This is a genomic window from Nostoc sp. PA-18-2419 (assembly GCF_005869855.1).
Lineage (GTDB): Bacteria > Cyanobacteriota > Cyanobacteriia > Cyanobacteriales > Nostocaceae > Nostoc.
In genome coordinates this window covers 57,672-173,014 of sequence record NZ_SZNH01000010.1, presented here as the reverse complement: position 1 = coordinate 173,014, position 115,343 = coordinate 57,672, and the positions used below count along the sequence as shown (strand labels likewise).

Genomic DNA, 115,343 nt, shown 5'->3' with positions numbered 1-115,343 from the left:
GCTTGCTATCCTCTACTACTGGAAAGCCCCGATGGTGGGAACGGGCAAATGCCTGTATCACTTCATCTAAAGGCATCTGTGTATCCAGAGTTTCTACTTGTTGCTGCATGACATCTTTGGCTGTCAAATTTGTCATAATCCCCCCCGGAGGTGCAGCTTTTTCGATAATTATCCCATTCCACTCTAAAAGTTTGTCGTATAGCGATCCTGGCACTAACTTGTCGGCCACTAGATACGACGTTACAGAGCCAATCATTAAGGGCAGTACTAAGTTGAAATCTGTAGTCATTTCAAACACAATTACTATCCCCGTGATTGGCACTCTGGCAACCGCAGTAAAAAATGCGCCCATTCCTGCCAACGCATAAGTAATTGGTAATCCACTGGCGATTCCAAAAGGAATGAATAGACTGTGTTCTGCCATACCCACTAAGTAGCCAAGGGCAGCCCCAAGAGTCAAAGCAGGAGCAAATAATCCTCCTGGCACACCAGAGCCATAGGCTACGAGGGTAAGGACAAACTGGGAGAAAAAGGCGATCGCCGCTACCGACCAGCTAGCCTCACCTGTAATTAAAATTTCCCGCAGTCCCGTGTTATCTCGAAACGCTAACGGTAGTAATGCCACAATCACCCCAGACACCAACCCAGCTAGTGCTACACGAGCAGGTAATCCAAAACGTAGAGAACGTCGGTAAAAAGTTAAGCTGGTAATAATCCCGCGATTAAATAGCGCCCCCATCAACCCAGCCACAATTCCCAACAACAAATAGAAGGGGATATCTTGAACAAAAAAATCTGTGTTGGGAGCAGTTAATGTCAGATTAAGGTCTAAGCTGCGACCACCCAATACCCGCGAGACAACGGCACCGATAAAAGAAGCCAGAATTGCAGTGCCCAGAGTAAATTCTGAGAAATCCTGTAACAGTTCTTCTACTACAAACAACACACCTGCAATCGGCGCATTGAAGGCAGCCGCTAACCCTGCTCCTGCACCAGCAGCAATCAACTGGCGTCGGTGGTCTGGTGAAGTAGGAAACCACTGACTCAGTTGAGATGCTAAAGCTGCGCTCACCTGAACTGTTGGTCCTTCCCGCCCTAAAGCTAGTCCAGAACCCAGTGCCAGAATACCACCGACTAATTTGACCAGAGCAACCCGCAAATCCAGAGCAATTGGTATCCGCGCCAGCACTGCTTTAACCTGAGGAATACCGCTACCAGAAGTTTCTGGTGCTACCCGCTCAACCAGCCATCCTGCTAGGAATCCAAAGGCAAGTCCGATACCTGGTAAGACGAACCAAGCTGGTAATAGCAGCGATGTCTGCACTCGCCAAGCACCTAGCAATCCCACCCCCGATTTAAGTAAGACTGCTGCCAGACCCGAAACCAAACCAATCAGGCAAGCTTCAAAGATTGCTAAACGACGCCGTGGTTGTAAGACTTGCCGAAAGCGCTGCAAGTGTAATAGTTGCCGAAAGCGCTGGAAGATAGGTAAATACGACATGATGTCAAATTTATTGTCTTATTCAAAAATGATTGATTAAACTTTCAATGAATCAAACACAACATTTACCACTTGCAAAACCTGTTACTTGCTATAAATTGAGAATTTTGGTGTTGCTGATTGATGGCATGATTTTGATGGTTTTGTGGGATAGTCCAAAAAGCCCGTCCCTTGTATTTTCGGCTTACACTACAAGAATCATCCCTTAAGTAAGCAACACCAGAATTTTTAATTGTTTCTCCCCGTGGTGGATAATCCTTCTACGATTAGCGATGGAGTATAGCAAGAACCATTCCAATCGGCATCGTTCCCGAGTGTAACTAGTTGCTTGAGAGCCGTGTATACATTACCTGCAACCATCGTATCCTTAACACGTCCAATTACATGGCCATTTTGCACGCGGTAGCCTAAATCAACGTTGATTGAAAAATCTCCAGAAATAGTGCCGCCATTACCGAGCATTTGATCCACAATTAAGCCATCATCTAGTTGTTTAATCAACTCTTGTAGCGATGCCGAACCGGGCTGGATGAGAAAATTAAATAAACCAGGGGTGGGATAGCTGCCTAAACTAGGGCGAAAACCATTTCCCGTGGTGTGAGTACCCAGTTGACCTCCGGTGGTGCGATCGCCATAGAAATGCTTTAAAATTCCGTTTTCAATAAATACTAAAAATTGAGTGGGAGTGCCTTCATCATCAAAAGGGCAACTGTAAGGGCCGGCCTGAGGATCTTGGTAGAGTGTAAGGCTAGATGCTGTGACTGGGCTACCCAGACGTTCTGTCCAAGGGGAAGCTGCTTCTAAAACTCGCTTGCCACTCAAAGCTGCTTGCACACTACCCCAAAGCATATCGGCGGCTTTAGAAGTAAACAAAACTGGGACGCGACCGTTGGGAGATGAAACATTTTCTTTTGCCCAAATTAGCCGCTGTAAAATTTGGTTAGCTAATCTCTGTGGGTGGAGTTCGCCCCGCTTGGTTTGACCATCGGAAACATTCAAAAAATCATCACCGCGCACCCATTCTGCGGATATGTAGCAACTAAGGGTAGTATCACTGTAGTGGCAATCTAAACCTTTAGTGTTAACCAGTCTTGTGGCTTCGATATCACATTCCCAGTCGCCATTGCAGATAACATCAGGATAGGCATCCCGAATCAAGGCGATCGCTTCCTTGCCCCAGTCTACCAAAACCTCTATCGGCACACTTTTTCCCAAATCTGGGTACAATGGCTGAAAATTAGAGCCTAATTCCACTAGTTCCGGTTGATTAAGTTGACTCAAAGCTAAAGCTTTTTCCACAATCGCCAAGGGTGGGACAGAACCGTAAGCCACCGTTAGTCCAGGACACCCATTTCGCCAAAGCCGCAGTGCTATACCTTCAGATTGGCTAGTTTCTAGCTGCTTGAGTCGGTTTGCCTCAAAAAACACCGGACGAGAAAGCGATCGCGACTGATACACCTCAGCGGCTTCTGCTCCAGATTTGATCGCTAGTTCCAGCAGTTCTTCTGCTAGTGTATCTTCTGACAAATTTTCAGAATCCATGACCCTTAATGAATTGTGGATTTTGAACAGCCTATCTAACGTCAACAGACGCAGATAATTATCCAAACATCATCAGCGCGTCTTAGCAGTTGCAATTTGAAACCGCAGATCCACACTAATGGACGCAGATAATTATCCCAAATCATTGTCATGTCTTAACGTTTCTTAGGCGATCGCAATTTTCGTTTATTAGTCCTTTGTCATTAGTCCTTAGTTATTCCCCCCATTACCCCTTATCCACCCATCTGCCCATCCCCCCATCTGCCCATCCCCCATTTTCAAAGATTAACCTCTTGCAACAGCCAAAAACCAGCAAATGATTCAGCTTGAGGATTGGACTGCACGCCTAGAAAATGCACTCCATTAGCTTTTTGCTTGGCTTGTTCAAAACCTTTGGCTTCTGCTAAAGTTTGAGGTTTTTTGATATTTGCCACAATCCAGCTTTCAGTAACACCAGTTTCTAAAAGCAACTTCGCTTCTTCACTAGTGTCAGCTTTTAAAAAAGCCAACTCCAAACCAGACATCCAGCCCGCCAAAGGCAACGCTCTAGATGAGAAAATCAAAACACCAGGAATACGGGTTTCAGGTGATACTTGTGCAAACTCTAGTGGGAAAGCTTCACCAAAGTCAATTTCCCACTCTGGCATCTGTGCTAAATCTTCAGCTGTTAAGCTCACAAATACCCACTGCTGTCCTTCCAAAGCATCTGGCAAACGTTGCGGCAAAGGTTTCTCCAACCGCACTGAGGGATTAGTTCCGCCTTGATACCCAGGTTCTTGAGGATACACTTCTTGCATCCGCTGTTCTAACCATTGATTGAGAACCAAAGTACGGCGGCTAGGCTGGGCGGGAATCCCCAAGTCTTGGCAAGCTTTGGTAATCATATTATTCATTTGGCGACGGAAAAAGCGAATTTTAATTGGCGCTTTTCCTGCTTGGTCAATAGCCTCCTGCAATGCAGTCCGCAACCAGCCCGAATTTACCTGGGTACTGGGGCAATATTGAGCATAGCGAAATAAAGAATCTGCTTTTGTGTTGGTATCCAACGGACTTTCACAGACTAAGACTTCCCAAACTTTTTTTTGGTTGGCGTCTAAAATCGGACGAGAGTAAAAATCGATTTCCCAAATACTGCCCATGTTTTACGGTAAAAATCTGGTTGTTATGATTTTGCTGATATCTCGATCATACGGGTGTTAGGGCAGCATTGAGCATTAGGCATTAGGGACTGGTGATTAACAGACAAGTCAATATAAAGAGTCAGCATTGCTGAATTGAAGAATGAATGTGAAAAATTTAATCTCTCAAACTCCTATTCTCTGCGTTTGTGTCTTAGAAAGTTTCGATGCCTTCGGCGGGCTGCGCCAACGGATAGCGCAGCGTTAGCGAGTCTGCTGCGAGCGTCGGAAACCTCCGCTCAGACTTTCCGCTGCGCCTCTGCGTGAGACAAATTCATACTTTCACTCAGCAATGCCAGAGAGTCCGTCATTTCTCTCAAAAGCTCATTAATGGAGTTCAAACACTCATTAATGAAGTTCAAAAGCTCATTAATGAAGTTCAAAAGCTCATTAATGAAGTTCAAACACTCATTAATGGAGTTCAAATACTCATTAATGGAGTTCAAATACTCATTAATGGAGTTCAAATATTCATTAATGGAGTTCAAATACTCATTAATGAAGCTAAAACACTCATTAATGGAGTTCAAAACCTCAATTCTCATGCCGCATATCTATTTCTTTCCAAATAGGGGCATCATTGGCTGAACTCCTTTAGCTGTGTTGCCCACTTGCTTTAGGTACTCGTAGATCCCAAAAGCGTCTTCAGTGGTTGGCAATAGTGAGTAATGATTGTAGGATTTGTTTTTCTCTACAATCACAAAAATAGCTCGTATTTAGGAATTGCTTTGTCTTCCTTTATTAGCGAAGTTTTTTTATTCCTCACCCTTAAAGAATGAGAAAAAATGCAGCAACAGTACCTCGACTATAGCCTGGGAACTAATCAACGGGAATTACGATAGTGGTAAAAGACTCTACAGAGGTAAATGAATGCAATTAGAAGATTATTTTGAATTTTTAGACCCAGATGACATCCCTATCAAAGGTCATTTCCCACGATTAATCCAAACACCTCTCAAACCAGCTCCTTTAGCTCCGTAATAATCTTCAACGATGCTATCCCCAACATGCCATGCTGCCTCTGGAGAACATTTATGTTTGTTTAAGGCAATAGCAAAAATTTGAGGATCGGGTTTAGCTGCACGCACCTGAGTAGAAATGGTGATAGAGCTAAAAAAATCTCTCAATCCCAAACTTTGCAATACAGAGTAAATCCGAGAATCAAAATTGGACAGCACCCCTAAAGTAACTCCCAAGTGTCGCCAGTTCATTAAAGCTGGTATGACATCAGGATAGACAAACCACGGTTCTCCAGTCCCAAAGTGGATATACAATTCACTAAAAAAAGCTGAAAAATCAGAAAATTGCTTGAGAACACCTGCACGTTCAAAAGTGTTCAAGGCAACTATCCGCCACCAATCAAACTCACGCTGGGGAATATCTTCTAGTTCTGCATCTGGAAATATGGGCGGCGGCGCTGCTTTAAAGCTTTGGGTGAAGGTTGTATTTAATGTGTCGGCAGAAACTCTAACGCCGAATTCCTCAGCTATCTGACTGTAAACTTTACCCACACTGCCTTTAACATCAAAGAGTGTGCCCACAGCATCTAAAAAAATAACTTTTGGTTGTTCCATAATGGGGACTGGGGCATTGGCAGTGTGGGGTGGTAGGTTGGTGGGGTTGAGTTCTTTCCCCATCTCCCCATCTCCCCACTCCCAATACCCAATGCTTATTTAGAAAGTGTTTCTATAATAGGACGGACTAGCCAATTAAAACCAACTTTGAGTTGATAGTCTAAAGTTGGCAACCTATATAAATAAGCAAGACGACGACCGATGTATGCCAAAGGCCCCTCTAGCTTGATTCCTAAGCCAGTGAGGGTGGCGTTGTCTGTCCCCAATGCCATCATTTCTCCTAAGTGTTGATAGTGGAAGGGAAGTAAGGGACGATTGGTAAAAGAAGCCCAGATATTCCAAGCAGCATAATCAGCTTGTTGGAAAGCTGCTTGAGCGGTAGCGGGGACTTGCTGTCCTTGTGCATCATGACAGTCTGCTAAATCTCCTAAGGCAAAGATTTCTGGATGCTCGAAGACTTGCAGATTTGATGTAGTGCTGATTTGACCGCGCTGATTCTGCTTGAGGGGAAGCGATTTTACTACTGGTGCAACTCGGGTTCCCACAGTCCAAATTACTAATTCGACGGGAATTGTATCTACCTGATTTTTATATTCTAGAGAGATGGTATCTTGTCCGATTGATTCTACTTTGGTTTCTAAATCGAGAAACACGCCACGCGCATCTAAAGCTTTCTTTGCTGCTTCACGGTTAAATTCTGGGGAAGTTCGCAAGATTTGGTCGGCGATTTCAACGAGCCGAAAGCGTCCTCTTTCACCGAGTCTGTCGGCTAACTTACAAGCTAACTCTACACCACTGTAGCCAGCCCCAACGATCGCCACTCGAATTTTATCAGCAGCGGATTCTTCTAAAAATCGCAGGCGTTCTTCTAAACGATAGGCGTCAGAAATTGTCCGAAATGAATAAGCGTAGGCTGTTGCGCCAGGTACTAAATCTAGCGGTGTCTCTCCTCCTAACGCCAGCACTAATCTGTCATAAGAGATTTGGGGCCCTTCGTGTAAATCTACTTGTTGCTGGTCGATATCAATTCCCGATACCACTCCTTGATAAAAACGCACCCCCGTAGTCTGTAAAAGTTCTGTAAATGGTGGAGCAATTTCCCAGGTTTGCAGTTCGCCAGTGAGTAATTCGTAAAGAAAGGGAGAAAATAAAAAGCGATCGCTTTGATCTACCAAAACAATTTCGGGTTTTTGCGTAGATTCCCAAGGTAACTGGCTTAGACGCAAGGCTGTGTAGAGACCACCAAAGCCTCCACCAAGGATGCAGATTCTTGAAGTTTGTTGAGTCATCGATTCTATGGGACGGTCAATGCTAGCAGGGCAACTAACTTAAGTGTAATGATTTCTTTGAAGCCATCGTCATATCCCTTGAAAGGGGGTTGCATTCAAAAATCTGGCATTTATACCCCAATTTTAGCGATAGCAAACAGCGATCGCTCCCCTTACTGTCTCTTTGGCTGTGAAAATCTTTGCACTTTGTCATTTGTCATTTGTCATTTGTCTTTCAACAAATAGAAATGTTTCTTTACATCTAGAAAAAAGGGACTGATAAATAAAAAATATCCCACTGTTCCCAGTCAACTAGTTAACAGTCATCACTGATCAACTTCAAACAGGATAATTTATTTCTTAGAGTTCCCAAATGCAATTTCTTCCAGGGACGCTTTTGTGCATAACCAATGCCCTATTTGCCCAATCTCTAATTATTTACCCCGCTTAACTTCAAATCCTCGTAAGTTTTCTGGTTCTTCGTACTCCACCAAAACCTCTTTTACTACAGCAGCAGGCGGCCCAGAGTGACACCAGCGAACCATTTCATCTACAACCTGTCGCGCCCCTTCAAAAACTGCTTCTACTCGACTTTCGGGGAGATTCCGCACCCAACCAGTTAATCCTAACTGGGTAGCCGTATCGATGGTGGCGTAGCGAAAGCCCACTCCTTGGACTTGCCCAGAAATAAATACATGGGCGCGGACGATCTTTGGCGGTGGTGTAGGATTGTGCATAGACTGGTCTATTCTTTACGATTTCCAGTCTACCTAGTTTTGTATACACAACCTGTTTTTACGTTGAAGTTGCGAAGTTAATCGCACTCTTGATTTTTATCTTGGCTGCAATATATCTAGTTGCTCTGTTAAGTGTCTTGATTGCAGCGCTTATTTTGGCTGCGATAATCAAGTGTGCTATAGCCTAATAATTTTTTTCAAAATTATTAAGCTTAGGTATCAAAGTTTTATTATATTCTGATTTATGGGTGCTCAATTATTACGTACTTATGTCTAATCTGCCACCACTGAATACAAATACAATTTGGGCAATTCTCAACGAGGAACTAGATGATGCGACAGTTAATCAGTTGCTATGGCATTATTTAGGCTATCGTTATAACCCATCAACTACACAATGGGACACTAGCCAAGTTGCACCAGAATGGCACAATGAGTATCCACAACCACCAGATTTTATTGACTCTCGCCCTGCAACAGTCAAGTTAACTCGTTCCATTCCTACTGAAAATAAACAATTACTTAAGCAAAAACTAGGCTTCAAAGGTTACAAAATTGGTGAATTTGGCCCTCGGCAAACTCGCAGAGCAACGGCAGCCAGTTGGTTGTTAAGTTATCTACAACAAAATAGTGAGCAAATTAATTAATAGTTAAACATCTAAAAACATGAAATAAATTTTTATAAACTAATTTAAATTAGTTTAAATATTAACTAATTTAAATAACATTACAAAAAATGTTCAACGTATTTATTTCTTCTTTTAACATCTGTTTCCACAAAAGTTATTTTATTTTTATGAGAAATTTTTAATTAAAAGAATAACAAAAGTTAGAATTCAAAAAATAGCTAATTTAAAATTCATCAATTAATTCTTCCTGAAGGTAGAAGCATTACTTATTCAATTCATTCTATAGAGTGATTTGCAATTTTAATTAATCATTAGAAAATGCTTTTATGAATCCTTGATCTTACAGACACTTCTATGGCAAAGCCAATTGAATTTAACTTATTTGCACCCTACAATAAAGGAGCCGCATTAATTGGTTCTTTTTCTGATTGGCAAGAAATTGCAATGGAGAAAGGTGAGGATGGTTATTTCCGCACAAGTGTTGAATTAGAAGACGGCGTTTATCAATATAAATTCCGCGTCCAATCAAATTCATGGTTTTTTGAGCCAGAACAATGGGTTGATGTCACAGATCCCTATGCAACTGATATAGATGAAATGGGGGGAAAAGATGATGGTGTTGTCTGTATCAAAGATGGAAAAAGAATTACTGATACCTATGTTTGGCAACATGATGATAAACCCTTACCTGCTGACCGTGAATTAGTCATTTATGAACTGCATGTTGGTGATTTTTCTGGTGGTGAAGACGACCCTTATGCACGAGGCAAATACAAACATGTAGTAGAGAAGTTAGATTATTTATCAGAATTGGGAATCAACGCTATTGAGTTGATGCCACTAAAAGAATATCCTGGTGACTATAGCTGGGGTTACAATCCCCGCCACTTCTTTGCGACAGAATCTAGCTATGGTTCCACTCCTGGATTGAAAAATTTAATTGATGAGTGTCATGGTAGAGGCATTCGTGTAATTATTGATGGTATTTACAACCATTCAGAAGCATCTGGTCCGTTAACACAAATTGACCACGATTATTGGTATCATCACTCGCCTCGCGATCCCGATAATAACTGGGGGCCTGAGTTTAATTATGAACATTACGACGAAAACTTAGATATTTATCCGGCACGTAAATTTATTGGTGATACAGTGCGTTATTGGGTTCAGCAATATCATCTTGATGGTATTCGTTATGACGCAGCCAGACAAATTGCTAACTATGACTTCATGCACTGGATTGTGCAAGAAGCCAAAAATGTTGCTGGACCAAAGCCTTTTTATAATGTCGCCGAATACATTCCTGAAACTACCAGCATTACCAATTTTGATGGACCGATGGATGGTTGCTGGCATGACAGTTTTTATCACTGCATTTTAGAGCATATTTGTGGTGATACATTTGATTTAGAGCGCCTCAAAGATGTTATTGACTGTAAACGTCAAGGTTTTTTGGGTGCTACTAATGTAGTAAATTATCTCACCAATCATGACCATAATCATCTCATGGTAGAACTAGGAAACCGTGAGATTTTTGATGAAGAAGCTTTTAGGCGGATTAAATTAGGAGTTGCTATCCTGATGACTGCTATTGGTGTACCTTTAATTTGGATGGGAGAGGAATTTGGTGAGTACAAACCGAAACAACCTGAATCAGCTAAAATTGATTGGACACTATTAGGTAATGATTTAAATCGTGGTTTATTTGAATATTATAAAGGCTTAACTAACCTCCGTAAAAGTAATCAAGCTCTCTACACAGAAAATATTGATTTCATCCATGAAAATCCAGAAGCAAAAGTGTTAGCTTATAGCCGTTGGAATGATGAGGGTTCTCGTGTAGTAGTAGTAGCAAATTTCTCCGAAAATTTTCTAGGTGATTATCATCTTCCTAACTTTCCTAACAGTGGTACATGGCACGAATGGACGGCGAATTATGATGCTGAAGCAGGTGATGATGGCATCACCACTGATTTTGGACCATATGAAGCTAAAGTGTTTGTGTGGCAGTAATTAAAGATAGTAGTTTTTAGCCAGCATATCAATAACCGAGAAAAAGGGGGTAAATATTGCCCCCTTTTAAGCTGAATCCACTACGTGAGTTACTCACAGTCTGTCTGGTATCCTTTTGTGTAGTAATAGGCTAATATATAGCTATTTTCTAACAAAGAAAACTTATTTTGTTTGGCATTTGAAAATAAAATAGAAAATTAATTTAATTGCATAATTTAAAAATTCGTTAAAAAATAATTTATAAAAATATAAACTATTTTTTAAATTGCTTTTTACCATTACATCCTTGATTAAACTTAATTAATATTAATGACAACTAGATTGATTAAAATTAGCAGATTATTGGAAAGTGCCGATCCTGTCACACAAATGCTTGTCATCTTCTGATATATCCTGGCTATATTTGAGATAATTCCGTGTAAAATCACAAGCACTATCCAGGAGAGGATTTAAAGTGAACTTGTCTAAATCCCAAACAATGATGGCGTTACTGACAGAAGTAACCAGAATTTTACCATCTTGACTAAATATTATATTTTTCACAACTTCTTCATTTTTAAAAGTTAGCAATTCCTTTCCATTTAAATCCCATAATTTAACAGTTTTATCATTACTGGCAGAAGCGAGGATTTTTCCATTTGGGCTGAAAGCAATACTATTAATTCCTCCTTTATACCCTTTGAGGGTTCGCAACTCTTTACCATTTAAATCCCAGATTTTAATAGTTTTATCTTCACTCGCAGAGATGATAGTTTTACCATCAGGACTAAAAATAACGCTATTGACATTTCCTTTATGTCCGATGAACGTTCGTAATTCATTACCGTTTAAATCCCAGAGTTTAATAGTATTGTCATTACTGGCAGAGGCGAGAATTTTTCCATCTGGGCTAAAGGCTACGCTATTGACCGATTCTTTATGCCCTTTGAAAGTTAGTAGTTCATTACCATTTAAATTCCAGAGTCTAACAGTTTTATCTTCACTTGCAGATGCCAAAGTTGTAGCATCTGGGCTGAAAACAAAACTTGTGATTTTTCCTTGATGTCCTGTGAGAGTTCGCAATTCTTTGCCATTTAAATCTGACAGTTGCAGGGTATTGTCTTCACTATTATTAGAGACGAAAATTTTACCATCAGGACTGAAGCTAGCTCTAGTCACACCACCTTTTTCAGTTTTAAAAGTTTGTAGTTGCTTATCTTTTAAATTCAAAAGTTTGATAATACCATGAATATCAGTATAGGCAAGAGTTTTATCGTCTGGACTCAAGGCAACTATCGGAGTATAAATAGCATCACCATCCATTGGAATTCGTTTGAAGCTTTGCGGTTGCTTGCCATTTAAATCCCAGAGTTTAATAGTGCTGTCATAACTAGCAGAAGCTAGAGTTTTGCCATCTGGGCTAAAGGCAACACTTGTGATATTTTCCTGATGTCCTTTGAAGGTTGCTAATTTTTCGCCTTTTAAATTCTGGAGTTCAATGGCATTATCCTCAGTAGGAATAGCTAGAGTTTTACCATCGTGACTAAAAAAGACTCTTGTGATATGATTGTTTGTTTGTGTGAAGTCGTCCAACTCCTTGCCATTTAAATCCCAGATTTTGACAATTTTGTCTTCATCAACAGTCGCCAGATTTTTACCATTGCGGCTGAAAGTAATACTAGTGATATTTTCCTGATGCCCTTTCAAGGTTTGCAATTTTTTACCGTTTAAATCCCAGAGCTCGACAAGATTATTGCGATCAGCAATAGCTACAGTTTTACTATCCGGACTCAAAACAATACTGCCCTCGGTTCCAGTTCCCTCATATTTAATCTTTTTTATTTGCCGTGTATTTAAATTCAAGACGTTGACAGTATTATCTTGATTAGCAATCAGCAGGGTTTTACTATCTGGAGTGAAGACAATGCTTTTAACCACTGTGTTCAAAGAAAAGGTTTTTAGGTTGTGGCCGTTTAAATTCCAGAGTTTGATGAGCCAGATAGTCCGATCGTCTACATTAGTAGGATCGGGAGTAGTAGCACTAACACTAGCTAGAGTTTTACCATCTGGACTGAAGACAGCATTTTTAACCTCTTGTTTTTGATCCTGTTTGAAGGTTTGCAATTCCTTACCGTTTAAATCCCAAAGTTTAATAGTTCCGTCATCACTACCGGAGGCGAGAATTTTACCGTCTGGGCTGAAGACTACACTATTTACACTACTTAGATGTCCAGTCAAATTATTGCGTTCTCTGATGCGATCAACTACTCTCTGCAATGCTTCTATAACCAAGGGTTGATTAAAGTTTTGCTGTCGCAAGATTTTTCCGGCTTTGATTCCTTCGACTAGTGCTTCCAAATCTTGATGATAATCAGAGAGTGATAAGGAATATCGACCTAAAGCCTCAGCTTTAGTTTTTTCAACTTGGTGTTTTTCAGATAAAGCCATGAATCCCAAGCTAGCAGTCACAATCAAGCCTACAATCGAGCTAGCAGCTACTCCCCAAGCTATCCTAATTTCTCGACGACGACGCGCTTCTTTTTCCTTTTGCTGGCGTTGGGCCAATTCTCTGCAAGCAGTAACATAGTCAGCCTCTAACTGGTTGAGAAAACTAGTACGTTTCGCCAACATCTGAGCATCTTCTAATCTTCCACCCCGATGTACCAAATAATTCTCGTCTTTTTGCTGCTTTTCCCACTCCAAAGCTGCCTGACGGATAGTTTCACGCAGTTGTAAATTGAGCCGATTCTCATCTAACCATTTGAGCAACCGCGGCCAATAGCGAATTAAGGCTTCATGAGCAACTTCCACCTCTTGACGATTTGTAGACTCGTCTACACTCGTAACTACCAATCGCGCCCCTTCACCAGCCAACTGCTGCACCAACTGTTTGGTACTTGCTAAATCACTACCCGCAGGCACTAGTTCATCTAGCCAAACTCGTCGTCTGGTGTCCCGGCGTTTTTCTCCTTCCAAGGCGCTTTCATCCAAGCGGGTTAAGCGAATAAAGATATTCTTAACTTGGTCTTGTTCTGAGGCTGATAAAACATTGTAAACATCATCGGCAGTTTGAGCGATCGCCATTTTTACCCCACCGATCGCTTCATACTCCACACACTGCAACCATCTACCATGTCGTCGCTTCCACATCTCTAACAATGCATGTTGCAGTAGTGGCATTGCTCCTGGTTCACCTTGCACATCATCCAGAATCGAGTTGCTCAAGCCTGCTTCAAAGCGTAACCCGACTTGGGCAGCTTGCATTTCCATCGCTTTCCGCAATTCCCCTGCATCCATCGGGCCGATGAGTTTTTGCCTAACTTCCATTAAATCTTTTAAATTACGGTAGGTAGCGCACTCACCCCAAAAATCTGCCCGCATCGTGACGATAACTTTTTGGAATGGAATTAGGCTTAACAATTTTTCGATGAAAGTCACTCTCTCAGTTTTATCAGCACACAGGGTAAACAATTCCTCAAATTGGTCGATTATTAATATTGAAGATTGCCCTTGGACTGGCGAAAGACTAGTTTGTAGTTTTTCTATAGGATGAGAGCTTGGTGTCATATATGCCAACTGCAAATCAGGTTGTTTTTCCTGTAGCAGCGGTATTAAACCCCCTAAAACTACCGATGACTTACCACTACCTGAAGCACCCAACACAGCTAAAAAGTTGTGTTCAGTCAACTTTTGTTGCAGTTGGATAATGAGTTGTTCTCGCCCAAAGAAAAATTCCCGGTTTTCCACTCGGAAAGGATATAAGCCCCGGAACGGACACCGAGAATCATAGATGGGTGGTTGTTGATCTAACGCCAGTGCGTTAAAGCTGAGGTCAAGTATTTCCTCACAGAGGTTATTTATCTCCTCTAATACCTGCTCTCGTTCCTGACGGGCTTGTTTGCTTAATGCTGCAACATCTGCCCCTAAGATGTTTTCTAGTTTCTGGGCAGGAATCTCGAATTTTGGTTGCAGTATTGGCGCTCTTTGTGGTAACAATTCCCCTAAACGTTGTAAACCATGTTCGATTTCGGCATTAGTTAGTTCGCGGTCGAGTTTGTCACTAAATAAGGGTCGCCCACCTAAGCGGCTAAACAATGCTGGAACTGTAATATCACCGCGCTTTGCTAAAGCAGCTGTTGCTTCATGTAAAGCAGAGTCCACCTCTCCGGATGCTCTAAGTTGTTTATAAAAGTTCTCTATTAAAGTTTGGGCTGTTTTGATGGTGACTTTATCGGTCATTGCTACCACCGCAGGCATCCCCAAATCCCGGACTAATCTTTGCCCTAATCCTCCTAAAGACCCTTCTGCATCAGGACTAGCGCTCTCACAAGTACAAAGAAAAGTAAAGTGTGGTAGCCCTTTAGCTCCACGTAATGGGCGCAACCGCTCTAGTAACTGTGTCGCAGCGATCGCTTCTACTGTATTATCAGCTTTTGACCAGTAGACGACAGTTTCACCATTACTCTGTACTCTGCCATGACTGACAAAATGCAATATGGTGTACTGTTTATTGCGATCGCTCAATTGGGTACACAGTTCGTCTATCGTTGGTAAACCAATGGCTCCAGGAACTGTTGCCAGGACATCACAAGGTATTTCCCCTAGTGCAGACTTGACGCTATTAACGCTGGCTTCAACATCAAATTCGGCTAATTTATACTTCTGGGAATCGCTGGGACTAGCAACTAACAGCAACGCCCGCAAGTCTCGTCGCCCAATGGCGGGAAAGCGGCGATCAGTAATTGCCGGAATGTAGAAAGAAAACGGCACTCGCTGGTTTAGTGCTAATAACTCCCATTCCCCATCGATGGGAGCGCAGAGCTTTTCCCAACGTAAAGTTCTTAATTCTAAATCTGATGCTTCAATAAAAAGCAACATTCTCAGTGGTTCCTCGCTTTCGCGCATAGCACCGACAAAGGCATCACGTATATCATCTCGAAATAGCGTTTTTCCGAGTAACCTACCGTAGTCTTTGGGCTGTCCGAGAAAACTAATTAGCTGCTGTAAATTTTCACCAGTTAGTTCGAGAGTACCTTCCGAGCGCAATGGCAGGAGTTCCCCAAATCGGCTGTGTTCTACGACAATTGGCCAGTTATTTCCTGATTTGCGTTGGATAGTAATCTCGAAGGTGTTCATAATTCGGGAGATGGGGAGATAAGGGGATGGGGAAGGTGGGACCCCTCTGTGGATATGGGGAGATGGGGAGGTGGGAAGAATTTTCTCCAGTCCCCAGTCCCTAGCTTAATTTCTTCAAGGTTTCAAGTAGACTGACTGTAGCTGAAAGCGCTGCTTGCAGCTTTTGTGTACGGTCAGATGAAGATTGCTCGACTGTTTTAGCAAATTGCTCTAGGGCTTGGTTTAAGTTTGTCTGGGCTTGCTGGATGGCAGATGTATCAGATGTCTGGGGTGTTGCTGGCGCAGTAAGTAAATTCACTGTTGCAATTACCGAGCGATCGCCTGTGGAATTATCCCCTACAACTAGCCGAACTGCCGGGTCGCCAATAATCGCATAACTCCGAGCGTCGTTGTTTGCTGTCCACATGTCAGACAAACTTACCGGATCGGCAGTCGCGCCAAATTGAACATCTTCTAGGTGCATACTCAAATCAGAAGAAAGTTCAGCATAACGCTCGTTGAAATACTCAACGGCTGACCCCACAGGATGACCTTCTAGTAGTCGCTTGAGGGTACTTTGAAAGACTGCCAATTGTTTGCCAGAGCGTCCCCAGACAAAAGAGCAACCCCAAGCTCGCTCCACATGACCGATGACAGCTAAAGCACCACCATTGGGATGACTCAGAAGCCGTCTAGGTAGAGGTGCAATAAAAGCATTAGGAGCGATCGCTAATCTTTCATTGGAGCCTTTTCTATGGGCAAATTCATCAAATTGCGGCGTACCAGCACCATAACAGGCAAAGTGAAAGGCAATTAGCCCTAGTAACTTAGCATCATCGCCAACATCGTCCGCAGAGAAGTAAAATTCTTCGGGAATTGGTTTTCTACCCCACTGTTCTTTACCTGGCCAGTCCTGACAGAGTAAAGCACCCTGATGGCGTAGCTGTCGCTCATCCCCATTCGGAAAGCCCATACCATGACTGGCAGTGAACAGCAAAGCGGGTGTTTCTTCGCCTCCTAACAGTTTGCTTAACCGCGCCTTGGTGGCTTCTTCTGCTAACAAGGTTCGTACTGCCCAACTATTCTGTTTCTGCTCATCAAGCATCCAGTCAGCTAGGGGCTGAATCAAGTTCTTAGCACTGAGTTCGGTAGCTGCATCACCCTTGGTACACACACCAAAAAAGCTAGCTTGGCGAGGCAAGTTTAAATTAGTAGTTTCAGCTTGTACGACACTGCGAGCATACTGAGCATATTCTTGGGGTGTATCAAAGTAGATGCGACCTACGGCATACTGGACATCAAGCTGGTACTGAAAACGATAGGGAATAGTTTCTGGGTCGCCAACAATCAACAGATAATAAGGCATTTTATCTGGGTCAGCAGGGCCAGGGCCAACTCCATGACGCGACAAAAATTGATTCTTCGATTCCCCAGGACGATAACCTTTTGGACCGACGTATTCCTTATAGTAGTTCTCGTGATTTTTAGTGACTTGCCTTTGCCGATGCTCTAACAATTCCTTGAGTGCTTCTTTGATTGCTGGGTCAGCATTATAGGCGAAGATAACTCCCCAACCTGTCTCTGCGAGGTTTTTTGGATCTACCCCTTCCATCGGAGCAAAGTCAGTATCTTCTTTTTTAACTTGCGAATTTTTGCTCTTAAGTTCGCTAAGTTCTATAGGATCGAACTCTTCGCCCTGAGCAATCTTGGAGACCTGTTCAGGTGTCAACGGAGGCAACAAATATTCTCCTGATGCACCATCAATCCCATTGAAATATAGCTGTGCGGTCAGTTCTTGTATGCTCATCTTAAATTTATCCTTTTGCTTGCTACTTTCATCAAAGTAAATAACTAGGTATTGGCGGTTATAAGAATGCTTCTAAATATTTACTACCTCTTCTAGCTACCTCCTCAAGCAACCGCCATCAGGGTTAGTAAACTACTCCCCTGGTTGCGGAGGTTCTACGTAAAACTGTCCACAACAGTGAGGGCAGCTAACTAAGAAACGATTGTCACCGTTTTGATTAATGCGTTGGTACAAGTCTTGTAAGTAAACCAAGTCCCCAGCAAACAGATTTTCGATGACTTTAGGGTTGATTTGCTGCATTGTTCCCAGACGAACAATMACTCGTGACAAGAGAATAATCACAAAGTAGTTTGGATTCGCCTGTACGCGAGGGTTTTGGATGGGTGCAACCCTGTCATAGGCACTAGCCAATMGCATTATTCCTTCTTGATGGACATTACCCTCTGGGTCTATATAGCCTTGGGGCAAAGTAAAGCGAAACTCAGTCTGTTGTATTTTTTTAAGATTTGAACTTACTACCATTTATCATCCTTGAATCTTTGATGAATTTCTCAAGTTTTAATTTGATACGTGCTACTACTTCATAGCAGCTGTAGTCTTCGCAATTAATGATTGGATGGGGAAGAATTCATTTCCAATTCCCCATTTCTCATTTAACTAACAAGCACTGCTGACCATACAGCATGAGCTACTTCAGGTTTATCAATGGCATTATGAGCGCCAATAAAAACGTCTAGTAGGCTAGGAGGAACTACAATATAATCATTACTGTTCAGGTTATAAATTTTACCTGATTTAAAGTTGTAGGACTTTTCCAGGGGGCCCATATATGTTATCTCGGTGCAAATGTTCAAACCATCACCCTGAATTCCAAAACGAMCAATGCCACCTACACCAGGATATGTCTTTTGGCTATTCTCACTATTAGGGTCAAAGTCTATATCTTGTCCTCCAAATATTCCTAATGTCCCTGCCATCGGATAAGCATTCTTGACAGCGTTATCATACACAGATTGAGTAGTAACAATCGGCCCTGCAACTTTACCCTCAGTAATAATTGAGCGGAAGTAACCAGGAAGATTTTTTCTATGAGGAACATTTGAACAGAAAGACCAGAGTGATAAAGCGCCTTGTATTAAGACAAGAGAATTAATTGGACGGACTAATTTATTGTTGTTTTTGGTACCTGCTACACAAGCTGAGACAAAAATACATCCAAAACTGTGCCCCATCAGATGAAATCGCACAGTATTATTTGTGACCTGTTGAAGTCTGTTTAACAAATTGAAGCCGCTGGTTTGACCAATTTTTCGAGCGCGGTCTTTCATCTTCCAAAAAGATAACAATCTTGGAATGTTTAAAAATGCATCTGCTGCTGATTTTACATTGTCCTCAATTCCGAAGCTGACATCTTGGCTTTCTTCTTCTGCTAGAAGACTTTGATATAAACTTTGAGGCTCTAAATTTAATGAATCATTTTCGCTCCACTCATCTGCATCTTCTCCTTGATTGCCCAAAGATGCTTCCTTAATCAAAACCTCGTAAGCTTGACGCACCTCTGATGGTAATATATCGGGTGCAACGTCATATTCTACCCCTGCTGTAAAAATTGTTCTGAGCGCTTCTTTAGCGGCTTCAGTATTACTTATGCTCTGAGCATACTGGTTAACAAACTMTTCTTCAGAATTATCTGTAGTGTCAAAAGACACAATTCTTTTGCCTAGTGATACTGCACTTTCATCTCCCCAAGGTTTACTAGGCCAATGTAGACCAATTAACAGTGGGTTAAATCCTGGTCGCACCTGTTGGATTTTTTGAATATCAGCCTGGTTTTTAGCCATAGCTGCAATCCATTTGTCATACTGGTTTATTGCTGCGGGAATGTCACCTTGCCATCCGTGGCTCATCAAGAAAACATCCGTAATTGGCTGCTGAGATTGCTTAGAGTTAGATAGAAGATTTACTACATTCTGGCTGATTAGTTCTCCATCCTTTTCGCATTCTTTGCCATTAGCATCAAAAGCGATTAAATAGTAGGTCAAAGAAGTTTCGGCTAATGTTTGTGGCATGTGTAAATCCTTCAAAATTAGGGTTTAATTGCAATTACAAAGAACAAGGAAAACAGTGGACTAATTCCACAAAAATGTAGGCTACTGTTGGATAACAGCACGCCTATTTTTTGCTTAAAATTACTCCAGCAAATATCTCGCCAACAAATCCTTTTGGATACATACTCAGGTGGCGAACTTATAGTGTTTTTTACAACCTCTCAATAATTTGTGTCGGTCTACAGTTTTATTGCCATTAGTCAGATTTTGGCGTATCTTTCCAGAGAATTGGTATGAGGTAATTAACGCCAAAAGCTGCTAAAAATTATTGCTGCGTTACTAGTCATATCATGTCCGGTTAAGACTTATAATTAAGGCTGACGCAAAGAGAAGTCTGAGGGTGGCTTTTGCCATTGGCACAGCCCACAGCAGGCATCAGAACTTCAGTGGACGCTTTGACGCACAGAGATTTTAATAATAAGTGATTACCTGGATTTTGATGTCAAGAGCTTGTAATCTTTTAACAACTAGCAAATGTGATATTACTGATTATAGAATAACTTTGTATAGCCTGCTTAACCTGAGTGATAATACTGAGTCTAAACAGATTTTTACTTAAAATAGATGAAACAAAAATAATTGTATGTCAGTACTGTAACGCAGATAGAAATTAAAGCTTAAGGTGCATCTGCAACGTTGCTATAGACAAAATTTGAATTGCATTTATGCTTAAAACTAACCCTAAATCTGGAGTGGGCAAAGCTTTGCCCGCCCCACAAACTTAAACTTAATGGTGGTGATGGTGATGGTGATGATCAGCTAGTTGGGGATTAACTGTCAAAGTTTGCTCTGACAATAATTGTGCAATATGAGCATCAGCCCATTGAGCGGCGATCGCTAAAAATTGCGGATGGTCGTTGACGCAAGCCATTTGTACGTAGTTACTACCAGGATGCTGTTTTTCTAAAGCATGGATGATGTGGTGTACATCCAACAGAGTTTCGTGATTTTCTGTAGCAAAACCTATTGGCATAAATACCACTACTTTTGCACCCAACTGAATCAAGTTACTTGCTGCTTGCTGTGCATTTGGCTGCGTCCATTCAATTAGAGGTGTATCATGATTGAGCCAACCGACGGAGATTAAAGGATAGCGGTTAATCAACTTATCCCTTACCAAATCGTATAGCGCCTGACTTTCGGTAATTCCAGAGGTAAATCCTTTGGCTTTGTGCGGACAGCCATGATTCATTAGCACAATACCGATTTGAGAAGGTAGGTAAGCTGCTGCTAAATCAGCGTTAATTTTTTCCTCAACTAGATGAGCCATTAAATCGATGTAGGCTGGTTCGTTGAAGAAAGAAGGAATGTAGCGCTGTCCTTTAACCCAGTGTTCTTCACCATCAGTCAACTCAGCAAGAGCATTATTAACTTGCTCGATCGCAATTCCACTAGTAAAAATAGAATCAACAACTAGGAGTGGGTAAATCAGAATTTTGTCGAAGCCTTGGTTTTTGATTTCTGCCAAAACTTGTTTAGGCAAGAAAGGGGCACAAAAGTTGAAAGCTTTGAAAACTTGGACGTTATTACCCCATTTTTCTTGTAAATGCTTCTCAATCCCAGCACGCTGCTGCTCGAAGATGGCGTTGTGTGGAGAGATAAAATCATGGTGTGTGTGTCCCCACTCATGACGGTCAAATAGTGCCAAAAGTCTTGCCAGAGGCGGATAAATCCAAGTTGGCACCGGTGCAAATTTTGCTGTCAGTAGATTTAAAGCCTGTTCGTTATAGTTGGCGAAATCTTCGTAGCTTTCGACTTCGCCATAGCCCATCAGCAATACGGCTACACGGTCTTTAGCTGATAATTGCTCGTGAGTGTGAGTATGTTGTAGTTTTTCCGGCGTTGCAACCACAATAACTTCCTTAATATAACCAGAGTGCAGAGAATTTTAAGTTAGGGAATAGCTTAAACATTTTCCCTACTAATCAATTATTATCCCATCCGGGGGGATGGGATGGGTGTAAAAAGCAGAATAATACATCAAAAGACATATAAACAAAACAGACTAAAAATTGCAGATTTGAGTGATTAATACTAAAAGCTGATAAGTAGATGGACAAAAATATTTACAGTCATTGCGAGCGTACTCCTTTGTTACAGAACGCTACGCGAACCCAGAAGCAAGCTACCAAGAGCGTTTAGTAGAAAAGCGAAGCCAATCCCAGTCCTTGCCCTTGCTATCCTGCAGGAAGGCTACTCTTCGCGAACGCCTATATTTCGCTTCTCTACGAGACGCTATCGCGAACGCTCGATTCGCAACTGACATTGTGTAATTAATTGTGTCTAACTACTTAGCACGATATAAATCGATAACTGTCCAGACGCAAAGATTTCTTTTACAATGCCTCATGTCCCATGCTCAATACCCCATGCCCATAATTATTTGCCCTGGAATCCACGATCGCGCCTTGACTGAATCGTTTATATCGGGATTATTAGATACTTCTGGTGACTCAATAGAGCAAAATCAAGCTAAGATACTGGTTTTTCCGGGCAAGGATTTTTTGAGTTTATCAGCTTTCCACATTTTGGAGTTTTTGCGCGGTCGCCTCAACAACTCTTTGGAATCGCCAGTGATATTCATTAGCTTTAGTGCTGGCGTTGTCGGGGCAATAGGTGCGGCGCATTTGTGGCAACACTTGGGTGGTCGTGTGAAAGCGTTTATTGCTATAGATGGATGGGGAGTCCCACTACAGGGTAATTTCCTGATTCATCGGATCAGTCATGATTATTTCACCCATTGGAGTTCTAGTTTGCTAGGTAGTGGGCAAAATAACTTTTATGCACAACCAGCTGTCGAGCATTTATCCATTTGGCGATCGCCCGAAACTGTACAAGGTTGGTGGGTAGATTCATCCATTGGAATTTTTCCCCCCAAAGGTCATCTCACTGTAGCCGAGTTTTTGCGTATGCTGTTAAAACGCTATGAAGCAAATTAATCCGGACAACGAACTAAGTAAGTGAGAAATAGGAGATGAGGAAATGAGGAGATCAAGAGATGGGGTGAAACTACGCCCATCTCCCCACCACCCCATCTCCTCATCCCTCCCAGATGCCCCATGCCCCATCTATCCTAAAGTAACTGATGTTTCCAACAGAACCTGCTGCTGTCAATAACGGGTTTAGCGCACTGCTAAAAAACCGTAATTTTATGCTCTTGTGGATTGGGCAAATCGTGTCCCAGTTAGCGGATAAAGTCTTCTTTGTTTTGATGATTGCTCTGTTGGAGAACTACTCACCGCTTCCTGGGTTGGCACAAAATTCGATGTATTCAACTTTGATGCTGTCGTTTACAATACCAGCGATTTTGTTTGGTTCTGCTGGTGGTATCTTTGTTGACCGTCTGCCAAAAAAGCTGATTATGGTCGGCTCAGATGTCGTGCGTGGGCTGTTAACGCTCTGTCTTCCCTTTTTGCCACGAGAATTTCTAATTCTGTTAATTATAACTTTTGCCATCTCTACGGTGACGCAGTTTTTTGCACCAGCCGAGCAAGCAGCCATTCCCTTGTTGGTGAAGCGAGAAAATTTATTGGCAGCTAATGCGCTTTTCAGCAGCACGATGATGGGAGCTTTAATTGTTGGCTTTGCGATCGGAGAGCCGATTTTGAGTTTTGCAAAAAGCTTGATGGGAGAAAGATACGGTCAAGAGCTTGTGGTTGCAGGATTATACATCTTATCAGCTGCGATTATGCAGCCAATAAAGTTTAAAGAACACAAACCGCCAAGGGAACATCAAAACGAAAATCACCCTTGGGCTGAATTTACCGCAAGTCTACGCTATCTCAAGAAAAACCGTTTGGTCTTGAATGCTATGCTGCAACTAACAACCTTATATTGTGTGTTTGCAGCTTTAACGGTGCTGACGATTCGATTAGCCGAAGAGTTTGGTCTCAAAGAAAAACAGTTTGGCTTTTTCTTAGCCGCAGCCGGGGTGGGGATGGTATCCGGTGCGGCAATTTTAGGGAATTGGGGTGATAAATTGCACCGCAAGCCATTACCTTTAATTGGATTTTTGATGATAGCTCTGGTTTTAGGAGTGTTTACTTTTATACATAGTTTATTGTTAGCGCTGGGACTGTGTGGAATTCTGGGTATCGGTGCTGCCTTTATTGGTGTGCCAATGCAAACTTTAATTCAACAGCAAACTCCACCGACAATGCATGGTAAAGTATTTGGCTTTCAAAATCATGCTGTCAACATCGCTTTATCAGTACCCCTGGCAATTGCTGGACCATTAACTGATGCCTTAGGGTTAAGAACAGTACTTGTAGTCATGAGTATTGTTGTGGTAGTTGTGGGTATTTGGGCTTGGCATAACACCCGCAGAGTGTTGCAAGACGTAATTTAAGGGAATTCCAAAAATAAATTATCTCCTTTGAAGGTGATAACTGATGACTAGTTACTGTGAACAGTGGGATATTTGTTTATTTGTCAGTCCCTAATTCTAGGCTAATATTCTAGTTTTATTTTGAATCTATAAAATAATCGGGATTTAATTGAAGTTTTCTATTAAAATGAAATCTTAACTACAGAAGTCAGCATTAACTTTAGCTATAGTCTGAGGTTTGAACGTGCGTTCACAAAGTGTCTCCGTGGGAGAATTGCCTTCCCAAATTAGTATCCCACAAACCGAGAATCACAAACAGTCCCGTAATAACCCGCCAGTCGTGCCCAAACGTGCATCTGGCGGTTTTGCTCTGCTTGACAGTCTTCATCGCCACGGCGTTGAGTATATTTTTGGTTATCCTGGTGGGGCGATTCTGCCGATTTATGATGACCTGTACAAGGTGGAAGCAACTGGTGCGATTAAGCACATTCTAGTGAGACACGAACAAGGAGCAGCCCACGCTGCCGACGGTTACGCACGCGCTACAGGTAAGGTAGGAGTATGCTTTGGTACTTCTGGGCCTGGAGCAACTAACTTGGTGACGGGCATCGCTACAGCCTACATGGATTCGATCCCGATGATTGTAGTCACTGGACAGGTTTCACGTCCAGCGATCGGTACAGATGCATTTCAAGAAACTGATATCTACGGGATTACCTTACCAATTGTCAAGCACTCCTATGTAGTGCGCGATCCCAAAGATATGGCGCGAATTGTCGCTGAAGCGTTTCATATCGCTAGCACGGGGCGTCCAGGGCCAGTTTTGATTGATGTGCCTAAGGATGTAGCTTTAGAAGAATTTGACTATCTACCTGTAAAACCAGGTTCTGTGAAGTTACGCGGTTATCGTCCGACAGTCAAGGGAAATCCCCGACAAATTCAGGCAGCAATTGGGTTGATTACTGAAAGTCGCCGTCCGCTACTGTATGTAGGTGGTGGGGCGATCGCCGCTAGTGCCCATGAAGAAGTCAAGCAATTAGCTGAGTTATTCAATATCCCTGTTACCACAACCTTAATGGGGATCGGTGCTTTTGACGAACATCATCCCTTGGCTTTGGGAATGTTAGGAATGCATGGCACTGCTTACGCTAACTTTGCTGTGAGTGATTGTGACTTGTTAATTTGCGTTGGTGCGAGATTTGACGATCGCGTAACAGGCAAATTAGACGAATTCGCCTCCCGCGCCAAAGTAATTCACATCGACATAGATCCGGCAGAAGTCGGCAAAAACCGCGTTCCGGAAGTGCCTATCGTCGGGGATGTGCGAAACGTATTGATTGACTTGTTGCGTCGCTGCAAGGAATTAGGCGTCAAAGCTACACCAAATCAGAATCAAGAGTGGTTAAATTTAGTTAACCGTTGGCGGGAAGAGTATCCTCTAGTAGTACCCCACCATGCCGATAGCATTTCACCTCAAGAAGTAATCGTAGAAGCCAGTCGCCAAGCACCTAATGCTTTTTACACCACAGATGTCGGACAACATCAAATGTGGGCAGCACAATTTTTGAAAAACGGACCCAGACGCTGGATTTCTAGTGCAGGTTTAGGAACGATGGGTTTCGGTTTACCTGCGGCTATGGGCGCGAAAGTCGCCTTTCCCGATGAAGAAGTCATCTGTATTAGCGGTGATGCTAGTTTTCAGATGTGTTTACAGGAACTGGGTACGATATCACAATATGGTATCAATGTCAAGACCATAATTATTAACAATGGTTGGCAAGGGATGGTACGCCAGTGGCAGCAAGCCTTTCATGGCGAACGTTACTCATGCTCAAATATGGAAGTCGGGATGCCAGACATTGAGTTATTAGCAAAAGCATACGGGATTAAGGGCATGATAATTAAGGATCGCAGTCAATTAAAAGATGCGATCGCCGAAATGCTGGCACATAACGGCCCAGTAATCATGAATGTCCACGTCACCAGAGACGAAAATTGCTATCCAATGGTAGCCCCTGGCAAAAGCAATGCTCAAATGGTTGGTTTGCCTAAGCAACCGCCGAAACCCCCAGCAGAGCCAGTTTATTGTAGCCATTGCGATGCGAAAAATGCTCCCACACATAACTTCTGTGCTGAGTGTGGGACGAAGTTATAAAAGTGACTGGGGACTGGGGACTAAGGAGTAGGGACTAGTGGAGAAATATTAAATGGCAAAGGTACGAACTTTTGTACTTGTGTCATGATGATAGCTGAATCCTGAATAGGGGTTAAACAAAGGCGATCGCGGACTCTTACCGGAGGGCGATCGCCTTTCTCGTATCTTGATTTTATAGTATAACTTTATACTTAAAAGCTTCTAATGCAAAAAATATTTACGACAAATCACCCCATCTAAGTTGCACTATTAGACGGAGTGGCGGGGAGGGTGTAATCAGTTAAAGGGCAAAGTTGTGTACAAAATACTGGGGATTGGGTTTGTTGGGTTGCGCTAAAAAGCGGGAACGCTTCTTTACAAGACGGTACACGTAGCTAATATTATAACGTTGGTCATCAACGTTACAATATTAAGGAAAAGTACTGCGTAAATTACTGATAAATATAATATAAAAGGTGTTATATAATACTTGCACCTGATTATGAATCAACAGCGCCTACAAGCTTATTACCAGTTGATCGAAAGCTTGCTAAATTGCCCCAGTGCGGAAGAAGCAGAGATTTTAGCAGCTAATACAGAATTTATTGATGCTAGTTTTTTGCAGGTATTAGCAGCAGTAGCAGAGAATTTTGCACAGCATGGAGAAGAAAATACTGCAAACTGGTTGAGAAACCTAGCAACACAACTCACCCCGGAAACTTCCCTGATCGCCCAAGAAGATATAGACACTTACAGGCAATTTTTAATAGAAATACTGCAAGCAACAGCAGATAGCAACGGCGATGCTCAAGTAATTTACCCATTGCTGGCAGCAAATACCGATAAACTCAATCATATTTTTGCTGACTTATTGCGCGATTGGGCAACAAATACCCTAGCAGAAGCGGAACCAGATAGAGCAGAATATATCGCCTACGTAATGGTTGAATTGAGTAATCTGATTAGCGATTTTCCTTTGGGTAGCAAAGCCAATAACATGGAAATTGCGATCGCTGGCAACGAAATAATTGCCCTCACTGTTTACACCCGCAGCGCCTTTCCTGTTGATTGGGCAATGACGCAAAATAATCTGGGGATTGCTTACAGTGAGAGAATATTCGGAGAACGAGCCGAGAATATTGAATTGGCGATCGCTGCTTATAGAGCTGCACTGGAAGTTAGAACCCACAGCGCCTTTCCGGAAAAATGGGCAATGACGCAAAATAATTTGGGGGTTGCTTACGGTGAGAGAATATTCGGAGAACGAGCCGAGAATATTGAATTGGCGCTCGCTGCTTATAGAGCTGCACTGGAAGTTAGAACCCGCAGCGCCTTTCCGGAAAAATGGGCAAGCACGCAAAATAATCTGGGGAATGCTTACCGTAACAGAATATTCGGAGAACGAGCTGAGAATATTGAATTTGAGATCGCTGCTTATTCTTCTGCACTCTCTATATATACCCGTAGCGCCTTTCCTATTGATTGGGCAAGCATGCAAAATAATTTGGGGAATGCTTACAGTGACAGAATATTCGGAAAACGAGCCGAGAATATTGAATTTGCGATCGCTGCTTATAGAGCTGCATTGGAAGTATATACCCACAGCGCCTTTCCTGTTGATTGGGCAATGACGCAATATAATCTGGGAAATGCTTACCGTAACAGAATATTCGGAGAACGAGCTGAGAATATTGAATTTGCGATCGCTGCTTATAGAGCTGCTCTGGAAGTATATACCCGCAGCACCTTTCCCCAAAATTGGGCAAGCACGCAAAATAATTTGGGGGTTGCTTACGGTGACAGAATATTCGGAGAGAGAGCCGAGAATATTGAATTGGCGATCGCTGCTTATAGAGCTGCACTGGAAGTTAGAACCCGCAGCGCTTTTCCTGTTGATTGGGCAATGACGCAAAATAATCTGGGGGCTGCTTACGGTGACAGAATATTCGGAGAGAGAGCCGAGAATATTGAATTTGCGATCGCTGCTTATAGAGCTGCACTGGAATTGAGAACCCGCAGCGCCTTTCCTGTTGATTGGGCAATGACGCAAAATAATCTGGGGATTGCTTACGGTAACAGAATATTCGGAGAGAGAGCCGAGAATATTGAATTTGTGATCGCTGCTTATAGAGCTGCACTGGAAGTGTATACCCGCAACACCTTTTCCCAAAATTGGGTAACATTGCAAAATAGTCTGGGGAATGCTTACAGTGACAGAATATTCGGAGAACGAGCTGAGAATATKGAATTTGCGATCGCTGCTTATAGATCTGCGCTGGAAGTCAGAACCCGTAACGCCTTTCCGGAAAAATGGGCAGGTATGCAAAATAATCTGGGAGAGGTTTACCGTAACAGAATATTTGGAGAACGCGCTGAGAATCTGGAAATGGCGATTGTTGCTTATTCTGCTGCACTGGAAGTTTACACCCGCAACGCCTTTCCTGAACAATGGGCAACCACGCAGAATAATCTGGGGGCTGCTTACTTATACAGAATATTTGGAGAACGCGCCGAGAATCTGGAAATGGCGATCGCTGCTTATTCTGCTGCATTGGAAGTCAGAACCCGTAACGCCTTTCCTAATGATTGGGCAATGACGCAAAATAATCTGGGGATTGCTTACTCTGAAAGAATATTTGGAGAACGCGCCGAGAATCTGGAAATGGCAATCGCTGCTTATTCTGCCGCACTGGAAGTCAGAACCCGCCACGCCTTTCCTGAACAATGGGCAACCACGCAAAATAATCTGGGGATTGCTTACCGTAACAGAATATTTGGAGAACGCGCTGAGAATCTGGAAATGGCGATCGCTGCTTATACTGCTGCACTGGAAGTTACAACCCGCAGCGCCTTTCCCCAAAATTATGTAGAAACTTTGTTCAATCTTGGCATTTTATACCAAAGCGAAAAACAGTTTAACTTAGCTTACGATAACTTTGTGGCGGCGATAGAAACAGCAGAAGCTTTGCGAGACACAATTATTTCTGGCGAAGAAGCCAAGCGTAAGCAAGCAGAAGAATGGAACAAACTTTTTGCAAGGATAGTGGAAGTTTGCCTAGCATTGGGAAGAAACACCAAGGCAATAGAATATATTGAACGTAGCAAAACTCGCAATTTAGTAGAACTTATCCTCAACCGCGACATCAAAACTATTTTCCCGCCTGAAGTTGTCACTCAATTAGAACAACTTCGAGACGAAATAGCCAGTGGTCAGTATCAACTCCAAAATGGCAAAGCCGAAAATCCCACAGACTTAGCCCAACATCTCCAGCAATTGCGACAGCAACGCCAAGCATTACAAGACAGCTATCTACCTGTTGGTTTTGGCTTTAATTCTGACCAGTTCCAAAAAACTTTAGAGAAAGGCACTGCCATTATAGAATGGTACATCACCATAGATACAATTCTTACTTTTGTTATCAAACCTAACGGGCAAAAATTAACATTTTGGCAATCACAACCAGAAGACTTTAATACCTTAATTGATTGGAGTAATAAATATCTAAATGACTATTACAACCAGCAAGATAAATATAAAATTCAATGGCAGAATCAGCTAGAAGAACGGCTGAAAAAATTAGCAGAAATTCTGCATCTTGAGGAAATATTAGCTCCATTATCTAAAGAATGCGACAAATTAATCCTAATTCCCCATCGCTTTTTGCACCTGTTTCCTCTCCATGCTTTACCTATCAAAGAATCATACTTACTTGACTTATTCCCCAACGGCGTAGGCTATGCACCCAGTTGTCAACTCCTGCAACAATTGCAACTGCGTCAACGTCCTGACTTTCAATCTTTCTTTGCTATTCAAAATCCCACAGAAGACCTTTTTTATGCAGACGTAGAAATAGAAAGTATTCAGCATTATTTCCCGATTGAAGAAACAACGATATTGCGTGCAAAAGATGCTAGTAGAAACGCTTTAGATATAAGAATAGAAAATCTAGCAGAAGTAAATTGTCTTCACTTCTCATGTCATGGTTCTTTTAACCTGAAGACCCCTGCTAATTCTTGTCTACTTTTAAATGGTGCAATTGTTAATGAAAAACTTGACCTCAATAAATGCTTAACTTTGAATGATTTATTCAATAAAGATTTTAATCTCAATCAATGCCGTCTCGTTGTTCTTTCTGCCTGTGAAACTGGTATAGTTGATTTCCAAAATACCAGCGATGAATATATTGGCTTACCTAGTGGATTTATTTATGCAGGAAGTTCAAGTGTAGTCAGTAGTCTTTGGACAGTTGATGATGTTTCCACAGCATTTTTATTCATTCAATTATATGAAAACTTGCAAAACTATCCAGAATTAAAACAGGGAGATATAGCAGTTGCTTTAAATAAAGCTCTGACTTGGTTAAGAAACCTGACCAGTGAAGAAGGAGAACAGCTTTTACAGCAAATTCAGCCCTCTATTGATGTTATGTTTGAAGGACAAGATGACATTCTTAAAGAGTTATTTATTGATGGGGCAAAAACTAAACTTAAATCTAATACACGACCTTTCGCTAATCCTTTTTATTGGGCAGCTTTTACAGCTATTGGTTATTAGAATTAGATGAATTAGAATTACACCATGTTTTCACACCTTTTTTAGTTAAATAAATAACCACAGGTGTAGCAATAGCCTGGGGAATTTGACCTGTAGCAGTTAAACTACCAACAGCAACAGTTAATAGTCCAGTCATTAACTCATCAATAAATGTTTCGTCGCAAATAATATGACTAAACTTTTGCGCTAACTCATCTAAAATCGGGTGTGATTTAGTAATAGAAATATTATATTTAGGAGCAAGTAAATTTATAGCTTTAGTTAAATCTCCACTAGATGCTTCTATGATTTTAATTGCATAAAGAGCGTCATCTAACCCTGCAAATTTATCACGATATTCGGCGATTTCTTCTGAAGTAAGGATAATAGAGTTAGTAGTTATATTTTTTTAATTATTCTCACGGTTTTCCCAAATTAGCACAATTCTACTTGCAGTTGAGTCCAATATAGATCCTAACCCCTTCCCTACCTCTGGTTTTAGGCTACGGTAGCTGATTAACCAAGGTTTTACCCCCACCCTAACCCTCCCCTTATAAACTACGGTGTACACACAAGTACTAAAAACCTTATCACTCAAGACAACTTAACCGTTTTTATACGCAGATGAATATCTTCTCTGCGTATTTTTTATGATAAAAAGATTCATCCCAATGTATATTTCTGCATTATTTTGGGAATCCTAGAGCTACGAGGTTGTATAAACCCTAAAGTATTACTTCCTCAAATATCACGTAACTTTTAAAAGGATAATTATGTCTCAACGTAGGTTGCCTAAAGGTAGTAGTGCCAGTTCAGTTGCTTTAGAACCAGAAGTTGCGATCGCAATTATTGGACTATTTTCCGCCGCTGCTGATGGTGAAGGTATTTCTTCTGTGGAAGAATATGCTTTGAGTGAATTTCTTGGTCAAGTTGACTTATTTGAAGATTACTCTGATGAAGACTTTGAAGAATTGACCGAGAGAGTCGTTAACTTGATTGAAGAAGAGGAACCTGAAGATTTAGTTGCCCAAGCGATCGAATCTTTACCAAATAGAGCTTATCGAGAAGCTGCATACATCGCAGCTATTTTAGTAGTAGGGATTGACGAAGAAGTACCGGAAATTGAACAAGATTATGTCTCTGAACTTCAGGAAGCCTTAAGAATTTCAGACGAACGAGCGCAAGAACTTATTGACGGAATATTCGGGGAAGAAGAGGAGTAATCTTTTTGAAATAGCAACCTCAGTCATCTAGTATTGTTAATTTGGGGTTGCTAATTTAGATACATTATAATTCGTCTATAAAAATGAAGCTTTTTTAAGAAAAAGTTAGTTGATAATAGTATGTGGCCCAAGACTCGGCTCATGCTTACAATATCGTAATATGCACAAAGAAGAAGACAGTTCATCCTTTTATGTGCGTGTCCCAGCAAGAGTTTTAGGATGCCTGCGTGGTGGCGAAATTACTATTATCCTCTTTCCTGGGCATGGGTTAGTGTTAACAGAACCAATCCAAACCTATCTCATTCCTGAAGACTTGAGAATGCCCAATAGTGAGTTTTATGTGTTGTTCAAACATCCTGGGCGAGAGATGAGCCGAGTCTTGCGATACAACGAATTCTGTCCAGAAATCGATGCAAGCAATGAGTAAAGTTCAACTTATTCCAAGCAGGGAAGAATCGATATCTAAAAGCCAGTTTTCATCAATAAATTCCAAGTTTTCATTGTAGACAAGAACTAATTCACCAATCTTTTGAGTATGATTATTTTGCGCTTGTGTAGCATCAGCACCATCAGCTATAAGTGAAAACTTTAGTTGTAAAAAACGTTCAGTGTAAGTAACGCCAATAGAACTGCTAACTAATTCAATTTCTAAGGTACGAGGCAAGGTAATTGTATCATAATATTCATCTTGTTCATCCCAATAGCCACACACTTTATAATCACATTGTTCAAGATGTTCTTTAACAAGAATATTGACATCTAAATTTTCTAATATTTCAGTTAAATCTCGCCAGACTTGATGATTTTTTAATTCCAGTCTTGTCATAGTTACGTGGGTTTAATGTTCTGTTACAAAACCAGGGAAATGTAAGACATCATTAATGAATTTTGCATGAAATCGGCGGTCGCCACCTTTACTTAAAACTTTAGATTTCAAATCGTAACCTAATTCTTGGGAAGCTATCAGCCCAATATTACCGCGAGAGGGTACAAGCCCTTTCTCAATAGCTTTTAAATGTTTCCCCTTTTGATCGTATTTTAATCCCAGCTTTATCTGTGACTCTGCAAATGAAACTAGCAGACCAGTGGAACAACAATATACAGTTAATGGTTGAATATTTGCCCAGTTATCGGGTAAAGCTTCCATTAAATTAATACTGAAAGTAAAGCACAATTAACTTAAATATAATAGCTAAGATATTTTTTAAGTATTACTTTACACTTGTCAGTACTCCACTTGAGCCAGTAGTTTTTCAATTTCGGTCTACTGACTTTATATTGCATACATGATTACTCTTGCACGTAGTTGTAGATTTGATATCTCTATTCCCAAGTGCAAGATCTCAGTTAAAATCAGTTAGCTAGCTAAGATGAAATTGGTACATTTTTAAATGCAGCTGTATCTGGCACAAAAATGTCCAAATTATTGACACCATCTGGAACTCTTAGCCAGATATAAGCATCTGCGGAGGCTTGTGGACGTACTTGGAACAAAGAAACGGTTCCTGTCGAGCGATCAAGAGCAACTCCTTTGTAAGTTACGCTAGTGTCAGGATTACGGGCTGTTGCACTCGCAATCGATATGATATCACTACCAACAACTCCGTCTGTAGCAAGCCGACGAATACGCATTTGCACATTTATGACATCACGGTTTCCAGTTTCTGGATCTTTAATTCGCTTGGCTGAAAGTAACTCCACTTCAGCCTTTTTGCCAAAAGCAGGCTGCACAAATTGACCAGGTTGAATTGCTGAGGTAGTAGCAGTAGCTGGCAATGGTGATGCTGTTGGTTGTGTTAAAGAAGTTGTAGCTGTCGGAGTTGGCACTAGAGTGGGAGTGGTATTGCTTAGTGTATTAGTGTTGGTGGCATTTAGCGTCTCCCGTAGCGTAAAAACTTCGTAAGCTACATAACCGCTACATCCCAAAGCCAAAGTCGAGAGTAATACAGCCACACTAGATAAAAATGTACTCACACCGTTGCCTCAATTTCGTATTTCCGTAAATATAAATTAATTCACCTTTTGATTTTACGATCCGATAAATTATATTGACACATCGGCGATCGCATTTCTGTTCGGCAACTTCTCAACATAATTTGTAATTCATAATTCATGAATTACAAATTATCTGGTCAAACATCTGACAATTTTTAATCCCCAGTTCTCTAAAAGCGGCTAGCATTATAGCCAAGCACGGTCATATTGAACAGGCCATAGTTTATCGTGCCCGAGTTGTTTAGCTGCTAGATGCGGCCAATAAGGATTACGGAGTAGTTCGCGTCCCAACAGCACGATATCAGCTACTTCTGTGCTAATCAGCTGGTCAGCTTGTTCTGGAGATGTAATTAACCCTACTGCTCCTGTATGGATATTAGCTTCGCGGCGGATGCGTTGGGCAAATTGAGTCTGATAACCAGGTTTTACTGGTATGTTGATCCCAGGTATAATGCCTCCTGATGAAGTGTCGATCAGATCAACTCCTAGAGACTTAAGTTTGTCACTTAAAGCGATACTTTGCTCAATGTCCCAGCCTTTATCTACCCAGTCGGTGGCGGAAATGCGTACCCAAAGTGGGTATGTTAGAGGCCAAACCTCTCGAATTCCTTGAACAACTTGTATTAACAAACGAGTTCGGTTTTCAAAGCTACCACCATAATCATCTTGACGGTGGTTAGAAAGGGGTGAGAGAAACTGGTGTAATAGATAACCGTGGGCAGCATGGATTTCAACTACCTTGAAACCAGCTTCTAGAGAACGTTTGGCAGCTTGGATAAAGGCATTAATCACTTCTTGAATTCCTTCAAGACTTAAGGCTTCGGGCACAGGGCTATCTTTGCTAAAAGCGATCGCACTACTCGAAACCAAGGGACGCCAACCTTCCTGAGATTCATCGAGTGCTTTTCCTCCCTTACTCGGTTTAGCAGTGCTGGCCTTTCTGCCTGCATGAGCAAGTTGAATACCTGCAACAGCTCCAAAGTTATGAATCAATGCCACAGTTTTGGCTAAAGCTTGTATATGTGCATTTGACCAAATGCCCAAATCTTGGGGGCTAATCCGCCCATGTGGTTCCACAGCTGCGGCCTCTGTGAACACAATACCTGCACCACCAACTGCACGAGAAGCTAGATGCACCATATGCCAATCATTAGCATATCCGTTTGTACTCGAATATTGACACATCGGTGAAACAGCGATGCGGTTGCGAAAAGTAACTTCACGAATCCTGAATGATTCAAACAGGTGTGGCATCGGTATTGATTCCTTCTGTTGCTAGCTCAAAGAAATTCTAAATAGGTTTGCGGTATCAACTCAAAAGCTCGTTATTACAGCACTTTTCAGGTATTTAGACCAGGAATCAGACACAAAGTAGGAACTGATGTAGTTTAATTACTTGAAAAGCGCTGTAAAAGGCTAGTTTCCTGCCTCCGGAGAGTGGCTATTAGTGATTAGGTGACTGCGCTTTTTATACCTCATGATCATAGATTGGCTATGGAGTTAAATGCTTTTAGAATCATTACCGCGATCAAGACTGACATGAATCGGCTTAGAATCAGGCTTTTCGCTTTGCAATTCCCAGATATCGTATTTTACTTCTTCTTGATCCACCAATAACTGTATATGTTCTGGTAATTTAGTTGTTTGCCAAATTGACCAAATTTCTCCATATAAGCATTCTCTTTCAAGTTGTCCAAAAAACATTGGTTTATTCTCCACTAGTGTTGTAGTTAAACAATTTAATTGCATGGTATTCGTAATTAACTAAATCAGAGATGATATAAGAAATAATAGATAATCAATAGGTATATTTTTCAAACTTAGCAATTCTCTAAATACCTATTGTTCTCGAACCGAGTTAATAACTATTATTGCAATGAGAGTTATTAATCCTAAAAAAAGTTAATAAAAATGATAGAATTTGAAATTAACAATTGCTATAGTAATCTGCTTTGATTTTTTAACTTATTTACTCCTAGCAGAAAAAGCCACTATGAGCACAAGGGTTACTTGATGAGTGACTGTCATCAAGTAGCCTTATAAATCAACCTTTTGAGGTGTACGGAGTTTTTTAGATAATAAAATGGCAGTTCCATATAATATTCAAATTATTAGTGATATTTTGTTGGATTTGAGCCTATTTATAAAGAAATGTAAAGACCAAGAACGCAGTAATTGCATGATTAGAATGATGGTTTATGTGATTTTTAAGCACCTCAGAACATCAATTTTCAACTTCATAATTGTTTAGAACTAACCTCTAACACCAAGCTACTTATTAAATAGCAAAAGTGAATTGATGATTCTGGACATTAAGTAAGTAATAAATCAAGTCATTAAATATCTAATTTATACTGGTATGGGTGATATTTACTGCGATCGCCTGTTTGGCGACTGCATCGGATGCATCTACCAGCAGTTCTCAAGCTGGGCTGTAATTAAGTATTTTGAGTCATATTTAAGTGATTTTTATACATAAAAAACGTTTAATCATGAGCTTGGTGGAGCGATCGCCGATGTCACGACCTTCGTCATCCAGGGGAAATGGATTTTTAGTTAAAATACGGTAAATTGATTAACTTACCGTATGATATATTTATGAGATTTGCATAAATTGTGCTAAAAAACAAGAGATGAATGAAACTTTATTTATAGAAGTTAATAAAATTTGGTGCAGCCTGACAAAGATTAGAAATTCATCTGCCACAATTGCAATAGCAAACAGAACTATCCCAAACTTGCTCAATGGTATGATAAATTTTCTGGGCGGCTGTCCCTGCAAGTAACTAAACCAGAGTCCTAAAAACTCAAACCTCGTCTGGTCTGTCAGTCCAGTAGTTTTAGCAATACAATCGGGTTTCAAAAAACCTTTTATAGTGTGTTAGGTATTCTGATAGTTCTTCTATCCTCCTTTGTTTTAGCGTTCCACAATGTTACTGTCCGAGTTTTATTTTCAGAACATCTGGTAGTGAGTTTATTTTTACTCGGTGGATACGTTAAACCGGATTTACAAAATTCATTCTTGCTGATGTTCATGCGAATGCTGCTCGTGGTTCCACTAATGGGATTTCTAGCATTCAAGCTATATCCATCTGCTTTTAAAGAATTTCAAAACTTATTCACTCGCCAATACCGCAGTGTTCTAATTCAAGCGTTTAGCTGTGGAATACTGATGTTTGTCTACATTGCCTTACTCTACATTGCTATTGGCTTAATTCCCACTGGAATTGCTACGACCCTTTTCTTTATCTATCCTGTGTTTACGGCGTTGCTATCCTGGAAGTTTTTCGGCCAACGCCCTACATTCTTCCGTTGGCTGGTGATGGGGATTATTTTAGTGGGCTGCGTTCTCGTTATTCCCAAATCTTCTCTAAACCACAGCAACCATACGATTGTAGTTGGCATTTTGGCCAGTGTTAGTGCTGGAATTATTTATGCGTTCTATAATGTCATCGCCCAAAAATGTTTAGAAAAATTCCATCCAGTTCCTTTCACCTGGATCAGTTTTGCTTCTACACTGCTACTTTCTGGTATTAGCTTACTGTTGTCGCCAGTTCCCAGCGCCCAACTTGACTGGACACCTCTATGGATTGGTAGCATTTTTTCAGGTTTGGTCAGCTTTATCGGCCACACTTTGAACAATTTGGGGATTCGGATGATTGGCGCAACTACCGCATCAATAGTCGGTTCAAGCAGTCCTGCGTTGACAGCGATAGTTGCGTGGGGAACGATTAGCGAAACCTTAAACTTGACTCAAATCATCGGGATTGGTATTGTCACATTTGGTATAGCTTTGCTTAGTGGAGAAAGCTTTTTTCAATCACTCAAAATTAGGAGGATTAGCGACTAAGGATTGAAGATTGAGGATTAAAAATTAACATATTTATCTAAATTGGTAATAATAATGACTCAAGTAAATGACTTTAGCATTGTAGCTGAAGTGACTGATTTATATCTTCAATATGAAGAAGCCCTTTGTAATAACAATTTAGAGGTGATGGATGGGTTGTTTTGGGATGCAGCGGAAGTGGTGCGATTTGGGGTAACGGAAAATCTCTATGGTAGTGATGAAATTCGTAACTTTCGCCAGAATCGACCAAATCCGAAAATAGAGCGAGAAATCTCGAATCTTAAAGTTGTAACATTTGGAAAAGATACAGCAACTGTGACTTTAGAGTTTCGCCGCATTATCAATGGTATAGAGCGTTATGGGCGACAAAGCCAGACTTGGTGCAGGTTTTCCGAAGGATGGAAAGTAGTTTCAGCACATGTTTCTTTATTACCTGTGTGAATTTTATTTTACATTGAGAAACTTCTTTAAATAAGTTAGCCGGTTAAAACAAGAATCCCACAGCTTGAAGCCGTGGGAGTATTAAATCTATAGTCAAGCACCCGAAATTGTCTGTCTACTACACACACTCCAAGTTGTCTTTTCTAGTGATGAAAAATTCTCATTTGACCTAATTTGTTGGGCTGAAACAGGTTTCATCCTTAGATATTAAACAAAGCTGGTTCTGACCCAAATCAGTTTTGAATTTTACTTGATAAGTTTCATTTTCAGCAGGCAAAGTTTTCGTGTAATTGTTCGCTCGATCGCACGAAAAGTCACGGGTGAAAGTTCCTCCAGACCAGTTAATTGTCATTGTACTGCCACTGAGTTTGACTTTTCCCTTTCGAGATTGAAAAATTTGCTGGTTACAGCTACCGCTCATCACGTTCATAATTCCGGTGAATTCAACTGTCCCGTTCGGAATAAATTGATAAGTGAAACGCGAACCGTTTGATCCGATAAATGTGCCACTCGTGTTGTAAGCACTGTTTCCAGTATGCGCCCAAACCCATTTTCCAACTATAGACGAAATATCTCCAACGCTGGTAGATGAATTATCCGCATTATTTGCAGCGGTTTCGTTTGCGTTGGCGCTGTTGTAAACAGACAGTAAAAGTTTGGCTTCCGGATCGTTTGGTAAATTTCGCAATTCCCCAACAAATTCTGTGTTAAATGCTTGCCGAACTCGACTTTGTTCATCTTCATTCTTACCAAGAACTTGCGTATAATTAGAAATTATATCGTTAATACTCTTTGTGGTTCCTGCTGGGTCTTTGCGATATTCATTTAATTTTAGTGACTGATATTGATTACGCTGTTCTGGAGTGAATTTTGCGGCAAATGCCCATTCGTAAAAAGCAATAACTTTATCAATATCTGATTTACTGAGACTTTGGTTTTCAGCTGTTACTAAAACTTTGCTTCCGGCAGCTCTAGCAGGAATATTTATAGTTGTTCCATCCAGCAAAACGATAGATAAAACTAACATGGAAATATATTTTAGTTGGTTCATCATTAGTGTAACTATGCTGCTATTTAATCAATTTACTTAGTGAGTAAGTAGTTGATATCCAATGTTGGACTTCTAAATATGTGACTAAATAGTTAGATTACCATTAAATTAATTATCAGCACTCAAGGTTTACAAATAAGAATAAAAATATATAAGGTTAAATAACTATCGTTACATTAGCTATCTGTTGGAATATATCAAAAGTTAAATCAAGCTATTATAAATGCCCTTGATGCACCGTATAAATATAATTTGTTCAACCTCAAATATTAATAAATGTTTAAAAGCTGAGAGGCTTGACTATACAAGATAACCTGACACTACAAGAATGCTGACTGCCAAAACGATAAGGACGCTAGACACAATAAGAGAATTTTGGTTGAAAGCTCCCCAGATCATTGCTACAGAAATTCAAGTTAGTGCCAGACATGCAGGAGTTTTAAAAACTCTAAAAAATTGAACTTCTTGCAAAAGTCAATTTGATAGCAAATAAATCAGTGCTTTGACTAAAACCTGATTTTGTTCATCAGTACCAACAGTGATGCGTAATTTATCTTCTAATCCTGGCTGTTTGAAGTAGCGAATTAAAATTCCCTGTTGCTTGAGTTTTTGATAAAGATATTCAGCATTTGCTGTTGGCGGCTGTGCCAGTAAAAAGTTAGTTTGGGAATCCCAAATATGAAAACCTAATTGTTTCAAGTCTGCTGCTAGCTTAGTCCGCGACGCTTTAATTTTTGCCACACAAGCATTTTTATAAGCTTGGTCAGTAATTGCAGCTGTACCAATTGCACAAGCGATCGCATCAATATTATAGCTATCTTTGACTTTAAACAATCCATGCAACAGCTTGGGATTCGCCACCCCAAATCCTAGTCGCAAGCCTGCTAACGAGTACCCTTTAGAAAGTGTGCGAATTACAATTACGTTTTCATATTCTTTTACCAAAGCCAATGCATTCTCTTCCGTAAAATCTACATATGCTTCATCAATTACTAAAACTCCAGATAACTGGCTGGCTAGTTTTTGCAAGTCATCTGTTGCCACTACATGCCCAGATGGACTATTAGGCGAGGCAATGAATGTTACAGAACCATCAACAGCAATCAGTTCTTCTAGCGGTAAACTGTAATCCTTGCAGTAAGGAATTTCAGTAATATCCGCATTCTGCATTTCGGCTAATGTCCGATATAGCACGTAAGTTGGCATTGGATAGACTACCTTGCGTCCGGGTTCTGTACAGGCTCGAATGACTACGCTTAACAATTCGTCACTGCCATTTCCCACAATTACCCAATCGCTAGGAACTCCTAATACTTTACTAGCAGCTTGTCTAAATTCCTCCCCGAAAGGTTCTGGATACCGCCTTAACCATTCTCCATCGATATTGTGCAGCACAGCTAATGCCTCAGGGGAGGGAGGATAAGGGTTTTCATTACTGTTGAGTTTAATAATCTGTGTACCGCGTTGAGGCTGCTCGCCAGGAACATAACTAGCCATTGCATCAACATTGGAGCGGAAATACTTAGTCATGCTAATTCATAATTCATAATTCATAATTTACAACTTATACTTTGTTTTCAGATATAGACAATAAAATAAACAGCGTTGCTGAATAATAAGATGATTGAGGAGGACGCTCTTATACCCAGACGCGGGGATTATATATTGATACAAATTCTTAAATCATCCTGCAATTGGAGCAACATCAAATAAACAATCCCCAAGCTTGAGCTATGGGGAATACGTCAAAATTAGCGATCGCCACCAGTTATACTAATTCTCTAAAATCAGGTAACAGATTTTAACCCCGAACCTAGACGAAATCTGACTTTCTTAATTACGAATTACAAATTGGGATTACAGCTACCCGAGCATGTTTGTTAACGTAGTCTACAAATAGTTGCTTCAACCGAGGACTAACATTAGCGTGTTCAAAGAACCCAAAGCCTACATTCCGAGCTTTTGATAAAGTTTGCTCTGGCGTTAATCCCTCTTCAACAGCCACACTCAATAATGCAATTCCAGTCGAGCGCATTCCTGCTGCACAATGTACAACTGCTGGTTTGGGAATTTGTTCGAGTGTTGTCAGTATTTTGGTAATTAATTCTTCATTCAGCGCTTCTAGCTTGAGTGGGACATTTGTATAGTGTAGTCCCAATGCTTCCGCTACCCGTTGCTCATCTGGKGAAAATCCTAACTCATCAGGCGATCGCAGATTTAAAATCGACTTGAAACCTTCTTGACTAGCTTGCTCAAGCTGTTTCGGGATGACTTGTCCTGTAGTTGTTAAGTTTTCATTAATTTGTATGGCGTTGATCACATTCACTCCTTTGAACTTTATTGGATCTTCTAGCTTGATAAATACTTCTTAGAGCAAGCTTTGAGAAGATATTTAAATAAGCACAACAAAATTTGCCAAATATTAGAAGTTATTGCTTGATTACTTCTAAATTTGACTTTTGAGTTGATTATTTTATTGCTCTATCCATAATATACGGTTTGTCGATAGATTTACTGTATATTAAAAGCTATTATATATAATTAAAATAAATTTACTATTATTTATAGCTTGGGCGAATTTGATATTCTCAAAGGCATGTAATAAATGCCAACCTTAAAACTATGAGCAGTAATCAAATATCTCTTCGAGCTGCTGATGAACAAGATGCGTGGATATTGAGTGCAATTCATATTGCTGCTATCAAAGCTCTTCCTGCAACTTTTTATACCGAAGAAGAACTTTTAGCTTGGCGTAATAACTGCAACCAGCCTGATGGTTCAAAAATATTAAAAAATATGAAACTAGAATCTTTGTGTGTTGCAGTCGAGGGAGATGTTCTTATCGGTTTTGCTAGTTTCGTTGTTGATGAACTAATTGGGTTATACGTCCATCCTAAACATCAAGGTAAAGGTATTGGGCGTGCTTTAGTCGAACATTTTTGCGAGCAAGCAAGCGATAAAGGTATAGATAAGGTAATTACAACTGCTAGCCTTTATGCTGAAGGGTTTTATTTACGACTGGGATTTACTGTTATCCAAAGAGCGCCTCATTATTTAAGAACTGGGATAGTTGTCCCAGTTACCAAGATGAGTAAAATATTAACTAGCGCTGAGTAAATAGTATAATAATCAGTCATTATAGCTTCAAAAAATGCCCAATTACACCAGCCAATCTATAGGTTTTGTTCTATTAACACATACAAAACCACTACAAATTTATAGACTGATAAATACGTTAAACAGGATGTTCAATTATCCAGTAATTGTCTGTCATCATGATTTTTCCAAATGTGATCTACCTGTAAATGCTCTATCAAAAAATGTTTTACTAGTACGCCCTCACGTACAGACAGAGTGGGGAGGATTTACTCTCATAGAAGCTACAATTCAGTCACTTCAACTGATGTACGAAGCTGCAAATGCACCGGATTGGTTTGTATTACTTAGTGGAGCAGACTATCCGATTAAAACTGCAAGGCAAATATTGGAAGATTTAGCTTCAAATCCATACGATGCCTATATTCAGTATGAGCAAATCACATATGAGACTTATAAACTTGATTTAAAACCAAATATGTTATGGCTGAAAAATTCTTATCAACGATACTGTACAAAATCTTTTTCTTTTAATTACTTAAAAAAATACTTTGCTCAACTGAATATAGAAATTCGCTTAGAACATCCTTTATTAACAAAAGCTTTTCTACCTTTTTCAAATAAACTTGCTTGCTTCAGTGGAAGTCAATGGTTTTGTGCTAATCGTAAAGCTGCTGAGTACATTATCGATTTCCACAGTCAGAAAAACGCTGTAACTTTGTACTACCAAAAACTCAAGTATACCGATGAGTCGTATTTTCAAACTATACTTGCTAATGCACCTCACCTAAAATTAAAGAATGACCGTCGGCGATATATTGATTGGTCAACAGGAGGCCCTCATCCAAAAATATTGTTAATGGAAGATTTGCCTAATCTAGTAGCATCATCTGCTCATTTTGCTCGAAAATTTGACATTAATATAGATAGTAATATTCTCAATGAACTCGACCGGATTACATCATAATATTTGTAATACAAGACATCCAATAGAACCCAGAAAAATATTTTCCCCTGAATTGGACTTGCCATTTAAATGGGCATTCAGCACTAATTTAGTAAATGCCCATATATCATCGCATTTTTAAGCAATAAGCTGATTGAATTTTACTTATTGTTTAATAGCCAGGTTGCCAATTAGTCATGTAGTTCAATTCTAGGAAACATATCACAGTCAATCGGCTCACCAGGTTTTTTGGCTTTAAATGAATTAAATTCTGGTAAATCAATTTCCTCATGGGGTTTGAAAGGCCATGCTTTCGGGCGGTGATGATAAGTAACATCATCGCCAGTCCAGTTTGTCACTACTGCACGTCGTTCTGTAGGAGATACATTAGTTACTGAATGATGAATTGTCAGAAAATGATGAATTAAGCAATCTCCAGGCTCCATATTCCAGGAGAGAAGTTCGTGGGGTTCTGGCTCTACAAACCAGGAGGGATCTGATCCTTCGCGTAACTCTTTGCCCCATCGATGAGAACCTTTGATATACTCTAATCGACCATTTTCTTGGTTAGCAGTATCTAAAGTCAGCCAAATTTTACAACACTGCCAGCCTTGTATGGGCCAGTAAGGTAGGTCATTATGCCACCCAACACGGCTATTTGCTTTCGGCTTCTTCACAAAAAAACCATCAGCCAAAAAGTTGAGTTTTTCCGACTTTAAAACTTGAGCTGCGAGCATTGCTAATGGAGATTCAAAAACCAAAGCACGGAAATCAGCATCAACCAGCCATAAGCTACTAGCATGTTCTACACGGCCTTCTGGTCTTGGAGCATTCTTCTCCTCCAGAGGACCAGCAATTAAAATATTCTTGTCAACTGCTGCTCGCATCCGTTTTACCCAGGTGTCATCCACAGCATTCTTAATGCAGATAACGCCATCTCGCTCGTAAGCTTCAACTTGTTGAGGGCTAATTTTTTGTGTGTCTACCTTGAGCATTTTATCTTTTTGCAGATTTTGAAATTAAACTATTTTGGGTCGAAACTGGTAAATGCATATCAGCCGCTCCCATAAAGATTTCTGGACTTGATTTTACTGAGGATCAACTTTCTCAGGGTTTAACAAGCTTTTTCACTATAAAGTAGATATCGAGTTAGTAATTCTTTCTGTAGATGGACTATTTATTGATATCCGCAGTTAAATAATTTCATCCTAACTACCGAGATCCTTTTTAATTATCAATGGTATGAGTGAGGCTAGTCGTAATATACCAGAGACAATGAAAACTTCCTGTATGCCAAAAGACCCAGTGAATTGAGCGATAAAGCCACCTATAGTTGCTCCTAAAGCGCCACTTACCCCAGCAATAGCAGCTGCGATCGCAAAATAGATAGACTGATTTCTTACTGGTGCAATCTCTATCTGAAGATTGTTGTTAGATAAGTCAACTCCTCCCCAATTAGCACCAATGAAAATGTGTAACAAAGGTAACCACAACCAGAGATCCAAGGGACTAGAACCAATCAGCAGCCACAACCAAGGTATAACTGCAATCAGAATTCCTGTAGAAATTAGAATCGGGCGATTGCCAATTTTATCTACTACTTTACCCCAGACAAGCAGCATCGCCATATGTGCCCCGGCTCGCAAACTGTTATAGAAAGTTACCCAACTCACATCCAGATTGAGCGTATCTAGCAAGTAAAGGTTAAAAAATGGGGCACTGAGGTTAACGGCAAGCGTCCATAAGCCTAAATAAATCAGAAAGACTAAAAAATTAGAGTTTTTCCAGATAGTGCTAACTATATCGTTTTCTGGTGTCAGTATTTGTGGTGAGGAGACTTGTTGAGATGTTCCCTCAAGTTCATTTGGTGACGAGTCTAGCTCTATCTCAGTAGTTTGAGATGAGCTAGCATGATAGCTATTTTGTAGTTGGGGATTCATATCTACCTGGAAATACTGACACCCCAAGCTAATAATTCCAAAGAAAATACCTACTAACAAAATTAATCCATAACCTTCGATAGGCCCCCCATACCAATGTGATACAGCTAGACCAGCTAAGGGCAAGCCCACCAACTCGGTGAGGTTAGCAAGGCTATTGCGTAGCCCGAAATATCTACCTCGCAATCGTCGTGGGACTAACATTGCTATCCAACTCAACCACGATGCAATTCCTAATCCTCCTAAAAGATGGGTGCATACGAGAATCGAGAGCGATAATATTACCAATTGGTTTGAATTGAGCCATCCCCAACTATAGCTAGCAATGCCAATTACTAAAATTAGCCACAGTAATCGAGCAATTCCGTGTGTCMGCAGTGAATACTGAAAGCGGCTACTGCTGCGTTCAGACAAGTAAGCACCTATAGGCTGAAATAGATGTAGTAGCATGGGAATAGAGGACATCATGCCAAAGACCACCGGACTGGCACCTAACCCCACCAAAAAATTACCCAGCATAACTCCACCAGTGGCAATAGAGAAAACTGCTGCGAAAATCCCATCGACAGTGGAAGCTTTCAAACTAGTGCGGCGCGCATCCTTAGAAATATGAGAACTGGGTCTTGAGGTTAAAGAAAGTGTTGCTGATGGTGAAACGATTTGGGCGATTTCTACAGAAACAGGTGCATCTGTTTCAAGCGGAACATAATCCATAAATCTAGTACTTAAGAAAATAATAGTGGAGCATCCCAATTAGAGCGTATCTATAAAATCCATAAAAAAGGAAGGGGAGAAAGAGAAAGGGAAAGGTAACGCAATAGCTTGAAAACAGGAATTTCTCATCAAAACGCCTGAAATAAGCCCTATAAAGACTCACAAAAAAATTTTTCCTTTTCAAAAAGAAGTAACTTGCCTAAGCCTTTATCCGTAGGTAGCATACTTCAACGGTATAAGGGGAAGAAATTGAACCAGTCAACTAGTAAACACTAAATAGTCATTAAGTATATTGTAKGAGGTTTTAACCAGCTAGTGTGACACCAATGAGTGGCAGACTTAAATCCTAAAGAATAAATCGATCACCACTGAGTGTTAAAGATTTTACCCCGATAAATGGGAACTTGCGAAACAACTGTACTATCTATGCGATTATTACATGAATCATGTYAGATTCTCCGGCCACCCAAAGATTAACTTTCTAAAAAACTTCTAAATAAAAAACATCCCAAATTTTATTGTGGGATGGGTGTCCTCACCCGTCCAATATTTAGGCTGGCTTTTCTCCCATAAAAGGGATAGTTTATTCTCTCGAAATCCTTAAATAAAAATAAAATCTCGAGCTGTCTAATCCTCAAAATCTAGTTTTTTGTTTGAAATCTACCTTTGGTGTAGGTGCAATATTTGAAAAATAGTGGTATGTTAAATAATGTAAACAATTGTCTAAGCTTCTTGAGCAAGTAAAATCATTCTTCTAGCTTGCTTATAACCGACTATTCACCTACTCCAAATCCATAATTCTTTAGCTAGACATAGCCTTAACAGTCTGATAATCTGAGAAAAACTATCAAGTTTTGTTGCTTAAGTTTGCAGTATCTTAAGGTCAAGCGAAGACTTAAGGTCTTTTGCTGTCCTGATGAAATGACAGTAGATGCACTTTATCTTACATAATGCTGTATATTGTGATTTCTAAATCTGCAATCTAACAAAACTCCATTGTAATACGCCTTTTTTTCTTGGAATCATAGGCAATTTACTTGTGACATAATTTTCGCAAGTTAAATCATCATGTTTGAGAAGTACTTACACTTCTTAATAGCATCTACATCAAAGTTACAACTTATTTCAACTAGAGGGTAAAATTTGTGAGCATCGTTAAAACAAAACTTGAAGTTACTGAAACCAACTTTCACGTAGAAGCTTATGAAAAGATTGAGTACGACTTAGTTTATGTAGATGGTGTTTTTGATGTTGCTAATCCAGAGCTTGCAGATATATATAAAAGTTTTGGAAGATGTCTAACTGTTATCGATACTAATGTCAACAATTTTTACGGTACTCAGATTGAGAAATATTTTCGATATTACGGTATCAATTTGAGAATTTTTGCTCTAACTATTAGCGAGCCAAATAAATCGATCGAAACATTTGAGAAGATCATAGATGTATTCGCAGACTTCAAACTAGTCCGTAAAGAGCCAGTACTAGTCATCGGTGGAGGTTTAATTACAGACGTTGTAGGTTTTGCTTGCTCTACCTATCACCGTAGCAGTAATTACATCCGGATTCCTACTTCTTTGATTGGTTTGATTGATGCTAGCGTCGCTATTAAAGTGGCAGTTAATCATCGAAAGCTAAAAAATCGTTTGGGTGCTTATCACGCTTCCCAAAAAGTTTTATTAGACTTTTCTCTGTTGGGGACATTACCAACAAATCAAGTGCGTAATGGAATGTCAGAATTAGTCAAAATTGCTGTAGTGGCTCATGGGGGTGTGTTTGAGTGGTTAGAAAAGTATGGTAAAGAATTGCTTGACACTCACTTTGGTAACCTTGATGCAACTCCAGAGATTAAAGATATCGCTCACCGTTTAACTCATGAAGCGATCAAAAAAATGTTGGAGTTAGAAGTACCCAACCTCCATGAACTAGATTTGGATAGAGCAATTGCTTACGGACATACTTGGAGTCCGACTTTAGAACTTGCACCACGGATACCAATGTTTCACGGACATGCGGTGAGTATTGATATGGCCTTATCTGCAACCATCGCAGCCAATAGAGGCTATATCACAATCGCAGAACGCGATCGCATTTTAGGATTAATCAGCGATTTAGGGTTGGCTCTCGACCATCCTTTACTGGATGAAGAACTGTTATGGAAAGCTACCCAGTCTATCACCCTAACACGAGATGGTTTGTTAAGAGCTGCTATGCCCAAACCAATAGGAACTTGCTTCTTTGTAAATGATTTGACACGAGAAGAATTGGCGCAAGGTTTAGCAGACCATAAGCAGCTTTGCGTTAGCTATCCTCGTGGTGGCGAGGGTGTAGATATGTACCCCGTTTATCAGACAGAACTAATTGGGAGTGCAATATAATGTCTACTACAATTGCCAAGCCTACAGCTAGACCCGTGACGCCAGTAGGAATTTTAGCAAAGAAGTTAGAAGCTATTGTCCAAGAGATTAACCAACACTCAGACTTACCTGCGGAGTTAGTCGCTAACCTCAATCAAGCATGGCGTTTGGCTGCTGGTTTAGATCCATACTTGGAAGAATATACCACCCCAGAATCAGCTGCTTTAACTGCACTTGCCGAAAAAACATCCACAGAAACATGGCTAGAACACTTTAGTCAAGGAACAACAGTACGACCTCTAGAGCAAGAGATGCTATCTGGCCATGTAGAAGGACAAACCCTAAAAATGTTTGTTCATATGACCAAGGCCAAAAGAGTACTGGAAATAGGAATGTTCACAGGTTATTCTGCATTAGCAATGGCAGAAGCATTACCAAAAGACGGGGTACTTGTAGCCTGCGAAGTCGATCCCTTTGCCGCAGAAGTTGGACAAGCGGCTTTTAATCAATCTGCTGACGGTCAAAAAATTCGCGTGGAATTAGGGCCAGCTTTGCAAACCTTAGATAAGTTGGTAGAGGCTGGAGAATCATTTGACTTGGTGTTTATTGACGCAGATAAAAAGGAGTACATAACCTACTTCCAAAGGTTGCTAGATACTAATTTGCTAGCACCGTCAGGATTTATTTGTGTAGATAACACACTGCTGCAAGGAGAGGTTTATTTACCTGGACAAAAGCGCACCGCCAACGGCGAAGCGATCGCTCAATTTAATCGTGCCGTAGCACTCGATCCTCGCGTAGAACAGGTAATATTACCACTACGGGATGGCTTGACAATTATCCGCAAAACTGCGTAATTGAGTATGGCACAATCTATTTCTGTTTCTGGTTCACCTGCTATAGCGTCTTTTCCTTTAGAGACAAAAATAGCCGTAATTATCCAAAACATTTTGACTTTGGCTCTGCTATTATTAGCACTGCCAATCAATGCCACCATTGTTTTAGTAACTTTGTTGTGGCATATTATCTCGCGTCCTTTCCAACATTCAGCTACTAAAGCCGCAAACCCAAAAAATATCTTAATTAGTGGCGCTAAAATGACCAAAGCTTTACAGCTAGCCCGGTCATTTCATAATGCTGGACACAGAGTTGTGCTGCTAGAAACCCACAAATATTGGCTATCTGGGCATCGATTTTCCCAAGCTGTAGACAAGTTTTATACTGTTCCTGCGCCCCAAGAAAACCCAGAACGCTATACTCAGGCTTTGATAGACATCATCAAACAAGAAAATATTGATGTCTATATTCCAGTCACCAGTCCTGTGGGTAGCTACTACGACTCCCTCGCCAAACCATCGCTGTCGGAGTACTGTGAAGTATTTCACTTTGATGCAGATATTACCCAGAAATTGGATGATAAATTTGAGCTTGCCGAAACAGCGCGATCACTTGGTTTATCAGTACCTAAATCTTTCAAAATTACCTCTGCCGAACAAGTTCTAAATTTTGACTTCTCTGGGGAATCTCGCAAATATATCCTCAAAAGTATTCCTTACGATTCAGTACGGCGTTTAGACTTAACTAAACTCCCTTGTGCCACCCCTGAAGAAACAGCTGCATTCGTCAAAAGCTTGCCAATTAGTCCAGAAAAGTCTTGGATTATGCAAGAATTTATTCCGGGGAAGGAATTTTGTACCCATAGCACCGTCCGGGACGGGGAATTACGACTGCACTGCTGCTGTGAATCTTCGGCCTTTCAAGTCAACTATGAAAACGTTGAAAATTCTCAAATCAGGGAATGGGTAAGGCATTTTGTCAAAGAACTGAAACTTACAGGACAGATTTCCTTTGACTTCATTCAAGCTGAGGATGGCACAGTTTATGCTATTGAGTGTAATCCCCGCACACACTCTGCAATTACTGCTTTCTACGACCATCCCAAAGTTGCCCAAGCGTACCTCGATCAAGAACCGATGGCTGAAACATTACAGCCTTTACCAACTAGTAAACCCACCTATTGGACTTACCATGAAGTCTGGCGTTTGACTGGCATTCGTTCTTTTACACAATTGAAAAAATGGATTGGAAATTTTTGGCGGGGAACTGATGCAATTTACAAACCAGACGATCCCTTACCCTTTTTAATGGTGCATCACTGGCAAATTCCTTTACTCTTGCTGAATAATCTACGCAAACTCAAAGGCTGGACTCGCATAGACTTCAACATCGGGAAATTAGTCGAATTAGGAGGAGATTAATCGCGAGGTGCGGAGTGAAAGTATAATTTAGAATTGCGCTCTAGGCGCAGAGGCACAAAGAATAAGAGTTTGAACTCATGATTCTTTGGTGTTGCACAAACAAGCAATGAAATTTATCTAAAACTTTTCATTTTCTGTGCGCCTCTGTGTCTGGAGCGTAAAATAAATTGTCCCCCTTTGTGCAATGTTTTAACAGTACATAGGAAAATGAATCATGCCAGTACTTCGTATCCTTCATTTAGTTGGCTCTGCACACGATGATTTTTACTGTGATTTGTCACGCCTTTATGCCCAAGAGTGTTTAGCAGCAACGGCAGATCCATCGCGGTATGACTTTCAAATTGCATACATTACACCCGATGGCCAGTGGCGATTTCCTCGGTCTCTCAGCCCTGAAGATATTGCCGAGGCTAAACCGATTCCTCTGTTTGATGCCATAGAATTTCTTACAGGGCAAAACATTGACATCATGTTACCACACATGTTTTGTATTCCTGGAATGACTCACTACCGCGCCCTATTCGACCTGCTCAAGATCCCTTACATAGGTAATACTCCAGATCTGATGGCAATAACGGCTCACAAAGCCAGAACCAAAGCAATTGTCGAAGCAGCAGGCGTGAAAGTACCTCATGGAGAACTGCTGCGCCAAGGAGATGTTTCAACAATTACACCGCCAGTAATCATCAAACCTGTAAATTCTGACAACTCTCTAGGGGTGACTTTAGTCAAAGAGGCTACTGAGTATGATGCCGCCTTGAAGAAAGCATTTGAACATGCTTCGGAAGTGATTGTAGAAACATTTATCGAAGTCGGTCGAGAAGTTAGATGTGGGATCGTTGTTAAAGACGGGGAATTAATCGGTTTACCCCTAGAAGAGTATCTAATAGACCCCCAGGAAAAACCTATCCGCAGCTATGCTGATAAACTCATACGAACGGACGATGGTAACTTGGGTTACGCTGCTAAAGGTAATAAAAAGTCTTGGATTGTAGACCCTAATGACCCAAGCACCCAAAAGGTTCAGGAAGTGGCAAAGAAGTGTCATCAGGCTTTAGGCTGTCGCCACTACAGCTTATTTGACTTCCGCATCGACCCAGAGGGACAACCTTGGTTTTTAGAAGCCGGGCTGTATTGTTCTTTTGCCCACAAAAGTGTAATTTCCTCTATGGCTAAAGTAGCAGGAATTCCTCTACATGAGTTATTGATAATGGCTATCAATGAAACGTTAGGCACTAATAAATAGAATTTGCCTAAAGTTGGGTGATAAAACTAGACTTATCTTTTTTATCAGAAATTGCTACATATTTTTTTAATCAGTACTTGTTTTTTGTGGATTGTCATCAATTAATACTGCTGTAAATATTGCTCATAACCGAGTTGTTCTAGTTTGGTTTGCTTGGCAATTACTGATTGTGATAGGGTTTGGCGATATTGTTGGACTTTTTCTAGCAATTCTGGTTGCCCTGTTGCAAGTATTTGTACTGCTAAAAGTCCAGCATTTTTGGCATTACCGATCGCCACTGTAGCTACGGGAATACCAGCAGGCATTTGTACAATTGAATACAAAGAATCTAGCCCTTGCAAGTTCCGGGTGGGTACGGGAACACCGATAACCGGAAGGGGAGTTAAAGAGGCTACCATTCCAGGTAGATGAGCAGCACCACCTGCGCCAGCAATAATTACTTTAATACCGCGTTGGTGTGCGAGTTTAGCATATTCCACCATGCGTTCTGGGGTACGATGAGCGGAAACGATCGCCACTTCGCTTTCAATGCCAAATTCGTCACAAATTGCGATCGCGTCTTTCATAGTGGGCAAATCAGAATCGCTGCCCATGATAATACCAACTAAAGGAGTCATAGAATTTTGGATTAACGAGCGATTGTTCAATCTAAAATCAGATTTAGCTATATTCTCCTGAATGTGATGACTCAAGCAACACAAAGTGCCCTAGAAATTATCAATGCTAGAGTGCCTGGTTACAAAGATTTGCAAATGCTCTTGATTAATCGAGAGGGGATAATCGAGCAAATCTTGCCAATGAGTACAGTAGAGATGCGCAGGGATGCAACCGTACTCAATGTAGCAGGTGACTGGATTTCTCTAGGCGGCGTTGATTTGCAAATTAACGGTGCATTGGGGTTGGCATTTCCTGATTTGAGGACTGAAAACGCTCATCTTCTGGAGAAAATAACCCAATATTTGTGGGATGTAGGAGTAGATGGATTTTTACCGACACTCGTAACAACTTCGGTAGAAAATATTCAGCGATCGCTTGCGGTTATTGCTAATTTTACTGGCAAAGAGAGCTTGAGGGGGAAGTCGTGCGCCAAAATTCTCGGAGTACATTTAGAAGGGCCATTTTTAAATTTCCAAAAGCGCGGCGCACACCCAGCAGAGTACTTGTTACCCTTAACAATTGACGAGGTAAAGCGGGTTTTGGGAGATTATGCCCAGCTTGTGAAAGTTATTACCTTAGCGCCAGAATTAGATTCCACTGGTGAAGTAATTCCATATTTGCGTTCTTTGGGGATTACCGTTAGTTTAGGACATTCCCAGGCAACGGCTGCTCAAGCACAACGTGCTTTTGAACTAGGCGCAACGATGGTTACTCATGCTTTCAACACTATGCCACCACTACATCATCGCGAACCTGGKTTATTAGGGGCAGCAATAATCCATCCAGATGTGATGTGTAGTTTTATTGCCGATGGAGAGCATGTTTCGCCCACTATGCTACAAATTTTACTGCGTGCTAGCGATCGAGAAAAGGGGCTGTTTATGGTTAGCGATGCCCTTGCACCTCTGGGATTACCCGATGGAGTGTATCCTTGGGACACTCGACAAATTGAAGTCAAAAACGGTACGGCACGATTACCAGATGGCACATTATCAGGAACTACTTTACCCTTGTTGGTGGGGGTGCAGAATTTGGTGAAGTGGGGAATTTGTGACGTAGAAAGTGCGATTTTATTAGCTACTAATGCACCGAGAGAAGCAATTGGCTTATCAGGAATTGTTTTACTTCAAACCGCCAACTTATTACGCTGGCATTGGGATCGACAGACAAAAGAACTATCTTGGCAACGATTATAAAAATTCTTTGTTGGCGAGCGATCGCTTGGCGTGATGTTTGCCAACTATATTACAGCAATTTTTCGTAAATTTACAATAATAACTCACTTTTTCTCACAGACAAAGCGATCGGTCTAGAAGTAGAAATAACATAACCTGAAATAAAATCACATAGATTTTGTATTATGAGTCGCACAGTTAATCTTTTAGAAAAACGTGCTTTGAGAAGGTATATATTTTTAGATATTACTTGCGTTTCAAACGATGAACAATAATCAACGCAGTATTCAAGGCACGAAAATTATTATATCTTTAATAGGTATAATTTTCGCAGTTCTACACACTAAACAAATCCTCTACTTTGATACCCAAGGATTAATCCTTGTCACAATAGCTTTTCTACCTTGGTTAACTGGCATTCTCTCAAAAGCAGAACTACCAGGGGGCTGGAAACTAGAGTTCATACAACAGATACAAGAAGAGCAAGTTAGACAAAAGTATGAAATTGGGCAACTCAAGTTTTTAATAGAAGGTTTTGTAACTGACAATGAGTTAAATATTCTCAAAAAACTTAATTTATCAGAGCCTTTTTTAGTAAAAGTTGATCACACTTCTGTTTTCTTTTCTAATGAATTAGATAGATTAAGAAAGCTAGGACTCGTTTCCAACCCTGAAGGTAAAGGTAGAGCTACTCTCCTGATTAATGATGGTAAAAAACGAGAAGTTAAAGAACACTTTTACATTACGGAAAAAGGTAAAAGCTACCTAAATTTTAGAGACTCTGCTTAATGTCAAGGCAACTGAATAACTGTTTTATTAAAAAATGGATAAATTTGATGTGTATTTAGATTTATCTGTAATTAGTAAATTTTGATGAAACTAGATAATTTAAACATTAGAGAAATAATGAACCAAAAAGTAGTTTCTAGAGAATATAAACTTTTGCTCCAAAAAGATTTATTTATTGGTGACGAACAACAAGCATTAAAAAAATCTCAGGAGTTTTGGCACGATTTTTCACAGGCTATTAATAATATTGTCATTGGTGTTAAGGGCGATTTAGATGAGATTGAAGATAGGCGAATTATCAGATTTTATGATACTGATGAATATATGATCAACTCCAACAGTTACATACTGCGTGAGAGACAGAATATAATTAATGATGAAAGAGAAGTTACTTTAAAATTTCGCCATTCAGACCGTTATATTTCTCAAGATCGGCTGATGAATAGAGGAGAATCGAAATTTGAAGAAGACATTAAAACTCCTTTTGAAGTATTATACAGCTTCTCTGATACTCAAAAAATCTCTACGATTGAGAAACTCAAAAAAATGGAAGACGCTACAAACTTGTACCCAGATTTGGCAGATAAATTGAGTACTTTCAATGGACAAGAGATTATCAGAACTGTAGGAGTTCCTATCCGTGAACTAGTGGTCAAAGGAGCGAAATTCCAAATCAGACAAGAACCCAAGTTAGACTCGAAGTGTGCTTTGATTTTTTGGTATAAAAACGATGATAAACAAAAAAATCCCGTAGCAGTTGAATTTAGCTTTAAATATGAGGATATAAATGAAGGATATACCAGGAAAGTAGCTCAAAGAGCTTATGATGTATTCCAGATATTGGAAAAACTAACGTCTTGGGTAGATTTAAAGTCCGATACAAAGACAGCTTATATCTATAAGTTAGATCGATTGACTAAATGCTAGTTTTGACTTTTGAGTTGACTGCACCAAAAATTGAAAACTATAAACTTGTTAGTGAAGTTATACCAATTCAATTAATGATTGCAATACATTTTTGGCTATTTTTGGCTTACGCACATTCTACGAATCCTAGCGTTCTTGTGTTCTCTACGAGACGCTAACAAATTATCATTGATGAAAAGGGATGAGCGTTACTAATCGTGCAACTTGTCCAATACCCACGCCAAAGCACCATCAACATCATTAACGTAATCTCCTGGTGGTATGGCTGGACGATTTACCATCACAACTTTCACTTCAAGTTCTCGTGCGGCAATGATTTTGGCAAAGGTTGCATTGCCACCGCTATTTTTACTGACTATGGTATCGATATTGTGATGAATCAGGATTTCCTTTTCATTATTTAGGGTAAAGGGGCCGCGATCGCACAATAACATCCCCGGTGGCACTAAGGCATCAGACGTAGGAGGGTCGATCATTCGCATGAAAAACCAAATTTCCTTGAGGTGAGCAAAGGCGGCGAGTTCTTGCCTACCGACAGTCAAAAATACTCGCTGTGCCTGGTTTTCCAGAATTGCTGCTGCGGCTGCAACGCTGTCAACTTCAATCCAGCGATCATTACTTACCTTTTGCCAAGGCGGACGAATTAACATCAGATGGGCTACTCCCACTTCGGTTGCAGCATCTACCGCGTTCCAGGAAATCTGTGAAGCAAAAGGATGAGTTGCATCAATTAGCAAATCGATTTGCATTACTTCCAAATAACTAGCCAATCCAGCTACACCACCGAAGCCTCCAACCCGCAAATCGCCCAAAGGAACTAATGGCTCACGCGTGCGACCAGCTAGAGATGTGATTACTTCTACCCCTTCGATAGTCGCCAGTCTAGCAGCTAGTTCTGCTGCATCTCCCGTCCCACCCAGGATTAAAACGCGGATCATAGAGGTGGAATCTTTGCCAAAATCCCCTTTTTCAAAGCTTCTGGACGCTCTGACCAAGGCAGTAAACCATCTGGTTTGGCATAGTATTGACTAGCACACTCTAGTACCGCAGATGCACTGCCATCAACAGTTAGATCCCCAAATAAATATGTTAATTTGCCTTTGGCAGCAAAGGCAACCACACACGAACGATTGCAAGCACTCATGCATTCGACTTCTTGAATTGGGAATTCATCTCGCAAGTCCCAATCTTGTGCCAGGTGTTGAAGTTGCTGTAATAGTTGTTCGCCACCGCTTCCACCTAAGCGTTTTCCATCTTGCCAAACGCTGGCACAAGTTTTGCAAACAAATAAAGTGTGGTCAGGAACACCACAGCGATTAGTTGTCGAAATATTTCCAGTCGCAGTCATCCGTACCTCGCACAAATGTGGAACTGATAAATCTACTTCAGTGGGCATCCTGCTTCACTCAATTAAGAATTTTAGATTACTGAGGCAAGCTAATCTCAAATCTCAAATTAGTTCACAGTTACTCCCAAGCGCCAGATTATACAACGAATTTTCACCGTTACCTCTGGTAGCTAACCCCCACGAAAACTAAATAACCTTAACATCGTACACTAAGGTTTAATAGTACTAAATTAAGCTGGATTTACACCTTGGATCTTGTTTTTTTATAAAAAGTATGTGTTAATATTATTAATTGTGTGGTTAAGGACGTATAGCTCAGTTGGTTAGAGCGCTACGTTGACATCGTAGAGGTCACTGGTTCGAATCCAGTTACGTCCATTTTTGTTGTACAGTGACTAATTATTTGTCGTCGGCAGGACAATACTGCCACTGGAAAGTGACAATTAATATATGAAATTTTAGCTATTTGACATTTAATTTATTAAATATGAATTGGAGAGGTAGTATTGTTTTCAATAGCAAAATGTTTTGTGCCTTAATTTATACAAGCAAATAAAAAGAAAGTGAAGATATAATCATTTGTCTCAAAGCTTGGTTCAAGGCTGTTTTACTTCTAAATTTTGAGGCTTTAGCGGAGCATTTCCAGCGAAGCTCATCAATTCTGAATTATGCAGCCGGATTCTTTAATTAAAGCTATAGAATTACGATCACTTGGAGATGCACTCCAATTAACTGGAGATTTAGTACAATCGCGTCAAGTTCTCCAACAAAGTTTACAAACTGCCGATAAATTGCAATCTTTTGCAGAAATTCAGTGCAACATTGCTGAGTTTGGGCAATACTTCTAGAATTGCTCACAGGATTACTCACTCAACAGTTAACACTCAGCATTATTTCCAAGTTTAGAGATTCATGGCGATCGCTTTACTGCAATCTTAGTTTGTGAGTTTTATCATCAGTTAGTTTCTGCCAAAGTTACAAAAGCTCAAGCCCTGCGTCACACTCAATTGACACGTAATTTATAATGCGTAATGATGCTCATTTGCCCTTGGTGTCTCCCATTGGGAGAGGACTCGCTTCAAAGTAATTAAAAAGGAATTTTGAAAAGGCAAATCTGGGTGGAGATTCTAGGATATCCTTAAACAAGTGAAAGATTTGCCAAAAAAGTAAGAATGAAGCTGGCAGCAAGAGTAAGTCAGGTAACACCTTCATTAACCTTAGCGATCGCAGCCAAGGCTAAGGCACTGAAGGCAGAGGGTATAGATGTTTGTAGTTTTAGCGCTGGCGAACCAGATTTTGATACCCCAGCGCATATCAAAGCCGCAGCAGTAAAAGCTTTGGATGAAGGCAAAACCAAGTACGGTGCAGCAGCCGGAGAACCAAAGTTAAGGGAAGCGATCGCCCGTAAGCTTAAAACTGATAACGGTCTTGATTATAAATCAGAGAATGTGATCGTCACCAATGGTGGTAAGCATTCTCTGTACAATTTAATAGTGGCGTTAATCGATCCAGGTGATGAGGTGATTATCCCTGCGCCCTACTGGCTAAGTTATCCAGAAATGGTAACCTTGGCTGGTGGAGTTTCGGTAATTATCTGCACAGATGCAACCACAGGCTATAAAATTACTCCCGAACAACTCCGTAAAGCTATCACACCCAAAACAAAGTTATTTGTCCTCAACTCCCCATCTAATCCCACGGGGATGGTTTACACGCCAGATGAAATTAAAGCTTTGGCAGAGGTAATAGTTGATGCAGATATCTTTGTCGTCTCTGATGAGATTTACGAAAAGATTCTCTACGATGGTGCAGAACATATCAGCATCGGTTCTCTGGGAAAGGAAATTTTTGACCGGACTTTAATCAGTAATGGGTTTGCCAAAGCTTACTCAATGACTGGGTGGAGAATTGGCTATTTAGCCGGCCCGGTGGAAATTATTAAAGCTACGAGTTCCATCCAAGGACATAGTACATCTAACGTCTGTACTTTTGCTCAATATGGAGCGATCGCCGCACTGGAAAGTCCCCAAGACTGTGTTGAAGAAATGCGTCAAGCCTTCGCTAAACGCCGACAGGTAATGTTAGACAGACTCAACGCTATTCCCGGACTGAGTACCGCTAAACCAGATGGCGCTTTTTATCTGTTCCCTGATATCAGCAAAACCAATTTGAAATCCTTGGAATTTTGCGACGCCTTGCTAGAAGAGCATCAAGTTGCAGTCATTCCCGGAATTGCCTTTGGTGCTGATGACAACATTCGCCTGTCTTACGCCACAGATTTGGCAACGATTGAAAAAGGGATGGATAGGTTAGAGAAATTTGTCAAGTCGCGTATTTAGTTATGTTGTGATTTGTGATTTTATTTAGCAATCATCATGCCCTCTTCTAACAGGAGGGCTTTTTTTTAACAATAGTGGCCGTAGGTTAGGTTGCAATACGCTTGCTGTGTAATAGTGGTCAATTGATCGCAAAACGGTTCAGTTAGTTAAGGCTAAAACTCTTTGTCAAAATCAATTTTTGAATCTAGACGCAAAGCAGATGGTCTATTTTCTTCTTGGTTTGTGAAAAATTTTTCACAAAGTCGTTATGTGTGAGTTGGTTTTGGGCTTCCTAAGTGTAGAAGTAGCGATGGTGTATTAATAGTGAGCGGCCGAGAAAAATCCTCAGAACAAAACAAGTCCTCCGAAAGGCAAATCATCGTCCAAGGTTTTCTGTTTCTTTTGGTGTTGGTTCCGGCTATCTTTGTCGTTTGTAGTATTTTCCTTTCAAATTATGTGGCTCAAACACCATCGGTTCGTGCGTTTGATGATGCCGCAAAACAAGCTGAAATCGCTACCTGTGAATCCTAAAACGGATACAAAAATACTGAGGATTGTTACAATTGATATTTGCTCCTGAAATAGGATTATGCATTGTTAAGAAAATAAATATAGATTGATACTAATTAAACCATTAGAATAGTGATTAGGCAGACATAATATTACTTATGATTTCCAGATCGCAGTATCCCTGTTTTTCTATATAGCTTTTCACCTTGAATTACCTCCTCATATTGTTGCTCGTAAGGAGTGAATCTGATAGATTCTTGCTTTCCTAAACCCAAGACACCAAAGGTACAAAGGCTATTATAAAACAGTTCATGAACGCGTTTTTGAAGTATCTGATTAAAATATATTAGGACATTACGGCAAAGGATAACGTTAAACTCATTAAAAGAACTATCTGTTGCTAAATTATGCTGGGCAAAGACAATATTTTCTCTTAATGATGCTCTAAAAATAGCATTGTCATAAGCTGCTGTATAATATTCCGAAAAAGACTTTTTGCCACCCGCTTTCAGATAAAGCTGGGTATATTCCTGCATTAATTTCAGGGAAAAAATACCGCTTTTGGCATTTTGTAATACTTTCTCGTTAGTATCAGTGGCATATATACGGCAACGGTGATAAAGTCCTTCTTCTTGCAGGAGAATTGCCATTGAGTAGACTTCTTCACCAGTAGAGCATCCAGCGTGCCATATGCGAATAAATGGATAGGTTTGTAAGAACGGGATGACTTGACTTCTAAAAGTATTATAAAAGCTGGGGTCGCGATACATGGATGTGACATTTACAGTTAAAGCCAGCAAAAACCTTTCTAGATAGTTAGGATTATGGAGTAACTGTTCTTGTAAGGCAGAAACATTAGCTAATCCTTGTGACTGCATAAAGCTCTGAATGCGGCGTTTAATTGAGGAAAGAGCGTAATTCCGAAAGTCGTAACCATAGTACTGATACACCCCTTCCAATAATAAACGTATTTCGATTTCCTCCAAGCTAGGTTTTGACAAAGTCATAATAATTTGTAATTGATAATTAGTTCGTTGGCTTAGCGTGTTGTAGACAAGACTCGGTAACGCTACGCTAACGTAATTCGTAATTATTACCTCATTTTATCAATAGGTTTATTTAAATAATGCTTCTGCAATTTGGAGTGTTTATGTGATTAATATTTGATGATTTTAGAGTTTTTATAACCCTAATGAATCCTACACCGAAAAGAGCTTGCTCTAATTAAATTTTAAATATGATAATGCTCTAATTTTGGATTTCAATTCAACCAAGTGGCTGTAACCCCTAAAACAGCGATCGCAGTTATCGAAATCCCAGTCAGCCATCTCACCTGGTAACGCAGATTTTTAATCTCTTGGTTAAGAGTTTCTGTCTGAAGTGCAGAAGATGATTGAACTGCTGCAACTTCGATGGCTAATTCTTGGGGTTTAGCTGGGCGACTTCCAAAAGTCACCTGGGAATGTAACCAGTTAGCAATTAGTTGGGGACAGTTCTTTTTAAACCAGTTGAAAGCCAAGATTCTAAAAACTGGTTTGGACATGCGGGCAATTAATTTCATTAACCTGTTTACAGGTCGTACCGGAAGCTTTTGATTAATCAGGTTAACTGAGCCAACATCATAAAGACAATCCAGAATTAATTTCACAGTGGCTTCTTCACTGTTAATCAGGTTTTGCAGCAATAGCAGAACATCATGCATACGTTCTGCTTCAACATGCTTTTCTGCCAATGTTTCTGGACGAATTACTGATGAATTTGGGGAATTTTTTCTTACTATTGTCATATTAAAAACATAACAGCTATGTTAATGTCAGTACACCTATCCACCGAGATAAAGATATATTATCTAGAGAAATAACCAAAAAAGTTGCATGAAACAGACATATTTCCTTGAAAGATAGAAGTTATATAAATTATTTTATTACTGAAATGAATTTCCTGTCATTGATATTGTTTTGACAAAAGAATGGGAAGATGGGGAGATGGGGAGAAAAGACAAAGAAAATAATTCCTAACTGGAGAAGATAGGAAAGGTCTCCGGCTCGACTCAACACTCAACACTCCCTCACCGATACAGCCAAACCCGCAGTAGTGAAAGCAGTTGTTCGGTATCTACAGGTTTGGTGATATAGTCAGAGGCTCCGGCTTCGATACATTTTTCGCGATCGCCTGGCATAGCTTTGGCAGTTAAAGCAATAATTGGTAACGAGCGAAATTCTGGTTGCTGGCGGATGGCGCGGGTGGTTTCGTAACCGTCCATTTCTGGCATCATAATGTCCATCAAAACCATGTTGATGTCGGGATTAGCTTGCAGCTTCTCAATGCCATCTCTACCATTTTCGGCAAACTCTACTACCATGTGATAGCTTTCTAAAAAGCTGGTAATGGCAAAGATATTTCGCAAATCATCATCCACAATCAGAATTTTCCGATTTGCTAGCACCGGATCGGTTTGATGTAACTGTTCGAGAATTTGCCGCTTTGGTGATGGCAGATTTGCCTGGACTCGATGCAAAAACAGGGCAGTCTCGTCTAATAACCGTTCTGGCGATCGCACGTTTTTAATAATAATTGTCTCTGCTAGTCCCCGCAGTTGGCTTTCTTCTTGGCGAGTGAGTTCTTTACCGGTGTAAACAATAATTGGGAGTTTCATCAACCTGGGTTCTAACTTGATCTGCTCAATTAGTGCAAACCCGCTCATATCAGGCAGACCTAAATCCAGCACCATACAATCAAAGTGCTGCGATCGCAATATTTGTAGTGCTTCTTTTCCTGAACCCACGGCTGTACTCTGGACATCGTTATTACCAATCAGTTCGATGATACTTTGGGCTTGTATGGGGTCATCTTCTACTACTAAAAGATTTTTTACCTGACGCTCAATAAAGCCTTTAATCTCAGTCAATACTTGATTTAGGGCTTCTGGAGAAACGGGTTTTTGCAGATAAGTAATTGCTCCTAGCTTTAATCCCCGTTGCTGTCTTTCATCCACAGAAAGTATATGTACTGGGATGTGCCTGGTGTCTGGGTTATGTTTGAGGCGATCCAAGACTGTCCAACCATCCATCTCTGGCATGTGAATATCTAGCATAATCGCATTTGGCTGAAACTGTTGTGCTAATGCCAAACCTTGTTTACTTTGTAAGGAAACGATTCCTTTAAAGCCCTGCTGACGTGCCATGTCTAATAAGATGCGGGCGAATTTCTCATCATCCTCGATAATCAACAAAACGCGATCGCCTGATTCAATTATTAATCGATCATCTGGGATTTCGTTGGCGGTGAGAAGCACTTTCGCTGCTGGAGAAATCTCCACAGAGGTGCTTCGGCTTTCAAGCGTTGGTGCTGTTGAGGTGGGGGGCGCTAATGTGGTAGGAATATTTGTAGCCGTTTTACCCTTGCTCTCAACTTCACTTTGTGGTGTTACTTGCTTTCCTACCAGCGGTAAGTAGAGAGTGAAAGTACTTCCGTGGTTTGGTTGGCTGGCTAGCTCAATTCTTCCCCCTAAAAGTTGAGCTAGTTCGCGGCTGATGGACAAGCCCAAGCCAGTTCCGCCGTACTTGCGGCTAGTTGTGCCGTCTGCTTGCTGAAATGCCTCAAAAATAATTTTCTGCTTCTCGACTGGAATGCCAAGTCCTGTATCGCTGATTGCAAAAGCAATTAGCTGACTTTCGGCTGGTGGTGTTTGAGTTAGCATGTTAACTTGTAACTTCACGCCTCCCTGTTCAGTAAACTTAAAGGCGTTAGCTAGAAGATTTTTCAGCACTTGTTGCAGACGTTTGGAGTCAGTAGAAATGACTGGGGGTAGTTTGTCGTCTAGTTCAATGGCAAAAGTGAGTTTTTGATTTTCGGCAACTTGACGGAAAGTTTGCTCTAAAGATGCAAGCAAATCTGCGAAGGCAAACTGCTCAATGTCTACTGACATAGTACCCGACTCAATTTTTGCCAAATCGAGAATATCGTTGATTAATTCCAGTAAATCAGTCCCAGCAGAGTAGATTGTGCGGCTGTACTCTACCTGTTTGTCGGTTAAGTTCTTCAAAGAGTTATCTGATAGCAGTCTTGCTAAAATTAACAGACTATTTAGCGGTGTCCGTAACTCGTGGGACATGTTCGCCAAAAATTCGGATTTATATTTGGAAGACAATGCCAATTGCTCGGCTTTTTCTTGTAATGATTGTCTCGAGCGCTCAATCTCCTGGTTTTTGCGGGCAACTTCCCGATTTTGAATTTCTAGAAGTTCTGCTTTTTCTTCTAGTTCTTCATTGAGTTGCTGTAATTCTTCGTTAGACTGTTTGACAAAGAATTGTGATTCCTCCAAATCGTGGGCTTGTTCTTCTAATAGTTGATTGCTTTGCTGTAATTCTTCTTGCTGGCTTTGCAGTTCTTCTGTTAAAGCAACAGACTCGGCAAGTAGTTGCTGAGTTTGTACTTGTGAGGCGATATTATTTAAAAACACACCCAAATTTTCACTCAACTGCTCTATAAATATTAGGTGCAACTCGTTAAAAGGCACAAAAGATGCAAGTTCAATTACGGCATTTATCTGGTCTTCAAATTGTATGGGCAATACAATAATATTTAGTGGTGGAGCTTCTCCCAAGCCGGAGGTGATGCGAATATAATCACTGGGAACTCCTGTTAAGAGGATTCTTTGTTTTTCTAAGGCGCATTGTCCCACCAATCCCTCGCCCAACCGAAATTGGTTTGCCAGATTTTTGCGCTCTTTGTAAGCATAACTAGCCAACAAGTTCAGGATTGGCTCGTCGTTGAGTGATTCCATTAGATAAAAAACGCCAGCGGATGCCCCAACCAAGGGAGCTAGATTTGACAAGATAGTGCGAGACACAGTTTCTAGATTTCGCTGCCCTTGGAGCATTTGGGTAAATTCAGCCAAATTAGACTTCAGCCAGTTTTGCTCGTCATTTTTTTGAGTTGTGTATCGCAGATTCACAATCATCTGGTTGAAGGTTCGCTTAAGGACGCCAATTTCGTCGTGGCGATCGCTATTTGGTAAATTTACTGTTAAATCTCCATCTGCCACCTTTTGAGCTAAATCAGAAACTCGCTTGAGCGGTAATGAAATGTGTCTGGTAAGGATAATTCCAATTAAAACTAAGATCGCACCAAATAAAGGAATACTATAAACGGTGGTGGCAAGTGTTTGTCTAGCAGCTAACTGTGCCCTTTGGGAACGCTGCTTTAGGAGTACATTTTCCTCATTTCTCATCGCCTCAATAACTTTGCGAATCTCAGTCATCAGTTGCTTGCCTCGGTCTGTCAGAACAACCTTCTGGGCAGCTTCAAAACTTTGATTTTGGCGCAAATCGATAGTTTGTTTAAGTTCAACCAACTTTTGAGCGATTAGTGGCTGTAAAATATCAAGCCGATTTTGTTGGTTKGGATTATCTGCTGTTAACGTCTGAAGTTCCTTGAGTTGTCGATCCATTACTTGAATGGCAACATTATAAGGTTCTAAGTAACGCTGTTCTCCAGTAACCAGGTAACCACGTTGACCAGTCTCAGCATTTGTCAGTTGCAAGTTGAGACCTTCAAGCCTACTTAATACATCGTAAGTATGATTTTCTTGGCGGGAAGTTTCAATTAGCTCATTGGTACTTCGGTAAGAGATTAGACCGATGGTACTCAGAATTGCCAAGCTCAAGGCAAAACCTGCTCCAATTTTGGTTCCAATCTTCAAACGGTTCAACATTATTCCAGACAGTTAATTTAAATTTTTTGTGTTGCTGTTCTAAATATTCTGATAAACTTTCGGCTATACAAATATGAAATATTGCCTTGAAGTTAAACTATGTTTTTTTGCTAAAACCTAACATAAATGTTTTTAAATAATGTTTTTTGAATAAAAATTAACATTTAACTGACACATAGTATAACTTATTTCCAAAGAAGCAACCATCTTCTTTTATAATTAAATCTTGCGGGGGATAATTAGATTACTATTGTTAGAATATAAACCTAATATCTAATTTAAATCCCAAAGGCGAGTTTTCATGAGTGCAGTAATCGATCTAGGAAAACCAAAATTCTACATAGTTCTACTTATCTCACTTCCAAACTATGCTTTGAAAGCTTATAATTTCCAGATTTATCGCCACTTCAAAAGTCATAGATCCCCAATTTATTTTATAAATTAGAGATCTATATTAAGCTTTATATTTAATTAGAACTTACTAAATTTGGGTAATAAATATGATTTATAAATCAATAATATGAAKAAATAATAATTCCCTTTATCTTACTCATCTTGCTGATTAAGTACCACTTGGTACTACCTGGCGATAACTATCAGTTAGATTAATTGGGGATTGATTATATATCCGAAAATTTTGAATCTTATTACTCTCTAAAATAGCTCTCGCACCAGCCATATAGATATCAGTTGCATTGATAAAAACAATTAAATTGCCAATATTCAGTTTATTTTCATAATAATTAGCTAAGTCATGAGCAACTTCTAAAAGATTATAGTTATCTTTAGTAATTACTGACACTTGACTCATAGGAAAGCCAGCTTTATTGAGTTCCGTAAGTGCTATTTCTACATCTTGATAATGAGAAAAAACACCAACTCCATGTTTATAGCGACTTTTTGGAGATAAATATGGTTGATAAATACCGCAGTTTTGAATGCTGTAGCGATTAAAAATTTTCTTAGCAAAATGAATCTCGATTTCTATACTGGTTATGATTACCAGATAGTAACCTTTGAAGACTAAATCATTATAAACGTCTGCTTGATCTTGGGGAATTCCCAAATGTATCAACGCACCAGCCAAACTACCTGCCGCAACACCGATCGCACCACCTGCTATAGTGGTAGCGATCACTGTTGCTTCTGCTCCGGCTACCACGATTGGACCTATACTAGGAATTGCTAACAAACCTATATCTATTGATGAATTAGCAAGACCACTTAAACTATTATGAGTAAGATCCTGAAGTATATTGCTAGCATCGTCTTTAACTTCAATACCAGCAATATCACTCTCTCGTTCCGCCTTTCTTGCAACTACAGAAACTTTATGCATAGGAAAGTCTACTGCCTTTAGTTCCTGCAATGCCAATTGTGCATCTGAACATTTAGCGAAAACTCCTATAAATTTTCGCTCTTTTTCTGATGTCATTTTACCCGCTTATTCCGACTTCAAATGATTCCCAAATTTTTTAATTAATCTGAGGTAACTACACAGCACTACGAGTTAGTAAACCCCAAAGAAAAATCAATAGCATTGCACCAAGAACAGCAAATAAAATGCTTCCAAGTGATAATGCTCCTACAGAGGCGGCTGCTGCTGAACTACTCCCTAATAAAGTTTGACCTAAATAGCCACCAACTACGGCTCCAAGAATTCCTAATACAATTGTGGAAAGAATACCACCACCTTGGGTTCCTGGATAAAAGAATTTAGCTAAAGCGCCTGCAATTAAGCCTAAAACTAACCAAGCTATGATGTTGCCCATAATATCTCTCCTCTGCTCAGCAAAATGCTACTTACTGCTTTTAACTAGTTTTATAATAAATTTTTCGCCAAAATTCCCGATCTACCTAGAGAACTAATATCAAAAATCTTCAGATATTATTTGATATTTAGAAAGTCATCTTTGAGGATGAATATACGCAATAATCGAGACTTGGGAAATAAAACAGGCTTGAAAGCTGGCTTTGAGACTTCAAGTTTATACTTAATCCAGCTAGGACAATTTGTAACAGTAACTAAACTATAGTATTTAGCAATCTTATTTGATTTGCTTCAATTTACAAGGCTCACCTCTTTGACATATAAAATTAAGTCAAAGAGAAAAATGCTATTTCTAGTCCAAAATGCTCTAATTTCATCTTCAGATAGAAGAATGATTTCATTTTTTTGTATCTTTTGGATATGAGTTAAATTCTCTTAGATGACTTTAATTGACAGATAAGTATATAAAATGATGAAAAATATTTTTCAAAAAAATATCTGAAGATAGAAGAGCTTACCAATATTTCCAAGTAGTATACATATGTTGCAATTCCAAAGTTGGCAAGCAATAAAAAATAAGTAGTTGACTAATTTTAGGAGTGAATTATGAGTCTTGAAGATAGAGCAAAGGCTGTTGCTAAAAACATCGAAGGCAAAGCGCAAGAAATAGTTGGAAATATAACAGGTGATCCTGAAGATAAAGCTGAAGGTCAAGCTAAGCAAGCTGAATCACAGGTTCGTCACACAGTTGAAAATGTCAAAGATGAAGTTAAGAAAGGTCTAGAGTAAGCTGAATTTTATATCGAGAGAAGGTATAAGTAAAATTATAATTTACTAAGCCTTCTCCCTAATCATAGTTCTCTATATCTCTATTGATAGAGAGTCTTAATATAATAGTTTTTAATTAAGTTAAGAAATAAATCGAAACATCTAAATAAAATTTTGATGAGATTAAAAAATAATTTTTATTATTACTAAATTATGTTTACCTTCTAACTTTAAGTATTTTGTTAGTATTTGTACGATTTTACGTCTGAACACTATTTTATTTGTAATTACACTTTTATTTTTGAATATTTCTGTTGTTTGGCTCCTCAGCTTTTTGGATAAGTCGAGGATCTAAATTTTTAAGAACAGTTAAGTACGGCTTTATTTTTACTTTATAAACAAATAGCCTCTGAACTTTTAGTTTTCGTCAACCACAGGTAGACGTATTGTAAATGTACTACCTTGCCCTGGTTCAGATATCACATCGATTGTGCCTTGATGTGCTTCAATAATGCATCGAGATAAATATAGTCCTAAACCGCTACCAGAACGCTGGTGTTTACCTTGGCGAAATCGCTCGAATAATATTGCTTGATCTTGTTTAGAAATTCCCGACCCTGTATCTTGAATATTAATAGTTACATCTGGCAAATCAAGATAGCAGCGAATATTTACAGAACCTTTATCAGTAAATTTGATAGCGTTACCGATGATATTTGTAAAAACTCGCCGCAGTTCTACACGATCGCCTATGACTGTAATTGCAGTTTCACCTTTATCAATATTGACAGTTAATCCTTTTTCTTCAGCCAAAGGAGTTAATTCTTGAGCAACTTCACTCACTAATTCCTGAATATCACAAGGAGAAATTTTTAAGATTTTACAGCCTGCCTCATGACGATAAACTTCTAACAAAGTATTTACCATTTCTAGGAGGTCTTGGTTACTCCCAATCATGGTATTAACTATTTCTTGCAATTGTGGCGACACTTCGCAAAATCTACCTTCTAGCAATAATTTTAAAATCCGATTCGAGGCTACTAGTGGTATACGTAAATCGTGAGTAAAACGCGAAACAAAATCTGCCCGCAAGTTAGCCATTTGATCTCGTTCGTCGATACTATGCTTGAGCCGCAGGAGCGATCGCACTCGTGCATCTAGTTCATCTGGATCGAATGGTTTACGAATAAAGTCATCTGCACCTGCATCAAGTCCTTGAACAACGCTTGACTCATAGTGAGCTGTGATCAGCAAAATCGGGATAAATGGCAATGCTTGATTTTTTCGGATACGTCGAGTGAATTCATACCCATCGATCCCTGGCATCATCACATCTAAGAGAATTAAGTCTGGTGGCGACTCTTCAACCATATTCAGAGCAAGTTTACTATCTTCCACCAAGCTAATTTCATAGTCCTTATCTTGTAGGACTGCTTCTAGGATTAGTAAATTGTCAAGAATGTCATCGACAACGAGAATTTTATCTTTTTTAACAGTTTTAGTTAAAGACATGGCTAAATAAAAAAAGACGTGCTTGGCTATCCCTCGCAAATCTAGTAATAGCTTACTTCAACAGCGGTGAGATTATTAAAATTTCACTTTTTCATTTAAAAGTTCCTAAATTTATAACAACTACTTCAGTAATTATACATATAAAATATGTATAATATATTAAAGAGTGTTTAATTTAGTTTTTATTAAGTATATTAGCTGGTTGATTATCCATAACTACAAGTAAAGTGGTAAGGTAAAGTAGTTTAGTTCATTTTGCGTGCATTCTTCTTAGTCTAGCAAGAGTAACTGATTGAATACCCCCAGAGTGGGAGCTTGCTAGCAGATTTTAGAATTCAGTTGTACGCCATAAGATATCTATCTTCAAAACAATGTATAAAAATATTTTTTGATTTAACTATATTGTTGAGATAGAAATTCTTGCCTCTTGAAAAACTTTCAATATCAGGTTATTTATCTCTAATGGTAGATGCCATTGAGGGAACAATACCAGAGATATTGCTTTTTGTATAAAATCCTGAATGTGAGAACAGGATTATTTTAATGTGTACTTTAGATAGATAACAGTAAAGTTAAGTAACTATGAGTGAAATCAAGATCCTCGTGATTGAAGATCATAACCTTACGAGAATTGGTTTACGGGCAGCCCTGCAAACCCAGCCAGAAATAAACATTGTTGGTGAAGCGGCCAATGCAGCAGATGGAATAGAACTGTTGAAAACTCTCAAGCCGGATGTTGCTACTATTGACATTGGTTTGCCTGATATGGATGGTATTGAACTGACACGGACATTTAGGCAATATCAAGCAGAGAAGGAAGATTATACAACAAAGCTGCTGATTTTGACAATGCAAAATAGCGAGCAGGCAGTCTTAGCAGCATTTGCAGCAGGTGCAGATTCTTACTGCATGAAGGATATCGAAAGTGAAAAACTAGTAGAAGCCGTGCAAACGACGTATGCAGGTAGCTCGTGGATCGATCCAACGATCGCAGACCTTGTACTACAGCAAATACGTCAAGATTTTCCTGATGCTAGCAGAGCAACCGCAGGAAAAAGAGTGTTGATTGAAGGTATTGACCCAGATATTGAGAAAACTATCGTTAGCTATCCTTTAACTCAACGCGAAATGGATGTTTTAGAGTTAATTGTCGCTGGGTGTGATAATGCAGAAATCGCTAAAAGACTTTATCTAACAGTTGGTACTGTCAAAACTCATGTTCGAGGTATTCTGAATAAACTCTGTGTTGCTGACCGTACACAAGCTGCTGTGCGTGCATTGCGTGCGGGGTTAGTACCTTAAAAAATCAAAAAATAAGTACAAAGTCAAAATCAATACTGAATTATGATTTTGCACTTGACAAAAATCAAAGAATACGCAATAATAGTAAATTGTGGATAAAGATAATTGCCAGCGGAACTGGCGGAATTGGCAGACGCGCTAGATTCAGGTTCTAGTGCCGCAAGGCTTCCGGGTTCAAGTCCCGGGTTCCGCATTTTTAGTTATGACTTAGGAGTAAAGAGCTGATTTAGTCTGTTTTAATTCCTAAACTTATTATTCCTGAGTCCTAACTTTATTGATGTTAACCAGCTTACAAAATTCCCTAGTCAAGCAAATCCGCAAATTACACTCTACCAAGGAGCGGCATAAGCAGCAGTTATTTTTGCTAGAAGGGACGCACTTGTTAGAGGAAGCTTGTGCGGTGAATTACCCACTACAGACAGTGTGTTGTACTCCAGATTGGCAAGCAACCCATTCATTGTTGTGGGAAGAAGCTTGTAAGCGATGCGATCGCGCCGAAATTGTTAGTAGAGAAGTCTTGGATGCGATCGCCACTACAGTTCAACCGGATGGTATCGTAGCAACAGCAAAACGGGGCGATATTCAAACCCAAGTGCCTTTTACTGGATTAGTCCTAGCTTTAGAAACAGTACAAGATCCTGGTAACCTGGGTACAATAATTCGTACTGCGGCGGCGGCTGGGGCATCAGGATTGTGGCTAAGTGGAGATAGCGTAGATTTAGACAATCCAAAAGTCCTACGTGCATCTGCGGGGCAATGGTTTCGCCTAGCAGCGGCAATAACCGAGGATTTAAAAGCGACAGTGCAACAAAGTCAGCAAGCAGGAATGCAGGTAATAGCAACATTACCTAATGCCAGCTTAACTTATTGGCAAGTGGATTGGCGAAAGCCAAGTTTAATTTTATTGGGAAACGAGGGTGCTGGTTTGTCAGCAGATTTAGCAGCGATGGCAGACAAGCAAGTGAGAATTCCTTTGAGTCCTGGAGTAGAGTCTTTGAATGTGGCGATCGCAGCAGCTTTAATGTTGTACGAAGCTCAGCGGCAAATGAGTCATTAGTCATTGGTCACAAGTGAATAACAAAGAACAAAGCGCAAAGTCAAGCCACTGCTACCTCAGCGCCCTGCGTCGGAAACTTGTGGTGTTGAGCTAAGGCTTCTTTGGAACGGACGGCAGTTCCTTTAAGCGGGGAACCCCGCCAACAGACTGCCTCAACTTTGTAAAACAGGACAAAGGATAAATGACTAATGACAAACTTTTATTTTGTTTTTTGCTCAAAATATTGTTCAATATCGGCTACGGCGTCTTCAAAAGCTGCTAAATCAATATCTGTCAAATCATTAGCTTCGATTTCATTAGCACTCTTAGGATGGAATTTCGGTGTCTGTTCATCCTCAGTAGAATTTTCTTGTAAGATATCCTCCAATTGGTCGAGGGCTTCTTGAAACTCTCGATCGGGGTCGTAGTGCTGTGGTCGGTGACTTTGCTCCATAGGTTGACTTGAAAATCCTAATTTACTAGCGTAATTTTTATAAATTTAAATTTTGCATATATGACATCATAATTTGTGCCTATCTGCTTTATCAACTTTAGAGCGATCGCTATTTTTGGTGAGTTGCTTACATCCAAGTTGCCCAGAGCAAGCAACAAACACTCAAAAGCTCGAGCCAGGCGGACTATGCAATGCACCTACTAACTAGCAAGGGCGAAATGGCTTCCCTACTACCTTTATCAGCAGGATAAGCTGATCATCAAATGCTATTGACAAGCGGGTTTATATACCTCATCATGTTGCAAGAAGCAAGCAGCAAGAATACTCAATATGTAGTTATTAGACTGGTACTTCCTTAACAAATTCTGGGGTTTAAGTGCCTTGCAACTAACAACCAGCAAGTTTTGCAACGGGGATTTAGACCGCGCCACAAAACTTAATTATGAATTACGAATTATTTTAATTCCCCTGCAACCACTCATCCAAGCGAGACATTTCCACCGCACGGTTCAACAGCAATCCATTAACCTCGTTTGAGCCGGAGTGGAGAGCGAAAATATAATACTTGCCGTTTAGATTACCGATAATTGCACCTCCAGAAGCACCGTGATTAGTATCACAGTTGTGGTACAACAAATTATTCTGACGGCGAAGGATACTGCATTCCAAATGAACGCCAGCAGTCATACTTTTACCAGCAGTATAAGTTTCAAGACCTCTTATCTTAGGGTCGGGAAAATCGCCAGAGTAGCCGACTAAGGCGAATTTTTTTGTATCTCCAACAAGAGTAGAAGATGGTAGGGATTTCCAGCCCAAATAACCATATTTTTTACCGATAGGCTTGTTGAGTTTCAAAATCGCCCAATCATTTGCATAATCGGCTAAATCGCCATTTTTAAAGTCTGTGCCGTAATAAACATTAGTGGCGTAGGCTACATCATTTTTACTTTTGACGACACCATTAATTAAGTTTGGCTCAAATGCGATCGCTTGACTAACTTTTCCGGTTTTAGGGTTAACGACACAGTGAGCATTTGTCAAAGCAACATCTTCAGAAATCAAGGTTCCCGTGCAACTGTAACCGCTACCCTCAGCACTTATCCCCTCGATTTTACCAATAGCTGACCAAGGGTAGTCTCTGCTAGTCATGGGAATCCGGTCATCTTTGGAACCAATGATTACCCGTTGTCCGGGGAGTTCTTCTTTCTGATCTAGCATCGAAGGCTCCCCTTTTCCTTGTAGTTTAAATTCTGCGGAATTTTTAACTTTGGTAAAGCTGGGTGGGGATTGTGGTTCGGCTGAAACTGAAGCCCAAATTCCCAAAATTCCTGCTCCAATTGTTGCTAGGCACGGGAAAATAAATTGTTTGGATGGAAATATGGTTTTCATGAAAAATCACTCCTATAAATTTTGAGGTGAAAATTTAAATGCAGAGGGACGCAGGGTAAACGCAGAGGTACGCAAAGTAGTGTTTTGCGTTGCTGTGTTTAATTTTGAATTGCTATTCCCACTCACCCAGCAGGGTAAAAGCCGACCAAGAATAGGGGTTACGCCAATTTTCTTGTTCCCACATTTTGAGTTGTGCGGCTCTGAGGGCGGCGGCGGGAGTTTTCCCTTTCTGCAACATTTGGTTGTAAAATTCGCTCATTAATAATGATGTCGCTTCATCATCAACATTCCATAAAGACACCACTACCCGCGCTGCACCTGCATACATCAATCCTCTTGTCAACCCCACTAGCCCTTCTCCTTTAACTTCTTCACCCAGCCCGGTTTCGCAGGCACTCAACACCACCAACTCCGCTGGAAAGTTGAGGTTAAAGATATCAGTGAGTCGTAAAAAGCCTCTTTGGGACTTACCTTGTTTATCTATCAGGGAAAGCACAATTCCTGATAACTCTGGGTCAGTGCTGTCTAGGAAGCCGTGGGTAGCAAAATGCAACATCTTGTATTGACTCAGTTGGTCATTGGTAGCCCAGTTATAATTAGCATCAAAACCAAAGGCTTGGATGTTGTCTGAGGGTGAGACAAGTTTGAGAATTTCCCGCGCTTCTTGTTGTGTGCCTTGGAGTCTTTGAATTTCGCTGCGGTTGATATTTCTAGTAGACCGCTTCAGAGCAGACTCTTGTAGTTGCAGGTCAATGTTATTATTAGCAACATTGGAAGATTTGCCAGTAAATCGCTCATCACTAGCGCTAAATACTGGGTCTGCAAGGATGGCGAGGGTTTTAGGTGCTTTTGTCCGTCCTTTGATTTGTTTTCTGAGAATGGCAATGGTGGAGGCGGAAGGTAGACTGATAATTTCATGGTTGACTACCAATGGTTGATAATCTGAACCATCCGCCGATTTGGTTGATGTAGTTAATGCCGCAAAGGGAATGTATTGTAAGGCTTCATCACCAACAATTACTAGGCGTTTTTGCCCCAACTTATCAGCAACAGGCGCGAGGATAAGTTGACTCAGTTCGTTAGCAGCTTTCGCCGTGTCTTCTGGGGAAACTCCCTGGTATCCAGGATTTTTTAAATAATTGTTATATAAATTCTTGGCTGCTTTGTCTATCTTTTCGCGTCCTGGAAGTTCATAGCTATAGAGAGAGTCGGGTGTGACAGCCCAAAGATAGCTACGTTCTTTACCTACAGAATATTGCAATAGCAGTGTGTCTTTATCTAGTTGTTGCTGAATTTGTTTGAGAGTTAGGGGTTGGGGATATTTCAAATCGGCATATTCAGGGTTATTGGCGCGGATTTTGACTTCAAGTTCTCGCTGTTGTTTGAGTAAGTCTTCAAGTTGTTGTTTGGTGTTGGTTAAAAGTTGTTCTGAAGTTTCTTTTTTACTTGCTAGTTCTGATAAGAATTTTTCTCTAGCATCGATTTGCGATCGCAAACTATTTTCTTCTGCTAAAAGTTTTGGGTCAATGCCTTTTTTGATATCGATGTTTGCTTCCGTTAATAGTTCAATTAGACCACGGGCACGAGAGCGATCGCTAACTTCCAGTGCTAATGCATCGTATCCTTTTGATGGGTCTTTTTTGTGCAGTTCCATCAGCAGGTCGGTGTATAACTTGTAGTAGCCTTGGACTGAGGCAAAGTAAGAAGCGCGTAGTTGTTGGTCAGCTATTTTGGTGCGTAAATCTTCTACGATTTCAATGGCTGCTTGAATCTGTGTTTGGGCTTGTTGTAAATTACCGCGACTGCGTTCTAGGAAAGCCATGTTAAAGAGAGTGTTGGCTTCCCCTTCTTTGTCCCCCACTGCACGGCTTATGGGTAAAGCTTGGTTGTAGTATTTGAGCGCTTCTTGCTTTTCTCCTAAATCGTCGTGGACACTGCCAATATTGTTGAGGATGGTGGCTTCCTCTGTTCTGTCCCCCACTGCACGGCTTATGGGTAAAGCTTGGTTGAAGTATTTGAGTGCTTGTTGCTTTTCTCCTAAATCATTGTAGACACTGCCAATATTGCTGAGGACGGTGGCTTCCCCTGTTCTGTCCCCCACTGCACGGTGTATGGGTAAAGCTTGGTTGTAGTATTTGAGTGCTTGTTGCTTTTCTCCTAAATCCTTGTAAACACTGCCAATATTGTTGAGGGTGKTGGCTTCCCCTTCTTTGTCCCCCACTGCATGGCGTATGGGTAAGGCTTGGTTGAAGTATTTGAGCGCTTGTTGCTTTTCTCCTAAATAGTCGTAGACTAAGCCAATATTGTTGAGGATAGTGGCTTCCCCTGTTCTGTCCCCCAGTGCACGGAATATGGGTAAGGCTTGGTTGAAGTATTTGAGCGCTTGTTGCTTTTCTCCTAAATTCTTGTAAACACTGCTAATATTGTTGAGGACGGTGGCCTCCCCTCTTCTGTCCCCCACTGCACGGTGTATGGGTAAAGCTTGGTTGAAGTATTTGAGCGCTTGTTGGTTTTCTCCTAAATAGTCGTAGACTAAGCCAATATTATTGAGGATAGTGGCTTCCCCTGTTCTGTCCCCCAGTGCACGGAATATGAGTAAGACTTGGTTGAAGTATTTGAGCGCTTGTTGCTTTTCTCCTAAATCTGAGTAGACTAAGCCAATATTGCTGAGGGTTCTAGCTTCCCCTTTCCTGTTCTTTACAGCACGGCCTATGAGTAAAGCTTGGTTGAAGTATTTGAGTGCTTGTTGCTTTTCTCCTAAATCTGAGTAGACAACACCAATACCGTTGAGAGTGTAGCCTTCCCCTTCCCAATCTTTCATTGCACGGTATATGGGTAAAGCTTGGTTGTAGTATTTGAGTGCTTGTTGCTTTTCTCCTAAATAGTCGTAGACTAAGGCAATATTGTCAAGGATGATGGCTTCCCAGCCTTTATCATCAACTTGTTGCCAAAGCTTCAGTGCTTCTTGCAATTTCCCGATCGCCTCTTGGAGTGATTCTGCTGTACCTTGTTGATAAAGCTGCATTCCCTCTTGAGAAAGCCGTTCCGCAGCAGCGCGAGTGGCATCTTGTTGAGTAGTTCCTGGCTGCTGTGCTATCTGCAACCCTCGGTTTTTTTGTGTCGCCCCCACAGCATCAGACAGCAAAACCACACTCAGCAATAAAGTAAAACTGTAACGGGTCAATTTTGGTAGAAACCACCAGCAAACCCGTTGAGACTTTGCACTCCTCTTCATTCTTTAGCCTCACACCCTCAATCAGTGATTATTTGCAGCCCTATCCTGTCGGCATCAATTCTGCTTATTAGTAAATTATTTAATTGTCGCCAGTAATATTGCTGAAACTTTATGTTGATTTTATAGGTGCAGCTAGCGGACTCATGTGTGGTTGCATTTTTCGTAACAGATTTTTTTAGGGGCTAGGAGCTGAGAAGAGGGAAAAATCTAATTGAGCAATGACTTAAAATCGAAATTAATAAATCTATGTCAACCAAAAATACATAATGAAGCAAACAAAACAACTCACTAGCATTATTGAACGGGAAGGAGATGGCTATGTATCACTATGTCCCGAACTCGATATCTCCACCCAAGGAGACACGATTGAAGAAGCACGGAATAATCTGATTGAAGCATTGCAACTGTTTTTGAAGTAGCAGATCCTTCTGAAATTGAAGAACGGATGCACACTGAAGTTTTTGTGACACGCTTAGAGGTGAATATTGGGTAAACTGCGTGTTCTTTCTGCTGGTGAGGTGTGTCGGATTCTAGAACAGAATCGTTTTGTACAAGTGCGTCAGCGTGGTAGTCATATTATCATGCAAATGCAAACCGAAGATTCAACAATTACTGTTACTATCCCTAATTACGAAGAATTACGCATTGGTACTTTACGCTCTATTATTCGCTAATCAGGATTAGCTCGTGCTTTATTTGAGGTTAATCAAGCCGAAAAGGTAATATAGAGTAGTACATCAATAAACAATGTATAATTTTTTACTATTTAAATATCTTTTGCTTGCAGTGCGATCGCCCCAGCACGAAACTCAGTTTAAATGGGAGTAGGAAGCGATCGCTTTTTATAGTAGATATTAAGACAGCTCAAAGACGCTGATACTACATATCGCATTCAGGTTGGTGATTACCGCGTAGGCTTTACGGTTGTAGGGGATACAGTTATCTGTTCTACAGTAACTCAAACCGTGCCTGAAAGAACCGTAGATATTTTGGTTCGTAAATCATATTTAGTCCGCGGAGGCGATCGCGATTATAATAAACTTCTTCAACTGCTTCAGCAGTCAAATCCATATGAGCTTGGGTATACACCCGCCGGGGAATAGTCAAGCGTACTAGTTCTAACTCTGGATAATAATTGTCGCCTGTTTCTTTACTGCGTCCAGCCGAAACGATACCCCGTTCCATTGCCCGAATACCTGCCTCTACATACAATTCGGCTGCTAGGCGTTGTGCTGGAAATTCGTCTTGGGAAATTTGTGGTAAAAAGCGTTTGGCATCTAAATAAATCGCATGTCCACCAATGGGCACAACAATTGGAATACCCCAATCTAATAACTTTTGTCCCAGATACTCAACTTGCCCGACACGCGCACGAATATGATCGTCTTTAACTGACTCTTCGATACCGCGTGCCATAGCTTCCATATCTCGACCAGCCATACCCCCGTAAGTATGCAGACCTTCGTAGATTACGATTAAATTACGTGCTTCTTCGTAGAGATTATAATCATTAAGAGCCAGCCAACCACCGATATTTACTAATGCATCTTTTTTGCCACTCATGGTGCAGCCGTCAGTATAAGAGCAAAATTCGTGTAAGATGGTGGCGATCGCCTGATTGCGATAATCTTCCTCTCGCTGCTGGATAAAGTAGGCGTTTTCCACGGCGCGAGTTGCATCAAGAATAATCCGGATACCGTAGCTTTGGGCTAACTGATATACTGCCTGCAAATTAGCCATTGATATCGGCTGTCCACCTGCCATATTCACAGTTCCAGCAACGCTGATGTAGGGAATGCGTTCTGCCCCAACTCGCTCAATTAAATCTGTAAGCTTTTGCAGGTCTATATTACCCTTAAATGGATGCAATGATTCGGCATCGTGGGCTTCGTCAATAATTACATCTACAAATGTACCGCCAGCTAACTCTTGATGCAGCCTGGTTGTGGTGAAATACATATTGCCAGGTATGTAATCGCCTGGTTTAATCAATATTTGAGAAAGAATGTTTTCGGCACCACGTCCTTGGTGGGTGGGCACTATATAGCGATAGCCGTAATATTTCTGGATGTTTTCTTCTAAATTATAAAAATTCTTGCTGCCAGCGTAAGCTTCATCACCCAGCATCATCCCTGCCCATTGATAATCACTCATGGCTGAGGTGCCGCTATCAGTCAACAAATCAATGTAGACATCTTCGGAACGTAATAGAAAAGTATTGTAACCCGCAGCGGCGATCGCTTGCTCGCGTTCAGCACGAGTAGTCATTTTTAATGGCTCAACCACCTTGATTTTATACGGCTCTGCCCAAGAGCGACGGCGGCGTGGGGAAGTATGCTTAGCGTCAGTCATAGTATTAATAGCTCCTTAATAACTCGTTGGCTGAATATTGCAATTGCACCCATTTTGATTGCTAAAACCTGCTGTTGCCAAGACTCCGATTTCAAGTCCGGCTAAATACTTATTATTAAAGCTGACACAAAGACGTGAGGACGCGGTGAGGGGAAGAATTATTTTTAATCAGCCAGACTTTAGATGAAAAGTAATTTTAACGCTTCGGCGCACACCACTGAGCTACTGCTTCAATTCGCGCTTGTTGCATCAATTCCCAAACTTGCGATTGATTACAACCATAGGTAGATGTCAACAATTCTTCACCTTGATTTTTTGCTTCATCAGCAGATGCACCAAAGGTGATGATTTCTTCATCTTGGTTACCTGTCATTTTCTCAACTGGAATCATACAGATATATTGAGGTTCATTCTGTCTGATTTCTTGTACCATTACTTACCAACCTTACTGATAATAAATGTCTATTTTTAATATATTTGTAACTCCAGATAAATGTGAGTCAAAGAGAAACAGATTTAATATTTCCGTGGTTAAGATTTAAAAAGATAAATTTTTATACATGTTAAAAATCATATTAAGAATTTTCTCAAAATTCTGCTTATCTAGGGTGTAAACAGTTACCTATGTAAGAATTAAATTAAACATCAATAAATATCTTTTTGTAAACTTTTGTTTGGTTTTTAGCTCGTAATGCATTCTCAATTCTGTATTTATTTGTAAAAAACATCATAAAAATTGGAGGTGATAAAATGGCATTTCGGAATAACTCAGTTACTAATTTATGGCAAAGATTACGACAAGATTCAGTTGTTTGGGGGTCGTTAGGTCTTTGGATTAGTGCATTAATTGTAGTGTTAATAATGCTAGCAGCGTTTTCTAACGCTTAATCTGGGCAAGATTATTCTAGTTCCTGGGCAGCAGCCTAGGAACTTAAATTGGGTAAACTGCCATCTCTAAAAAACTAAAATTATGAACTATAAAATTCTGGCAGCACTTATAGTACTAGCTACTACTAGCTTTGTTACTCCTGCTAAATCTCAAGAACCTGTAACTGAGACTCCAGCAAAATCAAATCAAGTTTTGAGTGCTTGTGTTCAAAATCAAGCCCAAACTTTACCAAATCCCTTTACAGATGTTCCATCAGACCATTGGGCTTTCAAAGCAGTTATGACTATGTACTATTGTGGTGCATTTCGCAAAGCTACACCACCAGCTTTATTTGAAAAACTCCAACCAATTCAACACCAACAGCAACTACAGCAAAAACAGCAGTTTGAAAAATAATAGATATAGTAAGGTTTATCTTAGAAATACCCCAAAAAGCTTAATTCGATACTCGATAATATCAATAATCTTCTACTTAACTACTAGCTAAAAAATTAGATTAATTTTGTTATAAATCTTAGCCAGCAGAAAAAAAACTAAACTCTGATTTAAGATTCCATCGCTTACCGTCATGAAGTAGTAGAGTTAATTTGTCAGCCGTAAAGTCAAAATACAATTGACGCTTCTCAAATTCTGGCCAAGCAGCTTTGAAATTCTGCTTTGTTAAATCTCGAAATGCAACTGTCATGTGGGGTGCAAAAGGTCGGGTTTGAGCAACTTTATCAATAATTCCTAACTTATTTTCTACATAAGCCATTAAATCAGCTTGCAAAGTGAAAAGTTCTTGAGTTCTGACCACATCAATATATATAACGCGGGGTGGAAAGGCAGCAAATCCACTGAGTGTAATGGGTACTGACTTTTGTTCGCTAACAAATTCCTTCAAAGATACTTCTAGCAATGAAACGTTAGCATCTGCCCATTCAAAGGGCGGTTGCAGGGTAATATGAGGCGGAGACTTTTGCGCCCCGCGACTGGCATAATTATCAGCAAAATACTGCTTGATTTGATTAGCGTAGTCTTGAATGTCTTTTGGTGGTAAAAGGGCAATGAAAAAACGGCTCATTGAATTTTAGATTTGGAATTAGACGAAGAAGTTAAATTTAATCAATTACAGTACTCACAGGAGAATTTAGAATTCAGGTCTTTTGTAATCGGAGCTAGCAAATGCCAACATTTGTCAAGATTGAGCAAGGGAAAGTCGATAAACCTACCTTTGACCAATATATACCTGCTCATAAAGCCTACGTTCAGGAGTTGATTGCTAAAGGACACAAAGCGCGAACAGGCTACTGGGCAGAAGCGCGAGGTGGAATGTTGCTGTTTGAGGCAGCTTCAAGGGCTGAGGCAGAAGCGATTGTAGCTAGCGATCCATTGGTACAACACGGTTGTGTCAACTATCAGCTATATGAATGGCGGATTGTTATGGAATAAGGCACACTTACTGACTTTTGATGTTATGCTTTTATAAGACCTGGATCTATGCGACTGCAACACCCAAACCTTGTCAGAACCGGAAGGTAGCAGCAACACGGGAGGCTTGTGGTAGGCGTAGTCTCCGGGTCGCCCTATTTTAGGAGCGTTCAGCAGCAATGCCTGGTTTTGGAGATATTGTTCAAAAAGCTTTTTATCTTGGTGTGGGACTAGCTTCTTACGCTGGTGAAAAAGCAGGGGGGAAATTAGCCGAACTGCGATCTCAAGTCCAAAAACTGGCAGACGAAATGGTAGCTAAGGGCGAAATGAATACAGAAGAAGCCCGCCGCTTTGTCGAAGATATGATGAGGCAAGCCCAACAACCCCAACCATCTAGCGGAACCCCCGAAAAAACACCTCCTTCAGAACCTCGCCGCATCGAAATTTTAGAGGAAGATGAAGAGTCAACAGTGAAAGAGGCATCAACTGAAAATGTGGATGAATTACGCGACCAAGTGCTAGAACTGCAAGAAGAGTTAAAACGATTGCAACGCGATTAGTTAAAAGCAATGTTAGCCATAAATTTAGTAACAACTGGCATTTTCAGATGGCGATACATATACAATACTTGATATAATACATTCCCTAATCTGTACTTTAGTGTTTTAAATTAGACAGCGCAAAACGTCCTGTTTATAGCCTGTAAAGGCGTCAAGTTTATGGAGCAATGGCAAAAAGATTTAATAGAAATCGTAGAAACAGTGACAGATGAGGTAGAGCGTTTCTTCCTGGGAATGGGTGAAATGGTAGACGCCTTTTTTGAGCTAACGGAAGAAATTAGCGAGCAAGTACACAGTAGCATTGTCACTGAAGTGGATCAGTATTTACAGGATGCTTACTGGGAGTTGGAAGACGTTGTAGCAGATTTAGATCCGGGTTTTCCTTATCCAGTTGAACCCACAGCCGAAAAAAATCCAGCTTGTATCGGTTGTACTAACTACCACGGTCAAGTTTATGGCGGTAACTTGTTAGTTTGTGCCATGCATCCCCACGGTTATGAAGACGAGAATTGTCCAGACTGGGAGAAACAGGAATGTTGAGTGATGACTGGAGATTAGGGGACATGAAAAGAGAATTTCACCCCACTATCTCACCTCTGCTGCACTCAGCATACCCAATGACCAATGACAAATCACAACTAACAAATGACAACTAATAATTTACCAGAAAGTCTATCCCAGCCAAGTCAAGAAATGAAGTATGGCGAGCGTAATATCGCGGAAGGCGAACTAATTACGTTTCCTAATCCGCGTGTGGGAAGGCGATACGACATTAGCATTAGTTTGCCAGAATTTACTTGTAAATGTCCCTTTTCCGGCTATCCTGATTTTGCTACTATTTATATTACCTATGTGCCTGACGAACGAGTAGTAGAGTTGAAGGCACTCAAGCTTTATATTAATAGTTACCGCGATCGCTATATTTCTCACGAAGAATCTGCTAATCAAATTGTGGATGATTTTGTCGCAGCTTGTGACCCCTTAGAAGTTACTGTAAAAGCAGATTTCACGCCTCGCGGCAATGTTCATACTGTAATTGAAGTACGTCACCAAAAAAGTCATTAGTCATAGGTCATTTATAAAGTAAAAATAAAATTCCCCCAGATTCAAAAAATCTGAGGGTAAGTAAGCGTTATGAGACTATGCGAGCTACATTGGAATTTAAATAATACCCAATACTGACCCGACAGTGGACTTAATCGAATCCCGCGCATCCTTTAGAGTTTGACTGATGGGATGCTTTGCTTGCAAAAACACACGGGCACAATTGCGTCCTGGCATTCCCGAAATCGAACCGCCTGGATGAGTTCCTGCGCCAGTCAGAAATAAATTCTCAATTGGGGTTTTATAGTTCGCTATTTCTGGCAAGGGACGGAAAAATATCATTTGATCCAAGGTCATGTCAACATGGTAATAATTCCCTTTGTATGCACCTAATCTTTCTCCTAGTTCCGCTGGACTTTCTACACGACGGGCGATAGTTGCATTTTTGACATTCGGCGCATAATTTGCCAACTTATCAATCACCCTGTCTGCAACTTTATTTTTCAATTCGTCTGTCCAACCCGTACCTTTCAAACCTGTGCCTTCTGCACCTGCAATTTGATAGGGAGCGAAAAACTCAATCCACAGAGTATGCTTACCTGATGGTGCTAATGTGGAGTCTAAGTAGCTAGGCATCACCACATACATTGATGGGTCAGCATCCGGAATTTCTCCCAAGGTACATTTACTATGAGCCTGTTCTACATGAGCTATGGAATCTGCAATTAAGATAGAACCAACGAGATATTCGTCTTTGTGCGCGTGGTATGGAAAATGTAGTGGTTCGTTTAATGCCAAATCTATCTTGAGGATAGTTTCATTGTTGTTAACGATGCGGCGTTCTAATCTTTCGTATAATTCTGGATCTACTGCATCAACTTCACTTTTATCAGTCATTTGTAAGAACAAGCGCTGAGCATCAATATTAGAAATCACCCCGTGTTTGGCACGATATTCTTTATTACCAGCGACTCGCACACCCACAGCTTTTCCATTATCAATTAAAATTTTCTCTACATGCTGGTCTGTGAGAATAACGCCACCTTTACTTTTGACTAAATTGACCAAAGCTTGCACAAGTGCGCCAGTTCCGCCGCGAGGTCTTGCCATGCCTGGATTATGACGCATTGCCATCATAATTGCACCAATAGCAAGGGTTTTTTGTGATGGCGGCGCACCAAGTTCTGCTGCTAATCTTGCTAGTGGCGCTTTGAGGAATTCGGAATCAAACCACTCATTAAGTAAATCTTCACCACTGTTTAACATGGTGCGAATGAAGTCGAGTGTTTTGTTTGGGGAACCAATCACAGAAAATAAATCTTTGAGTTTTGTGATGTCGTAGTTACCAACGATGTCTATAATCGACTTTGGCGGTGCATTAAACATCGGAATCATTGCACCCAGCGCCCTTTGCCAAAAGTCGATAAATTCTGCGTATTTTTTGGCATCGCGATCACTATAACGAGCAATTTCTGCACAAGTCTTTTCCACCGACTTATGTCCTAAAAAATATTTGCCATCGGGATGTGGACAAAAAACAACCGGATCGCACTCTAGATAATGCAAACCGTATTTTTCTAGTTCTAATTCTTCAACAACTGGCCCCAAGTGAATAAATTCATGGTCAATAGCGCACAAGTTAAATTTAAATCCAGGAGCTTCTTGTGGCAAACATTCTTCGGTTGTTGCTGCACCGCCTGGAACAGAACGCTTTTCTAGTAACAGGACGCTATAACCAGCTTTCAACAAATAAGCTGCACAAACTAACCCGTTGTGTCCAGCACCAATCAGCACAACATCATACTCTTGCATAGTCGTTACTTTTAAATTAAGTAGCTTTATAAAGCTTAATGAATTTTAACGAAATTAAAATCATCCATCGGTAACAAAAAATATCTTCAACTAGTGCAGGAATACAAAGGCAAAAAGCCAAAAGGCAAAGCAAATAAGTCTTATCCCATAAGCTTTTTGCCTATTTTAGATGGTAGGTTTATTTGGGCAATCTTGTACTAAAACTAATACTACTAAAGAGATAGTACATTTGACGATGAAGGTATTTGCCTGACTTGGGTTTCTACCGTAAGTATTAAATTACCAATTTCTACTTCTAGCTCTTTGATACTGAATATCATATCTTCCCATGTATAGTATGGTAAATTAATAAATTCTTTGGCTTTGTGCATTAATGCTGTGATTAGTTCTATTGAAATACCATTCCCCTCAGTGCAATTAAAACTCTCCAACATTATGGGTTGTGAATGAGTACGTGGACTAGCGATCGCAGTGTAACCTAAAGGGCGAGTATTTCCCATTTCCTTTAACAACACCTTTCCTCTAAATTCCATTTTGCCCGCAACAGGTAAAAATACCTGAATTTGTTGCAGTTCCAAACTGACAATTTCGCCATCTACATTCAACTCTAGGCTTTGCATCTGCTTGCGAACCAATTCTGACGATAAAGCGCGATTTATATCTGCTTGTGTCAGTGTAATCTTAGCAATAGCATTTACAGGCTGATTAAGTTTTATTTGACCGAAAATAACACTTAAGGGATCAATATTAATACCATCTGTTTGCAGTTTTATTTCCTGTATGCGAATATCTTGTTGAATAACTAATCCTTCACCTACAACCGAAACTCCATCTGCATGTCCCTGAGCTATTTTCAACAAATCAGTTTTTACATCTATTTCTATTTGTTCTACTTGGTCTAATTTTTCAGATATTTTTCTTTCAGCTTCCTGGGATAATAATTTTTCCTCCAATCTATGCTCATCAGGCATAAATAACTAATCTCCTAAATGTCCTCTTATTTATTAATGTAAAGGCTGAATCCTGACAGGAAATCTACATTGCGATATAGGCAAGTCGGAGGACTGAGTAATTAAGTAAAAAGGCGTTGTTGATTTGAGATTTATAGTGTAATACGGTTCAATTAGAGTCAAAAAGCTTAACTTACAATTCTCCTTAATTGAACCGTATTAATTTATTATTACCTCTGAATTAATTAAAAGAGCGATGCCTACTGCGGGTTGCACCAACCCGATTATTGGCGAACTCCAAGAGATAAATTATCCCGTTTGGTCAATCCGTTAGCTCAGTATGACTTTTTTGAAACCTCTAGTGGCGAATCAACAGACATCGCTCCCATTAACTTACCGACTGCTAATTTATTCCATTTGGTCGTTGAATAATTGTCTCTAAAACCCGCCGCTTGGCTTTCGGGTCGATACCTACCAAGCGTACGTACTCACCGCTATATTCTGCTAATGTTGATTCCAAGTTTGAGATTGCATCTGATTCTGCATCAATGTGGCTGTGAACACAAGTTTGCCAAGAACCTGTGCGGAAACGGCGCTCATCAACGTGTTCAATACTAATTTTGTAACCTTCAGCCAATAATTCCCTAATTTGTGCTTGTGTCTCTAGGGTCAAATGTGGACTTGATACTTGCTGTTTTTGGAATTGGTTAGTTTTTGCTTCTTTGGTTACGCCATTGCTTAACGGCTGACTGATTGGTGTCACAGCAGCAGGTGGTGCAGATTGAGACTTTCTACCTCGATTGAGTCGATTGTAATCATCAACCAAATGAGAATTTTCCACTCGTTTTTGTTCGCCAACCATCAAGTTAGCAGACTCGATTAAGTGAGACAAGCTGAAATTTGGCTTTTTAAATTCTGGTGGCCCTTCAGTGCTATTAACCACACTCAACGATACGCGCTCAAAACCTACTTGATGGATATAGTTGCGGATTTGTTCATCATAAATGCGCGATCGCAAAGCGCTAAAAAAGTCAATGGACTGATTGACAAAAGTATCAACTAGCTGTTCAACTTCACGTTGCGATAGTCCATCCTGTTCAAAAATCCCACGGACAATTCCCACTTTGTCGTCTCGGTTTGGTTCCCAGTAGAATTTATCCATCCGTCCATCTCGAATTAACGGTGCATAGAGGGTGGAAAAATCATTACCTGTGACAATAATCGGTACACGACGCAAAGGCGTGGAATCATAGCTTCCAGGTAACTGCACATCTGTAGGATTATCAGCAATATTCATCAGTGTGGCATTTACCAACTGCGTATTTACAGTATATTGAGTGCCTTCATCGAAGCGTCCAGCACCCGCATCTAAATCGTTAATCATCAGCACGCACATTTTACCGCGTACTTTGATTAGTTCTGCTGTTTCGCGGTAGCGCAGCCGAATCAACCGCGCTGGATCTCCTGCATCTGGACTTTCCAATTCGCCACCAGATATGTGAGTCACTTCGATACCCATTTTCTCGAAGACTAACTCGCATTGAAAGGTTTTACCCTCACCTTTACGCCCGTGAATACCCAGAATCAAGGGGACTCGCACACCTGGAAGCTTCAAGAAGTTTTTGGTGATGTGGACAGCAAGTTTGTCCAGAAAGCGAGGAGCAATATAGTAAGCCATGAGCTTGTCTGATAAAGAGTTAGCATTTCTAAAGTTAATGTTAAGTTTTTTTGGAGATAGCGATCGCTTGAAAGTCGTCAAAAATCAACATTGAATGCTTAATAACTACAACCCATATTTAGTGTTTTTTGTCAATACAAAGATTTTAGGTAGAAAAATTACTGAGTTGGGAATACAATTTTCTCTTTAAAGAGAATAAATTGACTTACTCAGTTTAGCCAAGAAGTTTTGAATTTTGATTTYAGGTAATTTAGGAGCATTACCATGAATCAAGACGATTTTGAAACGAATTCCTATTTGTAGCAGGATTGGGAAATATAGGCGATCGCTATAAACAGAAAAATCCCAAATAGTTGAGGGGCTGGGTAATAATTGGGGACTTATTTGCGATCGCTCTTACCTGATTCATTATTACCAACATTATCTGTATGCTGAATAAATATAATTCTCATTTAAATACAGCATACAGGTAATGGTAGTAACAATTTCACGCTCAGATCACTGGGAACTCTGGGATGAAAATGCCGATAATAAGGTAAAAGTCTAAATTGAATAAGACAGTGGGAAAGACTTGGCATCTTTTGGCTTTACATACACCCGCTGTTTTGGTTCTAATTCTAATTGATTAAAGCGATCGCGTGTTAAATGTGCCGTTACTACTTGTCCGTCATCGAAAGTTAATTCTACCTGAATTTCCCAACCCAAATGTATGAGCCGACTGACTATAGCAGGTGTAGTGGCACCGTTGGCAGTAGTTTCTAAAATTACATCTTGAGGGCGTAAAAATACTTCTGGAGACGCTGTATCAAACCCACTGCTTTGAAAAATCCTAGAGGTGCTAGGCAAGACATTTACTGGGCCGATGAAGCTCATCACAAATGCAGTGGCGGGATTATCATAAATTTCTGCTGGTGTTCCTACTTGTTCGACGCGCCCTTTATTCATTACCACAACTTCATCTGAGACTTCCATTGCTTCTTCTTGGTCGTGGGTAACAAAAACCGTGGTAACGTGTACTTCATCATGCAGGTTGCGTAACCAGGCGCGTAAATCTTTGCGGACTTTAGCATCAAGTGCGCCAAACGGTTCATCAAGCAATAAAACTTCTGGTTCTACTGCTAATGCCCTTGCTAATGCTACCCGTTGTCTTTGACCACCAGAAAGTTGTGATGGATAGCGATCGCCTAGTCCACTCAATTGCACCAATTCTAACAACTGTTCTACCCGTCCCTTAATCTTCTTGGGCTGTGCTTTGCGAATTTCTAAGCCAAAAGCAATATTCTGCCTGACAGTCAAATGCTTGAATAAGGCATAGTGCTGAAACACAAATCCAATATTGCGCTGTTGCACAGTTTGATATGTTGTATCCTTGCCGGTAAGCAGGATTTTGCCACTATCTGGCAGTTCTAAACCTGCAATTAACCGCAGCAGAGTAGATTTACCCGATCCCGATGGCCCGAGCAACGCAACTAATGAACCGCTCTTAATTTCCAAACTGACGCGATCGACTGCCTTGAAACTTCCGAATTGTTTGGAGACATTTTCTACTACAATACCCACTGCCACTATACCTCTGCAATTAAATCTACAGTTCCTTGCTAGGATTACCGTGTCTTACATATACCATACATAGATATTTTTGGATAAACAAGATTTAGCTATGACTAATTCTGGTGCAATCTCAAGAACTAAAATTAATAGCACACCTAATTTAGGAGCGCATTGAGGATAACAAACTGTTAGGAGCCTAGGGATTGAAGAAGTTCCTTAACCTGTTTTTGAAAGACTTGCCCAGGTTACAAGTGAATGTGCAGTTTTTGATAAACATCTATTTGGATAGTAAAGGCTCTAAAATCAGGGCTACAATTCTTAATCAAAATCCAAAAGATTTATATCTAACAGGTGGAGATAGATTAGTATCGTTTATTGAAATAGAGATTATTAACTCCATCACCGAAAGATTATTTTAATTAGAACAAACAGATGTTAGGTAAAGAGTATAAAGCTGTTAATTGTTTTGGGCAAGTTTACAAGTTGATTTTAAAAATCAACGCTATAGGTGAATATATAGTTTTTGGGGGATATCAATTAGGTAGTCAAGCTTCTAAAATAATTATTAAAATTCTCAATCCAGAAGACTTGTATCTAAGCTAATGGAATTAAGAAAGTATGACTTAGCGCTCAAGGAATTATCGACTCACAATCTGACAAAGATTAATGCAAGGATAATAATTAGGTTATTTTTCTTGTCATTGGATTAACCAAATTTTCCATCAACAATCTCGCTATTTTGTATCGAAAGATTAAGGAATATTGCATTTCAATCGAAACCTGGAGGTAAAGCACCAAATCAGCCGAAAGACCGTGGTAGTATGCTCAGGATAAATGTGAAGATTGGGAGAAAGACCTTTGACACTACGGGTTGCTGTTATTGGTTCAGGCCCTGCTGGTTCATCTGCCGCTGAAACATTGGCCAAAGCTGGGATTGAAACCTACCTGTTTGAGCGGAAGCTAGACAATGCTAAGCCTTGTGGGGGTGCAATTCCCCTGTGTATGGTGAGTGAGTTTGACCTACCACCAGAGATTATCGATCGCCGAGTACGGAAGATGAAAATGATTTCACCTTCCAACCGTGAGGTAGATATCAATCTGGTAAATGAAGAAGAATATATAGGAATGTGCCGCCGGGAAGTGCTGGATGGCTTTTTGCGGAATCGTGCGGCAAAACTCGGCGCAAATTTAATTAATGCGACTGTTCATAAACTTGATATACCTGCAAACAATACCGATCCCTATACCATTCATTATGTCGATCATACGGAAACAGGTACAGAAGGTATTGCCAAATCTTTAAAAGTGGATGTCATCATTGGGGCTGATGGGGCGAATTCCCGCGTTGCTAAAGAAATGGATGCCGGGGATTATAATTATGCGATCGCTTTCCAAGAGCGGATTCGCTTGCCCGAAGATAAAATGGCATACTATAACAACCTCGCGGAAATGTATGTCGGCAATGATGTTTCTACTGACTTCTACGCGTGGGTTTTCCCCAAATACGACCACGTAGCTGTTGGTACTGGTACGATGCAGGTCAATAAAGCTAGCATCAAACAGTTACAAGCTGGCATCCGCGCTCGTGCATCCGAGAAGCTGGCAGGCGGTAAAATCATCAAAGTAGAAGCACACCCCATTCCCGAACATCCTCGTCCCCGTCGTGTTGTCGGTCGCATCGCTTTGGTGGGAGATGCTGCTGGTTACGTTACCAAGTCTTCTGGTGAAGGTATTTATTTTGCCGCTAAATCTGGGCGGATGTGTGCCGAAACCATTGTTGAAGTATCTAACGGTGGTAACCGTATTCCCACAGAAGACGACCTCAAGGTTTATCTGAAGCGTTGGGATAAAAAATACGGACTCACTTACAAGGTGCTGGACATTCTCCAAAGCGTCTTCTATCGTTCTGACGCCACCCGTGAAGCCTTTGTGGAAATGTGCGATGACCTTGATGTACAACGGCTGACATTTGATAGCTATCTGTATAAAACCGTTGTTCCAGCCAATCCCATCACCCAATTGAAAATTACTGCCAAAACTATTGCTAGTTTAATTCGGGGTAATGCCCTTGCGCCCTAAGTAAGTGCCCAGTTCTGAATTCTAATTCCTAAAAGAAGGAGCAGATAATTCATAATTTTGAATTATGAATTATCTGCTCCACTATTATGATATTTATTTTGTAATGCATTAACTTGATGTTAACTTGACATCTATTAAAGTTATCAAGTAACTTTGTGGTCATAAATAGTTTAGTAAAAGTTATAAAATGCTGAAATTTTCAAGTACTCATAAAGTAGACTTGATAAATATAATTTAGTGAATAAGATTTTCTAAAAAAAATATAAATACTTCATAAAAACTACAAAAAGATATTGGCATATTTTCCGTAAATTGACTAACGTAGACTGGAGACTTACTTAAGAGAAGCTCCAAAATGAGAATTGAAACCTAAGTTTATGAAGCGAAGTTTAGTTTTCACGACTGCTATATCTAGTTTTTTTGTGAGTGCAACCACAGCATTTAGTTTCTGTGGTCAAGCACAAGCTTTCTCTTTTTCTGGTATCTCTAGTGGTACATGGGGAGAACCTACTCCAGGAAGCCTTGATGTCGATCCTACATACACAGGTGTGGGAACCAACACATTTACCTGGGGTCAACCTTCTTCACCATCAACACTTCCAAATAGACTAATTTTTAATGGAAGTTCCTTTTCAGGAAACACTGACTCTATATTCAAGATTGGTGAGTTGAAGTACTTTAACGAAACAGTACTCAAAGGCACAAGTGTTGAATTTGTACCTTTAAATCTCAATCTATCCCTTAACCCTAGTGTTGGAATAAACCAAGCTTTTAAGTTCAAATTCGATTTGGTAAATACACCGAATACCTCAACAAATCCTGAAGACAATGCAGATTTTGTATTTTTAGATACAAATTTCCCTGCTCAGAGTTTCACGTTTGCAGGCAATAAATATACATTTGAGCTAACAGGCTTTAATCCAAATATTTCTCAGTTCGGCATTAAAGCCCTTGAACAAGGCACAATTACAACATCTGTTTATGCCAGAATCAAGACTATACCTGAACCTGCAACAATAGCAGGTCTATGCTTGTTAGGAATATACCTGATATCCCAGAAAAAATCCTTGTATAACAATTAGGTATAAGTGGTAATTAAAAAGTAAAAAATAATCTCCATAAATCAATTTAGAAGACTTACAATCTATCTCTTTTTCTCTCTCTTTTGCCTTGTTAAAGGAATTGGTCCTTAAAATTTCAAGGCAGAAGAACATAAAAATTTTGTGAAGAATTTGTGCAGTTCACAAAAAAATCCCTCAGAATTTCTGAGGGAAGTTGAAGAGAGAATACTGTTTTTTGAGACAACTATGCAGGATTAGGTTGGGTTCGGCTTTGCAATAGTTGGATAATTGCAGCTTTTTCTAAGATTCCAACCAAGACGCCGTTATTACGAATTACAGGAAGCGCGGATAGCTTTTGTTGTTCGAGTAGCTGCATGACTTCCAACAGAGGTCGGTCTGATTGAACTGTGGTCGATTCGGCGATTGGTCTCATAACTTGTTTAACTTCAGTTTCAGACCATAGTGCTGTAGGGATGGTTCGTAAGTTATCAGTTGCGATCGCACCTAGTAATTGTCCATGATCGTCAGTCACTAAAAACCGATGCCAATTTTGTCCACTTACAATCCGTTCATCGGCAAACTCTCTCAAACTCAGATTAGCAGATACAACCGGGCTATCGACAGTTACAGCATCTTCAGCTGTCAAACCTGTGAGTTTTTCTTGCACTCTGGCAAATTGAGCCGCATTACCAGCATTTTGCAACAAAAAGAAGCCAACTAATAAGTTCCAGAAGTTACCGAAGTTGCCAAATAATAGTAGCGGAAGTATAGCTGAAAGAACTGCTACCCATCCAAAGATTTGCCCAACTGCACTGGCAAAAGTCACACCTTTATAAGGATTGCCCGTAATCTTCCAAACAATGGCTTTAAGTATATTTCCACCGTCTAAAGGCAAACCAGGAATCAGATTGAATAGTGCTAATGCCAAGTTTACAGTAGCCAAAACACCGAGAATTGCAGCTAGTGGCCCCGAGAAAGATGTAGTAACACCAATTGCTGTAACAATTCCAAAGATTAGTAAGCTAACTAAAGGACCAGCGATCGCTACCCGAAAAGCTTCAGCAGGAGTTTTCGATTCTTTTTCTAAGCTTGCTAAACCGCCAAATATAAATAGTGTGATGGATTTGACATCAATTCCTTGACGGATGGCAACAAAACTGTGTCCTAGTTCATGGGCGACGACAGAAGCAAACAACATCAGCGCTGTCATCAATCCCAACAGCAAAGCTAATCCCGCAGATAATTGGGGAAATTGCGCTGCTAGTCCACTGCTATAGCTCCAAGTTACCAAACCTAGAACTAAAAACCACGATGGATGGATGTAGAAGGGAATTCCGAAGAGATTACCAACGCGAATTGTGCCATTCATGTCGTTCACCTTTGATTTCATCTGCGAGAGGTTTACTTTTGTTCCTCTCAATGTCTTTAGTGTAACGAAATGTTAAGGTAATTTAATCTTTGCAGCAGTAGTGGTATCCGTCCGTACAGGTGTGGTTATTAGCAGTTGGTAGAGACCCGATGAATTGCATCTTTTAACCAGTGAGGCACCAAGAGTGCGGTTAATTTAACACATCCAGCAATCTGGGGAAATAAATATCAGACGTAATCCAATACAGTTGAATTACAGCAGTTTTCATCTATTTAGACCACATATTCATCTTCCTCTGTGCGACTTTGTCTTGGAAAGTTCTGAGCAGAGGAAACCTCCGCTTAGACTTTCCGCTGCGCCTCTGCGTGAAAAAAAGTCGTGGTTGATTTACCTGAAAATAGCTGTAAAACTCTATTTTCTCTAAGGGGACTTAAAAATGAGAGAACTAAGCCCCCAATTTATCGGGGGTTAGGGGGATATCCGATGCTAAATACCATTAACTGAAGGTATTAATTTATCAATCTAATTTGAAGTCCCATAATTGCAAATCATTGATCCCCGACTTTTTAAAGATGTCGGGGATCGTGTTTTTCAGCAATGATTCAGGACTGCTATTTTACGCACAGATGCAATTTTAATCGGATCTCTATAGTATCTTTGCATAGTTTTATTCTGCGTTTACAAATTCCAAATATCCATTGCTGAGTTCCTTTACCGCCAAATCATAAAATTGCTTACCGTGTTCTGGCGTTGCTAAAGCCGGATTTGATCCCATGCGTCCATCTGGATAACGTACTCGAAAGTCGGCTGCGCTATAAATCCTATGTCCGCTTGCAACCTCTGGTGAAAGGGGTGCTTGCTTAATCGACTCTGGATAAACGTATTGGGTGAGGGCTACTTCACTTGGGGTTGCATGAGAACCTTCTTGATCCCGATATAATTCTTTAGCTAGTTTATATACTGAACTGCACATAAACCAGTTAGCCACTTGACATTGTACTTGTTGAGCATTGGCAGTCTGCAAATCTTCTAAATAAGCGTAAGTTTCGGAAAAAGCGGCTTTCAGGGTGGCGATGTTACCACCATGTCCGTTGATAAAGTAGAACTTGGTAAAACCAGCTTTGACTAAACAAGTTATATAGTCTCGTACTACTTGAATTAAAGTACTAGGACGCAGACTGATTGTGCCTGGAAAAGCAGTATGGTGCAGTGCCATCCCTACATTGATTGTAGGGGCAACGATCGCTCCAGTTACATCACCCACACCGCGAGCGATCGCTTCTGCACAAATAGCATCAGTACCAATTAATCCCGTTGGCCCGTGTTGTTCTGTGGAACCGATAGGAAAAATAATACCCTTTGATTGCTGTAAATAAGTTTCGACTTCTTGCCAAGTACTTAAATGTAGTAACATTTTTGATGATTTTCCTCTTAGAAGGCATCTTCTGTGATTCAACTTCTACTAACATCATTATGAAGTTTCTTTGTTTTGAGTGGTAGCCTGGCGATCAGTAGGGTTTCAATTTGTCAGAAGTACAAGCCACAGATCCCCAACTTCTTTAGGAAATCGGGGATCTTACAGTAGATTTTAAGTTATTGAAGTAGACAAGAATTCGTTTGGTAGCCAGGTATTAAGCGTGTTTTACTCCTGGATTCACCAATTCTACTGTATTTCTTACCAATGATTTAGGATTGAATTATAAGATTTTGCTTTTCTAGTTCGTTAAGAAAACAAAGGGGATCAATCTCTAATCTTAATTAATCAAAGTAATAATGCTTTTTTACGTTACTTTTAATTTCCCAGATGCAAGACATACCAGAGGGAAAATTACCAAATCGCCTTCACCCATTTGTACTGGCTGTCCACTATCAGGAGTAACAAATACATCACCTTCCAAAAAGTAGCAAGTTTCTTGAGAATCATAAGTCCAGGAAAATTTTGAAACTTACTTTTTTCAAATTGCCCATTTGGACATACCCAATTGTTCGAGACGTTGTTGTCTGGGTTGATGCTCAACTTGAATTTTTATACTGTGTATTCTCTAGTTTTCTTTAGCAGTAGGACTGAATATCCTCTCCACATTGATCTACTAAATAACACAAAGCACGAAAACGCAAGCTTATAAGTTCATCATAAAGGGGATTCAGCTTGCACATTGGAGGAATGTGGCCTATTATGCGACCAAAAAGCATAATATCACGCTCGAAAGGACACTGGGCAGGAATCAACTTAGCAATGAATTTGGCGAATTTGCGATTCTCAATCTTGATTTTGTCGAGCCATTGACGTAATGGTTGCAGTAAATCTAACTTTTGCTGAGGAATTTGTTTTTTACTATCTGCCAGATTATTTTCTTGTAAAGGGCTAATAAAACCAGGTAGAAAAATTCGCCGATTATTTGTTTTAAGCATAGTTTTGAGCAAGGTTTTCCTTCTGTAGATGAACTACTTGTGTAGATGAACTATTTGCCGATTTAGAATATTGCCATGTAATTTGCCTGGACAATTTGCATTTTGCTTGTCAGTCGAAGTAAAATCAGCAAAATCCAAATAATTTACATGCCTCTTTGGGGGGAAATAGTTTGATTAATTGTTATTTAAGCCCACCAAATGTTCAAGAACTGTCCCGTTAAATACAAAATAACAAAGAAAATATAAAAATTGCATTTCTTTAACTTATAGATTTCTTATCTCAAAAATTACAATTTTCTATTTGAAATATAATATTTTGGTGACAAAAATGCATAGTATCTAGAGATATACTTTAAAGAAGAAAAACTGGGTTTGACGGTGATTACATATACACTTCGCTAGGATTAGCCTCTACTATCTATAGATATTAGAACGCTAAGCATCCATTACTATGTCTCATATCTTACATATTTAACCCAGATATTATCTAATCAGTGGGGGAAAATCCTTTGATAAGTTCAAACTAATGTTGATTATTGATTGTTGACTGTTGACAGTTAACAATTAACAGTGTCAGGTAAATTTTCAGATAATCTTATTTTTGTCAATTAGAAATTATGCTGTAATCTATAGCATAATTAAAGGTATAAAGTGGAATTTTAGTACTTAAATTATGGGTAGGCTAGCAAAAACCATAGGCATCGTCTACTGAAAAATTGTGTCTGCGACTCTGATTTTTAGCCATGTTTTAAGTACTATTGCTTATTGATAAATGGTATCTAACCTTAAGGAACTTCCTTTCTAAAAAAGATCCCACTGTTCATACTCAACAATCATCAGTCATCACTCAGGAATTTGATGCGGTTGTTTTTATTTCTTGCAGTTCCCTAACTTCTGACAATCTAGTCATCAATGAGAATTAGCAATTAGGGACTTCCAGAGAATAAATTAACCAATTTATTTAGATGATAGTTTTCTTTCTTCTCCTGCTCCCTGCCCCCCTGCCTACACAACGATTGATTATTTTTTAATTGGAAGTCCCTTAATTAACCCTGTGTTTCGCACACTTCCTCATCACGCCACAATTGATATAACCGTGTAGCTGGCATCGTCATATATAAAATATCGCCTGGACTGAGGTTAGTTTCTAGCAAATCCCAACCGTGGAGAGTTTGGTGAGTAGTCTCTACGTATAAAGGGACGCAATCAGTAAACATTGCTACATCTTTGATCCACTGACCGCAAAAAGCGTGTGAAGATGTAATTACTGTGGCAAAAGCTACCCAAAGACTATCTGCTGTAATCCCATTACCAAGGATTCGTCCTCCTAGTGCGGCGGCGGCAAAAGCTGGGGCTGCTAATTCAGCTGGACTGAGTACTGCCTCGAAGTCAAATAGCTGTTGTGCTATGCCAGCAAAATCGGGATCGGCGTAATGGACAATCACCGGAATACTTGGTGTCAAGCTCTTGGCCTTGAGAGCAATCTCTAAATTAGTAGCATCATTGCTGGTTACCACAAGCACTGCGGCAGCAGAATTTATATTGCTAGCCTTGAGGATGGTAAGGAAGCTAGCATCACCTTGAATTACAGGAATACCTAGTCCTCTGGTGGTATTGACAAACCTGTTATTGGAGTCGGTTTCAATCACCACCACTTCATGTCCGCTAGCGTGGAGTTGCTGGACAATTTTGACGCCAATACCACTCAAGCCACAGACAATATAGTGATGTCGCTGGGGAATTCGTGCTGCATCCCAAAATTGCCGAAAGCGGCTTCCTAAGACAAAATCAGTGAGCATTGCATACCAGATACCAATCACCACTGCGCCAACCAGCATCATGACAACGGTAAATAATTTGATACTGTTGGGAGCATTTTCTACAACTTTGTCGTTACCACCTGCTCCAGTAATCATGCCTACAGAAAAATATAGAGCATCGATTACAGATAACTTCAGTTCAGTAGATGTGTAGGTGAGTGTGGCAAACAGAATAACTGCCAGTAAGACAACAGCACCAATGACTACCGATCGCCCATGTTGCTGAAACTCTCTAAGATTAGTTATAACTTTCAGCAATTTTCTAATTAACGATTTACGGAAAGGACGGGTACGAGGTTGTGTGCCAACAATTAAGCGATCGCCGACTTTTACTTGTTGTCCTGAGATAACAGCGGATACCAAATCCATTTCACCTTCTACTGGCAGATAATAAATCAGCATCCGCGATCGGTCTTCCCACAATTCACTCAGCTTTCGACCTTTCCACAAATGATTTTCATCAATGTATTCTTCGTGAATTGGCCAAGTTTGCTCAAATAATTTGATTTGCCCGATCGCTTGACTTCCCAGTGCTGCAAAGGTGAATACCGGTGCTGCTAATCCCACAACACTCATACTCAAATGGTCTGGCAAAGTCTGATCTAAGCGCTCTCCCAAATTTGTATTATAAAAGCGGTTGATAATCCGAATCTGGGGATTGAGCGCTCGCGCTTGCATCATAATTGACAAATTTAGTTCATCTTTAGATCCAGCGATTACTAAAGTGTGCGCCTGCTCAATTCCTGCTGCTTTCAGGGTAGCTGCTGCTTGCAAATCACCAACAATCACATCTGGTGCAGTTTCACCTGGGATGGAATGGTGATGAATGCCAACAACAAATGCTCCCTGTTGTCTGAGCAAACGAAAGATTTTATATCCAGTACGTCCTAATCCACAAACAATAATTCTAGGTTTCATGAAACGGCAGCATCTTTTACAGGCGGGGCTGCATTTCTAGTTATTTATCCAAATTATTGCCTGCTTTCTTAAAATATAACTGTAGCTGACAACACGATTGCTTTAATTGAAAGAGTTAAGAGTGTGGAGATGGGGTGATGGAGGGACATGGGGACTGATAACTAATGACAAATGACAAATTTAAAACGGTATTAAATCTCAATAATACTTCTCTAGATACTCATCAGTTGATCACAAAATTTTTTAAAATTAAATCACAAGAAGATATTAATAGATTAAGAAATTTAGTTCATGACTGCAATCCAGTTCCAGAATTTACCTCATACACAGCAACAACAAGGCACTCTACCCCACTTGGGGCTGGTTTGTATCACTGTTGAGAAACAAGTGCGCTTTCGGACAATGACGCGCACGCGCTACCTAAAACTTACTCTTGAGCAACGTGAAACTGCCTTAAGAGAACTGTATCAGCATAACTTGCAGCGTTTACACGACGCTCTATCGTTTTGTCAGGAAAATCAGATTCAACTGTATCGGATCTCCTCTGCTTTATTTCCTCTGTGCGATATGGAAGACGAAATTGGCACAAATATATTAGAGGAAATAAGCGATCAATTAGCAGAAATTGGGGAACGTGCAAAAGTATTAAACATCAGAATGGTGCTGCATCCAGATCAATTTGTAGTACTGAGTTCTGATTCTCCAGAAGTAGTAAAAACAAGTATCAAAATTCTGGAACGACACGCCCGCAACTTTGATTTATTAGGCTTACCCCAATCACCTTGGTCATTGATGAATATTCACGGTGGCAAATCTCAACGCAGCGAACAACTTGTAAAGGTAATTTCAGAATTACCAGAACCAATTAAAAGTCGCTTGACGTTGGAAAATGATGAATACGCCTATAGTGCCAGTGAAATTTTAGCAGTGTGTCAACAAGCAGGAATACCAATGGTATTCGATGCTCATCATCATATTTGTCACGAAAATTTAGACAGCTACGACGACCCAAGTGTAGCATCTATGCTATATGCAGCACGAGAAACTTGGGCAAATCATGATTGGCAATTAGTTCATATTTCTAATGGTGAAGAAGCTTTCAACGATAGAAAGCATAGTGATTTAATTACGGATATGCCCAGTGTTTACCACGAAGTACCTTGGATAGAAGTCGAAGCTAAACGCAAAGAAGAAGCGATCACTCATTTGCGTTCTTGGTGGCTGATGCAGAATAATCACAAATGAATCAGAATGACTCCTGACTCTTGAATTCCTTGTTAAGAAAATATGGCGATCGCAATCGATTTTGGTACTAGCAACACAGTCATTGCTCGCTGGAACCCTGTAACCCAGCAGCCAGAAACCCTGACTCTACCCGGTTTATCAATTAAGCAAAGTCTCAATCCCCCACTGATTCCCAGCTTAGTTTATGTTGAAGACGCAGCAGAAAGTAAAATCTTAGTCGGTCAGCAAGTACGCGATCGCGGTCTTGACCTCAAAGGCGAAACTAGATTTTTCCGCAGCTTCAAGCGTGGGATCGGTGCAAATATTCAAGGTTTCTTACCTGAGTTAGATGGGCAAATTGTCACTTTTGAGCAGGTAGGGCAATGGTTCCTCACCCAAGTGATTGAAGAACTAGCACCCTTGGAAGGTGGTTTAGATTCGCTAGTGTTAACTGTACCTGTAGATAGTTTTGAAGCCTATCGTCATTGGTTAGGAAAAGTTTGCCAGTCCCTGAAAGTCGAACAAGTGCGAATGCTGGATGAACCCACCGCCGCCGCTTTGGGTTATGGTTTGGCAGATCGAGAAATTCTGTTGGTAATCGACTTTGGTGGCGGTACTTTGGATTTATCGCTTGTGCGGTTGGATCGAGGCGTCCAAGCAACCACAAAACCCGTGGGATTTCTGCTGAAATGGGGTAATAAATCCTTAGCCGAAGATTCCAAACAAAAAGTCAAAACAGCCCGTGTGTTGGCGAAAGCAGGGCAGAATTTGGGCGGTACTGATATTGACAATTGGTTAGTAGATTACTTTGCCAAAACTCAAGGACTGGCGGTAAGTCCTTTGACAACAAGATTGGCTGAACGGGTAAAAATTCAGCTATCAAGTCAAAATCAAGCCAGTGAAGTTTATTTTGACGACGAGACATTTGAAACTTATGAACTGGAATTAAACCGCGACACTTTTGAAAATGTCCTCAAAGAACACGCATTTTTTGAGTTATTAGATGAATCGATGACGACACTGTTGCAACAAGCAAGACGCCAAGGGATAGAAATTGCAGATATTAATGCAGTTTTATTAGTTGGTGGAACTGTACAATTGCCGTCAGTGCAGACATGGATCAAACAGTATTTTGAGCCAGAAAAAATTCGTTGCGAACGTCCCTTTGAAGCGATCGCCCAAGGTGCATTACAAATCGCCCAAGGCATCGAAATCAAAGACTTTCTTTATCATAGTTATGGTATTCGCTACTGGGATCGCCGCAATGGGCGTCACCATTGGCATCCGATTATTAAAGGTGGACAGCCATATCCCATGAGTCAGCCAGTGGAATTAGTTTTAGGCGCGTCTATGGAAAATCAGCCCAGCATTGAATTAATCATGGGAGAATTGGGAGCAGATACAGGCAACACCGAAGTTTATTTTGATGGCGATCGCTTGATTACTCGTCGTTTTGAGACTAGCGAAACCACCGTCAAACCCCTCAATGACAAAGAAGGCGCCAGAACAATTGCCCAACTGACACCAAAAGGATATCCTGGGAGCGATCGAATTAAAATCTTCTTTCAAGTTGATGATAAACGCTTTTTGCGAATCACGGTTGAGGACTTGTTAACAAATAACACACTTTTAGAAAATCAACTTGTGGCACAATTGAGTTAGGGAATTACCAACAAATAAATTATCAATTTTGTAGGGTGGACATCTTGTCTGCCCTTAGCTATATAAAGCCTGGCTAATGACTTATTAAAAACTCTGTACGTCAGCTTAACTTTTTCGCTTCTCTTCCAATTTTTTAACGTGTTCTTGGATCGCTACTTCCATGATAGCGACATTCTCAGGTGTGTCTGGAATAGGGTATAAATCAGTATCTTCAGAACTCGCTTCCAGGCGATCGGCAAGTTTGTAAAATGCTTCGTCATCATTTCGATGTAACAGAAGATAAGCCCGCAGTTGGGCAATGCTCATAGTGTCAAAATCTGGTTTCATCTAAACCTCCACTTGCCATCAGGGTAAATTACAACTTGTAAATCTTCTCCTGCAAAGATATACACAATACCTGTACGCTCATCAAAACGTACAAGCTCTAAAGTACGATAAAAGTTCGTCAGGTATTGACAAACTCTGATGCAAGATTTTCCTTGTTCACCTGTTGGTAAAATTACCTTATCCTCAGAACACCACTACTCGAATTATAGACTGCGTAGCGACTGTCTTCAAAATCAAGCGTTAGCTTAACGCATTATGCCAAACGGCGGTAAAGTTCAGCATTTTTTTTCAGCACGTAATTTGCTGCTTGGGTAAAGTCGCTTTTTGGAGAACTTAACCAGTCTTCTATACTCGCACACAGCAAAGCTTCAAGAGAAATGCCATGTAATCTTGCCAAATCTTGTAACTTTTGTAATTGGCTTTCTGAAATATCAATGGTTATCGAAGCCATGACCATCAATTCCTCGCATCTCTGAGTTGAGTGTAACACTCACAGTTTTCAAAGTTTTACTGTGCGATCGCATTCACATCTAAAGTAAATCATCCTCAGATAGCTGAGCTATTTTCATCAAGGTTTTCAAAGTTCCAATTTTTAAATCTTGATTGCGGTGAACAGGAATTGACAGGATTTGTTCTTGCTCAGGGTTTTCATAAATATGATGACTACCAGTAATTCTTCGCAAAACCCAACCTTTTTGCTCTACAATCTTGCAAAGTTGCTTGCCAGAAATTGATTTCATACAGCAATTTCGACAACTCGATCTGTTGACTCAATTGTATGACGACTATTGGCAACATCAAGCCAACCTTCAATAGCGTCCTTTAAATTAGCCATCACCTCTTCCATCGTCTCCCCTTCAGTAATACAACCAGGAAGCGCAGGAACTTCTGCCCAATAGCCGCCTTCTTCTGCTGGATGAATGATTGCTCTGATTTTCATAAATAGCTCTCTACTGTCTACTGCAAGCTAATTTTGATGTTAACTACGACTAGATAATTTTCTTCGCTCGATTCCAGCTTTCATAAACAACTTGCACAATCTCATCATGCTGATCTTGGTCATATATTCGATGAAAGAATGAAACTTTGTTCCGAGATAAATCTTTGAGTGAATGGCCAAAGGCAAAAATTTCCTCATCATCTCGAATTATAAATCTGTCATGAATCAAATTATCTTGCCGCACCTGAAGCTTAGGGAATTTTGACCTAAGCTGAGAGGCATTTAATTGAAAATCTGCTTCTGTGTTTAAGCCTGTAATTACTTGAATATTCCAATTAACTGCATGATTGGGAAGAACATTTTGAAGAAAAATAGATGTGATGTATTGATCGACAATAACTAGTTTTTCCCTAACTTCATTCATTAGTTCTGATATAGGATTCAATTTCGTCCGACCACCAAGGATAGCAGCATTTGGAACACTAGTAACAGTTGCACGAAGAGGACCATCCCCTTGAATAATCTGCCAATTATCAGACCAAGCTTGATTATTCCAGGTGATGGTCAAAGTAAAATTACTAGGAGCAGGTATTATAAACTCAAGCTTAGACCAGTCTATCAAAATATGCCGAACATGATCTGCGATACTTATTTTACCGACATTATATTGAAATGAATCTGCCCAATTTGTTGAGATGCTAAGAGTCAGATCGCATATTTCCATATCAGCAGGTACTTTTCCTAATACAACAAAATGTATCGTTAAATGATAGGGGAATTTGGGAATGAAGATTTTTCTACCAAATATTACACCTTGAAGATTAAGCCGTCCAAAAGATGCTGGTGAAGTAGATTCTACAATGAATATGTCTTTAATAATCATAAGTAGTAAACTAAATACTGAACGACTTTTAGTTAAACTTAAGTCAAAATATCGGTATCTAGCAAATATATCAACTTTACCTGTGTTCGCTCACGAGTTTGGGCGTCATGATGCAACTGACGAACATATGCTTAACTATCTGTAATATCAGGTCGTCACAAAGGCAGCTTGCAATCCGATCGCTCCACTCTTCTGCACTAGATATTGCCCAAATCATCACTAGTTCTTCGATAACGACTTCAACTGGTAGCCTTTGGGAAACAATGAAAAACTTGAATTGGCTAGTACAGACTAGAAAGGAGTTGACAAACAAATATCGCAGTATTTGACTGTTCTCGTGTAGGCAAGCTGGAACCTCCCTGTATGTGCCAATAATAGCGTGTCAGGAGTGAGTGCGACTTACTCATCCAAGCTTGCCTTATAGCTGATTCGTAGACTTTTGGTTTAATTCAAAATCGATGCTTTCTCAAACAACAGCCGCCTCTGGAATCGCACCYTGCATTCTCCCRAAAGCATCAATCAAACTTTGCAATTGTTGGTCGGCTTTAAAAACTCCTAAACCGCGCACTGTGATTTTCCCAGGAGAATACACAAAGCGGGTCTTGAGATTATCCGGTAAATTCGCCGCTAACAAATTCCAACCTGGTTCTTCCATTGGTGTTTCTAAAACAACGTGCTGCTTGTTTTCTGGTTTAATGCGGCTAAATCCGAGTTTTTTTGCTAACTGTTTGAGTTCCATAACTCGTAGCAGTTGATTGGCTGGGACTGGCAAAGTACCATAGCGATCGCTCCATTCTGCTGCAATCTGCTTTAATTCTGATTTCGATTTCGCTGTAGCTACCGCTCGGTAAGCACTCATCTTTTGATCCAGATCAGTAATATAATCTGCTGGGATAAATGCCGTCAGGTTGAGGTCAATCTGAGTATCCTCGACTTGGGGAATTTCTTGACCGCGAATTTCTCGAATTGCTTCTTCCAGCATTTCCATGTATAAGTCAAAACCAATGGCATCCATTTGACCGGATTGTTCTGCACCTAGCAAGTTACCTACTCCGCGAATTTCCATATCGCGCATCGCCAATTGATACCCAGAACCAAGTTGAGTGAATTCCTGAATTGCTCGCAATCGTTGGCGTGCGGCATCAGATAACGTCCGCTGCTTGGGATAAAATAGCCAAGCATGAGCTTGGATACCTGCACGTCCCACACGACCCCTTAATTGATACAGTTGTGCCAAACCAAAGCGGTGAGCGTCTTCAATTAAAATCGTGTTGACTCGCGGAATATCTAAGCCAGATTCGATAATTGTCGTACAAACGAGGATATCTGCTTCACCATTGCTGAAGGTGAGCATGGTTGATTCTAACTGGCTTTCATCCATTTGACCGTGAGCGATCGCAAATCTACCCCCTGGTATCATTTCTCGCAAGTTAGTGGTTGTCTCTTCAATACCTTCAACTCGGGGAACTACATAAAAAACCTGTCCGCCTCTGTCTAATTCTTGACGGATGGCACTGCGGACACTTTCGGGATTCAGTGGTGCCAGGTGAGTTTTAATCGGGCGTCTAGTTGGAGGTGGTGTAGTAATTAAACTCATTTCCCGAATTCCTGACAAAGACATATACAAGGTACGGGGAATCGGAGTAGCTGAGAGAGTCAGCACGTCAACTTGAGTTTTCAAGCTTTTAATTTTCTCTTTTTGGTTCACCCCAAATCGCTGTTCTTCATCCACTACCAGCAATCCTAAATCCTTGAAGGATACGCCTTTGCCTAAAAGTTGGTGTGTACCGACAACTACATCTAATTCACCCGTTGCCAATCGCTTTTGAATCTCGCGGCGTTCTTCAGCGGAACGAAAGCGGTTGAGCAAACCGACATTCACCGGATAGGGAGCAAAACGTTCTTTGAGTGTATGGTAGTGCTGCTGTGTTAAAATAGTCGTAGGCGCAAGGAGTGCCACTTGTTTACCGGCGGTGACTGCTTTAAAAACAGCACGAATCGCCACTTCCGTCTTACCGAAACCGACATCGCCACAAACTAAGCGATCCATCGGGCGATCGCTTTCCATGTCGCGTTTGACATCTTGTACAGCTTTTAGTTGATCGGTAGTGGGTTGGTAGGGGAAAGAATCTTCCAATTCCTCCTGCCAAGGCATATCATTTGGGAAACTAAAACCTTGTTGTTGCGATCGCGCTGCATATAGTCTCAGCAAGTCCACCGCCAATTTCTTAATCGCTTTGCGGACTTTGTTCTTGGTATTCTCCCAAGCTTTACCAGTCATCTTGTTGAGTTCTGGTGCTTTATCGGCTCCGGCGCGGAATCGAGATAAAGCACCTAATTGATCGGCTGCGACTCTCAGTAACCCGTCGGCATATTGCACTACCAAATAATCACGGGTTTCGTTGTTAATCGTCAGGCTTTCCAACTTGACAAATTTACCAACACCATGATTTCTGTGAACCACATAATCCCCTGGACGCAGCTTATTCGGGTCAACTTGCTTAGAAGTAGCTTTGTGGCGCTTGCGGATAAAACCGGGAGTTGCTAAGGAATGCTGACCGTAAAATTCCCGGTCCGTGACAATTACCAATCGGTAGGTAGGTAGAATAAAACCTTCTAGTTCCGCCAGCCCAGAATATTTGAGTGCGACGGGAATATGGTTGATTTGGAGCTTTTCAATCGCTTGGTAGTCGCGGGGATTGGGGATAAATTGAGCTGGACAATCATGTTCTTGCAACAGGGAGACAGAACGTGAAGGTTGAGCAGAAATCAGCCAGATAGAGAAATTGCGATCGCGCTCATGGCGGATAGTTTCAGCTAGTTTCGCAAACTGATGTGGCGTTACCGGAACGCTTCTGCTGGCAAGATTAATGCCATCATTCTCCTCTGACAGTTCCGATAAATATAGTGTTTGAAACCTCGCCACATCAAGCAAACATTCATCAAACGACCGATGAATTTTCGGTAGTTCACTGATGACTGATGACTGATGAGCGATGAGCGACCATTGCTCCTCGGCATTTTCTACCCAGCGATCGCTATGAGCATGACATTGTTCTGGCTCATCAATGGCAATCAAGGTGTTTTCTGGTAAGTAGTTTAGCAATGATGCTGGTTGCTCGAATGCTAAACCTAAAAAACGACGACTACCTTCAATTACTCCTGAGTTTTGAGTGTCCAGTGGTGAGTCAGAATTTAACTCATAACTTTTAACTCCTAACTGGGCATTATCCTTGAGTGCTGCCACGATCATGGGAGCAAAGCTAGTGGGAGTCAAAATTAACTGGTCAACTTTATCGAGGGCAGAACGTTGAGTTGCTGGGTCAAATTCGCGTATTTGTTCGATTTCGTCGCCAAACCATTCCAGCCTGACTGGTAACTCCGATGAAACCGGGAACACATCAACAATATCGCCACGCCGACTCCACTGCCCTTCGGTTTCCACCAGAGGTACTCTTTCATACCCCAAAAGAGTTATTTTCTCACTAAAAGCATTAAGGTCTAACTCCATCCCCCGCTTCAGCGTCAAGCAAAATTCTTGAAATGCTTCTGGCGGTGGCAAATGGGGTTGTAGCGCCCCTTGAGTCGCCACAATCGCCAGAGGTCGCTTCGCTCCGGTACTGGGGATTGGAGATTGGGGATTAGGCATTCCCCTATTTGCCCCATTCTCTCGATTTCCCAGTCCCAAGTCAGCAGTCCCCAAATCAGCCAACACCTGCATTTGACCCCAACTCATCTCAGTTTCCGGGTCAAAAGGTTCGTAAGGAGAAGCTTCAGAGGTGGGGTAAAAATGTACTGTTTGCCATCCCATTGCTTCCAGTTGTGCAAAAACGCGTCCAGCTTCCTCGAGAGTGGCACATACTACGAACAAATTCCTGCCCTGAGTTTGCGCCAATGCCGAAGCCACCAAACCCTTCGGTAGCCTAGGAATGCCATTTAACCGTAATTCCTGTTGACGATTTAACTTAGAAATAAATTCAATAGTGAGCGGCGATCGCCCTAAGGCACGCACAATAGAAGAAAATGACATAAGTTCTATTAGCAATGGAAGTCTTGGCGCTGATTGAAAATCTTGAGGCAGTTTATGTCCACTATTTTAAAACTGTTGACCGATGACTGTTGACTGATGACTGGTGACTGATGACGATCAATAGCCTACAGTCTGCTCCTGGTAGTTCCAAGAGTCCAAATAAATAGGCTCTCATCTGTCAACCGTCAACTTACAACTATTACTTTGTCAACAGTCAAAGCATTTATCGAAACACCTTTAATACTAGATACTAAGGATTGAGCTACGTTCGCTCTGATAAGCGATAACTTTAAACATGTCCTCCATCACTTTTGAAATTTTAATCATTTTGGTGCTAATTATTGCCAATGGCGTGTTTTCGATGTCTGAGATGGCAATTGTCTCAGCACGGAAAGTTAGACTACAGCAGCTTGCCAATCAAGGAGATGCTAAGGCAAAGGTAGCACTGAAACTTGCGGAGTCTCCAAATAATTTCTTGTCAACCATTCAAGTAGGTATTTCTCTTATCGGCATTCTGACTGGTGCTTTTGGAGGAGCAACAATTGCTAACCGACTCGCAATCTATATGCGGCTTGTTCCTTTGCTGGCACCTTATAGCGAACCGATATCTTTTGGAATCGTGGTTTTGATTATTACCTATTTGTCATTGATTATCGGCGAATTGGTACCAAAACGTCTGGCATTAAATAACCCGGAAGGCATTGCATCTTTTGTAGCTATTCCCATGCGCGCGTTATCGGCGCTCGCTTCTCCAATGGTACATCTTTTAAGTGCTTCTACAGATCTGGTGCTACGAGTTTTAGGGGTTACACAATCAAGTGAGCCACAAGTCACTGAAGAAGAAATTAAAATTTTAATCGAGCAAGGTACCGAGGCGGGAACCTTTGAGGAAGCCGAACAGGATATGGTAGAACGAGTTTTTCGTTTAGGCGATCGCCCTGTAAGCTATTTAATGACACCCCGTCCTGATATCGTCTGGCTAGACTTAGATGACACTGCTGAAGAAAATCGCCAAAAAATGGTTGATAGTGCCTACTCCCGGTATCCAGTTTGTCAAGGGGGACTTGACAATGTACTGGGTGTGATCCCGGTTACCGATTTACTAGCTAGGAGTTTTCGAGCTGAATCCCTAGATTTGACGGTAGGATTGCGACAACCCGTATTTGTACCAGAAAGCACCCGTGGTTTGAAAGTTTTGGAATTGTTTAAACAAACCGTTACTCACATGGCGCTGGTAGTAGATGAATACGGTGTGATTCAAGGATTAGTCACTCTCAATGACATTATGAGCGAAATCGTGGGTGATGTTCCTTCTACAGATGGGCAAGATGAACCACAAGCCGTGCAACGGGAAGATGGTTCCTGGCTTTTGGATGGAATGTTACCTGTGGAAGAGTTTTTTGAACTTTTCGGGATGGAAGAGTGGGAATCTGAGGAACGTGGCAGTTATCAAACCTTAGGCGGTTTTGTAATCACTAATTTGGGTCGTATTCCCGCAGCAGCAGATCATTTTCAATGGCAGGGTATGCGAGTTGAAGTCATGGATATGGATGGTAACCGCGTTGATAAAGTGTTAGTCGTACCAAAGGCAAATAAATCAGCAGAAACTACAACATCTGATTAGTAGTGGGTATTGGCAAGCCAGTCGCACAAGTTAGGTCTTTCGACTTGTGCGAACTAGCGTCACTGGCGATGTTTCAAGTCTTCAACGCTCAGACAAACGTTTCAGTTCCTCACCGACTAACAATTGATGTGCTTTTTGAAGAATTTTTGGGATTTTATCGGCGTGGGGACTATTGGCGAGACATTGGTGCAAGTCTAATTCGTTTAATCGATCGCCTTTATTGCCAGGAAACCAATGACTAGCATTGCCAAGTAGGTTATAACGCATTTTGCCATAGTCTACTAAATCGTAGGCGATCGCTAAATTCCACAACCACAAAATCACTCGAATATTTACCTCACCAGGCGTTTGGTTAAGTGCAGGTAAATTATCCTCCCAGGTTTTTACCCAATCTTCTCCCAAAGTGGCGATCGCTTCTGCTTCTAACCGTGCCAAAATCGGTGGCAGAATTTCTGATGCTCTATCTACTAGTTCTAAAGTCTTCAGATGTTCGTCAAAATCTTCTGGTTTTGCTGCTCCCAAACTCAAGGTATGCACTTGTGGATGACTCAAACAAAACAAATCATTAAATACCATTGGACTCAAAGGAGCGCAAAGATTGACTAATTTTTGTGGTGGTTTATATAACAAACCTCCTTTGTCAGATGGACTGATAATAAATACACCCATATCGTGGTAGTTAGCTGCTGCAATTGCCGCCCAATTCCATTGATTAATGTAGTACCAGTGCAGGTTCACATAATCAAATTGGTTAGTCTTAATTGTCTCGACAATCACATCTGTTGGACCATGTGTAGAAAAGCCAACAAATCTCACTTTTCCCTCTGCTTGTAACTGACGTACCACATCCAAACAGCCGCCAGGACGGATGCAGTAATCCAATATCTCAGGAGTATTAATGCCGTGTAAACCTAAAAGGTCAACATAATCAAGCTGGAGATATGCTAACGATTTTTCAAAATACTCACGAAATTCTTTCGCATCTTCCTTTGGATTGACTTTGGTCTGGATAATCAACTTTTCGCGGGGAAACTTGGGTAATATTCTACCTAATTGCATTTCGGAACTGCCATAACCGCGCGCAGTTTCAATGTGATTAATGCCAACTTCCAGAGCTTTTTTGATAGTTGCTTCCAAATTCGCTTGGTTATCAGCAGGAATTTGTGAGTTAGGAACATCCTGCCATTTGAATTGGTATCTCATGCCACCACAGGAAAACACTGGCATCTGTAATTCTGTGCGCCCAAATCGTCTATATAGCATTAGTGGATTATGGATTGCTTACCAACTTCAAATCTAACAACTACAGTCGTTCAAGGCTTGAATCTCACAACTACAGCAGTTTTCATTCGCATGAAGTACAAAGTTACGGGTTTTGAGGCAGGGGGCAGTTCTTGCTGGAGGCAGGAGGAAAGAAGTATTAATTAAAACTTTAGTACTGGGTCGTTGCCCAGTTTAAAAGAAAAATTGTATCGAGAGGCGTAACCGAGATCCAAAGCGTCCACTTACTTAGTCCCACATTTTAAAAGGTGGGTTCCTCCTGCCTCGTGAATTCTATCGTCGTGAATAATCATCTATACCGGGCGAAACTTCACGTTCTGCTTCACCTACAACTGGTGCGCCTGATTCGCCTAAAGCCTTTGAATAGAATAGACCTGCTAATATCGCACCTAAAATTGGAGCTACCCAAAACAGCCATACTTGCTTAAATAGTTCTACACCAGCAAAAAGTGCCGGTCCAGTACTACGAGCAGGATTAACGGATGTATTTGTTATAGGTATGCTGATCAAATGAATCAATGTTAGTGCCAAACCAATAGCAATTGGGGCAAAGCCCTTGGGCGCACGACCATCCGTTGCACCTAAGATGACAATTAAAAAAATAAAGGTCAGTATAACCTCTGTAATGAAACCAGCAGCCAATGAATAGCCTCCAGGAGAATGTACTCCAAAACCATTTGTCGCTAATGGATTGGAACCAGAAAGTGTAAATCCTGGTTTACCAGTGGCAATTAAATAAACTACACCTGCGGCTAATATTGCTCCCAATACCTGAGCAATAATGTATGGAAGCAATTCAGAGCTAGGAAAACGCTTTCCTGACCAAAGACCAAATGACACTGCTGGATTAAAATGAGCGCCAGAAATATGACCAACTGCGTAGGCCATAATTAGCACTGTTAGACCAAAAGCCAGAGAAACACCTACAAAACCAATTCCTAATTCATTAGCTTTGGCGTCTGGAAATGCTGCTGCAAAAACAGCACTTCCACATCCGCCAAGAACTAGCACAAATGTTCCAACGAATTCTGCGAGACATCGCGTCAAAAGTGACACCATAAATAGCTCCTTGCTTAAGCAACTAATTAAAAACTTTATAAATTAACTTGTTAGCAAATTTCTTTAAATCTTGTAAATAAAGATTTAGCCAACAAAATTAAACTTATTAGTTTTTATGAGTGGTGTCTGGTTACGAGAATCGGCAACATTGGTGTACTTAGAAGCTGATGAACTGACTTCACTTTTTTGAGTACCCATCTTAATCTATCGGCACTCAGTTCAATGTAGTGCAAACACGTTCGCCTTTGGCATCGACTTGCATTGTGAATGCATCGACTCGCATTGTGAATGCATCGACTCGCATTGTGAATGCATCGACTCGCATTGTGAATGCATCGACTTGCATTGTGAATGCATCGACTTGCATTGTGAATGCATCGACTCGCATTGTGAATGTATCGACTCGCATTGTGAATGCATCGACTTGCAAACACAAAACTATAACTTACGCACTCAAACCTCAAAGGTGACTCTGACAAATAAAAGATATCTCAATGTTCACAATATTTAGTCAACAGTCATGTTCTCTTAAGGACTTTCACAAAATAAATTATCCAATTTCATGCCCATCAAAACGACTTTCTCTCCCCCTGCTCCCTGCTCCCTGCTCCCCTGCCCTCAGGGCGTTCGCGTAGCGTCCCGCAGGGATAGAATATTTTTTTAATTGGAAGTCCCTTAGGACTAATATCCATAAAGCACTTCACCTTTTTTTTAGCTTACTGTTATTTTTTACGTGGCGATGGGCACATTAAATATATACTTTTCACGGATAAATATATGACTACTCCAGATACAACACGCCGTTTGCGCCCTCAAGTGATTAGTCAAAATGTTAGTTCATTGCACGGTTTGCAAACCATCCCCACCTACAACACAACTCGTAGTGATGCCACTGTTGCAAATTTACAACAAGCTTATCAAGCTATGTTAGCTCAGCAACAAGCCGAAACTGAGAAACTAACTTTATACCGTGCGGCTGCGGATGCTGCGCGATTAGCAGAATGGGAATTTCACAATGCTGTATTAGCGATGAAAGAATCTGTACGTGGGCAATATGGGTCAGACAGTACAGAAGCCCAAGCTGTTGGACTCAAGAAAAAATCAGACCGCAAGCGTCCCACCCGCAAAAAGTCACTTGTGGTTGCAAGTTAAACAATTTATATCGAGAGCATCCCAAATATGTAAGTTATATCAAACCCAGGTTATGAATTATGATTGCGATCGCAATGTAGTAAAGCAAAGCAATCACAAGATATCGGATTGGTTGACTGCACTAAAGCTTGATTGGCAATGACAAACATGTTCTGACAAAATTTGGATGCTCTTCTTAATTAAAAAAAATCTTTGCAACATCTTAATCGGCTGTAGGGGTAGCTTTACACCCCTACCTATGTCAATGGACACCGTATAATTAATGGCTACTAACTTTTATGTATAAAAGCACAAGTTTTATTTGTTACCCGTTATTTTGGCATTGCAAGCTAATGTTGGATGTATGCATTATTTCTTCTATGTCTCAGTAGTCTAGTATAGATTTACCTACAAGTTAACTTTGTCACCTTTGTTTCAAGCTACCTAATACCATATATTTTGTCATTTCCACAAAAGAGATGATAAAATTTGTTAAGTAGTAATGAATTTTAATTTAATCAGCTACTACAGAATTTGTAAGTAATGAGTGAGTAACTTTATTTATATGTCTATCCTGTTTTGAGAAAATGGCGATCGCACAGCAGAACATCTGATGATACTGAACCAAGACAACAAAGATAAGTAAGGTAGGTTTAAAAGAGAATAGGGAACAGATAAACCTCATGCCTACTAGTTACATTAAAAATTCATACCAAGGACTGATTATATTTTCAATTCAGAAATCAGAATTCTGAATTTTTTTTGACGAATTGTTAATAGTTTACTTATTTTTGGGCGTTATAAATTACGAAGTTATACTTTACGCTACAACTTAGTAACAATGTAACAGTCTGATTATGAGGATAACCCGACCGTGGGAAAATCAAGATACCGAAACCAGAAATTAGAGAGGAAAACCCTGTAATATGCATCTGAGCGAAATTACCCATCCCAATCAGTTGCACGGTTTATCCGTTCGGCAACTGCAACAAATTGCCCGTCAAATTCGAGACAAGCATCTCCAAACCGTAGCAATTAATGGTGGACATTTGGGGCCAGGGTTGGGTGTCGTAGAATTAACACTAGGGCTTTATCAAACACTGGACTTAGATCGGGATAAAGTCATTTGGGATGTAGGACACCAAGCTTATCCCCACAAACTACTTACAGGACGTTACGATCGCTTCCATACTCTGCGGCAAAAAGACGGAGTTGCTGGTTACCTCAAGCGTTGTGAAAACAAATTCGATCACTTTGGTGCTGGACATGCTTCCACCAGTATTTCCGCTGCATTGGGCATGGCTTTAGCGCGAGATTTAAAAGGTGAAAAATATAAAGCGGTGGCTGTGATTGGTGATGGCGCACTTACAGGGGGTATGGCTTTAGAAGCTATCAACCACGCCGGACACTTGCCAAAAACTAATTTGCTGGTTGTTCTTAACGACAACGAGATGTCCATATCTCCTAATGTGGGTGCAATTCCTCGCTATCTGAACAAAATGCGCCTCAGCCAGCCGGTGCAATTTATCAAAGATAATCTTGAAGAACAGTTTAAGCAAATTCCCTTCGTTGGTGAATCTTTATCTCCCGAACTCGGACGCATCAAAGAAGGTATGAAACGCTTGGCTGTTCCTAAGGTAGGCGCAGTGTTTGAAGAACTTGGCTTTACTTATATCGGCCCAGTTGATGGACATAATTTAGAAGAATTGATTGCCACCTTCCAACAAGCACATCAAATACCAGGCCCAGTTTTGGTACATGTGGCAACAGTCAAGGGTAAAGGCTATGAAATCGCTGAACTAGACCAAGTAGGTTACCACGCCCAAAGTCCCTTCAATGTATCAACTGGCAAAGCTATTCCTTCCAACAAACCTAAACCACCGGCTTATGCCAAAGTCTTTGCTCACACTTTAGTAAAACTTGCCGAACAAAACCCAAAAATCATCGGCATTACTGCGGCGATGGCCACAGGAACAGGCTTAGATAAACTTCAAGCAAAACTGCCCAATCAATATATAGATGTCGGCATTGCTGAACAACACGCTATCACTTTAGCAGCCGGACTGGCGACCGAAGGAATGCGCCCCATCGCCGCCATTTATTCTACCTTCTTGCAACGCGCCTACGATCAGATAATTCATGATGTCTGCATCCAGAACTTACCAGTCTTCTTCTGCTTAGATCGGGCAGGAATTGTTGGTTCTGACGGCCCCACCCACCAAGGTATGTATGACATCGCTTATCTGCGTTGCATTCCGAATATGGTACTGATGGCACCCAAAGATGAAGCCGAACTGCAACGCATGATAGTAACTGGCGTTAATCATACCAGCGGCCCGATCGCTATGCGTTATCCACGTGGCAATGGCTACGGCGTGCCTTTGATGGAAGAAGGCTGGGAACCATTGGAAATCGGCAAAAGCGAAATTCTGCGTACAGGCGATGACGTGTTAATCGTTGGCTATGGCACAATGGTTTATCCGGGAATGCAAGCCGCTGAAATTTTGAGCGAACATGGCATTGAAGCAACTGTGATTAATGCCCGTTTCGCTAAGCCGTTGGATACCGAGTTGATTTTACCTTTAGCTAAGAAAATCGGACGTGTTATTACCTTAGAGGAAGGCTGCGTCATGGGTGGCTTTGGTAGTGCGATCGCTGAAGCCTTGTTAGACGCAGATATTCTCGTTCCTATCAAGCGGTTTGGTGTGCCAGATGTATTAGTAGACCATGCTGAACCGAATGAATCGAAAACAGAATTAGGTTTGACTAGTCATCAAATAGCAGAAAGAGTTTTGCAAGCTTTCTTT

The 115,343-nt window shown here is 40.5% G+C and carries 98 protein-coding genes, 2 tRNA genes, 1 other RNA gene and 1 pseudogene (2 of these 102 cut by a window edge); 45 read left to right on the top strand and 57 right to left on the bottom strand.

The features are described 5' to 3' along the window. Positions 1-1,501: the 5' portion of a chloride channel protein gene (locus FCR06_RS13105; RefSeq protein WP_138500264.1), read on the bottom strand. It extends 1,169 nt beyond the left edge of the window; 1,501 of the gene's 2,670 nt are visible here — the first part of the coding sequence; the start codon lies at positions 1,499-1,501; its stop codon lies beyond the left edge, outside the window. Positions 1,502-1,548: 47 nt separating this feature from the next. Between FCR06_RS13105 and FCR06_RS32595 the strand changes: the two genes are divergently transcribed. Next, positions 1,549-1,710 carry a hypothetical protein gene (locus tag FCR06_RS32595; protein WP_189523405.1) on the top strand — a complete coding sequence of 54 codons (162 nt, stop codon included), beginning with the start codon at positions 1,549-1,551 and terminating at the stop codon, positions 1,708-1,710. Between the two features lie 19 nt (positions 1,711-1,729). Here the strand turns inward: FCR06_RS32595 and FCR06_RS13100 are convergent, their stop codons facing one another. The 5 genes from FCR06_RS13100 to FCR06_RS13070 form a co-directional block, all read right to left on the bottom strand. After that, on the bottom strand, positions 1,730-3,043 hold the full coding sequence (locus tag FCR06_RS13100; protein ID WP_138500262.1) for a TldD/PmbA family protein: 1,314 nt from the start codon (positions 3,041-3,043) through the stop codon (positions 1,730-1,732). A gap of 278 nt (positions 3,044-3,321) precedes the next feature. Beyond that, positions 3,322-4,182 carry a Tab2/Atab2 family RNA-binding protein gene (locus tag FCR06_RS13095; protein ID WP_138500261.1) on the bottom strand — a complete coding sequence of 287 codons (861 nt, stop codon included), beginning with the start codon at positions 4,180-4,182 and terminating at the stop codon, positions 3,322-3,324. Between the two features lie 965 nt (positions 4,183-5,147). After that, a complete protein-coding gene (locus tag FCR06_RS13080) occupies positions 5,148-5,795 on the bottom strand; it encodes an HAD-IA family hydrolase (protein WP_138500388.1) in 648 nt (215 codons plus the stop codon). Between the two features lie 95 nt (positions 5,796-5,890). Continuing rightward, complete coding sequence (locus tag FCR06_RS13075) at positions 5,891-7,084, bottom strand: NAD(P)/FAD-dependent oxidoreductase (protein WP_138500257.1); 1,194 nt, start codon at positions 7,082-7,084, stop codon at positions 5,891-5,893. A 413-nt stretch (positions 7,085-7,497) separates the two neighbouring features. Next, positions 7,498-7,800 carry an acylphosphatase gene (locus FCR06_RS13070; protein ID WP_138500255.1) on the bottom strand — a complete coding sequence of 101 codons (303 nt, stop codon included), beginning with the start codon at positions 7,798-7,800 and terminating at the stop codon, positions 7,498-7,500. A 269-nt stretch (positions 7,801-8,069) separates the two neighbouring features. Here FCR06_RS13070 and FCR06_RS13065 point away from each other — a divergent pair, with 269 nt between their 5' ends. Both FCR06_RS13065 and FCR06_RS13060 read left to right on the top strand, forming a co-directional pair. Further along, positions 8,070-8,447 carry a DUF1823 family protein gene (locus FCR06_RS13065; protein WP_138500253.1) on the top strand — a complete coding sequence of 126 codons (378 nt, stop codon included), beginning with the start codon at positions 8,070-8,072 and terminating at the stop codon, positions 8,445-8,447. A gap of 336 nt (positions 8,448-8,783) precedes the next feature. After that, positions 8,784-10,442, top strand: a complete 1,659-nt coding sequence (locus tag FCR06_RS13060; RefSeq protein ID WP_138500251.1) for an alpha-amylase family glycosyl hydrolase — start codon at positions 8,784-8,786, stop codon at positions 10,440-10,442. A gap of 339 nt (positions 10,443-10,781) precedes the next feature. On the opposite strand, the gene FCR06_RS13055 is transcribed toward FCR06_RS13060, so the two are convergent. From FCR06_RS13055 to FCR06_RS13035, 5 genes are all read right to left on the bottom strand, one after another. Then, the gene (locus FCR06_RS13055; RefSeq protein ID WP_138500249.1) at positions 10,782-15,557 is read right to left on the bottom strand and encodes an eIF2A-related protein; all 4,776 of its coding nucleotides are present in this window, start codon (positions 15,555-15,557) and stop codon (positions 10,782-10,784) included. A 100-nt stretch (positions 15,558-15,657) separates the two neighbouring features. Next, positions 15,658-17,343 (bottom strand): C25 family cysteine peptidase, encoded by a 1,686-nt coding sequence (locus FCR06_RS13050; RefSeq protein ID WP_138500247.1) that lies wholly within the window; start codon positions 17,341-17,343, stop codon positions 15,658-15,660. A 132-nt stretch (positions 17,344-17,475) separates the two neighbouring features. Next, on the bottom strand, positions 17,476-17,865 hold the full coding sequence (locus FCR06_RS13045; protein WP_411267998.1) for a phage tail assembly protein: 390 nt from the start codon (positions 17,863-17,865) through the stop codon (positions 17,476-17,478). A 131-nt stretch (positions 17,866-17,996) separates the two neighbouring features. Then, entirely contained in the window at positions 17,997-19,412 is a 1,416-nt protein-coding gene (locus FCR06_RS13040; protein ID WP_138500245.1) for a hypothetical protein, read from the bottom strand. Between the two features lie 766 nt (positions 19,413-20,178). Continuing rightward, the gene (locus FCR06_RS13035) at positions 20,179-21,303 is read right to left on the bottom strand and encodes a ferrochelatase (protein ID WP_138500243.1); all 1,125 of its coding nucleotides are present in this window, start codon (positions 21,301-21,303) and stop codon (positions 20,179-20,181) included. A 517-nt stretch (positions 21,304-21,820) separates the two neighbouring features. Here FCR06_RS13035 and FCR06_RS13030 point away from each other — a divergent pair. From FCR06_RS13030 to FCR06_RS13015, 4 genes are all read left to right on the top strand, one after another. Beyond that, complete coding sequence (locus FCR06_RS13030; protein WP_138500384.1) at positions 21,821-22,390, top strand: hypothetical protein; 570 nt, start codon at positions 21,821-21,823, stop codon at positions 22,388-22,390. A 146-nt stretch (positions 22,391-22,536) separates the two neighbouring features. Then, complete coding sequence (locus FCR06_RS13025) at positions 22,537-23,799, top strand: MFS transporter (RefSeq protein ID WP_138500240.1); 1,263 nt, start codon at positions 22,537-22,539, stop codon at positions 23,797-23,799. A gap of 223 nt (positions 23,800-24,022) precedes the next feature. After that, positions 24,023-25,933, top strand: coding sequence for a biosynthetic-type acetolactate synthase large subunit (gene ilvB, locus FCR06_RS13020; protein WP_138500238.1), 1,911 nt, complete (start codon positions 24,023-24,025; stop codon positions 25,931-25,933). Between the two features lie 481 nt (positions 25,934-26,414). Next, a complete protein-coding gene (locus FCR06_RS13015) occupies positions 26,415-30,467 on the top strand; it encodes a CHAT domain-containing protein (RefSeq protein WP_138500236.1) in 4,053 nt (1,350 codons plus the stop codon). Here the strand turns inward: FCR06_RS13015 and FCR06_RS33530 are convergent. Continuing rightward, the gene (locus tag FCR06_RS33530) at positions 30,454-30,603 is read right to left on the bottom strand and encodes a hypothetical protein (RefSeq protein ID WP_223280123.1); all 150 of its coding nucleotides are present in this window, start codon (positions 30,601-30,603) and stop codon (positions 30,454-30,456) included. The genes FCR06_RS13015 and FCR06_RS33530 overlap by 14 nt on opposite strands. A gap of 616 nt (positions 30,604-31,219) precedes the next feature. On the opposite strand from FCR06_RS33530, the gene FCR06_RS13005 reads away from it, so the two are divergent. Both FCR06_RS13005 and FCR06_RS13000 read left to right on the top strand, forming a co-directional pair. Next, complete coding sequence (locus tag FCR06_RS13005) at positions 31,220-31,669, top strand: tellurite resistance TerB family protein (protein ID WP_138500232.1); 450 nt, start codon at positions 31,220-31,222, stop codon at positions 31,667-31,669. 160 nt (positions 31,670-31,829) lie between these two features. Beyond that, a complete protein-coding gene (locus FCR06_RS13000; RefSeq protein ID WP_138500230.1) occupies positions 31,830-32,096 on the top strand; it encodes a hypothetical protein in 267 nt (88 codons plus the stop codon). 3 nt (positions 32,097-32,099) lie between these two features. Here FCR06_RS13000 and FCR06_RS12995 read toward each other — a convergent pair whose 3' ends face one another. From FCR06_RS12995 to FCR06_RS12975, 5 genes are all read right to left on the bottom strand, one after another. Then, positions 32,100-32,495 (bottom strand): hypothetical protein, encoded by a 396-nt coding sequence (locus tag FCR06_RS12995; RefSeq protein ID WP_138500228.1) that lies wholly within the window; start codon positions 32,493-32,495, stop codon positions 32,100-32,102. Positions 32,496-32,507: 12 nt separating this feature from the next. Further along, complete coding sequence (locus tag FCR06_RS12990) at positions 32,508-32,816, bottom strand: hypothetical protein (protein ID WP_138500226.1); 309 nt, start codon at positions 32,814-32,816, stop codon at positions 32,508-32,510. A gap of 218 nt (positions 32,817-33,034) precedes the next feature. After that, positions 33,035-33,643 carry a hypothetical protein gene (locus FCR06_RS12985; protein ID WP_138500225.1) on the bottom strand — a complete coding sequence of 203 codons (609 nt, stop codon included), beginning with the start codon at positions 33,641-33,643 and terminating at the stop codon, positions 33,035-33,037. Positions 33,644-33,850: 207 nt separating this feature from the next. Continuing rightward, the gene (locus FCR06_RS12980; RefSeq protein ID WP_138500223.1) at positions 33,851-34,918 is read right to left on the bottom strand and encodes an NADH:flavin oxidoreductase/NADH oxidase; all 1,068 of its coding nucleotides are present in this window, start codon (positions 34,916-34,918) and stop codon (positions 33,851-33,853) included. A 246-nt stretch (positions 34,919-35,164) separates the two neighbouring features. Next, complete coding sequence (locus tag FCR06_RS12975; protein ID WP_138500221.1) at positions 35,165-35,368, bottom strand: hypothetical protein; 204 nt, start codon at positions 35,366-35,368, stop codon at positions 35,165-35,167. Between the two features lie 1,174 nt (positions 35,369-36,542). On the opposite strand from FCR06_RS12975, the gene FCR06_RS12970 reads away from it, so the two are divergent. Both FCR06_RS12970 and hpxZ read left to right on the top strand, forming a co-directional pair. Then, positions 36,543-37,514, top strand: a complete 972-nt coding sequence (locus FCR06_RS12970) for a DMT family transporter (protein WP_138500219.1) — start codon at positions 36,543-36,545, stop codon at positions 37,512-37,514. A 54-nt stretch (positions 37,515-37,568) separates the two neighbouring features. Continuing rightward, complete coding sequence (gene hpxZ / locus FCR06_RS12965) at positions 37,569-37,955, top strand: oxalurate catabolism protein HpxZ (RefSeq protein WP_138500217.1); 387 nt, start codon at positions 37,569-37,571, stop codon at positions 37,953-37,955. 169 nt (positions 37,956-38,124) lie between these two features. Here hpxZ and FCR06_RS12960 read toward each other — a convergent pair whose 3' ends face one another. The 3 genes from FCR06_RS12960 to FCR06_RS12950 form a co-directional block, all read right to left on the bottom strand. Continuing rightward, positions 38,125-39,009, bottom strand: coding sequence for a hypothetical protein (locus tag FCR06_RS12960; RefSeq protein WP_138500215.1), 885 nt, complete (start codon positions 39,007-39,009; stop codon positions 38,125-38,127). Positions 39,010-39,480: 471 nt separating this feature from the next. After that, entirely contained in the window at positions 39,481-40,536 is a 1,056-nt protein-coding gene (hisC, locus tag FCR06_RS12955) for a histidinol-phosphate transaminase (protein WP_138500213.1), read from the bottom strand. Positions 40,537-40,843: 307 nt separating this feature from the next. After that, positions 40,844-41,326 (bottom strand): beta-lactamase hydrolase domain-containing protein, encoded by a 483-nt coding sequence (locus FCR06_RS12950; RefSeq protein WP_138500211.1) that lies wholly within the window; start codon positions 41,324-41,326, stop codon positions 40,844-40,846. 302 nt (positions 41,327-41,628) lie between these two features. Between FCR06_RS12950 and FCR06_RS12945 the strand changes: the two genes are divergently transcribed. Together FCR06_RS12945 and FCR06_RS12940 are read left to right on the top strand one after the other, a co-directional pair. Next, the gene (locus tag FCR06_RS12945; RefSeq protein ID WP_138500209.1) at positions 41,629-42,123 is read left to right on the top strand and encodes a GNAT family N-acetyltransferase; all 495 of its coding nucleotides are present in this window, start codon (positions 41,629-41,631) and stop codon (positions 42,121-42,123) included. Positions 42,124-42,157: 34 nt separating this feature from the next. Then, on the top strand, positions 42,158-43,069 hold the full coding sequence (locus FCR06_RS12940; RefSeq protein WP_138500207.1) for a beta-1,6-N-acetylglucosaminyltransferase: 912 nt from the start codon (positions 42,158-42,160) through the stop codon (positions 43,067-43,069). Positions 43,070-43,239: 170 nt separating this feature from the next. On the opposite strand, the gene FCR06_RS12935 is transcribed toward FCR06_RS12940, so the two are convergent. Further along, positions 43,240-44,043 (bottom strand): phytanoyl-CoA dioxygenase family protein, encoded by an 804-nt coding sequence (locus FCR06_RS12935; RefSeq protein ID WP_138500205.1) that lies wholly within the window; start codon positions 44,041-44,043, stop codon positions 43,240-43,242. Between the two features lie 213 nt (positions 44,044-44,256). After that, the gene (locus FCR06_RS12930) at positions 44,257-45,702 is read right to left on the bottom strand and encodes an MFS transporter (RefSeq protein WP_138500204.1); all 1,446 of its coding nucleotides are present in this window, start codon (positions 45,700-45,702) and stop codon (positions 44,257-44,259) included. A 1,145-nt stretch (positions 45,703-46,847) separates the two neighbouring features. Between FCR06_RS12930 and FCR06_RS12925 the strand changes: the two genes are divergently transcribed. The 4 genes from FCR06_RS12925 to FCR06_RS12910 all read left to right on the top strand — a co-directional run bounded on the left by FCR06_RS12925 (position 46,848) and on the right by FCR06_RS12910 (position 51,563). Continuing rightward, a complete protein-coding gene (locus FCR06_RS12925; RefSeq protein WP_138500202.1) occupies positions 46,848-48,080 on the top strand; it encodes a sedoheptulose 7-phosphate cyclase in 1,233 nt (410 codons plus the stop codon). Continuing rightward, positions 48,080-48,916, top strand: a complete 837-nt coding sequence (locus tag FCR06_RS12920; protein ID WP_138500200.1) for an O-methyltransferase — start codon at positions 48,080-48,082, stop codon at positions 48,914-48,916. Before FCR06_RS12925 ends, FCR06_RS12920 begins: the two co-directional genes overlap by 1 nt. Positions 48,917-48,922: 6 nt before the next feature. After that, positions 48,923-50,317, top strand: a complete 1,395-nt coding sequence (locus FCR06_RS12915) for an ATP-grasp domain-containing protein (RefSeq protein WP_138500198.1) — start codon at positions 48,923-48,925, stop codon at positions 50,315-50,317. Positions 50,318-50,531: 214 nt separating this feature from the next. Then, positions 50,532-51,563 (top strand): D-alanine--D-alanine ligase, encoded by a 1,032-nt coding sequence (locus FCR06_RS12910; RefSeq protein ID WP_138500196.1) that lies wholly within the window; start codon positions 50,532-50,534, stop codon positions 51,561-51,563. Between the two features lie 101 nt (positions 51,564-51,664). On the opposite strand, the gene purE is transcribed toward FCR06_RS12910, so the two are convergent. Then, positions 51,665-52,180 carry a 5-(carboxyamino)imidazole ribonucleotide mutase gene (gene purE / locus FCR06_RS12905; protein WP_138500194.1) on the bottom strand — a complete coding sequence of 172 codons (516 nt, stop codon included), beginning with the start codon at positions 52,178-52,180 and terminating at the stop codon, positions 51,665-51,667. Between the two features lie 66 nt (positions 52,181-52,246). Between purE and nagA the strand changes: the two genes are divergently transcribed. The 3 genes from nagA (at position 52,247) to FCR06_RS12890 (ending at position 55,111) form a co-directional block, all read left to right on the top strand. Next, on the top strand, positions 52,247-53,416 hold the full coding sequence (nagA, locus tag FCR06_RS12900; RefSeq protein ID WP_138500192.1) for an N-acetylglucosamine-6-phosphate deacetylase: 1,170 nt from the start codon (positions 52,247-52,249) through the stop codon (positions 53,414-53,416). A 243-nt stretch (positions 53,417-53,659) separates the two neighbouring features. After that, a complete protein-coding gene (locus tag FCR06_RS12895) occupies positions 53,660-54,184 on the top strand; it encodes a hypothetical protein (protein ID WP_138500190.1) in 525 nt (174 codons plus the stop codon). An 84-nt stretch (positions 54,185-54,268) separates the two neighbouring features. Continuing rightward, a complete protein-coding gene (locus tag FCR06_RS12890) occupies positions 54,269-55,111 on the top strand; it encodes a hypothetical protein (RefSeq protein ID WP_138500187.1) in 843 nt (280 codons plus the stop codon). 191 nt (positions 55,112-55,302) lie between these two features. On the opposite strand, the gene FCR06_RS12885 is transcribed toward FCR06_RS12890, so the two are convergent. Both FCR06_RS12885 and FCR06_RS12880 read right to left on the bottom strand, forming a co-directional pair. Beyond that, on the bottom strand, positions 55,303-56,049 hold the full coding sequence (locus FCR06_RS12885) for a cobalt-precorrin-6A reductase (protein ID WP_138500185.1): 747 nt from the start codon (positions 56,047-56,049) through the stop codon (positions 55,303-55,305). Then, positions 56,046-56,459: a DUF1636 domain-containing protein gene (locus tag FCR06_RS12880; protein WP_138500382.1), complete on the bottom strand. Its 414-nt coding sequence runs from the start codon at positions 56,457-56,459 to the stop codon at positions 56,046-56,048. Before FCR06_RS12880 ends, FCR06_RS12885 begins: the two co-directional genes overlap by 4 nt. 304 nt (positions 56,460-56,763) lie before the next feature. Between FCR06_RS12880 and FCR06_RS12875 the strand changes: the two genes are divergently transcribed. The 4 genes from FCR06_RS12875 (at position 56,764) to FCR06_RS12860 (ending at position 59,308) form a co-directional block, all read left to right on the top strand. Continuing rightward, a tRNA-Val gene (locus tag FCR06_RS12875) sits at positions 56,764-56,837 on the top strand. Between the two features lie 290 nt (positions 56,838-57,127). Continuing rightward, a complete protein-coding gene (locus tag FCR06_RS12870; RefSeq protein WP_138500183.1) occupies positions 57,128-57,307 on the top strand; it encodes a hypothetical protein in 180 nt (59 codons plus the stop codon). Between the two features lie 324 nt (positions 57,308-57,631). Then, positions 57,632-58,798 carry a pyridoxal phosphate-dependent aminotransferase gene (locus FCR06_RS12865; protein WP_138500181.1) on the top strand — a complete coding sequence of 389 codons (1,167 nt, stop codon included), beginning with the start codon at positions 57,632-57,634 and terminating at the stop codon, positions 58,796-58,798. A 303-nt stretch (positions 58,799-59,101) separates the two neighbouring features. Then, positions 59,102-59,308: a hypothetical protein gene (locus tag FCR06_RS12860; protein ID WP_138500179.1), complete on the top strand. Its 207-nt coding sequence runs from the start codon at positions 59,102-59,104 to the stop codon at positions 59,306-59,308. Between the two features lie 131 nt (positions 59,309-59,439). Here FCR06_RS12860 and FCR06_RS12855 read toward each other — a convergent pair whose 3' ends face one another. The 5 genes from FCR06_RS12855 to FCR06_RS12835 all read right to left on the bottom strand — a co-directional run bounded on the left by FCR06_RS12855 (position 59,440) and on the right by FCR06_RS12835 (position 66,775). Beyond that, positions 59,440-60,294, bottom strand: a complete 855-nt coding sequence (locus FCR06_RS12855; RefSeq protein ID WP_138500177.1) for a CheR family methyltransferase — start codon at positions 60,292-60,294, stop codon at positions 59,440-59,442. A 254-nt stretch (positions 60,295-60,548) separates the two neighbouring features. Beyond that, a complete protein-coding gene (locus FCR06_RS12850; RefSeq protein WP_138500175.1) occupies positions 60,549-61,073 on the bottom strand; it encodes a hypothetical protein in 525 nt (174 codons plus the stop codon). A 282-nt stretch (positions 61,074-61,355) separates the two neighbouring features. Next, positions 61,356-65,003, bottom strand: a complete 3,648-nt coding sequence (locus FCR06_RS12845; protein WP_138500173.1) for a response regulator — start codon at positions 65,001-65,003, stop codon at positions 61,356-61,358. Positions 65,004-65,565: 562 nt separating this feature from the next. After that, complete coding sequence (locus tag FCR06_RS12840) at positions 65,566-66,438, bottom strand: hypothetical protein (protein WP_138500171.1); 873 nt, start codon at positions 66,436-66,438, stop codon at positions 65,566-65,568. A gap of 58 nt (positions 66,439-66,496) precedes the next feature. After that, on the bottom strand, positions 66,497-66,775 hold the full coding sequence (locus FCR06_RS12835; protein WP_138500169.1) for a GlsB/YeaQ/YmgE family stress response membrane protein: 279 nt from the start codon (positions 66,773-66,775) through the stop codon (positions 66,497-66,499). Between the two features lie 605 nt (positions 66,776-67,380). On the opposite strand from FCR06_RS12835, the gene FCR06_RS12830 reads away from it, so the two are divergent. After that, positions 67,381-67,563 (top strand): CsbD family protein, encoded by a 183-nt coding sequence (locus FCR06_RS12830; RefSeq protein ID WP_138500167.1) that lies wholly within the window; start codon positions 67,381-67,383, stop codon positions 67,561-67,563. 396 nt (positions 67,564-67,959) lie between these two features. On the opposite strand, the gene FCR06_RS12825 is transcribed toward FCR06_RS12830, so the two are convergent. Further along, positions 67,960-69,054 carry a sensor histidine kinase gene (locus FCR06_RS12825; RefSeq protein ID WP_138500165.1) on the bottom strand — a complete coding sequence of 365 codons (1,095 nt, stop codon included), beginning with the start codon at positions 69,052-69,054 and terminating at the stop codon, positions 67,960-67,962. A gap of 582 nt (positions 69,055-69,636) precedes the next feature. Here FCR06_RS12825 and FCR06_RS12820 point away from each other — a divergent pair. The 3 genes from FCR06_RS12820 (at position 69,637) to FCR06_RS12810 (ending at position 71,413) form a co-directional block, all read left to right on the top strand. Further along, on the top strand, positions 69,637-70,356 hold the full coding sequence (locus FCR06_RS12820; protein WP_138500163.1) for a response regulator: 720 nt from the start codon (positions 69,637-69,639) through the stop codon (positions 70,354-70,356). A 111-nt stretch (positions 70,357-70,467) separates the two neighbouring features. After that, positions 70,468-70,549: transfer RNA gene (locus FCR06_RS12815), tRNA-Leu, on the top strand. 84 nt (positions 70,550-70,633) lie between these two features. Beyond that, positions 70,634-71,413, top strand: a complete 780-nt coding sequence (locus tag FCR06_RS12810) for a TrmH family RNA methyltransferase (protein WP_138500161.1) — start codon at positions 70,634-70,636, stop codon at positions 71,411-71,413. A gap of 199 nt (positions 71,414-71,612) precedes the next feature. On the opposite strand, the gene FCR06_RS12805 is transcribed toward FCR06_RS12810, so the two are convergent. The 3 genes from FCR06_RS12805 to FCR06_RS12795 all read right to left on the bottom strand — a co-directional run bounded on the left by FCR06_RS12805 (position 71,613) and on the right by FCR06_RS12795 (position 76,470). Beyond that, positions 71,613-71,846, bottom strand: coding sequence for a hypothetical protein (locus tag FCR06_RS12805; RefSeq protein WP_138500159.1), 234 nt, complete (start codon positions 71,844-71,846; stop codon positions 71,613-71,615). A 459-nt stretch (positions 71,847-72,305) separates the two neighbouring features. Further along, the gene (locus FCR06_RS12800) at positions 72,306-73,235 is read right to left on the bottom strand and encodes a trypsin-like serine peptidase (protein WP_138500157.1); all 930 of its coding nucleotides are present in this window, start codon (positions 73,233-73,235) and stop codon (positions 72,306-72,308) included. 112 nt (positions 73,236-73,347) lie between these two features. Next, positions 73,348-76,470: a CHAT domain-containing tetratricopeptide repeat protein gene (locus tag FCR06_RS12795; protein WP_138500155.1), complete on the bottom strand. Its 3,123-nt coding sequence runs from the start codon at positions 76,468-76,470 to the stop codon at positions 73,348-73,350. 266 nt (positions 76,471-76,736) lie between these two features. On the opposite strand from FCR06_RS12795, the gene FCR06_RS12790 reads away from it, so the two are divergent. Next, complete coding sequence (locus FCR06_RS12790; protein ID WP_223280122.1) at positions 76,737-76,889, top strand: type II toxin-antitoxin system HicB family antitoxin; 153 nt, start codon at positions 76,737-76,739, stop codon at positions 76,887-76,889. 66 nt (positions 76,890-76,955) lie between these two features. Continuing rightward, a complete protein-coding gene (locus FCR06_RS12785) occupies positions 76,956-77,144 on the top strand; it encodes a type II toxin-antitoxin system HicA family toxin (protein ID WP_138500153.1) in 189 nt (62 codons plus the stop codon). 274 nt (positions 77,145-77,418) lie between these two features. On the opposite strand, the gene FCR06_RS12780 is transcribed toward FCR06_RS12785, so the two are convergent. Next, a complete protein-coding gene (locus FCR06_RS12780; protein WP_138500151.1) occupies positions 77,419-78,822 on the bottom strand; it encodes a tyrosine phenol-lyase in 1,404 nt (467 codons plus the stop codon). Between the two features lie 196 nt (positions 78,823-79,018). Then, positions 79,019-79,255, bottom strand: coding sequence for a hypothetical protein (locus FCR06_RS12775; protein WP_138500149.1), 237 nt, complete (start codon positions 79,253-79,255; stop codon positions 79,019-79,021). 317 nt (positions 79,256-79,572) lie between these two features. Here FCR06_RS12775 and FCR06_RS32590 point away from each other — a divergent pair, with 317 nt between their 5' ends. Beyond that, positions 79,573-79,710, top strand: a complete 138-nt coding sequence (locus FCR06_RS32590) for a hypothetical protein (protein ID WP_189523404.1) — start codon at positions 79,573-79,575, stop codon at positions 79,708-79,710. 82 nt (positions 79,711-79,792) lie between these two features. Next, complete coding sequence (locus FCR06_RS12770) at positions 79,793-80,107, top strand: S-layer protein (RefSeq protein ID WP_138500147.1); 315 nt, start codon at positions 79,793-79,795, stop codon at positions 80,105-80,107. Positions 80,108-80,225: 118 nt separating this feature from the next. Here the strand turns inward: FCR06_RS12770 and FCR06_RS12765 are convergent, their stop codons facing one another. Then, positions 80,226-80,774: a 2'-5' RNA ligase family protein gene (locus tag FCR06_RS12765; protein WP_138500145.1), complete on the bottom strand. Its 549-nt coding sequence runs from the start codon at positions 80,772-80,774 to the stop codon at positions 80,226-80,228. A gap of 101 nt (positions 80,775-80,875) precedes the next feature. On the opposite strand from FCR06_RS12765, the gene FCR06_RS12760 reads away from it, so the two are divergent. From FCR06_RS12760 to queF, 5 genes are all read left to right on the top strand, one after another. Continuing rightward, on the top strand, positions 80,876-81,142 hold the full coding sequence (locus FCR06_RS12760; RefSeq protein WP_138500143.1) for a YciI family protein: 267 nt from the start codon (positions 80,876-80,878) through the stop codon (positions 81,140-81,142). A 37-nt stretch (positions 81,143-81,179) separates the two neighbouring features. After that, positions 81,180-81,276: signal recognition particle sRNA small type (gene ffs / locus FCR06_RS12755), an RNA gene on the top strand. Between the two features lie 24 nt (positions 81,277-81,300). Next, positions 81,301-81,681, top strand: a complete 381-nt coding sequence (locus FCR06_RS12750; protein ID WP_138500142.1) for a phasin family protein — start codon at positions 81,301-81,303, stop codon at positions 81,679-81,681. A 159-nt stretch (positions 81,682-81,840) separates the two neighbouring features. Continuing rightward, a complete protein-coding gene (locus FCR06_RS12745) occupies positions 81,841-82,221 on the top strand; it encodes a hypothetical protein (RefSeq protein WP_138500140.1) in 381 nt (126 codons plus the stop codon). Positions 82,222-82,326: 105 nt separating this feature from the next. Continuing rightward, positions 82,327-82,746: a preQ(1) synthase gene (gene queF, locus FCR06_RS12740; RefSeq protein ID WP_138500137.1), complete on the top strand. Its 420-nt coding sequence runs from the start codon at positions 82,327-82,329 to the stop codon at positions 82,744-82,746. A gap of 96 nt (positions 82,747-82,842) precedes the next feature. Here queF and crtO read toward each other — a convergent pair whose 3' ends face one another. The 5 genes from crtO to FCR06_RS12715 all read right to left on the bottom strand — a co-directional run bounded on the left by crtO (position 82,843) and on the right by FCR06_RS12715 (position 88,725). Continuing rightward, a complete protein-coding gene (gene crtO / locus FCR06_RS12735) occupies positions 82,843-84,537 on the bottom strand; it encodes a beta-carotene ketolase CrtO (RefSeq protein ID WP_138500135.1) in 1,695 nt (564 codons plus the stop codon). 212 nt (positions 84,538-84,749) lie between these two features. Continuing rightward, entirely contained in the window at positions 84,750-85,508 is a 759-nt protein-coding gene (locus FCR06_RS12730) for a DUF2993 domain-containing protein (RefSeq protein WP_138500133.1), read from the bottom strand. Between the two features lie 198 nt (positions 85,509-85,706). Further along, positions 85,707-85,793, bottom strand: a complete 87-nt coding sequence (locus FCR06_RS34780; RefSeq protein ID WP_138500380.1) for a hypothetical protein — start codon at positions 85,791-85,793, stop codon at positions 85,707-85,709. 97 nt (positions 85,794-85,890) lie between these two features. Further along, on the bottom strand, positions 85,891-87,165 hold the full coding sequence (locus FCR06_RS12720; protein ID WP_138500378.1) for a ribulose bisphosphate carboxylase small subunit: 1,275 nt from the start codon (positions 87,163-87,165) through the stop codon (positions 85,891-85,893). Between the two features lie 543 nt (positions 87,166-87,708). Then, entirely contained in the window at positions 87,709-88,725 is a 1,017-nt protein-coding gene (locus FCR06_RS12715) for a sulfate/molybdate ABC transporter ATP-binding protein (RefSeq protein WP_138500131.1), read from the bottom strand. Between the two features lie 423 nt (positions 88,726-89,148). On the opposite strand from FCR06_RS12715, the gene FCR06_RS32585 reads away from it, so the two are divergent. The 3 genes from FCR06_RS32585 to FCR06_RS12705 all read left to right on the top strand — a co-directional run bounded on the left by FCR06_RS32585 (position 89,149) and on the right by FCR06_RS12705 (position 91,877). Beyond that, positions 89,149-89,319: a hypothetical protein gene (locus tag FCR06_RS32585; RefSeq protein ID WP_189523403.1), complete on the top strand. Its 171-nt coding sequence runs from the start codon at positions 89,149-89,151 to the stop codon at positions 89,317-89,319. A gap of 255 nt (positions 89,320-89,574) precedes the next feature. Then, entirely contained in the window at positions 89,575-90,795 is a 1,221-nt protein-coding gene (gene chlP / locus FCR06_RS12710; protein ID WP_138500129.1) for a geranylgeranyl reductase, read from the top strand. Between the two features lie 377 nt (positions 90,796-91,172). Then, complete coding sequence (locus FCR06_RS12705; protein ID WP_138500128.1) at positions 91,173-91,877, top strand: choice-of-anchor K domain-containing protein; 705 nt, start codon at positions 91,173-91,175, stop codon at positions 91,875-91,877. Positions 91,878-92,100: 223 nt separating this feature from the next. On the opposite strand, the gene FCR06_RS12700 is transcribed toward FCR06_RS12705, so the two are convergent. The 5 genes and pseudogenes from FCR06_RS12700 to FCR06_RS12680 form a co-directional block, all read right to left on the bottom strand. Then, entirely contained in the window at positions 92,101-93,225 is a 1,125-nt protein-coding gene (locus FCR06_RS12700) for a site-2 protease family protein (protein ID WP_138500376.1), read from the bottom strand. 667 nt (positions 93,226-93,892) lie between these two features. After that, positions 93,893-94,639 (bottom strand): creatininase family protein, encoded by a 747-nt coding sequence (locus FCR06_RS12695; protein WP_138500125.1) that lies wholly within the window; start codon positions 94,637-94,639, stop codon positions 93,893-93,895. Between the two features lie 344 nt (positions 94,640-94,983). Further along, positions 94,984-95,255, bottom strand: a pseudogene (locus FCR06_RS12690) (cupin domain-containing protein). Positions 95,256-95,277: 22 nt separating this feature from the next. After that, positions 95,278-95,637: a Mo-dependent nitrogenase C-terminal domain-containing protein gene (locus FCR06_RS12685; RefSeq protein ID WP_138500124.1), complete on the bottom strand. Its 360-nt coding sequence runs from the start codon at positions 95,635-95,637 to the stop codon at positions 95,278-95,280. Positions 95,638-96,683: 1,046 nt separating this feature from the next. Then, positions 96,684-98,375, bottom strand: coding sequence for a potassium channel family protein (locus FCR06_RS12680; RefSeq protein ID WP_138500122.1), 1,692 nt, complete (start codon positions 98,373-98,375; stop codon positions 96,684-96,686). A 291-nt stretch (positions 98,376-98,666) separates the two neighbouring features. Here FCR06_RS12680 and uvsE point away from each other — a divergent pair, with 291 nt between their 5' ends. Both uvsE and FCR06_RS12670 read left to right on the top strand, forming a co-directional pair. Beyond that, positions 98,667-99,620, top strand: coding sequence for a UV DNA damage repair endonuclease UvsE (uvsE, locus tag FCR06_RS12675; RefSeq protein WP_138500120.1), 954 nt, complete (start codon positions 98,667-98,669; stop codon positions 99,618-99,620). 42 nt (positions 99,621-99,662) lie between these two features. Next, positions 99,663-101,261 carry an Hsp70 family protein gene (locus FCR06_RS12670; RefSeq protein WP_138500118.1) on the top strand — a complete coding sequence of 533 codons (1,599 nt, stop codon included), beginning with the start codon at positions 99,663-99,665 and terminating at the stop codon, positions 101,259-101,261. Between the two features lie 105 nt (positions 101,262-101,366). Here the strand turns inward: FCR06_RS12670 and FCR06_RS12665 are convergent, their stop codons facing one another. The 7 genes from FCR06_RS12665 to mfd all read right to left on the bottom strand — a co-directional run bounded on the left by FCR06_RS12665 (position 101,367) and on the right by mfd (position 107,441). Next, positions 101,367-101,588 (bottom strand): DUF6887 family protein, encoded by a 222-nt coding sequence (locus FCR06_RS12665; protein WP_138500116.1) that lies wholly within the window; start codon positions 101,586-101,588, stop codon positions 101,367-101,369. Then, on the bottom strand, positions 101,585-101,761 hold the full coding sequence (locus FCR06_RS34775) for a DUF6888 family protein (RefSeq protein WP_411267999.1): 177 nt from the start codon (positions 101,759-101,761) through the stop codon (positions 101,585-101,587). Before FCR06_RS34775 ends, FCR06_RS12665 begins: the two co-directional genes overlap by 4 nt. Before the next feature lie 80 nt (positions 101,762-101,841). After that, on the bottom strand, positions 101,842-102,039 hold the full coding sequence (locus FCR06_RS12660) for a DNA-binding protein (RefSeq protein ID WP_138500114.1): 198 nt from the start codon (positions 102,037-102,039) through the stop codon (positions 101,842-101,844). 79 nt (positions 102,040-102,118) lie between these two features. Next, positions 102,119-102,328, bottom strand: coding sequence for a type II toxin-antitoxin system HicA family toxin (locus FCR06_RS12655; RefSeq protein ID WP_138500112.1), 210 nt, complete (start codon positions 102,326-102,328; stop codon positions 102,119-102,121). Further along, positions 102,325-102,528 (bottom strand): type II toxin-antitoxin system HicB family antitoxin, encoded by a 204-nt coding sequence (locus FCR06_RS12650; RefSeq protein WP_138500110.1) that lies wholly within the window; start codon positions 102,526-102,528, stop codon positions 102,325-102,327. Before FCR06_RS12650 ends, FCR06_RS12655 begins: the two co-directional genes overlap by 4 nt. 49 nt (positions 102,529-102,577) lie before the next feature. Continuing rightward, positions 102,578-103,411 carry a hypothetical protein gene (locus tag FCR06_RS12645; protein WP_138500108.1) on the bottom strand — a complete coding sequence of 278 codons (834 nt, stop codon included), beginning with the start codon at positions 103,409-103,411 and terminating at the stop codon, positions 102,578-102,580. A 466-nt stretch (positions 103,412-103,877) separates the two neighbouring features. Then, a complete protein-coding gene (gene mfd, locus FCR06_RS12635) occupies positions 103,878-107,441 on the bottom strand; it encodes a transcription-repair coupling factor (protein WP_138500104.1) in 3,564 nt (1,187 codons plus the stop codon). Between the two features lie 295 nt (positions 107,442-107,736). On the opposite strand from mfd, the gene FCR06_RS12630 reads away from it, so the two are divergent. After that, entirely contained in the window at positions 107,737-109,065 is a 1,329-nt protein-coding gene (locus FCR06_RS12630) for a hemolysin family protein (RefSeq protein ID WP_138500102.1), read from the top strand. An 81-nt stretch (positions 109,066-109,146) separates the two neighbouring features. Here the strand turns inward: FCR06_RS12630 and FCR06_RS12625 are convergent, their stop codons facing one another. The 3 genes from FCR06_RS12625 to FCR06_RS32580 form a co-directional block, all read right to left on the bottom strand. Beyond that, the gene (locus FCR06_RS12625; RefSeq protein ID WP_138500100.1) at positions 109,147-110,328 is read right to left on the bottom strand and encodes an aldo/keto reductase; all 1,182 of its coding nucleotides are present in this window, start codon (positions 110,326-110,328) and stop codon (positions 109,147-109,149) included. Positions 110,329-110,619: 291 nt separating this feature from the next. Then, a complete protein-coding gene (gene aqpZ, locus FCR06_RS12620) occupies positions 110,620-111,405 on the bottom strand; it encodes an aquaporin Z (protein WP_138500098.1) in 786 nt (261 codons plus the stop codon). Between the two features lie 214 nt (positions 111,406-111,619). After that, positions 111,620-111,835 (bottom strand): hypothetical protein, encoded by a 216-nt coding sequence (locus tag FCR06_RS32580; protein WP_223280121.1) that lies wholly within the window; start codon positions 111,833-111,835, stop codon positions 111,620-111,622. Positions 111,836-112,182: 347 nt separating this feature from the next. Here FCR06_RS32580 and FCR06_RS12610 point away from each other — a divergent pair, with 347 nt between their 5' ends. Together FCR06_RS12610 and dxs are read left to right on the top strand one after the other, a co-directional pair. Further along, the gene (locus tag FCR06_RS12610; protein ID WP_138500096.1) at positions 112,183-112,557 is read left to right on the top strand and encodes a hypothetical protein; all 375 of its coding nucleotides are present in this window, start codon (positions 112,183-112,185) and stop codon (positions 112,555-112,557) included. A 905-nt stretch (positions 112,558-113,462) separates the two neighbouring features. Continuing rightward, positions 113,463-115,343: the 5' portion of a 1-deoxy-D-xylulose-5-phosphate synthase gene (dxs, locus tag FCR06_RS12605; protein WP_138500094.1), read on the top strand. Its footprint extends 27 nt past the window's final position; only the first 1,881 of its 1,908 coding nucleotides appear in the window; it begins with the start codon at positions 113,463-113,465; its stop codon lies beyond the right edge, outside the window.

Coding starts and splice junctions, on each gene's coding strand:
- FCR06_RS32595 (WP_189523405.1), top strand. CDS start 1,549: ATGAATCAAACACAACATTTACCACTTGCAAAACCTGTTACTTGCTAT.
- FCR06_RS13100 (WP_138500262.1), bottom strand. CDS start 3,043: ATGGATTCTGAAAATTTGTCAGAAGATACACTAGCAGAAGAACTGCTG.
- FCR06_RS13095 (WP_138500261.1), bottom strand. CDS start 4,182: ATGGGCAGTATTTGGGAAATCGATTTTTACTCTCGTCCGATTTTAGAC.
- FCR06_RS13080 (WP_138500388.1), bottom strand. CDS start 5,795: ATGGAACAACCAAAAGTTATTTTTTTAGATGCTGTGGGCACACTCTTT.
- FCR06_RS13075 (WP_138500257.1), bottom strand. CDS start 7,084: ATGACTCAACAAACTTCAAGAATCTGCATCCTTGGTGGAGGCTTTGGT.
- FCR06_RS13070 (WP_138500255.1), bottom strand. CDS start 7,800: ATGCACAATCCTACACCACCGCCAAAGATCGTCCGCGCCCATGTATTT.
- FCR06_RS13065 (WP_138500253.1), top strand. CDS start 8,070: ATGTCTAATCTGCCACCACTGAATACAAATACAATTTGGGCAATTCTC.
- FCR06_RS13060 (WP_138500251.1), top strand. CDS start 8,784: ATGGCAAAGCCAATTGAATTTAACTTATTTGCACCCTACAATAAAGGA.
- FCR06_RS13055 (WP_138500249.1), bottom strand. CDS start 15,557: ATGAACACCTTCGAGATTACTATCCAACGCAAATCAGGAAATAACTGG.
- FCR06_RS13050 (WP_138500247.1), bottom strand. CDS start 17,343: ATGAGCATACAAGAACTGACCGCACAGCTATATTTCAATGGGATTGAT.
- FCR06_RS13030 (WP_138500384.1), top strand. CDS start 21,821: ATGCCCATAATTATTTGCCCTGGAATCCACGATCGCGCCTTGACTGAA.
- FCR06_RS13025 (WP_138500240.1), top strand. CDS start 22,537: ATGTTTCCAACAGAACCTGCTGCTGTCAATAACGGGTTTAGCGCACTG.
- FCR06_RS33530 (WP_223280123.1), bottom strand. CDS start 30,603: ATGACTGGACTATTAACTGTTGCTGTTGGTAGTTTAACTGCTACAGGT.
- FCR06_RS13005 (WP_138500232.1), top strand. CDS start 31,220: ATGTCTCAACGTAGGTTGCCTAAAGGTAGTAGTGCCAGTTCAGTTGCT.
- FCR06_RS13000 (WP_138500230.1), top strand. CDS start 31,830: ATGCACAAAGAAGAAGACAGTTCATCCTTTTATGTGCGTGTCCCAGCA.
- FCR06_RS12995 (WP_138500228.1), bottom strand. CDS start 32,495: ATGACAAGACTGGAATTAAAAAATCATCAAGTCTGGCGAGATTTAACT.
- FCR06_RS12990 (WP_138500226.1), bottom strand. CDS start 32,816: ATGGAAGCTTTACCCGATAACTGGGCAAATATTCAACCATTAACTGTA.
- FCR06_RS12980 (WP_138500223.1), bottom strand. CDS start 34,918: ATGCCACACCTGTTTGAATCATTCAGGATTCGTGAAGTTACTTTTCGC.
- FCR06_RS12975 (WP_138500221.1), bottom strand. CDS start 35,368: ATGTTTTTTGGACAACTTGAAAGAGAATGCTTATATGGAGAAATTTGG.
- hpxZ (WP_138500217.1), top strand. CDS start 37,569: ATGACTCAAGTAAATGACTTTAGCATTGTAGCTGAAGTGACTGATTTA.
- FCR06_RS12960 (WP_138500215.1), bottom strand. CDS start 39,009: ATGATGAACCAACTAAAATATATTTCCATGTTAGTTTTATCTATCGTT.
- hisC (WP_138500213.1), bottom strand. CDS start 40,536: ATGACTAAGTATTTCCGCTCCAATGTTGATGCAATGGCTAGTTATGTT.
- FCR06_RS12945 (WP_138500209.1), top strand. CDS start 41,629: ATGAGCAGTAATCAAATATCTCTTCGAGCTGCTGATGAACAAGATGCG.
- FCR06_RS12940 (WP_138500207.1), top strand. CDS start 42,158: ATGCCCAATTACACCAGCCAATCTATAGGTTTTGTTCTATTAACACAT.
- FCR06_RS12935 (WP_138500205.1), bottom strand. CDS start 44,043: ATGCTCAAGGTAGACACACAAAAAATTAGCCCTCAACAAGTTGAAGCT.
- FCR06_RS12920 (WP_138500200.1), top strand. CDS start 48,080: ATGTCTACTACAATTGCCAAGCCTACAGCTAGACCCGTGACGCCAGTA.
- FCR06_RS12915 (WP_138500198.1), top strand. CDS start 48,923: ATGGCACAATCTATTTCTGTTTCTGGTTCACCTGCTATAGCGTCTTTT.
- FCR06_RS12910 (WP_138500196.1), top strand. CDS start 50,532: ATGCCAGTACTTCGTATCCTTCATTTAGTTGGCTCTGCACACGATGAT.
- purE (WP_138500194.1), bottom strand. CDS start 52,180: ATGACTCCTTTAGTTGGTATTATCATGGGCAGCGATTCTGATTTGCCC.
- FCR06_RS12895 (WP_138500190.1), top strand. CDS start 53,660: ATGAACAATAATCAACGCAGTATTCAAGGCACGAAAATTATTATATCT.
- FCR06_RS12890 (WP_138500187.1), top strand. CDS start 54,269: ATGAAACTAGATAATTTAAACATTAGAGAAATAATGAACCAAAAAGTA.
- FCR06_RS12885 (WP_138500185.1), bottom strand. CDS start 56,049: ATGATCCGCGTTTTAATCCTGGGTGGGACGGGAGATGCAGCAGAACTA.
- FCR06_RS12880 (WP_138500382.1), bottom strand. CDS start 56,459: ATGACTGCGACTGGAAATATTTCGACAACTAATCGCTGTGGTGTTCCT.
- FCR06_RS12870 (WP_138500183.1), top strand. CDS start 57,128: ATGCAGCCGGATTCTTTAATTAAAGCTATAGAATTACGATCACTTGGA.
- FCR06_RS12865 (WP_138500181.1), top strand. CDS start 57,632: ATGAAGCTGGCAGCAAGAGTAAGTCAGGTAACACCTTCATTAACCTTA.
- FCR06_RS12855 (WP_138500177.1), bottom strand. CDS start 60,294: ATGACTTTGTCAAAACCTAGCTTGGAGGAAATCGAAATACGTTTATTA.
- FCR06_RS12850 (WP_138500175.1), bottom strand. CDS start 61,073: ATGACAATAGTAAGAAAAAATTCCCCAAATTCATCAGTAATTCGTCCA.
- FCR06_RS12840 (WP_138500171.1), bottom strand. CDS start 66,438: ATGACATCAGAAAAAGAGCGAAAATTTATAGGAGTTTTCGCTAAATGT.
- FCR06_RS12835 (WP_138500169.1), bottom strand. CDS start 66,775: ATGGGCAACATCATAGCTTGGTTAGTTTTAGGCTTAATTGCAGGCGCT.
- FCR06_RS12830 (WP_138500167.1), top strand. CDS start 67,381: ATGAGTCTTGAAGATAGAGCAAAGGCTGTTGCTAAAAACATCGAAGGC.
- FCR06_RS12825 (WP_138500165.1), bottom strand. CDS start 69,054: ATGTCTTTAACTAAAACTGTTAAAAAAGATAAAATTCTCGTTGTCGAT.
- FCR06_RS12820 (WP_138500163.1), top strand. CDS start 69,637: ATGAGTGAAATCAAGATCCTCGTGATTGAAGATCATAACCTTACGAGA.
- FCR06_RS12810 (WP_138500161.1), top strand. CDS start 70,634: ATGTTAACCAGCTTACAAAATTCCCTAGTCAAGCAAATCCGCAAATTA.
- FCR06_RS12805 (WP_138500159.1), bottom strand. CDS start 71,846: ATGGAGCAAAGTCACCGACCACAGCACTACGACCCCGATCGAGAGTTT.
- FCR06_RS12800 (WP_138500157.1), bottom strand. CDS start 73,235: ATGAAAACCATATTTCCATCCAAACAATTTATTTTCCCGTGCCTAGCA.
- FCR06_RS12790 (WP_223280122.1), top strand. CDS start 76,737: ATGAAGCAAACAAAACAACTCACTAGCATTATTGAACGGGAAGGAGAT.
- FCR06_RS12780 (WP_138500151.1), bottom strand. CDS start 78,822: ATGACTGACGCTAAGCATACTTCCCCACGCCGCCGTCGCTCTTGGGCA.
- FCR06_RS12775 (WP_138500149.1), bottom strand. CDS start 79,255: ATGGTACAAGAAATCAGACAGAATGAACCTCAATATATCTGTATGATT.
- FCR06_RS32590 (WP_189523404.1), top strand. CDS start 79,573: ATGGCATTTCGGAATAACTCAGTTACTAATTTATGGCAAAGATTACGA.
- FCR06_RS12770 (WP_138500147.1), top strand. CDS start 79,793: ATGAACTATAAAATTCTGGCAGCACTTATAGTACTAGCTACTACTAGC.
- FCR06_RS12765 (WP_138500145.1), bottom strand. CDS start 80,774: ATGAGCCGTTTTTTCATTGCCCTTTTACCACCAAAAGACATTCAAGAC.
- FCR06_RS12760 (WP_138500143.1), top strand. CDS start 80,876: ATGCCAACATTTGTCAAGATTGAGCAAGGGAAAGTCGATAAACCTACC.
- FCR06_RS12750 (WP_138500142.1), top strand. CDS start 81,301: ATGCCTGGTTTTGGAGATATTGTTCAAAAAGCTTTTTATCTTGGTGTG.
- FCR06_RS12745 (WP_138500140.1), top strand. CDS start 81,841: ATGGAGCAATGGCAAAAAGATTTAATAGAAATCGTAGAAACAGTGACA.
- queF (WP_138500137.1), top strand. CDS start 82,327: ATGACAACTAATAATTTACCAGAAAGTCTATCCCAGCCAAGTCAAGAA.
- crtO (WP_138500135.1), bottom strand. CDS start 84,537: ATGCAAGAGTATGATGTTGTGCTGATTGGTGCTGGACACAACGGGTTA.
- FCR06_RS12730 (WP_138500133.1), bottom strand. CDS start 85,508: ATGCCTGATGAGCATAGATTGGAGGAAAAATTATTATCCCAGGAAGCT.
- FCR06_RS12720 (WP_138500378.1), bottom strand. CDS start 87,165: ATGGCTTACTATATTGCTCCTCGCTTTCTGGACAAACTTGCTGTCCAC.
- FCR06_RS32585 (WP_189523403.1), top strand. CDS start 89,149: ATGTTAGGTAAAGAGTATAAAGCTGTTAATTGTTTTGGGCAAGTTTAC.
- FCR06_RS12705 (WP_138500128.1), top strand. CDS start 91,173: ATGAAGCGAAGTTTAGTTTTCACGACTGCTATATCTAGTTTTTTTGTG.
- FCR06_RS12700 (WP_138500376.1), bottom strand. CDS start 93,225: ATGAATGGCACAATTCGCGTTGGTAATCTCTTCGGAATTCCCTTCTAC.
- FCR06_RS12695 (WP_138500125.1), bottom strand. CDS start 94,639: ATGTTACTACATTTAAGTACTTGGCAAGAAGTCGAAACTTATTTACAG.
- FCR06_RS12685 (WP_138500124.1), bottom strand. CDS start 95,637: ATGCTTAAAACAAATAATCGGCGAATTTTTCTACCTGGTTTTATTAGC.
- FCR06_RS12680 (WP_138500122.1), bottom strand. CDS start 98,375: ATGAAACCTAGAATTATTGTTTGTGGATTAGGACGTACTGGATATAAA.
- uvsE (WP_138500120.1), top strand. CDS start 98,667: ATGACTGCAATCCAGTTCCAGAATTTACCTCATACACAGCAACAACAA.
- FCR06_RS12670 (WP_138500118.1), top strand. CDS start 99,663: ATGGCGATCGCAATCGATTTTGGTACTAGCAACACAGTCATTGCTCGC.
- FCR06_RS12665 (WP_138500116.1), bottom strand. CDS start 101,588: ATGAAACCAGATTTTGACACTATGAGCATTGCCCAACTGCGGGCTTAT.
- FCR06_RS12660 (WP_138500114.1), bottom strand. CDS start 102,039: ATGGCTTCGATAACCATTGATATTTCAGAAAGCCAATTACAAAAGTTA.
- FCR06_RS12655 (WP_138500112.1), bottom strand. CDS start 102,328: ATGAAATCAATTTCTGGCAAGCAACTTTGCAAGATTGTAGAGCAAAAA.
- FCR06_RS12650 (WP_138500110.1), bottom strand. CDS start 102,528: ATGAAAATCAGAGCAATCATTCATCCAGCAGAAGAAGGCGGCTATTGG.
- FCR06_RS12645 (WP_138500108.1), bottom strand. CDS start 103,411: ATGATTATTAAAGACATATTCATTGTAGAATCTACTTCACCAGCATCT.
- FCR06_RS12630 (WP_138500102.1), top strand. CDS start 107,737: ATGTCCTCCATCACTTTTGAAATTTTAATCATTTTGGTGCTAATTATT.
- FCR06_RS12625 (WP_138500100.1), bottom strand. CDS start 110,328: ATGCTATATAGACGATTTGGGCGCACAGAATTACAGATGCCAGTGTTT.
- aqpZ (WP_138500098.1), bottom strand. CDS start 111,405: ATGGTGTCACTTTTGACGCGATGTCTCGCAGAATTCGTTGGAACATTT.
- FCR06_RS12610 (WP_138500096.1), top strand. CDS start 112,183: ATGACTACTCCAGATACAACACGCCGTTTGCGCCCTCAAGTGATTAGT.